Source organism: Spirosoma validum, from assembly GCF_014699035.1.
GTDB classification, from domain to species: Bacteria; Bacteroidota; Bacteroidia; order Cytophagales; family Spirosomataceae; genus Spirosoma; species Spirosoma validum.
In genome coordinates this window covers 115,344-230,686 of record NZ_JACXAA010000002.1, presented here as the reverse complement: position 1 = coordinate 230,686, position 115,343 = coordinate 115,344, and the positions used below count along the sequence as shown (strand labels likewise).

Sequence of the window (115,343 nt, the reverse complement as noted above, 5' to 3'; positions counted from 1 at the left end):
TTCTATTCCGGTCAAAACTCCTGTATAAATCGTACGAAACGGCTTACGGACAAACCGCTACGTATCGACTTTCGGATGGTACGTCGGTTATCTTAAATGCCAACTCGACGTTACGTGTCCCGCGGTTTGGGTTTGGCAACAACACACGGGAAGTGTTTCTGGAAGGTGAAGGTGAATTTAACGTAACACATACGATTAATCATCAGCGCTTTGTCGTCAGAACAGCCGACAATTTCCAGGTCGAGGTGCTGGGTACTGAGTTCGTTGTGTACGCTCGCGAACGGGGCAAACGCGTTTTCCTGAACAAAGGCAAAGTAAAATTAGAATTGCCTCAGGGTCAACAGCTTTACATGAAGCCCGGCAACGTAGTGACCGTTGCGAATTCCGGCAAATACCAGCTTACGCAGGCGGCACCCGCCCGGCCTTATACCGCCTGGAAAGACCACTGGTTTTACTTCGACAATACCACCCTGACCGAAGTGGCCGCACAGATTCGGGAACGCTTCGGCGTCAACGTCGTCGTTGTTGATGCTGCCCTGGCCCAACGACGTATCGCGGGGAATTTCAAAGCGGAAAAAGTGGATGATCTACTTCAAATCCTTTCGGAGCTACTGGATCTGAACATCGTAAAAACCCATCAACGTATCGAATTACGAACTCCTAACTACCTTAATTAATTATGTTACGTTTCCATTTACCCAAGTTGGGGCTGGTGCTGCTTGGCTTCCTGTGCCAGCAACTGGCGCTGGCCCAATCGGTGGTGCTGGCTCGTCAGCAAAGCAAGGCGCTACGTACCACACAGACCCTTCCGGCAGAGTCCCAAAAGTTAAAAGAGGTTCTGACGAACCTGAGCCGTCAGCATCAGATCAGTATTTTGTTTGAGGAAACGACCGTGCAGGGAATCACCGTTACACCCGACGCTCTGTTACGTTCCGGTAAACTGGAAAAGCAATTGCAGACGTTGCTGAAACCCCACGGCCTGGTTGCCAAAAAACTTAACGACCAGGCGTACTACATCATCAAAGCACCAGTAAAGGCGGCTAATTCGTCGGCAAGTATCGCTCCTACCGAGGCTGACCAGCGACTGATCCCAGACGGTAATTTTACGACTATTCAATCCTTGCCACCCACGTTGGAGACAGTGGTAGCCGCAGATGTTCGGGTCAGTGGGCGCGTAACGGGCGAAAAAGGGGAAGGCTTACCAGGCGTCAACGTAGTGATCAAAGGCACGATTCGCGGTACAAATACTGACGCCGAAGGAAATTATCAGCTGGCGGTTCCCAACGACAAAACAATTCTGGTTTTCAGCTTCGTCGGCTATACAAGCCAGGAACTCCCCGTTGGCAATCGGACGAGTCTGGATGTGCAGTTGCAGCCTGATGATAAATCGCTGAACGAAGTTGTGGTCGTGGGTTATGGTACCGTTAAGAAAAGCGATCTGACCGGAGCCGTTGCCAAAGTAGGCGAAGCGAATATCAAAGCAACCCCTATTCCTTCGCTCGATCGCGCCATGCAGGGCCGGGCAGCGGGGGTACAGGTGATCACCAACTCAGCGCGCCCGGGCGGAAGTGCCACGATACGTATCCGTGGGTCAGGTTCGGTGAACGCCAGCAATGACCCGCTCTACGTAATCGATGGATTTCCAACGGGAAATCTGAATTCCATCAATACCGATGATATCGAAAGCATTGAGGTGTTGAAGGATGCTTCCGCAACTGCCATTTACGGCTCCCGGGGTTCCAACGGCGTCGTGCTTGTGACAACCAAACGCGGCAAAGCAGGCAAGACGGTTATCAGCTACGATGGCTATTACGGGAGTCAGTCCGTTCGGCACCAGATTCCGCTGCTCAATGCCCAGCAATTCGCCGAATTTGTCAATGAAGCGCGCGTAAACGGGGGTGGAAAACCCTATTTCGATGGATCTACAGCGGATCTTCCCCTGCCTTCTACCTTAGGCGCCGGCACCGATTGGCAGTCGCTGATTTTTCAGAAGGCCCCCATCCAGAGTCATCAGTTGTCGGCGTCGGGTGGGTCCGATAAGTCGCGTTATGCGGTTTCGTTCGGCTATTACGATCAGCAGGGAATCATCCTGAACTCAAATTTCAAGCGGTATACGCTACGTGCCAATCTCGACAATAACCTGACATCGCGCTTAAAAGCGGGGCTAACTATACAGGGGGCTTACACAACCGGCAACAACGCGCGAACCGATGTAGATGGTACCAATGGCGGAGGTATAACGAGTGCCGCCCTGACGTATGCACCTAATTTCCCGGTTTATAATGCCGACGGCAGTTACTATAAAAACACAGGCGCTCTGAATGGCTACGGCGTGGATAATCCACTTGCGATTGCGAACGAAATCACCAATACCACCCAAACGATCCGGTTACTGGCCAATTCATTTCTGGACTACTCGATTGTGGAGGGACTAAATTTTCGAACCAGTTTCGGGGCGGATCTGCAAAGTGGCAAAACCAATTATTATGCAACGCGCCTAACTACAGCGGGCGCTACCCTGGGGGGTGATGCGGCTGTATCCAATAACCAGAACGTTGGCTGGCTGAACGAAAACACGCTGAATTACAGCCGTCAACTGTCGCCCCGCCATACTCTGAGTGCGCTGTTGGGCTACACGATTCAGGGGCTTGCCGCCGAAACCGTAACGGCTAACGCCAGTACGTTCTCCGACGATTTTGCCGAGTTCAATAATCTCGGAGCGGGTTCAACGCTAACAGCACCCAGCTCAGGAGCCAGCGACTGGCGGCTGATTTCGTATATCGCCCGGGTCAATTACGGGTTTGACGACCGCTTTCTGCTGACGCTGACCGGTCGGCGGGATGGGTCGAGCCGATTCGGCGAAAACAACAAATTTGGATTTTTTCCTTCGGGAGCCATCGCCTGGAAGCTGGCGAACGAAAAATGGATGAAAAACCTGACAATGATTTCCGACGCCAAACTGCGGCTGAGTTACGGGTTATCGGGGAATCAGGAAATCGGGAACTACCAGTATTTGGCCAACATCAGTGCTTCCCCCTACATTCTGGGTGGTACGCTCAATGTGGGGGCGACCACGGCAGGGGTGGCTAACCCTGACCTGCGCTGGGAGAGAAACGCTCAATTCGACGCGGGGCTGGATTTCGGGCTGTTCAATAACCGGGTTCAGGTGACCGCCGACTACTACGTCAAAACCACCTCCGATCTGTTGTTTCGGGTGGGTATTCCAACGTCATCCGGCTTTTCGACAACCCTGAAAAACGTTGGCAGCGTGCAGAACAAAGGATTTGAATTAGCCCTGAACACGGTCAATATCGATAAAGGCGGCTTTCGCTGGACGTCGGAATTCAACGTTACGTTTAACCAGAACAAGATTCTGACGCTCGACGGTCGGGAGCAGTTTACAACCGGCACCGACGCCCTGATTTTCAATACGGCGGTTAATCCCATCCTATTGAAAGTAGGCAGTCCGCTGGGTAATTTTTATGGTCGGGTCATAGATGGTATTTTCCAGAATCAGGCCGAGATCGATGCCTCGGCACAGAAGGGTACTGCCAAACCCGGCGACATCCGTTACAAAGATCTGAATGGAGACGGCGTCATTAATGACAACGACCGCGACATTATCGGCAATTCTAATCCAAATTCATTTGGGGGATTTAACAACACCTTCTCCTACAAAGGCTTCGATCTCAACATTTTCGTTCAGGGCACCTTCGGCAATGACCTGCTGAATTACGGCAGCTTCGATCTCCTGAACCTGACGGGCGGCAGCAACCAGTCTGCACGGGTGCTGGATCGGTGGACACCCACGAATCCCAGCAATACCATCCCACGTGCCAACAGCGCTGGCGGTTCACGGATTCTGTCGACGTTTCAGATCGAAGACGCATCGTACCTGCGGTTCAAAAATATTTCGCTGGGTTACGCCCTCCCCCGCACACTGCTGGACCGGTTGGCAATCAGCTCGGCCCGCGTGTACGTAACGGCGCAAAACTGGTTCACGATCACCAACTATACCGGCTACGACCCCGAAGTAAACCGCTACGGTGGCACCTCAACGAGCCAGGGCCCCTCATTGAGCCAGGGGCTGGATTACGGGGCTTATCCATCGGCCAAAACCGTGTTAGTTGGCCTAAATCTGAAATTTTAAATTCTTTCCTGAGCCATGAAATTTAAACACATAGCGCCCGTTCTGGCCCTTGTTCTAACGGCCTGCGAAAGCCAGCTAAATCTGTCGCCCGTTACGAATCTAACCAATGTAACGTACTACAAAACTGCCGACGATGCCAAAGCGGCTGTGGGTGCCTGTTACGCAGCCATTGGCTATAACGACCCGTTTCTGGACCTGGTCAGCACTGACGACGCGATTCCGTTTCTGACCGGCGCTGCCGACCGGCCGTTGCTGTGGCGGTATAACATTACGCCCTCCAACTCGTTTGTTTCGTTCTATTCGGGGGCTTACAATGGCATCAACCGGTCGAATATCGTGATTGGTCGACTGCCCGGCATTTCGATGGACGAAAGCCTGAAAAAGCGGTACATCGCCGAAGCGAAGTTTCTGCGGGCTCTGCATTATTTTAACCTCGTCCGGCTCTACGGCGACGTACCGATCGTGACGACCGAAACCACTTCCCTCGAAGGATTGGCCCTCCCGCGCGACCCGGTTGCCAAGGTATACGAACTGATCGAAACCGACTTGAAAGAAGCCGAAGCCGTTCTACCAAAAACCTATCCAGCCAGCGAGTCGGGACGCATTACGCTGGGCGCAGTCAAAGGAATACTGGCTAAAGTGTATCTAACTCGGGCGGGCACCACTGCTGGATCGTCTTACTGGGCGCAGGCAGCTACCAAAGCCAAAGAAGTGATGGATCTGGGCGTCCATGATCTGTATGCGAATTTTGCGGATGCGTTTGCCCTCACGGCACGAGGTGGCAAAGAAAATCTGGTTGAAATTCAGTATCTGACCGACGTACGGGGGCACGGCGATGGACGTGGGTATGGCGTACGATCGGCGGCCATTTATCCTGGTACCGGTTCGGGAATTGCCCGCCCAACGGCCCAACTGTACAATCTATATGCCGATAAGGACACCCGCAAGGCCGTTACGTTCCTGACGTCGTATGTTTATAATGGGGTAACGACTAATTTATCCATCTCTGACCCTGATTTTACGAAAGCCATCTCGTTTCAGAAACGATGGGACAAAACGGCCAAAACCGCCGGTGGTGAAGGGACCAGCAAAACCATCCTTCGGTATGCCGACGTACTGCTGATGTATGCCGAAGCCGCCAACGAGGTGAACACCGGTCCTACCGCCGACGCGTATGCGGCTCTGAACAAAGTACGTACCCGTGCTGGACTAACTGCCCTGTCGGGGCTTACGTATCAGCAGTTTAAGGAAGCGGTCTGGCTTGAACGGCGCCTGGAGCTGGTGTTTGAAAACAATCGCCGGTTCGACCTGGTACGTACTGGTCGTTTGCTCGACGCCGTCAAGGCCGAGACCAGCTTTGGCCGGAATCCAACCATTCAACCATTCCATGTCCTACTGCCCATTCCGCAGGCCGACATGGACGCCAATCCGTTGCTGAAACAGAATGATGGGTATTAATGGCCGTCGCCCGATAACCTACGTACTACGCTTATCATCCTCGACTTTTATGACAACTCGCAGAGATTTCCTGAAGCAAACGCCGGCCCTGATTGGCCTGCTGAACAGTATTCCAGCCATAGCGCAGGCGGCTGACAAAAAATCAATCATTCTTCGTTCGTCCTGGCAAACGGTCAACATTGGCGACATTGGGCACACGCCGGGCGTGCTGACCCTACTCGAAAAATATTTGCCCGACGTTGAGGTTCGGCTCTGGCCATCGAATCTCGATAATGGCGTGGAAGACTTGATGCGTAAGCGGTTTCCGAACGTACCCATTATCCGAACGCCCGACGAAATTCAGAAAGCATTCAAGGATTGTGTGTTTCTATTGCATGGTTCTGGCCCATCGCTGGTGGCAACCGCAAGTGTGGTTCAGTGGGATAAAGAAACCGGTAAACCGTTCGGCGTGTACGGCATTACGTTTCCGGGCGTGTACAGCCCCGATCCGAAAGCGATGATAACACCCAACCCGCAATCCGTCGAGATGCTCAACAAAGCGAAGTTTGCCTTGTTTCGGGATTCGATCTCACTGGATTTCGCTAAAAAGAACGGCGTTCACAATGCCATCATGGAATTCTGTCCCGACGGTGCCTTTGCCGTCGACCTGCGTAACGATCAGGCCGCCACTACGTTTATGAGCGAACATGGGCTGGAAGCTGGTAAGTTTATGTGTGTCATTCCGCGCCAGCGCTTTACGCCCTACTGGGAGATTCCGAGTAAGAAAACCCCTTTCGACGAAACCCGGAATACGCGCAATCAGGCCATGAAAGAACACGACAATGCCCCCCTGCGCGAGGCTATTATTCAGGTGGTTCGGCAAACGCCGATGAAAATTCTGATTTGTCCGGAAGACTCGACGCAGGTGAAGCTGGGTAAGGAAGTTCTGTTCGACAAACTACCCGACGATGTCAAACCCAAAGTCGTCTGGCGTGACAACTACTGGTTGACCGACGAAGCAGTCAGTACGTATGTTCGGTCGGCGGGTTTGTTCGGCCTCGAAATGCACTCCCCCATCATGTGCATCGGCAATGGTATCCCGGCTATTGTCGGACGCTTTGCCGAGCAAACCAGTAAGGGCGTGATGTGGAAAGACATTGGCCTGGGCGACTGGCTGTTCGATTTTGATAACGAAGCAGACATTGCGCGTTACGTTCCAGCCGTGCTGGCGATGGCGAAAGACCCCAAAGCCGCAAAAGCCAAAGCTGCCAAGGCCCGGAAATTCGTGGAGCAGCGCCAGCGCGAAACGATGGGTTTAGTCAAAAAGAACGTAATCTCCGTCTGAGTCGATGCAAGACCGTAGAACTTTTCTGAATCAACTCCCAGCGCTGGTTGGGTTGTTGATGAATGTTCCAACCCTGGCCCAGTCAGCAGCAGACCGTCTGACCGCAAAAAAATCGATTATTCTGCGCTCGTCCTGGCAAACCGAAAACATTGGCGATATCGGCCATACACCGGGCGTTTTGTCGCTGCTGGAAAAATACCTGCCCGATGTCGACGTTCGGCTCTGGCCGATGAACGTCGGCAATGGCGTGGAAGACATGTTACGCAAACGGTTTCCAAACGTACCCCTTATTCAATCGCCCGACGAAATACAGAAAGCGTTTAACGAATGTGAGTTTTTGCTGCATGGTTCCGGCCCGTCGCTGGTGGCCCGTAAAGACGTAGAACGCTGGGTGAACGAAACGGGCAAGTCCTACGGGATTTATGGCATTACGTTTCCGGGCGTTTATGGCTTTGCCGAAGACCGGGGCAAGATTAATCCCGTCGACATTGAGCTGTTGAGCAAGGCCAAGTTTGCCTATTTCCGCGATTCGGTTTCGCTGAAATTTGCCAGACAACACGGCGTTACGTGCCCAATCATGGAATTTTGCCCCGATGGTGCGTTTGCCGTCGATGTTCGGAACGACGCAGCCGCCGATGCTTTTCTGCGGGAACACAATCTGGAAACCGGGAAATTTTTGTGTGCCATTCCGCAGTATCGGTTTTCGCCCTGGTGGGAGTTACCGCAAAAGAAACAGGCGCCCAACGAAGCCAAACGAGCGTATAACGAAAAAATGAAAGAGCAGGACAACGCGCCCATCCGCGAAGCGATCATTGCGGTTGTTCGGCAAACGCCAATGAAGGTTTTACTTGTTCCAGAGAACGAAACGCAGGTACGTATCGGGAAGGAAATGCTGTACGACCCGCTGCCCGACGATGTGAAAGCCAATGTCGTCTGGCGAGATCATTACTGGCTGACCGATGAGGCCGTCAGTACGTATATTCGCTCGGCGGGCTTATTTGGCCTCGAAATGCATTCCCCCATTATGTGCATTGCGCAGGGAATTCCAGCCATTGTCTGCCGGTTCGAAGAACAGACGAGCAAAGGATACATGTGGCGGGATGTTGGTCTGGACGACTGGCTATTCGACATGGACACGCCTGGCGACGTAGCGAAGATTGTGCCGACGGTACTTGCGCTGGCGAAAGATCCTAAAACCGCAAAAGCAAAAGTGGCAAAGGCTCGTACCTTTGTGGAGCAACGCCAGCGCGAAACCATGGGCGTTCTGAAAAAGGCTCTTCATGCGTAAAATTCAGTTGATTTCCTGCCTGCAGCTGTTGTTCAGCGCATTTGCTTTCCGACAGGACGTACCGCCCCGCCTTCAGCTCTTTCTGCTTATCGGTCAGTCGAATATGGCTGGTCGAGGGGCTGTCGATGCGGCTCAACAGCCGAATCCCCATATCTGGATGCTGACCAAAGAGTTAAGTTGGGTACCCGCTCGCGACCCAATGCATTTCGACAAACCCGCTGTTATTGGCGTTGGTCCGGGCCTGGCTTTCGCGCAAAAACTGGCTGCTACGTACCCCGCTCTGAATATTGGTCTGGTACCCTGCGCCGTCGGGGGTTCGGGCATTGACGTCTGGAAGCCGGGGGCTTACTACGAGCCGACTAAATCGTATCCGTATGATGATGCGTTACGCCGGGCTAAGAAAGCACTTGAACAAGGTCAGTTAGCTGGTTTCATCTGGCATCAGGGCGAATCAGATTCCACGCCCGACAAAGCGGGTGTTTACGAAGAAAAACTGGTTGAACTGGTTAACCGATTCCGAAAAGAACTGAATGCGCCCAATGTACCGTTTGTCGTTGGTACGTTAGGTGACTTTGTGGTGAAACGAAATCCCGACGCGAAAACGGTCAACGATGCTCTTCAACGCGCTACCCAGCACATTCCGGATTCATATTGTGTACTGTCGTCGGGGCTGACCGATAAAGGCGATTCAACGCATTTCGATACGCGTTCTGCCCAAACACTTGGCCAACGATATGCGGATGTGTTCATCCAGAAGAAATTAATCAAACTCAATCGGTAAGGGAAAGTATCGCTAAGGACCTATCTTCTTTGGCCATTTCGTATAATTGCAGAATCTTTTGCCTTTACTCACCTACTTTGCCGCATGGCTGTTCCTACTTTTCCGTCCAGGCCTCAAATCGAACCGCAGGCTGGTTTGTTTAGTCTACCCGTTATCGTAGCCGCCCTGGGCTACTTCGTTGATATTTACGACTTACTGCTTTTTGGTATTGTTCGCGTACCCAGCCTGAAAGACCTTGGCCTCACGCCCGATCAAATCTCGACCGTTGGCGCCAGCATTATAAACTGGCAAATGGGCGGGTTACTACTTGGCGGTATTTTATGGGGTGTATTAGGCGATAAACGGGGGCGACTCTCCGTACTCTTCGGCTCGATCATTACGTATTCCATCGCTAACATTGCCTGTGGGTTTATCAAGAACGTTACGTTCATGGACCCTGTCACGTATTACGCTCTCATGCGGTTCGTTGCTGGTGTTGGCTTAGCTGGAGAACTGGGCGCTGGAATTACGCTTGTTAGTGAAATTTTACCTACCGAAAAGCGGGCCATTGGTACGTCGCTCGTGGCGGGTATTGGGCTTTTTGGCGCTGTTGTTGCCTATTTTACGGTTAAACTGTTCGACTGGCAGATGGCGTTTTTTGTAGGTGGTGGACTAGGCGTTGGGCTGTTGCTGCTACGTGTCGGCGTTGTCGAATCGGGTATGTTCACGAACGTTACGGAACAGAAACACGTCAACCGGGGGGATTTCTTTTCTTTTTTCACGAACGCCAACCGACTCAGTCGCTACCTCAAGTGCATCGCCATTGGCTTACCGACCTGGTTCGTTATTGGCATCCTCGCTACGTTCAGCAATGAATTCGGGAAAGCACTGGGCATCGCTGAGGAGATTCAGCCGGGGTTAGCCATCATGTGGTGCTACGTTGGGCTGGCCTTTGGCGATCTGGCCAGCGGTTTCATCAGTCAGGCATTCGAATCGCGCCGGAAGTCCGTTGCTTTACTGATGGGCATCGCCTTGATCTTTGGGCTGGTTTATTTGTATTTCGGCATCAACAGTGCGACCGTTCTGTATGGTTTGTGTCTGGCCATGGGCTTCGGTATTGGCTACTGGGCCATGTTTGTCACCATTGGCGCCGAGCAATTTGGCACTAATCTCCGGGCAACGGCTGCCACTACGGTACCGAATATGGTACGTGGCCTGGTCATTCCGATGACGCTAACGTATCAGGCGTTGAAACCGTCACTCGACATTATAAACGCCGGAGCCGTTGTTGGCCTGATCAGTTTTATTCTCGGCTTCTACGCCATCCTGACTATTCCCGAAACCCACGGGAAAGATCTGAATTATCTGGAAGAATAAATGGGAAAGGAGGAAGAGGAGTAAAGGGAGGAATGGGACGAAAGGAAAGAATTCTTTTAACATTCCTCCCATTCTTCCCTTTACTCCCTTTCCTCCTCACTTATGCAAACCCTCTCTCCCACCCGTCCGTCTTTACGTCCGCTTTTTGCCTTACCGGTCATTGTATCGGCATTGGGTTATTTCGTGGATATCTACGACATGGTGATTTTCACCATTGTTCGGGTACCCAGCCTTCAGGCACTGCATTTGTCGAAAGACGAGATCTCAACCGCTGGTACGTTCATTTTCAACTGTCAGCAGGCCGGTTTATTGTTGGGCGGGTTTCTGTGGGGTGTGCTGGGCGACAAACGAGGGCGAATGTCGGTTCTGTTCGGATCGATCATTACCTATTCGCTGGCGAATATTGGTTGCGGGTTTGTGCAAGATGTAAACACCTACGCCCTGTTGCGCTTTATTGCTGGCGTTGGCTTATCGGGTGAGATTGGCGCAGCAATGGTTTTGGTCTCGGAAATTCTCCCCAAAGAAATTCGAAGCTACGGTACGTCGATTATAGCCGGGATTGGCTATCTGGGAGCGGGAGCCGCTTACCTGACTGCTGAATATTTCAGCTGGCGAATGGCCTTCTGGGTTGGTGGTGGCATGGGCGTTCTTCTGTTGCTGCTTCGCGTGAGCGTTTTCGAATCAGGCCTGTTCAGCCGATTAGAAGCCGACCATAAGACAGTCCGCCGGGGGAACTTCTTTTATTTTTTCAGTAGCTGGCCACAACTTATTAAATACTTTCGCTGCGTAGCAGTGGGCGTTCCGACCTGGTTTGTGGTTAGTATTCTGGCTGCGTACGCCAATGAGCTAGGCGAAGCACTCACAGTTGACGGCGGACTTAATCCCGCCCGTTGCGTCATGTTCATTTACATGGGCTTTGCCATCGGCGACTTTCTCTGCGGTCCATTGAGTCAGTGGCTCCGTTCTCGTCTGAAAGCAATTATTGGAATGCTCGTGTTCAGTACGTTGCTGAGTGCTGCTTATTTATCGGGCAGCATACATACCGCGAATGGCATTTACATAATCTGTCTTTTAGCCGGAATCTCTACGGGCTATATTGCCATGTTCCTGACGATGGTTGCTGAACTCTACGGCACGAACCTTCGGGCTACGGCCACTACGTCGGTACCGAGTGTTGTGCGCGGTACGGCCATCATCATGACCCTCTCCTATCAGGCGCTGAAGCCATCCGTTGGTGTATTGGCTGCCGCCAGCATCTTGGGCATTCTTGTTTACGGGCTAACATTCTGGTCACTGAGTCGAATGGAAGAGACTTTTGGCAAGGATTTAGACTTCGTTGAGTAGTCGCTAACCGTTTATCATTTATTTAAACCGCTACTCCATATTACCAGCGTTCGGCTGGCTTAGCAACATCATTGGGTTGACAGCTAAAGGTTTTAAACTTAACTCTTGCAATCCAATGAGAACTTCCATTAAATTGATCATCAGCGCTTTATCTCTGACATTCAGCTTACTGTATTCGTTACCCGGCATGAGCCAGGACACTTATTACACAGAAAAATCATTTGCGGTCGCGATGTATCCAGCCCTGGAAAATTCTAAGCTATGGCTAACTTTGGAACAGTATAAACCTGAAGAAAAACTCAGTGTCGAATTAGTCGATCAACAGGGAAAGTTATTGTACAACGAAACTTTGTCGGGAAAACTCAGAAAACGGAACGCCTATCGTCAATCCTTCGATATGAGTCAGCTTGGCGATGGAAAATATACATTCCGAATATCGGGAGGTGGGCATAAGGAAGAGTTTACGTTTAAATTAACAACACCATCGCTACAACAAACACTGCCTGCGAGGCTTATCGCCATTAATTAATCCAATACGTGATCCAGATCATGGGAAGGTACGGAGACTGCTTCGTACCTTTTTTTATGACCGTTCATGTCGGTTAGACCCTTGGTATGCTTATCACGGCAAATAAGTATCTGCCATCTTACCAAAATCGTTATCAATTGTACTGGATTCACTAATCTATAAATGATTTTACCCTAGAGTAAGCCTATTTGAAGAAATAATTGCTTTTTTACAGGCTGATTCCAAAACCAATTTTTCGTGCTGCAAAATGAACCAGCTTAAGCAGATTGATTACATAATTTTTCTCCTGTATTTCATTGGTGTTTCCTCCTATGGCTACTGGATTTATAAGCAAAAGCAAAAGACTAAACTCGATACCAAAGACTTTTTTCTTGCAGAAGGATCACTGACCTGGTGGGCTATTGGAGCCTCGCTCATAGCCTCAAATATCTCCGCCGAGCAGTTCATTGGCATGTCGGGGAATGGGTTTACGTTCGGGGTAGCCGTTGCCGCCTACGAATGGCTGGCCGCCGTTGCGCTGATTATTGTGGCGATTTGGTTTATGCCCATTTATCTCAAGAACCATATCTACACGATGCCGCAGTTTCTGAAAACGCGGTATAACGAGACGGTTAGTTTGATTATGGCTATTTTCTGGCTGTTTCTCTACGTTTTTGTAAACCTGACGTCGATTCTGTTCCTGGGCGCTTTGGCCATTAGTAGCCTGGTGGGGGCCGATTTGTTTCACCCCATCGTGATTGGTTTAAGTATTTTTGCCCTGATCATTACGTTGGGTGGCATGAAAGTTATCGGCTACACGGACGTAATTCAAGTTGTTGTGCTGGTTATTGGCGGGCTGGTCACCAGCTATATCGCCCTTACGCTGGTTAGTCAGAAATTTGGCCTAGGGAACGACGTACTGGCTGGTTTCTCGGCGATGATGGGTGATGCGGAAGATCACTTCCACCTGATTTTTGAAAAACCAGGCCCAAATACGCCACAGGTAGAAGTGAATAAATACCTGACGGTGCCGGGTATCACGATGTATTTTGCTGGTCAGTGGATTGTGAACCTGAACTACTGGGGCTGTAATCAGTACATTACCCAACGTGCGCTTGGCGCTGACCTGAAAACAGCCCGGACGGGTATTCTGTTTGCGGCCATGATCAAGCTATTCATGCCTTTGATTGTGATGTTGCCGGGTATTGCGGCTTACGTATTGTATAAAAACGGTAGTCTTCAGAATGAAATGGCGCCGGGCGGTAAGCTACTGGCCGATAACGCGTATTCAGCCATTTTGTCGTTCCTGCCTACGGGTCTTAAAGGCTTGTCAATGGCTGCCTTAACGGCGGCTATCGTAGCATCGCTGGCGGGCAAAGCCAATTCGATCTCAACGATTTTTACGCTTGACATCTACCATAAGTACATTAAGAAAGAAGCTACCGAAACGCAATTGGTCTGGACAGGACGGGTTACCATCTTGGTGGCGATGCTAATGGCCATTGGCCTGACCTGGGAGGATGCGCTGGGTGTTGGCAGTGAAGGCGGCTTTACGTTTATCCAGAAATACACGGGCTATTTGAGCCCCGGTATTTTTGCCGTGTTCCTGCTGGGTTTCTTCTGGAAGCGCACGACAGGAGCCGCGGCCGTTGTGGGTATCCTGATGGGTTTTGCTATGGCAATTCTGTTCAATCACTTCGCACCTGAATGGTTCGGTCACGAAACGATACTCTACACGGCGTTCCGGAATGCAGAAGGGGTCTATGAAATTCCGTTTCTGGTTTCGATGGGCTGGGCCTTCGTGTTCACGGTGCTGACGATGGTTCTGATCAGTTTGGCCGGACCGGCTATCAACCCGAAAGCGTTTGAGATCGACTCAAGAATGTTCCGATTGGCTCCATCGACCACAGCCATGGTCGCCATTATTTTTATGTTACTGACCGTTCTTTACGTTCGGTTCTGGTAACAGCATGATCATAGAAGGAGAAATCATTCTTGACAGTCGAAAAATTACCCATTATTTATTGGTGTGGAAAGCCGAGAGTGACAAATCGGCTTTCCTAAATAAATTAGGTTACACACAAAATAATTGGGATGAATTAGAGCAGGACATCCGTGAAATTATCCGTACCGGCGAAGCTATTTATTCACGTCCCGCTCCATTCGGTGGCGATTTATATAAAATAAGCGGTACATTACGTAACTTCGGCGTTGTTACAATCTGGTTATATACGGAAACACCTGCTGTCTGGCGTTTTGTCACTTTATATCCTGAAAAGCTATGAAATTTGACTTATTTCAACGAGCTGTATTAGGTAAAGATTTTCCTCAACATGGCCTCAAGAAAGGCGATATGGGTATTGTCGTTGAACACATAGCTCACGCTGACCAGAATGATGGCTATATCCTGGAGTTTTTCGACGCGCAGGGGAACACAATTGACGTACTCCCAGTCTTGGAATCTGACCTTGACGCTCCTCGTCCCAACACTATTCTGACATACCGGGAGATGACTCGAGCCGCTTAGTAGCAACTCTCTTGGGTACCTCTCCGAGTTATCGCATGCAAGACACTACCGTTCTCTCCTCAACTTCGCTACGTCCCTTATTTACCTTACCGGTCATCGTGGCGGCCTTGGGTTATTTCGTCGATGTGTATGACCTGTTGCTGTTCAACATCGTTCGCGTGCCTAGCCTGAAAGATATGGGGTTATCGGAAGCGGATATTTCGCTCATTGGTGGCCGAATCCTGAATTTCCAGCAAGCAGGCTTATTGCTGGGTGGTATTCTGTGGGGAATTCTGGGGGATAAACGCGGTCGGCTCTCTGTACTTTTTGGAAGTATCATTACGTATTCGCTGGCGAACATTGCCTGTGGTTTCGTGCAGGATCCAGAACAGTATGCCTGGCTTCGGTTTGTGGCTGGTTTTGGTCTGGCTGGCGAATTGGGAGCGGGTATTACGTTAGTTAGTGAAATTTTGCCTCCACACCTCAGAGGTTATGGCTCATCGCTGGTAGCCAGCGTAGGCTTGCTGGGGGCCGTTGTCGCTTACTTTACCGTTACACTTTTCGACTGGCGCACGACGTATTTTATCGGCGGTGGATTGGGCCTAGGCTTACTGCTGCTACGTATCAGCGTGCTCGAATCGGGTATGTTCAAACGTGTGCAGGGAACCAACGTATCGCGGGGTAATTTCTGGGCTTTATTTCGCGATTGGCCGTCCATGTTACGTTACCTCCGCTGCATGGGAATTGCCTTACCGACGTATCTGGTAATTGGAATTCTGGCTACGTTCAGCAACGAGTTCGGGAAAGCCGTCGGTGTTCAGGAAGCGATCCAGCCGGGTCGGGGTGTCATGTTCACCTACATCGGTATTGTTGCGGGCGATTTGTTCAGTGGGATTCTGAGCCAGTGGCTGCAATCTCGTCGGAAAGCGGTCGGACTGATGATGGCCTTTACCTTCGTTTGTATTGTTCTTTATCTGTTTACTGGAATTACCTCAGCCAGTACGTTTTATAGCGTTCTGCTAGTCATGGGTTTTGGCATCGGCTACATTGCTATGTTCCTGACGATTGCCGCTGAGAGTTACGGAACAAACCTCCGCGCGACGGCCACTACGTCCATAGCGAACAATGTTCGGGCCACTACGTTGCTCACTATTCCCGCTTTTCAGGTTATGAAACCCACGCTGGGAGCAGTTGGCTCTGTGGCTATCGTGGCACTTGTTTGTTTCCTATTAGCCATCTGGTCGCTGGTAACGATGGAAGAGACGTTTGGGAAAGATTTAGATTACAGCGAATAACCTAAAAATTGCTGGGTAGCATCGTGCTTTTATATCCCACTATTAGACTATGCTTCTGCAGTCGCTCATCCTGTTTCTTTTAGCTACGAATCTGTTGACGACCGGTTGTCAATCTGGGCAGACGTATGATGAGCCAAAAAGACATTTCCATACAGTTGATTACGTCGACGTTGGCAAGCAAATGAACCGTGTCCCAACGCCTTATATTGTCGATGTATCTCATCAGTCGAAACGCTTAATTTTTATTGGCTGCGATCATATTCGCGATTCAACCAATAAACAGTTTGCTGTCATTCAACGCTGTTTCTCTCAGTTAAAACCACAAGTTGCTTTTAACGAAGGCGGACAGATAAATGAAAGTGTCCATTACTCAAGTTTGAATAAAGCTGCTTTTGAAGCCGGAGAAACAGGTTGCTTAAAATACCTGAGTGACCAGGCCGGTGTTCACTTGTTGAATGGCGATACGCCAGACAGTTTAGAATTTGCGTTAACCCTCAAGCGGTTTCCAAAAGAAGAAATGTATCTCTATTACGTTATGGAGCGAATCGTTATTCCTTATTTAAGTTTTGGCAATCAAAAGGAATCCTTCGAAACGTATTTTAATGATGGAGTAAAATGGCTTGTTAACAACGATTTTCCGTTAGCTTCTCACGAACAAACATTCGCTTACTTCAACGATTTGTACCAGAAGTACATAAAACGGCCTTTTGTCCCGGCATTAACTGGCGATGTAGAAAAATTCGACTACATCAATGGGGGCGACTGTCATTTTTGCGCCCTTGGCCGGCAATCAAAAATGATCAGAGACAGCATTTTATTGACCAAACTGGATCAGGCTTTGGATCAGTATAATCGTATCATAGTCACTTTCGGCAAAGGGCATGCCTTAGCCGTTAAACCGGCTTTGATACAAATCATGAATAAAGACAGACGATAATCAGTTGATTAAGGCTGGTTCTGAATGTAGATAAAGCTTGTTGCGCCAACAATTACCCCCAGTACCTTTACAAAGGTGGCCGTTTATCGAACCAGGGTCGCTCCTGCTCCAGTTGGCCTGCCAATCGAAATAAGGTTGCTTCATCGCCCAATTTAGCGGCAAACGTAACGCCAATGGGTAGTCCGTCTGGAGACCAGTGTAATGGCATTGACATAGCAGGCTGACCCGTCATGTTGGCGATAACAGCAAACGAAATATAGCCCAATGATCGCTCGGCTAATTCCGTTACAATTTTGCTGCCGTTCAGGTATTTTAAGCCCCCCAGCGAGTCGACTAATTTGAGTAAACGCTGCTCCGAAACCGTGTTTTGAAACGTACCGATAGCGATCGGTGGTCTTGGTAAGCTCGGCGTCAGGAATACATCATAGGTTTCATGAAGTTTGCCCATAGCACGGTTAAGCGTATTCCAGCGCCGTTTCTGGTAGGCCGCATCAGCGGCTGAAAAACCATCGGCCAGCCGGGCCTGCGCCCACGTATTCAGTTCTACATCGGTACGCCGAATCGGGCGACCTAAATACGTACCCACTTGACGAAGTAGTCCGGCCGTTTCGCTCACTACGTTTAGAAAAAAGGCTTCCGTTACGATTGTTTTCTCATACGGCAAGGGTATTTCGTCAACCGTATGCCCGAGTTTCTCCAGCAAGTTGGCCGTTTCCTGAACAGCTTTAACGCACTCAGGATGTGTCGGTTGAGAAGCGATAAGCGCCTGCGTTGAGAACGCAATGCGAAATTTTCCAGGCTCGCGACCAACTTCTTCTTTGAAAGGGCGTTCGGGGGGCATAATTCCATATGGGTCGCCAGCGAGCGGCCGATACGTCGGTCCACCTGCATTCACATCAAGTAAGCCCGCGCTATCCCGTACGCTACGTGTGACTACGTGAGCTACCACCGCTCCATTCCATAACTCGCCATATTGCGGCCCGAGCGTAACGCGCCCCCGCGACGGCTTCAGCCCAAATAAGCCACAGCAGGAAGCTGGCGTACGAATGGAACCGCCCCCGTCGGATGCGGTAGCCGCCGGCACAATACCAGCCGCCACAGCAACGGCCGACCCACCACTTGACCCGCCCGGTGAATGGGTAAGTTTCCAGGGATTTCGAGCCGGACCATAAAGTTTTGATTCGGTGTAGGGCGTCAGGCCAAATTCAGGCGTATTGGTTTTCCCGAAAAATACCAGTCCGGCGGCTTTCAACCGTTTGACAACTTCACTGTCTATCGTTGATACGTAATCCTGAAAGCTCCGACAGCCCGACTTCATCGGCGTTCCCGCCCATTCCAGTTCCAGATCTTTCAGCAAAAAGGGTACGCCACGAAAAGTACCTTCTTCCGGTAAATGCGTAGCCATATCACGGCCTTTATCGTATAGCGGTGTTACGATGGCGTTGAGTTGCGGGTTAACGGCTTCTGCACGGGCAATGGCTGTTTCGAGCAGTTCAGCGGGCGTTACGTTGCCTTTACAAACGAGTTCGGCCAAGGCCGTTGCATCGTAGTTGACATATTCCTCGAAAGACAGCGTTTGAGCACGTGACGTTTGCATAGAGTAGACAGGAATCAGGCCGGAAGGTACTCAAAAACGATATTCGACCTGCGAATCTGATGAGTTTTACAACCGTCGGTTGCTGATTTGGTTACACTTTATAGAAATCAATCGCTCTTTATGCATCGTACCTTAGTCGTATCGCTACCTTCCGACCATACTGACAAACTCATCAGTCAGCTTGAACCCTTAGATTGTGTTGTCGGGCTGTCGGTGCAACGGGGCGGTTCCATCAAACCCATCGGCGATATTCTAACGCTTCAGACCCTGAATAAAGGCATTGATGAAGCCTTACGCCGAATCGCGGATGTTTGTAAGGGCACAACGTATTCGATTGCCACCGCCGAGCAAGCCAGCATCATTGACCCACAAAATGATTCGTTAGTTGAAAACGACATCGACGAAGCGATTTGGGAAGAGATGGAAACGGGGCTGCGCCATCAGGGACGGGTGACGGGTAATTATCTATCACTCATGGCCCTGGGTGGTGCTATGTCTGCTGTCGGGTTAGTCTCAGAACCCGTACCACAGGTCGTTGCTTTCGTCGCTGCTTCGGTTATTGCGCCGGGTTTCGAACCAATTGCCCAAATACCCTTAGGTCTTGTCCTGAATAACTTCCACACCATCAAACGAGGACTAAGGTCTGTTCTGATGGGCTATGGTACGCTAATTCTGGCTTCAGTATTGACATTCCTGTTGTTACGTTGGTTGGGAGCCGCCAGTGAAGAGGAGTTTGTCAGAAATCAGGCTGTGGACATGATGGCTCATCCCTCTACCAAAGACATCATTGTTTCTATTTGCGGTACGTTGTCCGGAGCCATTATCATTGCTTCTTACCGACGTAGTATTATTGCTGGTGCGCTGATTGCTATGGTCATCATTTCGGCAGCCGCCATGATTGGCGTGTCGATAGCCTGTGGACAGTGGTCTCTGGCACTCGAAGGTGCCGAGCGATTCGGTTTGGATGTAGCCTTAATTGTAGCCTCCTGTTATGTGGTGTTTATGGCAAAACAACAACTACTGCATAAGCGTAAGCCTATTGTTTAAGTAATCAGGCAGCTTAAACTTATAAGGTCTCAGAGACCTTATAAGTTTGTAGTTACCCTCATTTTGCAACCACGTTTTTGCCTAGTTTCTCTTCTGGTACAAGTTCAGCCTGCTCTCCGTGTGGTGGGTCCGTAAGTGTGCCGCCGAACCATTTTGCGCGTTGCTGACGACTGTTCACGTCATCAACTTCAACCAATCGAATGCCACCTGGCTGATCGGCGCTGGGTTCCTCATAGACCACTTGCAGCCCGACCCAGGCCAGATACTCGTTAAGTTTTGCTTCGAGCGGTTCGTTACCCAAAATACACAGGTCGTAGTACCACTCCAGTGATTCACCGGTTACGTCTTCGGTTATGGCTCGGTAATCATCCAGCGTGTAGCCAATGAATGGTTTACCAAACCGTTGCCACATGAGCCGCATTACGTCGTCTAACGAGTGGGAATGGTCAGTTAATTTTCGGATGTGCAGGTCCAGAATAAGAGCAGAAATGGCGCCTTTGTGATAAACCGACACTTTACGATCCGGTACGCCTTTGTCGTAGCCATCGAGCCATAAATCCCAGGACGATTCGACCAGTGACTGAAACGCCCGGCCGTTGTTCTCAAAATGGCGTTTGAACAATACCTGTAGCTCTTTCAGATACGCTTCATCCGTAAAAACGCCCGACTGCCGAAGCATTAAATCGCCGTAATATGTCGTAACGCCTTCAGCGACAAAGCAGGTTGGAAAGTAATTTTCCTTCGTGAAATCGTAAGGAAGCAATTCGGCAGGTCGAATTCGAATGATGTTCCAGGCATGAAACAACTCGTGCGATGATACGCCCAGCAAGTCCTGATAAATACCCTCGCCTTCGTCGTTCGGCCCAAGCACAAGCACCGTCGAATTGCGATGCTCGACACCGTGATAATAGGGCACAGGTAAAACCAGCGTCAGGAAGTGATATTCCTGTTCAGGAAATTCACCGTACAGCCTGAGTTGCTGCTCTGAGAAACGACTGAAATCCTGTACAATTCGATCGGCATTAAACGTAGGATCGCCATCGGTACGTCGCCCACCCTGAATCCAGACATGAAACGAGATTCCCTTTACTTCATACTGAATATGTTGCAGAACGGGCGCAGCTATTAATGGACAGTCAACCAATTCATAAAAATCGGCGGCCCAGAGCGTTTTCGGAGCCGTTTGTTTCAGTCCGCAGGCAATCGTCCAGTTGTCCGGAATGTCCAGTTCAAGTGTACAGGGCTCGTCAATACGTCCTTCAGCATACAGACATAAATTGACCGGATTTACATAGAGACATGTATCATTAATAAAACTACTGCCGGCATTGAGCAGATTAGGCGTTGGCAGCAAAGCGTAGTAATTGTAACGGACAGTCAGTTCAGGCACTCCGTTTGTCTGAACAAGCCAGCGATCTTTGGTGATCTTGTGGAAACGTAATGGATTTCCTTCCCCATCAACAATATCAAAGCGCTGAATATTTTTAGCAAATTGCTGCAACTCATAACGTCCTGGTCGCCAGGCAGGTAGTTGAAGCTCAACTTCGAATAGGTTCTGAATATCTATTAAGTGCGTTTCAACAGCAATATAATGGGGACTTTGGTCAGCAGACAGGCGATAGTGCATAAATTGACGGTACGCTAAGGCAACAATATTTTTTGCAGCCAGATAGAGGAGTTACTGAAAGCAAGTCGATAAACTGCCCGACAGTTCCCATTGGCTACTCAAAGATGTAACCCTCAATTCGTTAAAACGTTTTTCTAAATCGGAGCTTGGTAAACTATTCTGATTTTCCTATCTTTGCGGACTCATTTGGAAAATAACGATTTTTAGGCAAGATAGATCATGAAAAGAACGTACCAACCATCGAACCGGAAGCGGAAAAACAAACACGGTTTCCGTGAGCGGATGGCTACTGCTAACGGCCGTCAGGTGCTGGCCCGCCGTCGGGCTAAAGGTCGCCACAAACTGACCGTATCCGACGAGAAAAAAGGCGAACGCTTTAAAATCTAGTTGACAGGTAGTAGTCAATAGTATTCTTACTTTTCACGAATGGCTATCGACTGACGGCTATCGACTCAATTTTATGCCGCAAACCTTCACCAAATCGGAACGGCTTTGCAGCAAAAAAATTCTCGGTGAATTATTCAAAAAAGGTAGTGCGACCGTAGGGACGTTCTACCTTTTTCCGTTTCGGGTACTCTATCTTCCCCAGCCCAAAACCGATCCAGAAAGCAACGTTTCGACCAATTCTGTTGTCATTACGGTACCTAAACGAATGTTTAAGCGCGCTGTCGACCGGAACCTTATTCGTCGGCGGGTGCGGGAAGCGTATCGGCTTAATAAGCATTTGTTCAAACCCAACAAGGCGGCTCCGTTCTCCATTGCTTTTCTTTATACCGCCAAACAAATAATTTCGTTTGAAGAGATAGAAAAAGGTATGAAATTAGCAATACAAAAAGTCGGCAGTTAACAGCCAATAGTATACCACAAAGCACTATACGATCGGCTAATGACTACTTACGATTCTTAACCGCTACGTCGGACCATCGCTACGGCGGTCCGTTGACAACTAACGACTCAATCTATGCGCTTTCCCAAACGTCTCACCCTTCTTGCGTCGTCGGCTCTCGTAGCGGGTGGCATCGGTTTTTTCTCGTTTAAAAACGACGACCGCTTTTTTGAGATCGCTCGTAACCTCGACATCTACGCTACGTTGTTCAAAGAACTGAACTTGTACTACGTCGATGAGATCAATCCCAACCGAATGGTCAAAACCAGCATCGATGCGATGTTAAAGGCTCTCGATCCATACACGAATTTTTTCGCCGAGGATGAAATCGAGGATTATATGACCATGACCACCGGTCGCTATAATGGGATCGGCGCGCTCATCGGTCAACGGCAGGGGAGAAATATCGTTTTGATGGTTTACGAAGGCACACCAGCCGAAAAATCTGGTCTTCAGATTGGCGATGAGGTTGTTAAAATCGACGGGGTAACGTTGAAAAACCTGAAAGAAGCCGACCCGGGTAAATTGCTGAAAGGTCAGAACAATACGGCCGTCAAATTGACGGTACAGCGCTATGGTCAGAAAGATCCGGTAGAACTGAGCGTCACTCGCGATGTCGTGAAAATGACCAATGTACCGTATTACGGCATGGTTTCCGATGAGGTGGGTTATATCGACCTTAAGGATTTTACAGCCACCGCTGCCCGGGAAGTGCGTACGGCTTTCCAGGAATTGAAAGGAAAGGGAATGAAAAAACTCATTCTCGATGTTCGCGAGAATCCCGGTGGACTACTCAACATGGCCATCGATATTTCGAATCTTTTTATTCCGAAAGATTCAGAAGTGGTTACGACGAAAGGGAAAGTAACGGAGTGGAATAAAACCTATACCGCTACGAGCCCGCCCGTAGATCTTGACATGCCCATCATCGTACTGACAAACAATCATAGTGCTTCGGCGGCTGAGATTGTGTCGGGCGTCATTCAGGACTATGATCGGGGCGTTCTGGTTGGTCAACGTACGTACGGAAAGGGGCTCGTGCAGACGACCCGCGAACTGTCGTTCAATACGAAGCTGAAAATCACGACGGCGAAATATTATATTCCGAGCGGACGATGCATTCAGGCTATTGATTACAGCCACCGCAACCCCGACGGCAGCGTTGGTAAAATTCCTGATTCGCTCAAAACAGCGTTTAAAACGAAAGCAGGGCGGGTTGTTTACGATGGCGGTGGCGTTCTGCCAGACGTAGTGGTTGAAGCGCAAACGCCTACGCCCATTGCCCTAAGTCTGACGAACAAGGGATTGATTTTTGATTACGCCGTGAAATATCGCCATGAGCACCCAAGCATTAAACCCGCCAAGGAGTTCAAATTGACGGATGCCGACTACCAGGCCTTTACAAAGTGGTTGAGCGACAAAGAGTATGACTACACAACTCAGGTCGAAAAAGATCTCGGCACCCTGGAAGCATCCGCAAAAAAGGAAAAATATTTTGACCAGATTCAGGATCAGTTGAAGTCGCTTAAAACGAAAATGTCGCACAGCAAAGATGCGGATCTGAACACGTTTAAGCCTGAACTAAAAACCCTTTTAGAGCAGGAGATTGCCGGGCACTATTACCTGCAAAAAGGCATCAAAGAAGCTTCTTTTGCCACCGACCCCGAAATGAAAGCCGCTCTTGATCTCTTTAAAGATATGGGGCGGTATAGCACGATTCTGAAAAGTAAATAAAAGAAGTAGGAGCGGGAGGAAGGGGAGGAAAGAAAGGAGGCATTTTTCGCTCTCCCTTTTCTCCCCTTCCTCCCGCTCCTCCTTTTTCTCTTCTAATGCTCATTCTCTCCCTCGATACGTCTACCACGGTCTGTTCTGTTGCTCTCCATAGTCAGGGCATTTTATTGGGTAGTTACGAACTATTCACGGAGCGAACCTCATCAGCCATGCTCACTACGCTCCTCAACGACGTAGTACGGCAAGCTGGTTACGAACTTGCTCAGGTTGATGCTATTGCCGTTGCGAAAGGACCGGGCTCGTATACAGGCTTACGAATTGGCGTTTCAACTGCCAAAGGGCTTTGTTTTGCCCTGGATAAACCACTGCTAGCCATCAATACGTTAGCTGCGATGGCATCGCAAGTCCAGGCTTATTTCCCAGCGACCTATGTTTTGTGCCCCATGCTGGATGCCCGACGTATGGAAGTTTATTGTGCGTTTTACAATACGTCCGGACAGGAACTAGAGCCAACGTCAGCGCAAATTATTGACGAAACTTCGTTCACCGGCTGGCTGACACAAGGACCCGTTGTTTTTTTCGGTGATGGAGCTGCCAAGTGTCGGGCGCTGTTGGGAGAGCATCCGAATGCCATTTTTCCGGACGCGAACGTAGTACCCTCTGCCCGTACTATCGGAAAATTGGCAACGGTAGCCTTTTCAACGAGCCAGTTCGAGAATTTGGCTACGTTTGAGCCGTTCTACCTGAAAGATTTCATGACAACCCAACCCCGCAAAGCGATTCTTTAATGGCTACGAGTCAGCAGATATAGTCAATGCGAATAGGGATTACGCGGGAATCTGCCATTTTTCTCCTTACTTCGCCCCGACAATCGTCTATTTTCTGCTCCTGTGCAAATTATCGTTGATATTGGCAATACCGATGCCGTTTTCGGACTTTACGACCAAACTACCTGGCAACACGTATGGCGTACGCCAGCCCAACGCGAAGAAACGGCTGAGTCCTACGAACGTCGCCTAAGGCTCTGGTTACTTGAAGCCAGCATTCCGCTGAGCGCCGTAAAATCCACTGTGTTAAGTAGCGTAGTCCCCGGCCTGACACCTACCATGCGGGCTATGCTGTCTGAACTTTTTGGCTTTGCTCCTATCGTTGTTGGTCCCGGAATTTATCCATTACTCCCCATCGAAATTATTCGTCCGCATGAGATCGGTGCCGATCTGGTCGCTAATGCGCTGGCGGCCTATACGCGTTACCAACGTAATTGTGTCGTGGTCGACTTCGGTACAGCATTGACTTTCACGACTGTATCGGGCGCTGGTAAGATAATCGGTGTAGCTATTGCGCCCGGACTAAAGACGGCCATTCGATCGCTCTTTGCTAATACCGCTCAGTTACCTGAAGTACCGATTGAAGTACCAACCTCTGCGCTTGGTACGAGTACAACCCATGCCATTCAGGCGGGCGTCATACTGGGTTACGAAGGTCTGGTTCGTTCGCTGCTGGAACGTATCAAAGCTGAACTGAACGGCGACTGTATCGCGGTAGCAACGGGCGGCCTGTCGGGACGAATTCCATCCCTGCGCGATGCCTTCGTGGATATCATTCCGTCGTTTACGCTAGAAGGCGTACGATTGATCGGTGAATTGGTTCGAACATCGACTACGTAACGTTTCATCTTACCTAGTTTCGTAATATCCAATGCGCTCTTTCTGGGCGCATTTTTTGTATTATATCAATACAACAAAAAAAAAGATAAAATAAATAATGGCCATAGAATAAATCTTTCTCTTCGCACTTTTTTAAACGAATAAAAGAAAAATAGAATTATCCTCCTCTTTTCCTTTATCAATTATATCCGATATACAGAAAATCAAATAATGACAAATAGGACAATTTTATAGCTGATAACAAGCTAGTTAGCTATTAGTTAAATTGCTGTATACAGCTGAACGAAGAGCAGCTTTACTGGCGGGCTTTACTGTCAAAAAAATTATATTTTTCTCCTTATCGTTACTAATCATGAAAGCTTTTTACAAACCTATCTTAATAACTATAATTGTATTTTTTTGCGTTATTTCTACGCAAGCTTCACCACCAAAAATAAAGTGGCAGGCAGGCCAGGTGATGCTTCTTAATAAAACGGTTTTAGAAGGGAACGTATCGTATAACTGGCTGGCCGAAATGGTCATGATTTGTCAGTCAGATGGTCGGGTATCGACTTTCTCTGCCGATCAGGTTCTTCAATTTGGCTGGTTTGATTATGACCAGCATAAATATCGATCTTTCAAATCTCTTCCGAATGTGCTTCGGAAAGACCACATTACTTATGGTTTTTTTGAAATCTATCTGGATGGATCGTTAACCGTAGTTCGCCGTATCCGGCAATCCCGTGGTCTTTTGAAGCGGGCATTTGGGCACCCGGAAAATTATACCGATAAACCGACAATAGCGCAAAACCACGATCATTTCGATTATTTTGTGCAGGACGCTGGGCAGTTATTATCCGTAGATCGGTTCTACAGCGATATCTATACGCCGATTATGACTACCTACGATCGTGAACTACGGAAGTACGTAGTGAGTCACAATCTCAACGATAAGACATTGCTGGGCCGCCTGGTGCTGATTGATCACTATAATCTTCTGGTGTACTATGAGGCTAAAACGGCTTCCGCCAAGAGTTACGGTAATGCGCCAAACTGATAGTAGGTTACGTATTCGGTTCCGATTGAGCGGTGTCGTCACTGGGCGAACTGGAGTTACGCTTCTTGCGCTTGCGGAGCGCATCGTTCAATAAATATTCGATCTGCCCATTTACGCTTCTGAACTCCTCCTGGGCCCATTGTTCCAGCTCTTTCAGCGTTTCGGCCTGAATACGCAGTACAAACGCTTTTTTTTCTGTAGCCATAAGATAAAGGGAGGAGAGGGAAGAAAGGGACGAGAAGGAAAAGGGGTTTAAACGTCTTATAGATTCCACTTTTTCACTTTCTTCCTATTCCTCTACTCCTCTCCCTCCTTTTAATTATATAATGTTCCGGCATTGACAACGGGGCTGACCGATTTTTCACCGCATAAAACAACCAGCAAATTACTGACCATAGCGGCTTTACGTTCCTCATCCAACGCAATCACGCCATTTTTTTCCAGACGCTCCAGTGCCATTTCGACCATGCCAACGGCGCCTTCGACAATCAGGCGACGGGCTGCAATCATGGCCGATGCCTGCTGGCGTTGGAGCATAGCCCCGGCAATTTCGGATGAATAGGCTAAATGGCTTACGCGCGCTTCAATAATGTCAACGCCCGCCCGTTCGAGCCGCTCATTTAACTCTTCTTCCAGAAATACGTTAATCTGGCCAGTACTATCACGTAGCGTTACGGATGAGCCCTCGTCTTCCATGTGATCATACGAATAGGAGTTAGCCAGCTTTCGTACCGCTGCTTCTGACTGAATTTGTACGAAATTAACGTAGTTATCGACTTCAAACAGGGCCTTAGCGGTATCCTTCACCTGCCAGACTACTACAGCCGCAATCTCTACCGGATTACCCATTTTATCATTGACCTTCAGAGTTTGGCCATTCAGGTTACGGGCACGCAAACTGATTTTCGTTTTGCTGTAGAGCGGATTCACCCATTGCAAACCCGTTTCTTTAATAGTCCCGACATAATCGCCAAAGAAAGTGGCAGTCATGCCTTCCTTTGGATAAATGACAACAATGCCTTTCAAGATAAAAAAGCCAGCGGCTGCCAGTACCATGGCCGGTAATGGACCATACGTAGCGAACAGCTTGATAAAGGCGACGGCAGCAAAGCCAAAGCACAACAGAGCAGCCAACAGAAATAAATAACCCGAAACGGACGTAAGCTTTTTTTCCTGCATTGTCGTAAAGATTTAAAAGGTAATATCAAAATGATAGCACAATGATATATTACTTTTTTGAATCATACGCCAAAAATTGTAGGAACGGTTGCTGGACCGTATCATCTGCGTCAACTTTCTTTTAACCGGAAAGGCGCTAGGGTATTCGCAACGAACGCAAAGGAATATCCCTCTGTGAGCTTTGCGAATACCTTAGCGCCTTCGGTCAAAAGAACCAGAACGCTAACGACCCACTTTTAGCAATTTAATCGTTCTCCGCTCGTGAGCCGTATACTGAATGTTTAGCAGGTACGTACCCGCCGAAAGCTGCTCGCCGAATGTAATGGTTTGCCCTGCTTTAGCAGATCCTAGCTTCAATCGTTCCCGACCCATCTCATCCGCTACGTTCATTGATTGAATAGCCCGCTCCGCTACGAACGAAAACCGATCGTTTGTCGGATTTGGAAACACCACATTATCCGCTACGTCGTCAAACCCAATCCGGGAGCTTGACGTACAGACCGTTACGTTTTTACAGAACGACTGATACCAGGGAGCCGCTGAATAATTTATACCGACACACACATTGCCTCCCGTAAAGTAAGGACCAAAATTAATGGTTGCTTTACCGGGTTGCGTTGGGGTAATGCTCTGCGTTGATCCGGTACACCACCAGTTGAACTGAGTCGCGTTGGGCAGATGGCGCGCATTTACATCAAACACCAGCACGGCATTTTTCGCGGCACACTCAGGCCCGATCAGATCCGCACTCGTATTCGCTGGTGGTGGCGTTGCGCTATTCACCTGAATCGTGATCGCCGTAGACGTTGCCGTAGCTCCCAGATTGTCAGTTGCTTTGGCCGTCAGCGTGTACGTTCCAACCGATACGCTGTTCCATGCCACGGTATAGGGAGACGCAGTACTTTCCCCTACTTTATTCGACCCATTAAAGAATTCCACTTTAGCAACACTGCCCCCCGGATCGCTGGCCGATGCCGCCAGATTTATAGTAGCTGGGGCCGTGAACGTAGCATTCATGACGGGTGAGGTTAACGCTACGGTTGGCGGCTGATTCGTGGATGCTGGATTATTGACCTGGATGGTAACCACAGCCGACGTTGTCGTTGCCCCCTGATTATCCGTTGCTTTTGCCGTTAAGGCGTACGTATTTGCTCCAACGCTGCTCCAGGTGTATGCATAAGGCGACGTAACGTCCTCACCGATTTTCGTCGTACCGTTAAAAAACTCGACTTTGGCGATACTGCCATCCGCATCGCTGGCCGACGCCGTTAGCGTAATTGTAGCGGGAGCCGTGAACGTAGCGTTCATAACGGGTGACGTCAGGGTTACGGTTGGTGCCTGATTGGTGGGCGTTGTCGGTGGCGTACCGGCGCAGACTGCTATGTCTTTACAATACTGCATATACCAGGGAGAAGCTGAGTAATTGATACCTACGCAAACCTGACCACCCGAAAAATCAGGACCAAAATCAATGCTTGCTTTGCCCGGCTGAACGACCGTAATGCTTTTGGTGGAACCCGTACTCCACCACGAGAAACTGGTTGCGTTGGCTAACTTACTCGCATTAACCTCAAATACTTGTACTGCGTTTTTGTACACACACGCTGGCCCGATTAGGTCGGCTGTTGGGTCTGGACTCCCCGGATTGTACACCAGTATCGTAACGGGAGCAGACGTAGTGATGACCCCTAGATTATCGGTCGCTTTGGCCGTCAGCGTGTAGGTTCCGGCGGGCATACCCGTCCAGGAATAGGTGTAGGGAGCCGTGACATCTTCGCCAAGTTTGTTCGAGCCATTGTAAAACTCAACTTTGGCAATGCTGCCATCCGTATCAGTTGCCGTGGCGGCAATGGCAATAGTTGCCGGGGTGGCGAACGATGCGTTATTCGCTGGCGACGTTAGGCTTACGGTTGGCGGCTGATTCGGAGTCGGAGCCGACGTAACCGTTACGACCGACGATGTTAGATTACCGCTGCTTACTAACGCTTTTGCCGTAAATGAATACGTCCCCTGCGGAATACCCGCAACCGTCCAGGAATAAGGCGACGTAGCGTCTGAGCCTAAAAACGTTGATCCATTGTAAAACTCGACCGCTGTTGCCGTCGCATTAGTAACGCTGGCGTTAATCACCAGATTGGTCCCAATGTTGACTGTTGTGTTATTCGCCGGACTGACAATAGAAACCGAAGGGGTTGGCGGACCAAAGTCATCAGCGGGATTCAGAATATGATCTTTTACCCACGTACCTGATTGGCTGGTATTGTTCCACTGTTGAGCATTACAGGCGCCCGAATTGAGTCCCGCCGACGATTCACCCGCATCGGAGAATGTCCAGTTCGACCAGCTTATTTTCTGACCAGACGGGTTATTGCCGGCCATCAAATCCAGCCATGCCTGCCCATTGTTGAAATCAAGACTACCCCCACCCGAATAGGTCGAGGTTCCCCACTCGCTGCAAAATAACGGCAACTGATTCGTCACGGATTTTATATCATTCTGAAAAAAATGAGAAGCCGAGTAAAAGTGGAAGGTGTACATGATGTTGTACGCATTAGCGCCCGTGAGGGGATTACTTAATACGTCCTGCGGGCGCTGGCACCACTGGGGCGTACCGACCAGAATAATTGCCTGGGGATCATATTGCCGAATAACCGGAATAACCTGGTCGGCATAGCTTTTAATGGTGTTCCAGTCTACACCATTTGGTTCGTTACAGATTTCATAAATGACGTTCTTTTTGCCCGCGTGGGTCTGCGCCATCGTCCGAAAAAAATCAATGGCATAAGACAATCGTTCGTTGGGATTACCGGGGTTCAGTACGTGCCAGTCAATGATGCAGTATACTCCCGCCTGCGCTGTCCAGTCGACAATCTGATTGATTTTAGCGCGTAAACCGCTCTGGTTATTAAGATACCCGCCCTCATCGACGTACATGGCGGCCCGAAACAGATCAACGCCCCAATTACTAGCCAGTGCCTGCACCGACGCCTGTGTATAACATTGATCAAACCATTGCAGACCGTGCGAACTCATGCCGCGTAGCTGGATCGCTTTACCTGCTTCGTTGGTCAGTTGGTTACCCACAACTTTAAGCCGTCCGTTGGCGGCCAACGGAGTAGGTGTTTGAGCGCTCCCCAATAAACTGGTGAATAAGAGCCCCAAGAGAAGTAACGTATTGATTTTCATAATTGGAGAAGGAATAAGGTGAGCTTATTAGATAACAAATCTATTATTTCAATAACTACTAATATGCACATTTGCAGTTTTATTAAATAATAAATCTTAAAGGGTATACATCCATTTCTTCTGACAGAACGAGTGTAACGGGCAAGTCATAGCGAACCTTGTGGTGAATCTGACCACGATAATTGCTTACTCAAGCGATTTTAATGATTAAACTTGCGTCGTAATCTGCTTTTCGAGTCAACGTATTCCTGTCTTACATGAAACTTTTTCGCTTCGGTCAGCCCGACCACGAACATCCCGGCGTTGTTTTACCCACCGGCCAACACATTGACGTAACGCACTTCGGCGAAGACTACGACGAGTCATTTTTTGCCAGCAACGGCCCTGAACGGCTGGCACATTGGCTCACGGCTCACGCCCATACCTGTCCCGACGTATCAGCAGATGAGCGCTTCGGTTCCTGCGTAAAACGTCCATCAAAAATTGTGTGTGTTGGCCTCAATTACGCTAAACATGCGGCCGAAACGGGTGCAGCCTCCCCGGCCGAACCCATTCTGTTTTTCAAATCTACTACAGCACTTGTCGGTTCGAACGACAACGTAGTGATTCCGAAACGCTCCGAAAAAACAGACTGGGAAGTTGAATTAGCCATTATTATTGGCAAACGAGCCAGTTACGTGGAACTGGATCAGGCTACGGATTACATCGCTGGATACGCCGTTCACAATGATTATAGCGAACGCGCCTGGCAACTGGAGCGGGGCGGTCAGTGGGTGAAAGGAAAAAGCGCCGATACGTATGCGCCACTCGGACCGTATCTGGTTACGAAAGATGAAGTTCCGAATCCGAATGGATTGAATTTATGGCTGAAGATTAACGGGGAAGAGTTGCAGAACTCGAATACCGACGATATGATTTTCAACGTCCCGACGCTTGTCAGCTACATCAGCCAGTTCATGACCTTACTGCCGGGCGACGTAATTTCTACCGGCACACCCGCTGGCGTAGGCATGGGATTAAAGCCCCAACGTTTCCTCAAACCCGGCGACGTCGTGGAATTAGGCATCGAAGGACTGGGCGAGCAAAAACAGACGGCGGTAAGTTATAAGGAGTAAAAGGAGGAGAGGGAAGAAAGGAAAATAAATTCTTTTTCGTTTCCTCCCTTTCTTCCCCTCCTCCCTTTCTTCCCTCTTCTCCTTTTATTTATGACCATCGACGCTCACCAACATTTCTGGCATTTCGACCCTGTCCGTGATTCGTGGATTACGGACGATATGGCCATTATTCAGCGTGATTTTCTGCCCGCCGATCTGGAACCAGTTTTAGTGGCAAACGGAATCGATGGTTGTGTGGCCGTGCAGGCATCTCAGTCGGAAGACGAAACGCTGTTTCTGGTCAATATGGCCCAGAACTACGACATCGTGAAAGGCGTAGTTGGCTGGGTCGATCTACAGTCTGAACAATTGTCTCAACGGCTGGAAGCGTTCGCACAACACCCTGAAATCAAAGGCTACCGACACGTAGCGCAGGCCGAACCTGACGATTTTCTGACGCGTCCGGCGGTTGTGGAAGGAATCCGGCAGTTGGCCGCGTTTGGCCTCACGTACGACATTCTGATTTATCCCAGTCAGCTCAAAGCCGCGCTTCATCTGGTACGTGCCGTGCCCGAGGTCAACTTTGTGATCGACCATTTGGCGAAGCCGTACATCAAGAAACAGGAAATTAGTCGCTGGTCGAATTTTATGACCCAACTGGCCACGCAACCGAACGTATCGTGTAAACTATCAGGCATGGTTACGGAAGCAGATTGGCAGAACTGGAGCAAACGCGATTTTTTCCCGTATCTGGATGTCGTTTTTGAACAGTTCGGCCCTGACCGGCTGATGTTTGGCTCCGACTGGCCCGTATGTCTGGTTGCTGCGAATTACACGCAGGTCAAAACATTGATCGAGGAATACGTAGCGCCCTGGGGTGAGGAGGTTCGGGAAAAAGTATTTGGCGCAAATGCTGTGGCTTTTTATAAACTGATGTAACCCGAACGGCCACGTCCGGGTCGTATTTTAACGAGCAGATTTTACTTCACCCGGACGTGGCCGTCCAGGTTACAACTGCTAACCCTCACTCTATGAACTGTATCGTTGGCGTTGATGTCGGTACGACCAACGTAAAAGCGCTGGCCATGCCGTTGGACCTGAGCAAGATTGTGGCCCATGCATCCGCTCCCGTCACGACGCTTAATCCCGAGCCGGGTTACGCTGAGCAAGATCCAGCCGAACTATGGGCGGCCTTTGTGCAGGTCATGAACGAGGTCACTCGGGAAGCTGAACAGAAGAAATACACGATTACGCACGTCGCTTTCTGTACGGCCATGCACAGTTTGCTGCCGATGGATGTCGATGGCGCCCCAATGGGCAATGCTATTCTTTGGTCCGACAACCGCGCCGAGGCCGAAGCGAAAGCGCTCCGAACGACGCAGGCCGATTTGGGAAGAGCGATTTATGAAGAAACAGGAACACCGCTTCATCCGATGATTCCGCTTTGCAAGCTGGCCTGGATGCGCGAACATGATCCTCGTCTGTTACGTCGAACGGCTCATTTTGGCTCGATCAAAGAGTTTTTGTGGCATAAACTAACTGGTAAGTTTGAAGTCGATTTTTCCATCGCTACCGCTACGGGTTTGTTTGACGAAAGCAAACGGGTTTGGAGCGAGAAGGCAATGGATTATGCTGGCGTTCGTCCTGACCAACTCTCAACGCCGGTTCCGACTACCCATCAGCGATCCTACGTACCGAATTCTGAAACAGAAAAAACGGGACTTACCGAGGGCGTTTCTCTCGTCATTGGCGCGTCGGATGGTTGCCTGGCTAATCTTGGTGCGGGTGCCATTAAACCACGTACTGCTACGTTAACCATCGGTACCAGTGGAGCCATTCGCCAGACCGTCCGGAAACCGCTCCGCGACGCCGAGGGTCGCCTGTTTTGCTATTACCTGGACGAAGGGTACTACGTTGTCGGCGGCCCAACCAATAACGGAGGCAACGTACTGGAATGGGTCACCGAAAAATTGACGCAGCAGGATACCAAAACTGTCCTGAAAGAAGCTTCAACGATTCCGCCCGGTTCTGATGGTCTGTTGTTTCTGCCCTATCTTCAGGGTGAACGTGCTCCGTTGTGGGATGCGTCCGTACGTGGCGCGTACCTGCATGTAGACTGGCAACACACGCGCGCGCATTTTGTGCGTGCTTCGCTGGAAGGTGTTCTGTTTAATCTGCTTAGTATCAATGAGCTACTGACCCAGCATACGGACTCGGCGCGGATGATTCACGCCAACGGCGGCTTTGCCCAGTCGACGTTATGGGTTCAGATGCTGGCCGATATGGCTGGCGTCCCGGTACGGCTGAATGAAAGCAACGAAAGTGGTTCGATGGGTGCCATGTTACTGACGCTCAAAGCAATTGGCGAGGTGAAAACGCTGGACGAAGCCGCCGAACGCGTCACCTTTGGCGATACGTTCGAGCCGGATACAGCACGCAATAAAGTTTACCGAAAAGCTTTTAAGCAGTGGGAAGAAGATTTGAAAAAGTTGTAAAAGTGTCTTATGGTTAGTTTGCACTTTTACAAGGGGTATTGTATAACTAACGTTATGTAAAGTGATTCAACTTAGGCTAATTCCCAAAATGGCCGGCGTCGTTTTCAGCTTAAGTTCAATTAGATTCGTTTTAATGCCTGTAGTATTCCCTTCGCTTCAGAAAGCGAATAAGAACCACTTCGCAGGCACACATTAGTATAAAAGGAGAAACCTTTAACGTACGACTTTAGCCGATAAAAAGCGGCATCTTGTGCATAGATCAACACCTTTCTAGAAGCGAATTTTACCCCACAAGATGTGTTTCCGCTGTGAGTCCAAAGGATCACTACATTCGATTTAACCTTGCCCCTAAAAAGCCGATCAATTTTAATTTTATAGGCTATCCATCCCCTATTGTCATCCGTTTTGTTAATGGAAAGTACTGTGCCAGAAAAGACAATAGATGAAACATTTATATTGTCTAGGATAGAGCCCCCGTCTTGACAGCTACAGCCATAACCACTCACCGATACCAGCAAGCTGATGGATAAAGCTAGGACTAAAGACCGCGGGTATATAAATAAGTGCATCGGTTGAGCCAAGGATGGATTCCATTCTTTAAGATGCCTAAAAGCTTATTATTGCATAGATCTATAGTTATTGTATAAGTAAACGTTATGTTAAGCAAATGGAGAATCACTTGGTAAATTAACACTATATAATACGTTTCGCTATTTCTACATCCAGGCTGGCTTCACCACCCCCACCGATCAGACAAATTAATGCTAGGCCGAGTAGCAGTATAAAATATTCTAGTCCTTCTTACCTGCCCGCTTCCATTGTCCAGTTCATAAAAAAACCGCTATGCAAATGCGAAGCCAAGACGATGCCTATAAAATTGCCCAAAATACCTAAAGCGACTACCCGTGTGGCAATACCAATAACAAGCATTAGTGAGCCAAAAAATTCAATTAGGATGACTAGCAATGCCACTAGCCAAGGAAGACCTGACCCATTCGTTAAGAATTCCATAGTCCCCTCAAATCCCCCACCTCCAAACCAGCCTAGTAATTTTTGTGCACCATGGGGGAATACGGTGATACTTAAAGCGAGCCGAGCAATTAAGAGCGTTATACTAGCGGGGTTTGTCGCGAAGATGCTTTTCATGTTGTCCTAGTAGATCTGAGTAACATGACTCAGAGTTGTGCAGTTATTTTTGTTGTATAATCAATGTTATTTAAACTTAAGTAATCTTTTTCCACAAAACTGACTCTTCCACTATGGCACCAAGCTAAAAATTTCTATCCATACAGGTTTATACTATACAGCAAGCTTTCTTCGCCATCTGCTCTAAACTGAATTTTCTTCTCGAAACGTAGTCCCAGCTTCTCAAGCAGGCGGATTGAGTACTGGTTGGCAGCGGTCGTGAGGCCCGTGATACGTGTTAATCCCAAGTTTTCCGTTGCATAGGTCATCACTGCCGATGCTGATTCGTATCCGTAGCCGTTACCGGCATAATCAGGGAGGAAGGCAAAGCCAATATCGATGTCTTCCAGTGTTTCGCGTCTGAACAAGCCACAAAGTCCGATCGGCAGGTCATTGGTTTTCAGCTTCACCAGATAGGGGCCGAAACCAAATTGCTGGTAACTTTTTATGGGTCCGTCCAGAATATATTGCCGGGCCTCGTCAAGCGTTTTTACACCCCGATCACCGATGTACTGAAGCCAGGTAGGCGTATTCAGTAACTCAAGCATAAAGGCGGCATCATCCGGCGAGAACTCCTCAAGTAATAAGCGCTCGGTTTCCAGCATGTCAAGCGTACAGTAGCTTGGACGGCCACGTCCGGGTAAGAGAAAAATGTATTTAGCACCCGGACGTGGCCGTCCAGGCTACTGTTAAAAGGCTACCGATTTTAGGCGCAGGCCTGTATCTTCCGGCAAGCCAAAGACTAAATTCATATTCTGCACTGCCTGGCCCGACGCTCCTTTGGTCAGATTATCAATCACGCTGGTGATGAGCAATTGACCGTCGTGTACTTCCAGATGCAGCAGGCATTTATTGGTGTTCACCACCTGCTTCACATCGATTGGCGCGTCACTTACGTGCGTAAACGGGTGCGCTTCGTAATAACTTCGGTAGATTTCCTTTGCTTCCTCCAGGCTTCCTTCAAACGGCGTATAAACATTCGCCATGATCCCCCGCGTGAAATCGCCCCGGTAAGGAACGAAGTTAATCGCTGCCTTAAAATCAGGTTCCAGCTGATTTAGACTCTGACGAATTTCAGCTAAGTGCTGGTGTGAGAACGCTTTGTAAATCGATACGTTGTTATTCCGCCACGTAAAGCCTGTCGTCGGAACAAGCGCCTGTCCGGCACCGGTGCTGCCGGTAATAGCGCTTACCTGTACATCGTCGGTTAGTTTTCCGGCTTTGGCTAAGGGCAACAGAGCCAGTTGGATGCTGGTTGCGAAACAACCGGGATTGGCGATCCGCGTAGCTTCCTGAATACGATCCCGCTGTAATTCCGGCAGGCCATACACAAAGTCATCGTGCTCGTCGCGGAAATCAGCGCTCAGGTCGATAATGGTAATATCGTCGGAAACGTCATGCTCAGTCATGAACGTAACGGAGGCACCATGACCCGAACAAAGAAACAACGCGTCTAAACCTTCCTGAGCCAACAACGTAGCAATATCTTCGCCCGAAAACGTCAGATCAGTATCGCCCAGTAAATCGGTATGGATTGACCAAATGGGTTTCCCCGCCTGACTGTTGCTGTGGGCAAACGCTACGTTCACAAAGGGATGATTCAGCAAAATACGTAGCAGTTCGCCACCCGTATAGCCTGCTCCACCAACAATACCAACGTTTATTTTTTCCATATAGAATTGGGTCACCGAGATGCGCGAAGGTTTTACTAATACTTTTTGTACGTCTCTACGTATCTCGGTGACATAACTATTTTATAATTTTTGAAACCACTGAACAGCCCGATCAAGCACAGCTATATCGAAGGTCGAAACGTATTCACTGTCAAAACCGGGCCGGTCCAAGGTCAGTTCCCGACTTAATTGATGGTTGTGAACTACCAGCGTTGGGTAATTGGCAATCGGAAAAAACTGAATCCCTAATCCGTTCTTCTGAAAAGACACCGTCGGGCAGCCCAAGCAACACAAGTGCATCGGCAGCGAATCGAGGGTAAAAGCGGCTTCTGCCTGCTCGCTCAAACTCGCTATATCCTGAATCGTTAACGTCCCTACAGCGGGTACCAGCCGATCAGCCTCTGACAAATTCATGGCCAGAACGCGCTCGTACAAATCAGTTGTGAACGTTTTTTGACCAATAAATATCAGCAGATTTGTACTTTCCGCTAAAAGTCGGGTAGCTAATTGAGCCCAATAATCAACAGATAACATTCGGATATCAGCGCCCGATTCTGGACAGATCAGGATCGGTTTTTGAGCCGGAACAGTCCTGTTCAACTTAGACCATAATTGGATTGACGATACGGCTGGATGAAAAAAATGAGGCTTAATCGTTCGCAGATCTGCCTCAACGCCCATCGGTTTTAACACCTGAAGAATCAGATCGAACGTATGCGTTTCCTCGTCGGGCATAAAAAACTCGTTGTCCAACAACCCCCCGAAACCGCGCGTACCGTAGCCTATTTTACGCTTGACTCTCAGATACGGCAGCACAAAATGCATCGGTGAATCAGAGAATCGGATATCCACTGAGTAATCATACACCGTATTACGTAGCGTCTTTATAGCGGATTGAGTGGTTTGAAAAAACTCGCTCCACTTCGCCCATCTGGAAATGGGCCGACGATTGGTCGTTACGTGGTTGAGGTGGATAACCCGCCGAATGTACGGGTTATCCTTCCAGATCGGATCGCACCACGAACCAGCCAGTATATCGAGCTGGGCATTCGGATAACGCGCCCGGATCAACGGAAACGTATACGTCAAGACCAGTGCATCGCCCAAATGCCCCGATGTCATCAAAAGTATGGTGGGGGCATCGTTGTCTGGCAAACCGAAATCACGCTGACTATAGCTCCCTTTTGCATAGTGATCCACGGCTACGTCGAGCAGTTGCAACGGATACGCAATGCTACGGGGAGCGCAGTATTTTCTCGGCTTACCGATCACTACTTATTGATTATTGATTTTCTCGTAAATCATAACCTGGTTAGACGCTACTTTCGAGAAGCCCCGTACGTCGTCGCCAGTCCAGGCATTGTTCATTTCGCCATACGAACCGAAAGCAGACGACATCAGATCATGCTCCGATTCAATGCCTTGTACCTGAAAGCGATACGGTGCCATCAGTACGTGTACCTTCCCCGAAACATGCGCCTGCGTGTCGGCCAGGAAGGTTTCGATATTCCGCATAATGGGGTCCATGAATTGCCCTTCGTGGAGCATCGTACCATACCAGTTAGCCAGTTGCTCTTTCCAGTACAGTTGCCACTTACCCAATACGTGTTTTTCGAGCGTATGGTGCGATTTAATCAGAATCAGCGGAGCCGGAGCCTCAAAGCCAACGCGGCCTTTGATGCCGATGATTGTGTCGCCAACGTGAATATCACGGCCAATCCCAAACGGGCCGGCCAGTTCGGTTAACTTACGGATGGCATCTACTGGATTCGCGAATTTCTCATCACCAACGGCCTTAATTTCACCATGTACGAACGTCAGGGTAATGGTTTCTGGCTCAGTCTTCGTGATTTGCGTGGGCCAGGCTGATTCAGGCAAAAATTGGTCGGAGGTTAATGTTTCCTTACCGCCTACCGACGTACCCCACAAGCCTTTGTTAATCGAGTAAGCAGCTTTATGCCATTCCTGATCGACACCTTTCGCCTTGAGGTATTCAATCTCGGCTTCCCGCGACAGACGCAGGTCCCGAATCGGCGTAATGATCTCGGCGTCAGGGGCGATAATCCGAAACGCCATATCGAACCGAACCTGATCGTTACCCGCACCCGTACTACCGTGAGCAATGGCCGACGCACCAATTTCACGAGCATATTCGGCTGCAGCAATCGCCTGGAAAATCCGTTCGGCGCTCACGCTGAGCGGATACGTATTGTTTTTCAGTACGTTCCCAAACACCAGAAACTTCAGGCATTGCTGGTAATAATCATCTGTTTTGGAAATCGTCTTGTGCGACTTAACACCCAGCGAATAAGCCCGTTCTTCAATGGCTTTGAGTTCGGCATCGGAGAAGCCACCCGTATCGACTAGTACCGAGTATACATCCATACCCCGGTCTTCCGACAAATATTTAACGCAGAAGGAGGTATCCAGACCTCCACTAAAGGCAAGAACTACTTTTTGAGACATCAGACAGAAGACGCCGGACGCAAAACGCCCGCCATCAGGATAGTTTTGGAGGGGCAAATATCGGGCTTACGGCGTTACGTTGTGCACCTACTCTTATTAATGTCAATGGTTTAATCTGATTGCTGACGGCGTAATTAAATTCTTAATCCAATTTCCGGTTCCGGCCTTGTTTAAAATTACGGGAATCCATTACCCAACGTTCGTTATAAACTGACCGGTAATAAATCACTATGTCCATATTGCCTGCGCTTTGATGGAGCTGCTCAGCCGCGTGTCGGTCAGATGTCTTGTAGAGGTAGATCTTCTCATCCTGAGGAATAACTTTATCCCGCCACAAATCGCTAATAACCAACGAAGAATCCGCTACGTGTTCTTCAGCCAGCGCATCTCTCGTCAGGTTGTACATATTATCGTAGCGTTTTTTCCTATAGTAATACTGTACGCTATCAATAAAGGCTGGTCCAAGACCAAAATTAGACACTGTCATGGCTGACCCGGATGTATTATCGTCAAAGCGGCCTGTGTGGTATAAATCCAGCACTGGCATCACGGACGCGTACTGTTGGGTGCGTTGTAAATAAGCCTGGTAGAACGTAATACCGATGGCGCAAAAGCTCGATACAACAGCAAGAATACTCAGATACGTATCGAACGTAACAACGACTTTACGTTTAGCAGCAGGCATAAGATATCTTTATAAAAGAACCAGCAAACTTCCCGGCAACACCCGTACGTCAACCTGGTTAGTGGCTAACGTAACGGGTTCGCCGTCTACATGAATCAATAAGGGGCCATTTGTCTGCACAGACGCTTTAGTAATGGAGTGGCCTCGCCAGTAAGCGGACTGATTCAGGGTTTTATTGAATAATCGCCAGGTCAACATACCCGCTGCCTGCGCCGGAAACGGACGAATTTCACACTGTTCCAATCGACCGTCGGCAATGTTGGCGGTCGGCGCCATCCAGGCATTGTTACCAAATTGGCCCGCATTGGCGAACGTTAACGAGAATAATTCTTTCTCCTGTCCATCAAGCCGAAACCGCTGGGGTTTGTACCCCCAGAATGCCCGAAACGCCGTACGAACATAAGTCGGTAATCCACGAACAGACTGTTTGGCAAATTCATGCGCTACGTAGGCTTCAAAGCCCAGCCCAGCCGTGCAGAAAAAAGGGTGTTCATTTATTTCACCGCTGTCAATTACGACTGGTCGACCGCTCAAAGCCCGTTCAATGGCTTGCATCGGATTTAGTGGAATGCCGAGATGACGAGCCAGCCCGTTGCCCGACCCAATGGGCACAATACCCAAAGCCGTCGAAGATCGTCGGAGAGCCTGCGCGGTTTCATTAATGGTGCCGTCGCCCCCGATAGCTAGTACGCGGGTAACACCCTGAGCAACCGCTTCAGCAGCTATTTCTGTAGCGTGTCCGGGATGGGTTGTCTGAACAACATGTGGCGCATAATGGAGTGCCTCAGCTCGGCGCACGAAGGCCTCCTGAAGCACTTTTTTTTGCTGGGCAGACGTAGTGCCGGAAAGCGGGTTGACAATGGCCAGAACGGCCGAACGGGTAGCCACTCAGGAAAAGAAAATAAATAAGAGAAGAATAAACACAACAATAAAAACGTAGTACCAGCCATCTGAGAAGATATAAGGCTTATACTCGTTATAAAATCTTCGAACCTTTTTCATGAATCGCCGACGGGAGTTGCGTTTGTAAAGATAGTCGGTTTGAGTGGATCAGTTTATAGCGCCTGTCCGCCATTCACGGCTAATACGTGCCCATTTACGAACGAAGCTTCATCGGACGCCAGAAACAGGTATGCGAAAGCAATATCTTCGGGTTTGCCAATACGTCGCACTGGAATCGTAGCCACCGCCTGGTTACGTACCTCGTCAGGCATAGCATCGGTCATGGCGGTTTGAATAAATCCAGGCGCTACCACATTCGCCGTTATGCCTTTGGGTCCCAACTCCTTCGCCCACGAACGGACCATGCCAATAATGCCAGCTTTAGCAGCCGCGTAATTGGTCTGCCCGAATGCGCCATGTACCCCGTTGATCGACGATGTACAGATGATACGTCCGTACCGCTGTTCGACCATGTATGGGGCAACAACTTTTGTGCAGTTAAAAACACCCGTCAGATTCACGTCAATCACCTGTTGCCACTCATCAAACGACATTTTTAACAGGGTTTTGTCGCGCGTAATCCCGGCATTGTTGACCAAAATATCGATTCGACCGTAGCGGTCATATACATCACGAGCTGCGGCCTCGATACCAGGGACATCGGTCGTGCTAACATGGTTAAATTCACAGCGAAAACCCTGATCACGCAACGTTTGGACCGTGTTTTCCCCTTCATCCAGTACGTCCCAGATAATTACTGTAGCACCTTCTCGACAAAAGAGTTCGGCCGCTCCCCGACCGATGCCCCGAGCTGCTCCGGTGATGACAGCCACTTTATTTTGTAATCTCATAGGATTAGGATCTGAAACAATAGTCTGTCAATAACGGTAAAATACGTATGAGTTACCAAATTTAGTCAGGACACTACATACGTTACATATTTTTAGCCAAACATGGATTCATGAAACACCTTCTTACGCTTTTTCTCCTCACACAACTAACCTGGCCTGCCTTAAGCCAGACGGCTCAGGATCGCCGGGCTATTCTTCAGCTTTTGAAACGTCAGACAGAAGACTGGAACACAGGCCGGGTCGATAAATTTATGAACGGCTACTGGCCATCTGACTCTTTGACGTTCGTTGGGAAAGCCGGTATTACGTATGGATATCAGGCTACGCTTGCTAATTACAGGAAACGCTATCCTGATCGGGAATCGATGGGCACACTTAAGTTCGATATTCTGCAATTAGATTTCCTCTCGTCCGATGTTGCGTACGTCATTGGGCGCTTTCACCTGACCCGCCCAAAGATTGGCGATGCCGACGGGCATTTCACATTACTCTGGCGTAAGATCAACAAACGCTGGGTCATCATCAGCGATCATTCAAGCTAATTAGCAGAGGGGTGAGGGCATGGGGCAGAGGGTATTATATCTACACTCTTTGGCTTTTGCCCTCTGCGCGCTGCTCAATCAGCTGAGTCGGTTCTTTGGCCGAAAGTCGCTCGCGAAGTTCGGTAACGGGTTTCTCGAAAAACTTATAGAGAAGAGTCGACAGGATGAGTACCAGTACCCAGAATAGCCCCACTTTGGCCCAGCCAATGGTCGATGACGTGGTTGGTATCCGCTCAATAAAGTTGATCATGATCGGAGTCAGATTGAGCAGATACATTGAATAAGAAATCAGGCTAATATGCGTAATGGCCCGGGCAATACCGGAACGTACCAGGCTATCAGGAGCTGTTCGCCAACCGTCCATAAACGGCAACCAGAGAGTCATGCTCAAGCCAATGACCAGAAAGTAAATGGTACGCTTATAAAACGTGTAAGCAGGTATGATCCCGGCATTGGCGTAAAACCCCAGCATTAGAATTGAGGCAGAAAGGGCCGTCAGTACTGTCAGGATCAGCCCTAGAATAAATAGCCGACGCCGTAGCGATTCATTGGTCCAGTACGCCGGAAAATAGTGTCTGACATAGGCTCCCAGCACACCGTAAGAAATGGCATCCAGTCGCGTCAGCACAATTCCACGAAACTCTAACTCTCCCTCGGCAATAGGAATCTGGATCGCAATGAAGAGTCGATACAGATTTGTCCCGATAATAATCGAGAGAATGGTTAGCAAAACGATACGTTGGCGCGACCATTGCGCCGACAATAACGTATGCATAATCCACAGCAGTAAGGGCAACGTAATGTACGACCACTCTTCGATGGCCAGGCTCCACGTTTCGGGGAAAAAACCGGGAGTCGGACTGGCGAAGTTTTGAATGAAAACGAAATATTTAGCCAGTACGCCCCCGTCGGGTAAAACAGGCAACAGGCCACTTCGCCAGGAACGTACTAAAGCAAACAGAATCAGGCCACCCAGTACGAGATAATAATTTGGCAGGGTGCGAAACCACCGGCGAGTCCAGAAATTCAGCAGCAGATCGCGGTCGAAACGTCCTTTTTTCTCGTAAGACCGGATCAGGATACCACCAATCAGAAAGCCACTCAGCACGAAAAACAACTCAACACCATCGGGCAGCAGGTGGTGCCAGAAGGCCCCATTGTAGTATTTACCTAAGGCAACGCTTGCATGAGCATCGACCACAATCAGAATCGCAATGGCCCGCATCACATCCAACCCAAATACGCGCTTCGTCGTCCCCGTATCGAGCGAAAACAGTTTTTTCAGCATAAGTACCTGCGAAGATACAGCGGAATGATAAATGATGAATGATTTAGAAGGGTATTCAGAACTTTACGACTTTTGCACAATCATTCATCATTTGTTATGACTCCTGACTTTGCTCCCAATGCCGTTCATCGGTATGCGTTTCGTTTTTCGCAGGCTGACGTAGCTGATTTTGCCCGTGTAACAGGCGATAATAATCCGCTTCATCTCGATGCTGACTTTGCGGCTCAAACGCCTTTCAAGCGACCGATTATTCACGGTATGCTCGGTGCCAGTGTATTCACAAAAGTGCTCGGTACTGAATTTCCGGGGTATGGCTCAGTGTATCTAGGACAAACGCTGGAATTTCTACGCCCTATGTTTGTCGACACTGATTACGAAGCTTCGTTTACCGTTCAGTCGATCGATTCGGCCAAACACATTGCTCAGATTCTGGGTGAGATCCGGGATGTGCAAACTGGCAAAGTAACAACCCGGGGCGTAGCAACGCTGATGCATCGGGAGAAAATTATTTAGATTTTAACCAGGCGATCCTACAAAACAAAACCTCCCTCGCTAGGCCTATGTGCTGACGAGGGAGGTTTATATTTCGGTCGAAATAACCGTGGTTACTCTTTGGTAGCCGTGTTCTTGGCGTTTTGAACTTCCGAGCGGATGTTTTGCGCCAATGTTTTCAAATCCTGCATTCCTTTGCGAACGCGGGTACCTGCTGCCTGGTTGTTTTTTTCGTAGAACTTCTCGAAATCTCCTTCCAGCGACATAACCAAATTCTTTACTTCATCGAAGCGTGCCATAGCGATACGTATGGGTTAAAGTGTGTGAAAAATGCCCAAATTCCGCTAAAAACGCGGTTTTCGACTGAAATTTAGTCATTCTATCATACAGCGCAATAGCTAAGCCAAAAAAATAGCTAAAAAATCCTATTTTTTTACCAAAACCCTATTCAGTGGCTGCTTCGGCAGATACTTCCAGCGTTTTTTCGTTAACTGGAGGCACAAATTGCCGATAAGCGCCCTGTTTGATTTTTTCACCCATTTTCGAAAAAGCATTCAACGTGTATTCCACATCGTCCAGAGAATGAGCAGCTGTTGGAATGATACGTAACATAATCGTTCCTTTAGGCACAACCGGGTACACAACAATCGAACAGAACACGCCCATGTTTTCGCGCAAATCCATGGTAAGTGCCGCTACTTCAGGAACGCCACCTTCCAGATCGTGCAGGAAAACTGGGGTTACCGGCGATTGCGTATCACCAATATCAAAACCTCGTTCGCGTAGGCCATTCTGCAACGCCCGTACATTCGTCCAGAGTTTATCGCGGAATTCCGACGAATTACGAATCATGTCCAGACGTTTCAGCCCGCCCACTACGTAAGGCATAGGAAGTGCCTTCGCATACGTCTGCGACCGCATGTTATACTTAAGGTACATGATGATGTCATGATCAGCGGCAATAAAGGCTCCGATTGCCGCCATCGACTTAGCAAAGGTCGAAAAGTAGAGATCGATTCCGTTCTGGCAACCCAGCATTTCGCCTACACCCGCACCCGTTTCGCCCATTGTTCCGAAACCGTGCGCATCATCAACTAATAACCTGAAATCGTATTTTTCTTTCAACGCAACAATTTGATCCAGGCTACCCACTTTCCCCGACATTCCGAACACGCCCTCGGTAATCACCAGAATACTGCCTCCCTTTTCGGCAGCTTTCTTAGTGGCCCGCTGGAGGTTTTTCTCCAGGCTTTCCATGTCGTTGTGGTTGAACTTATAGTATTCGCCCATCTTGGCTTTGTGGAGCCGGATACCGTCGATCAAACAGGCATGACACTCGGCGTCATAAACAATTACGTCGCGGTGATCGACGACAGCCTCGATAGCCGACATAACGCCCTGATAACCATAATTCAACAGGAAGGAGTCTTCTTTGCCAACAAACTGGGCTAGTTCCTTCTCAAACTGTTCATGGAGATCACTGTTTCCCGACATCATGCGCGCGCCCATTGGGTAAGCTAGCCCCCATTGTGCCGATGCATCGGCATCAGCCTTCCGAATGTCAGGATGATTGGCTAATCCCAGGTAATTGTTCAGACTCCAGTTCAAAACATCCTTACCCCGAAAACGCATATGCGGTCCAAGTTCACCTTCGAGTTTTGGGAACGCGAAGTAGTGGTGACCGTTGAACTCCCGCGCTGGCGAACCGATGGGGCCTAAGTTGTTACGCAGTTTCTCAAATAAATCCACTTTTTATTGGTGTTTATCAGGCTAAAGCCCTGTTTTTTTATATGCTAAGTGCAAAAATACGGTTAACTTTTGGTAGCGCAAACTCATATCAGAAAATTCAATTCGATAATCGTTTTGTAACAAAAGCGTATTATTGGTAATCGATTGTCATTAGTGGGTCATTTATAGTTAGTAATGACTATTGGCTATCGTCCAGTACCTGGCCGGTAACTACCCTATTACCAATGACTCTTTACTACCTATAAATACTTACTCAATGACAATAGAAAAATTACTTGTTGCCAATCGAGGGGAAATCGCCTTACGAATCATGCGGACGGCTCGTGAAATGGGTATTCAGACTGTAGCAATTTATTCCGAAGCGGATCGTAACGCACTTCATGTCCGCTATGCCGACGAAGCCGTGTACGTTGGTCCAGCACCTTCCTCCGAATCATATTTGCGTGCCGACATAATTATTGATGTCTGTAAGCAGCTAAATGTTGATGCGATCCACCCCGGTTACGGGTTTTTATCTGAGAATGCCAATTTTGCCCGGTTAGTGCGGGAAGCAGGTTTACTATTTATTGGCCCTTCGCCCGAGAGTATTGAGGTTATGGGTAGCAAACTGGCCGCTAAAGCCGCGGTCGCTACCTATAATATTCCGATGGTGCCCGGCACACCTTCGGCCATTACCGACCGTAGCGAAGCCAAAATTATTTCGGCGAAAATAGGTTACCCGATTCTTATCAAGGCCAGCGCGGGCGGGGGTGGTAAGGGGATGCGTGTCGTTGAGAGCGAAGCTGATTTTGACGAGCAAATGGATCGGGCTGTCAGCGAAGCCCAGTCGGCTTTTGGTGATGGATCGGTCTTTATTGAGAAATACGTTACGTCGCCCCGACACGTCGAGATTCAGGTGTTGGGTGATCAGCATGGCAACATCATTCATCTTTTCGAGCGCGAATGTTCGGTGCAGCGTCGGCATCAGAAAGTCGTTGAAGAAGCGCCCTCCGCTATTCTTACCCCCGAAATTCGCGACGCAATGGGCCGCGCGGCCGTGGACGTAGCGCGGGCGTGTGGGTATTATGGTGCTGGTACGGTCGAATTCATTGTGAACGACAAGCTTGACTTTTATTTTCTGGAAATGAACACCCGCCTTCAGGTCGAGCACCCCGTTACAGAACAGATTACGGGTGTAGACCTGGTGAAGCAGATGATCTACATTGCCGAAGGAAAACCGTTAGCCATCAGGCAGGAAGACCTCGAAATCAAGGGACACGCGGTAGAAGTACGGGTCTATGCCGAAGATCCAGCCAACAACTTCCTGCCCGACGTAGGTACGCTCGATACGTATGTACGCCCACAGGGTAACGGCGTTCGGGTAGACGATGGATTCGAGCAGGGTATGGCCATTCCAATCTATTACGACCCGATGATTGCCAAGCTTATTACGTATGGTGATAGTCGGGAAGAGGCCATCCAGAAAATGATCCGCGCCATTGATGAGTACCAGATTTCGGGCGTACAGACAACCCTCCCTTTCTGCCGGTTCGTTATGGAGCACGACGCCTTTCGGTCGGGTCAGTTCGACACGGGTTTTGTCAGTAAGTATTTTACCCCGGATAAATTAACGCCCGCACCAGACGTAGCAGAATCCGAATTGGCAGCTGTTTTAGCGGCTTACCTGCTAAATAATACCAGGCCAAACGCAGGTCGAACGCAACAGAATGGTGAGAATATTCAGGTAACAACGCAGAAGAGCAACTGGAAGGCCAACCGACTGCGATAAGTTATGGACTACCAGATTGACACAGTTGCTGAGGCCGAGTACCCTGATGTACTGGCTGTTTAGGAAGCATCTGTACGAGCAACGCACCATTTCCTTCGGGAAGAGGACATTCAATTTTATAAGCCATTGATCTTAAACGAGTATCTAAGAGCGGTTGATCTATCGTGCGTCCGTAATAAAGACGGAAAAATAGCTGGGTTTATGGGCGTTGCTGATGATAAAATCGAAATGCTATTCATCCATCCAGATGTGCGCGGAAAAGGGATTGGGAAGATTCTGGTGAATTATACGCTTGACCAGTTGGGCGTAAAGAAAGTGGATGTCAACGAAGCGAATGAGCAGGCCGTTGGGTTCTATCAGCATGCCGGTTTTCTGACTGTAAGCCGCTCAGCGCTGGACTCCACCGGTCAGCCGTTGCCGGTCCTACACATGGCGCTCATAACCAAATAACCAGTAGTTAAGAGCAGCATCGGCTGGTTTGGCTATCCGTGCGGTAAATCCTGTTGAAAAATAAACCCATTCTACTGCGCGCTTATTTTACAATTGTATTATTATCAGAAAAATTGCGTAATTTACTTTATAATCGTATCTTTATTGTGTAGATAATACACCATTAGCGTTTTGCCTCTTTTATGCATATTCAAAGGTTACCTACATCCTTACAGCATGAATCGGAGACGATGCTTTCCCGGCGTATAAAAGCAGGGGATGACAAAGCTTTTGAGGAAATTTTCTTCCGGTACTATAAACATCTATATGCTATTGGCCTCAAATTTTTGAAGAATCCTGACCTGGCCGAAGATGCCGTTCAGGATATTTTCCTGAAACTTTGGGACCATCGCGACGCACTCAACGAAGCCTACTCCATCAAAAATTTTCTGTCCATTGCCATGAAAAACCACGTGATGAACGTCATACGGGATCATCACACGGCTATCTGGGAATACATCTCCTTCGGGACCGAAGAACTGGCTGGAGAAGATACGACGTCAAATACGTATCAGCTTCAGGAGTACGGTGCTATTCTGGAACAGGGATTAAGACAACTCCCCCCTCAGCGTGAGAAAATTTTCCGGTTACGGGTGTTCAGCGGATTAAACAACGAGCAGATCGCCCAGCAACTATCCATCTCGGTCAATACGGTTAAATTTCAATTCTCTCAGGCGACCAAGTTTATTAAAGCGTATCTGGGAAAGCATGCTGATCTGGAAAGTGCTTTGTTTGCTTTCGTGTGTTTGCTACTTTTTTAATTTTTTTTCTTCGATCAATCATACTTCCTTCCCGGTTGCGTGTATTCATTCAGGAGAGTGCCAACTATTCCTGATGGTTAATGGATTCACAACGTCTACAGAATTATTTACGAAATCAGTGTACACCGGAAGAGGCCCGTGTGGTGCTGACTTATCTGGCGACCGATGAGGGGCAGCGTCAGTTGCAGCACGTACTGAACAACGACCTGGATAACTTCAGCCAGCAACCTCTCGACGCCCTTGAGCAGCAGAGTGCTCAACGCTTGTTCGGTAAGATTCAGGCCAGCAAAACAACAAAGCCCAAGCTATCCTACCCTCAAGAAAATTGGCTGGGACAACGCTGGCATTGGCTGGCGGCTGCCACGGTTAGCTTACTCTTGCTGGCAACTGGCGGCTGGTGGTTTTATCAACGTAACGCGACACCCCAACTGCTTACGCTGCACACCGATTATGGTCAGATCCGGCGTGTAAGTTTACCCGATCACTCCGTCGTAACGATGAATGGCAATACGTCCATTCGCTACGCTGACCACTGGTCGACCGACTCGCCCCGCGAGGTATGGGTCGAAGGGGAAGCTTTTTTTGAAGTCGTTCATACGAAAAATCATCAGCAATTCCGGGTACATCTGCCCGAACGAATGAACGTAGAAGTGCTCGGCACCCGCTTTAACGTTTACACCCGGCAGTCAGCGACGAAAGTTGTGCTGAATGAAGGACGTATTCAGATGCGCGTGGCCGATAATCCAGATAATCAACTGGAAATGAAACCCGGCGAAATGTTTTTTGCGGACACGAAAGCCAGGGTTTTCTATAAAAAAACGGTCGATGCACAGGCACAATCATCCTGGCGAACGGACAAGCTGGTTTTCAATGGGACGACACTGGCTGAAATCGCCACGCTATTACACGATACGTATGGTCTGGATGTCGAAATCCGGGATCAAAAATTAATAAAGCAGAAATTTTCCGGCACCATCCCCAGCAAAAATGCTGCTACAATCCTTAAAGGCCTCTCTGGTCTTTTTGACTTAACCATTACCGAAAAAAATAACCACGTACTAATCGAGTAAATCCAATCTATATGAAACGACTGTTATTCTTTTTAATGAGTGTAATCCTGGCTGGAGCCCTACCGGTCCAGGCTCAACTGCTGGCGTCGAATGTGAGTCATACCCATACCGGTCAACAATCCAGGGAACGTAACGTTTTGACGCTAAAAGCCGCGCTAACTGAACTGGAAAAGCAATACCGGGTGTCGTTCATTTACCGGACGGATCAGGTCGATACAAAAGTGATCCTGACTACCCATCGGAAATGGTCCGTTGAGGATGCGCTTTCTAACTTGCTGGCAGACACAGGGCTGAAGTTCGAGAAAATTCAGAACAATTTTTATGTGATTGCCCCTGATAAGGAATCTGAAAAACCCTTTTCCCGAAAAATCAATCAGATTGAAACGAAAGGATTCGACTCCCCGGCAACCGGCGAATCAGCCTCCCCTGATCTGACGATCGCCAAACTGGAACGTACTGGTTATTCGGTTTTGTCAACAGAGCGTCCATTAGCTGATATTCGGGGTAAAGTTTCGGATGCAAACGGGCAAGGCGTACCGGGCGTTAGTGTTGTCATTAAAGGTACGTCGCGCGGAACGACGACTAATGGCCAGGGCGATTATACGATCAATGCCAACTCAGATGCGGTACTGGTTTTCAGCTTCGTCGGTTACGTTTCTCAGGAGGTTCCCGTGAGTGGACGCAGTCTTCTGAACGTGACGTTACAGACCGACGAACGAGCCTTGGAAGAAGTAGTAGTTGTGGGTTATGGTACGCAAAAACGCGCTTCGGTAACAGGCGCCGTTTCGTCCGTAACTCCCAAAGATTTAACGGCTCTACCCGTAATCAGTGCTGAATCAGCGCTGCAGGGTCGCGTTCCGGGTGTCCGGGTAGTAAACAACGGCGCTCCCGGCCAGGCACCGATCGTGCGCATTCGGGGCGTTGGCTCGATCAACTTTGCCTCCGGTCCGCTCTATGTGATCGACGGCATTCCATCGGGTGATCTGAATAACCTCGATCCGAAAGATATTGAATCGCTCGAAGTACTGAAAGATGCCAGTTCAGCGGCTATCTATGGTTCGCGGGCGTCGAATGGGGTCGTTATCATCACCACCAAGCGGGGGACTAAAGATGGGCAGCTCCACGTCAGTTTTGATACGTATGTAGGCACGCAAAGTGCCTGGAAAAAGCTGGATCTACTGAACACAGATCAGTATATTCAATATGCAACGGCCCTGAACGGAAATGCAGGCATTGCCCTACCCGATCGACTCAAAAACCTGAACACGCCGATTTATAATGGTGCTACCCAGACGTTCGCCCAAACCAACACCAATTGGCAGGACGTCATGTTCCGTACGGCTCCGATTCAGCAACACCAGGTTTCGGTATCGGGCGGCAACCAAAAATCACGGTTTTTTGCGTCGGCAGGCTATTTTGATCAGGAAGGAATTCTGATCGGCACGAATTACAAGCGGGGTAACGTTCGGCTGAACTCCGATCATCAGATTACCAAAGCCATTTCGTTTGGGCAAACGCTGATGCTTTCGTACGACAAAACCCGGGGAGAGCAAGGTTTTGGTGGTGGTCGTACGGCCGTTATGCAAGCCATTCGTAATCTGCCTTACTGGCCGGTTACCGATCCGACAAAAGTGGGAGGCTATAGCTCTCCGACAGCAGCCGATGGTTCTGACCCCGATAACCCGGTCCGGATTGCGCTCATGGACCAAAGCTATCAGCAGCGACTCAAACTGCTCGGTACGTTATATACAGAGATCAAACTAACCAGTTTTCTGAAGTACCGCTTCAGTTTCGGCGCCGACATCGTTACTGCGCGGGGAAATGACGTTTATCCAATCTATAACGATGGATATAAGGGCCGTACGCAAATGCAGTTAAACGACAACCGGACCTCGTATTATTCACCAATCCTTACCAATCAGCTGACCTTCGACAAAACGTTTGGCAAGCATGCATTGAACGTAACAGCGGTGGCAGAGAAACAGACGTTTCGTAGTTCCAACGTGAACGCAACAGGCTATCGTCCGAATAACGACATTGAAGTGCTGCAGGGAATTTCGAACCCCGGTGTTACGAGTAATCTGGATGAAAGCAGCCTGATTTCATACGTAGCGCGGGTGAACTATGATTACGGCGGCAGATATCTGATTAGCGCGTCGGTACGTCGGGATGGCTCGTCGCGGTTTGCACCGGGCAACAAATGGGGAACGTTCCCATCGGCGTCGATTGGCTGGCGTATCAGTGAAGAAGCGTTCATGAAATCGATACCCGATATTTCGGAACTGAAACTCCGGGCCAGTTATGGCGAAACGGGCTTCAATGGTATCGGTAGCTATGCCTGGCAGTCACTGGTGCAGGCCGACAATACGAACTATATTTTCGGTGGTGTAAAAGCGTTGGGTTCGTATTTCAGTGCCCTCGGCAACACCGAATTGAAGTGGGAAACCACCAAAATGACTAACATAGGCATAGACATGGGGCTGTTCAGCAATAAACTGACGTTTACTGCCGAGGCTTATAACCGTCTGACCGATGGGCTGTTACTGAACGTACCGATCCCGAATTCGATCGGTTATTCATCCGCACCGCTGGCCAACATCGGCAGCATGAAAAACTGGGGCTATGAATTCCAGGTGGGCTATAACCACAATCAGGGCGACTTCCGCTGGAACGTATCAGGTAACATCGACATTACCCGAAATCGCATTCTGAGCCTCGCTACGCCCAGCGCCACCATTTATTCTGGCTCGAATGGGGATTTCGGTCCAGACGACATTACGAAGACGGAAGCCGGTCAACCTATTCAATCGTTCTATGGCTACCAGGTAGCTGGTATTTTCCAATCGCTCGACGAAGTGTATAGCGCTCCGGCACAGAGCCGGGCCGAAAAGCGGGAGAATAATGATCCGGCGAAAAACACATCGCCCGGAGACATTCGGTTCAGAGATCTGAACGGCGATGGTGTTATCAATTCCAGTGACCGGACGTATCTGGGCAGCTACATCCCGAAATTTAGCTACGGTGTCAATTTTGGCGCAAACTATAAGAATTTCGACCTGACGGTGTATCTCCAGGGTGTACAAGGGAATAAGATCTACAACGGAACAAAGGTTATTGAACAGGGAATGCTTCGGTTATTCAACGCCGGAACCGACGTATTGAACGCCTGGACACCTACCAACACCAATACCACCGTACCACGGGCCATCAACGGTGACCCAAATGGCAATACGCACACTTCCGACCGGTTTCTCGAAAGCGGTTCGTACATGCGTGTGAAAAACCTGAGCATCGGCTATACGATCCCAACCGAAGTGATGAACCGGATCTCGAAAAATACCCTGAACAAACTGCGTATTTATGTATCCGCCACCAACCTGCTGACGTTTACAAAATACACGGGTCTGGACCCCGAAATTGGGGTTAACGGTAATTCGGGCGACACAAGTAAACTACTGACCAACGGCATCGATTATGGTCAGTATCCACAGCCTCGTACGCTACTGGTGGGCTTGAACTTCGGATTTTAAAAACATTCCAGACATCGTTATTAACAGAACAAGCAAATGAAAAAAGGAATTTTAATCGCTGGAACGTTATTTCTGGGACTGATTTCTGGCTGTAAGGAAGAAATACTGGACAAAACGAATCCAAACGGCGTTACCGTCGATAATTTTTATAAGAATGGCTCCGAGCTAACCAGCGCCGTTACGGCCGTTTATGCGCTGACAAAGGCCAATCAGCTTACCTCACGGGAATGGTTTTTTCTGCACGACCTACGTAGCGACGACGTAGCATCGGGCGGAGGACAACTCGAAGCACCCCGCAATCAATTATTGTTGGGAAGCCATAACTCCAGTAATGGCGTGATGAACTCGGTCTGGAATGGTCACTACCGGCTGATCCATCGGGCGAACTCCGTTCTGGATTTGTCGACTAAGGTCAGTGATCTGTCTGCTGGCGATAAAAACCGCCTGTTGGCCGAAGCCCGGTTTCTACGGGCCTGGTCTTATTTCGATCTGGTGACGATGTGGGGCGGTGTTCCGCTCTATAAAAATTACGTAACGTCGATAGACGGATCGCTGGGCCGCTCCTCCGAAAAAGAGGTATACGACTTTATCGTTGCCGATCTGAAAGCCGCCCAGGAAGCCTTACCGACCACCTACGAGGCCGCCAACCTGGGTCGGGCAACAAAAGGAGCAGCCCAAATGCTCCTGGCTCGGGTTTATCTGCAACAGGCTGATTATGCTAATGCTAAAACAGAATTACAGAAAATAATTTCGTCGGGTACCTACAGCCTAGTCGATGAATTTACGGATAACTTTCTGGAAGAGACTGAATTCAACAAAGAGTCGATCTGGGAAATTAACTTCTTCCCATCGGGTGGTAATTACAACTGGGATGGTGACGGAAACGGCGCTACAGCGGGGACTGAAACCGTACGTACGCAGGAGTACTCAGCAATTGGCTGGCGGAACATCATTCCGTCTAACAATCTGCTGAACGAGTTTGAAAAAACGACGAAAGGCGATGCCAAAACCGACCCTCGTTACGCTAAATCGTTCTACTTCACGGGCGACAAATACAATAGCGACAAAAATACGTTGACGGATGCCGCTCAGAATGGCAACTCATCGACGGTCGGTGGGCAAACCCTGAAAGTTAGCTGGCGGAAGTTTTCGCTGATGTATAAAACGGATCAGTCTTTCCTGACTGGGGGCATCAACCAACGGATTATGCGCTATGCCGAAACACTGTTGGCCATGGCCGAATGCGAAAATGAACTCGGCAATACCGCATCGGCCGTTACGTATCTAAATCAGGTTCGCGCCCGCAAGAGTGTAGCCATGCCTGCTTACCCAACAGCAACGTATCCGGTTAGCACGAAAGATCAAGTATTTGCGGCTATCGTGCACGAACGGCGGGTTGAACTGAGTGGCGAAGAGATTCGGAACCGCGATATTCTGCGCTGGCGGAAGGCGGGTAAGCTGACAACGGAGCCATTCAGTTATTTCCAGAAAGGTAAGCACGAACTACTGCCTATTCCACAGACGGAAGTGGACAATAACCCGAAAATTGAGCAAGTTGACCAGAATCCGGGCTATTAGTTTTCAGTATTACCAACCTATTGATTAGTAGTAGCGGGGGACAGCATTATTTATCGGCTGTCCTCCGCTTTTTACGTTGTAAAAGAACAGGAGCATTATCATGATTCGTTTGGGTTCGTTTTATGAAAAGATCATCGTTGGTCTAAGCCTGCTGGTTGCGGCCTGTCATAAGCCACAAGCCAAGCGTTTTGACTTACTTCCTTCTAGTCAAACCGGCGTAACCTTCGCGAACACACTTACCCAAACCGACCAACTCAATGCGTTTACGTTCACTAATTTTTACAATGGGGGGGGCGTTGGCGTTGGCGACGTCAACAACGACGGCAAACCCGATGTTTTCTTCGGCGGAAATCAGGTAAGCTGCCGACTCTATCTAAATCAGATCGACTCTACAAATCACAGCTGGAAATTTGACGACATTACCGAGTCGGCCGGGGTTTCCACGAATCGTTGGTGTACCGGCGTTTCCATGGTCGATCTGAACGGTGATGGCTGGCTGGATATTTACGTGAGTGCTGCCAAACATCCTGGTCTCACTGAATCCAAAAACCTGTTGTTCATTAATCAGGGGCTCAAAAAAGGGAAGCCGGTTTTTAAGGAAATGGCTGCCGAATACGGCCTGGCCGACGATGCCTATACAACCCAAACCGCTTTTTTCGATTATGATCTGGATGGCGACTTAGACGCTTATCTACTCAATACGGCTCCTGATCTCCAAAACCCGAATATCCTCAGGCAGACCTACAACGACGGTACGTATCCAAGCACGGGAAAACTTTATCGCAACGAAGGCAATGGGCCTAAGGGACATCCTACGTTCACCGATATTTCTAAACAGGCGGGTATCGTATATGAAGGACTGGGTTTGGGCCTGGCTATCAGCGATCTCAATAAAGACGGCTATCCTGACATTTACTGCTCGAACGACTTCATCAGTAGTGACATTCTCTACCTAAATAATGGCAAACGGTCAACCAACGGTCCAGCGTTTACCAATGTCATTCGCCAGGCGACCGCCCACACGAGCCTGTATGGCATGGGGGTCGACGTAGCAGATTTCAACAACGACGGCCTACCCGACGTTTTCCAGCTTGATATGCTGCCCGAAGAAAACGCCCGCCAGAAAAAAATGCTCGCGGGGCAGGATTACGACCGCAAGGAACTCAGTATTGCCGAACCGTACCGGTATCAGATGCAGTACATGCGCAACTCGCTGCAACTCAATTTAGGGGCAGAGGGCATGGGGCTAGGGGCAAGGGGTAAAGCAGTCGACCAATCCCCCCATCCTATCCCCTCTGCCCCTACCCCTCTGCCCTCTGCTCCCATCCCCCGTTTCTCCGAAATCGGCTTACTGGCAGGCGTTGCGAAAACGGACTGGAGCTGGTCGGCACTCTTTGGTGATTATGACAACGATGGTCGTAAAGACCTGTTTATTACGAATGGATACCGCCGGGACGTAACGGATCGCGATTTCATTCAATTCACCGAAGAGTTCTCAGGCTTCGGCACGACTGAATTTCAGAAGGATAAGCGCGAAGAACTGATGAAGAAAGTTCCGGAAGTACAGGTGCCAAACTACGCGTATCGCAATACGGGCGACGTATCGTTTACCGACGTATCGCAGGAATGGGGACTAGCCTCGCTCTCCTATTCCAACGGTGCCGCCTACGCCGATCTGGATAACGACGGCGACCTCGACCTGGTTGTCAATACCCTTGATTCCGAAGCCCTTATTTATCAGAATACTACCCAGGAACAGTCGCCGAATCATTACGTATCCATACAATTCGATGGAGCGCAGGGTAACCGGCAGGGTATTGGTGTGAAAGCGACGGTATGGGCAGGCGGTCAAATGCAGTATGCTGAACTATCAGTTGTCCGGGGCTTTCAGTCGTCGGTAGAACCTGTGTTGCATTTTGGACTGGGCAAGTCAAAGCAAATTGATTCGTTACGGGTTGAATGGCCGGGTGGTAAGACCGAAACTCGTTACCGCGTCCAAGCCAATCAACGACTGCACTTCCGCCCTCAAAACGCTCACGACACATACGTAACACCCACTTCCAAAACGACTCAGCCGTTATTCGCTAATGTTCCCCTGCCGGTTACCCCGACTTTTCAGCATCAATCGTCCGATTTTGTCGATTTTAAACAAACCGCAGCTCTGCATAAGATGCTTTCGCGTAGTGGCTTCGCGCTGGCAACCGGCGACATCAATGGCGATGGTTTAGAGGATTGTTTTGTCGGCGGTACGTATCGAGGCAGTAAAGCCTGTTTCCTGGTAAGAACGGCGCAGGGCGGATTTACGCAAAAATCATTACCTGTTCATACCGATCATGACGATACAGCTGCTTTACTTTTTGATGCCGACGGCGACAAAGACCTGGATTTATACGTAGTGAGTGGAGGATACCAACAATCAGCTTCCGATAAAGCGTTTTATCAGGATCAATTATACATTAATAACAGTCGCGGTGATTTTAGCCCCGCTTCGTCTAGTACCTTACCCGACGTATCAGGCAGTGGCTCCTGCGTTGTGGCCACTGATTTTGATCACGATGGCGATCTGGATTTGTTCGTCGGCGGCCGCTTGATTCCTGGTAAATACCCACTGCCCGCCCGCAGCTATCTGCTCCGAAATGACCAGTCGAATGGCGTTGCTAAGTTTACCGACGTAACGGCTCAGGTTTGCCCGTGGCTTTTGAAAGCCGGACTTGTTTGCAGCGCTCTCTGGACTGACACCGACCACGATGGGTGGGCCGATCTTATCCTCGCTGGCGAATGGATGCCTATTACGGTATTGAAGGGGGGAGAGGGCAAGGGGCAGGGGGCGAAGGGGTTCACATTACGCCCTATGCCCCTTGCCCCAACCCCTCTGCCAACCGGCTGGTGGAACAGTCTGGCACAGGGCGATTTCGACAACGACGGCGATCTGGATTACATTGCTGGCAACGAAGGACTGAACACGTTATATCGGGCATCGGAACAGGAACCCCTCAAAATTGTGGCGAAAGATTTTAACAACGACGGTACGTTCGATCCGTTGATGGGTTATTTTATTAAAGGAGTGGCCTACCCCGCCGTTCCGCGTGATGCACTGAATCAGCAGGTTATTCAATTCCGGCGCAAGTACCAGCACTATGCCGATTATGCTCAGGTTACGTTCGCTAATCTGCTTTCGGATGATGAGTTAAAAGATGCCTATCACGCCCAGGCGACTTATCTGCAAAGTGCCTATATTGAGAATCTGGGGAACGGCCAGTTCAGAATAACGCCCCTTCCCCGCCTGGCCCAGGAGTCGCCCATTTATGGTATTGTTCCTTACGATTTTAACAAAGATGGCAATCTGGACGTCGTTCTAACCGGCAACTTTTTTCCAAACGAAGTCAATATGGGGCGGCAGGACGCTTCTGTTGGTTTAGTACTTCTAGGCAATGGTCATGGCCAATTTCGTGCTCTACCGAGCCGGGAAAGTGGTTTGTTTGTTACAGGAGATGCCCGAACATCTGTTCTGTTATCCGACAAAAGCGCAGGCAAAGTACTGGTGACGGCCGTAAACGGGCAAGGATTGGCGGTTAATCGTTACATAAAGCCAAAAGGACACTAAATGTATAAGCGTGATGTCGGTCATCAGTAACCGACATCACATTTAAAATCCCATTTTGACTTCGAAGCGTTCGCCTGAAACCGTTTGCTCGTCGAGGTTGAAAATGTCAGCCAGGGTCATGGGCTGATCGGTGCGGAAGTCCACGCCAAGGTGAGCAAGCAGGTTATTGGCTTTGTTTGGAGCCAATTTTCCGAACGCATAGTCGACCATCAGTCGTCCTTTTCGCAAAAGAGCTTTGTCTAACAAGTGTTTGCTGGCGTTGAATGTCGCAATGACCTGAATGTGCATGCAATCGGCCAGGAGACCATCGGTGAGGTTCAGGATGTTTGATACGCTGTTAGTGTCTCCCCCAGCCTCGCGCGATTGCAGAATCCGTTCGGCATCTTCGATAATCAGTACAGATTCTTTATTGTCCAGCAAAAACGGAATAATTTCAGGCGAGGTCAGGTAGTTGGTCATGTAAGGCGGCAGAATCAGCATGTCTTTCTTGACCAACGAACTGAGGTATTTGATGTACGTTGTTTTACCGGTTCCAGGCTCGCCATGAAGCAGAACAAGTCCCTTGCTTTTCGGCTGTGCCAGCAGACCTACCAGCCGCTCATGAACAGCCGGAAAATCCTCGTTATAATGCAGTTCAAGATCGATCTCGGGCGGCAGAATTTCGACACGCTCGGTATGCAATCCACCTAAACCACTCTGGATCAGATAAATGTGCGTCTGATTATCTTCGTGAACGTATTTATGTTCATGAAAACCATCCAATAAACTTTTTGCCGATGTTTCTTCACGGAAATAGCCGTACAGACGAAAAAAGCGATCGCCTACAAATTCCGCTTTGAGTACCAGGCCGTCGTCGTGCTGATAAATCCGCTCAATGACATGCCACCCCTGATCAGAAACCCGCGTCGAATGATTGATAAGCTTAAAACCCCGGCTATCCAGGAGTTGCTGAGCAGAGGGTTTAAAATCGTCGTTAAAATGAAGATAATTCGGGTAGCTTCCGAATGTCTGAACGAAATGTGGAGCCAGCGGAAATTCCCGGTCAAGGTCGCTGGGAATGTACATATTCTGAATAGTAGACTGGTTAGACATACGATTGTTGGCTGACAGATAGTGCAACATATCGTCCTTGGAAATATCTTCGTAGGGTTTCAAACAGACGTCGCGTTACGTTTCTAGGGGACTAAGTTATCGAAATTTTCGATGACTATCCCGAAAACTCACCCGTATGCTGTTTAATACGTAAACTTCAACACATTCGGAGAAAAGCGAAGCATGAGTTCATGAACGCTGTTCTGATCGAATAGCATAGAGCCCGGACTCTCAGGGGTTTTCGAATTAAATACGTAGCCAAGGCGAATGGCTTTGGTTAATTGATATTCGGCAAATGCCTGAAGATAATTGGTCGAGATCAGGCCGGGACTGTTCTGCCGATATGATGCACCCAATCCTATTTCTTCGTTAAACCAGACTCGTAGATTCAGATCGACACCTAATGGTCGTGTATCGATTTTTGAAATCAATATCGACGGAATCAACACGGTATTATCGTCTATTTCAAACGGAACCCCTACCTGGAACATAATGGGTCGAATGGCCTGGTAGGCTGCCTGGCCGGAAAAGCTGAGTGTTCGGCCCGCCAGTTCGGGAGCGGATACACCCGCAAAAAAGCGATCCGACTGATAATAAATGCCTACTCCAAAGCTACCCGTAGCCCGGTTGAGTGTCGTTGCACTCGCAAAATCATAAAGCGGTAACACCGTAACGCCCCCCTGCACCCCGATGGACAATTTAGCTAAAGCAGGCAGATTGAACCGATAAGCCGCGCTCCCATAAGCACCAGTCGCAGCAAACAGTCCCATGCGATCATTCATGGCCTGGAAGCCTAGTCCAACCCGACCATTGGCAACAGCTCCATCAGCCGAAACGGTTTGCGTGATGGGTGCGTATCGTACGCTAAACCATTTGCGCCGAAGAAACGCCGATAAATGAAATGATTCCCGACTGCCGGCATAAGCAGGATTGATACTCAGCGGATTTAATAAATATTGTGAGTATAAAACTTCTCTTTGTCCATAAGTACGCTGACTTATTAGTAGCAGCCCTAAACAGCCCGTTAGTAAGAAAGCAATTTGTCGAAAGGAGATATTCCGCATAAAGTGAGTATTACGATAAATTGTCCGTTTTACCTAAAAAAGAATGCCAGATTACTCTACACAATTCGACCCCGCCGGGACGTTCGGCCGTTGCCGTCAGACATTTATAGACTTCTGATTGACCTATAAACATCGGACGGCAACGGCCGACCGTCCCGGTGGGGTCGAACCCATAACGAAATCAGATTAATCCGTATTTAACCAATTACTTAAAAGTCATACCCAAGTGTTAAATAAGCAATCGGTTTGCCAACTGTCTTGTCTTCCATGCCCCAGGCGTAATCGAACTTAACAAAATAACCAAAGATCATAGTTCGTACACCGGCTCCGTAACCAATCAGGAATGGATTTTTAAAGTTCGTCACGACCGCGCGGAACGGTATGTTGCCCCCGCCGACAATTTCGGTGTTCAAACTGTTTTGCTGACTGAATGGCCCGCTTCCCGTCCAGGCAGTGCCGATATCGGTGAAGGCAACCAGTTGTAGATTACGCAGGAAATTGGACGTTACGTTACCCCGATATAGGTAGCGAATTAACGGTAATCTCAATTCAGCATTGAAGAGCATATGGCTGTTCCCAGTGAGTTTGCCCTGGCGGAATCCACGTAGTGGAGCAGCAAAATCAAGGAAGAATGCGTTTCGGTAATCGTATGGGATTTCATTCTGAATGGTGTTCGGCACCAGCAGCGGATTGGAAGCAACCTGCTCTTTCTGATTATTGATCCAGTTTTCCATACCACCCAACGTACTTTGCTTGGGTGCTGCCCCTCCCGACTGGCTAAACGAAAAACGAAGTGCTAAAACCAGATCGCGGTGAATTTTCTGGTAGTGTCGGGCGTCGAGCGATAACCGCCGAAAACTTTCGGATGACGAGCGCATACCTGCGTATTCTTCATAACGAAGTTTGAGCTTTGTGCCGACAGTCATGTTCATGCCGTTGATTTGACTGTTGTCGAACACAAACTCGCCCCGCAAGCCGGCATAGTCAGATACGAGGTCGGGCAGTGCAAACGATGAAAGATCGATCAGCCGGGTCATGGCATAGAACGGGGATACCGTAAAGCGGCTGTTGACCGAAATTGGATAGGACGCCGATACGGCAAACCGGTTGTACCGATTTTTCTGCGTTAGACCGGCATCGGGTACAAACAAAGTCTGGCGGTCAACACGCACCCCATAATCGATGCGATGCGTTAGGTTCGTGTATTCAGCAAATAAGTCGCTGTTATGAAGTGCGTTGGTTAAGCTCAGAAACCCACCGGCACGTAGTACGTGATTTTCCAGCAGATCGGTTAGTGTGACTTCCTGCGTGTACCCAAAACCTCGAATCGGATCGATACGCCAGTTGGAGGGAGCATCATTGATACCAAACGTGCCTTTGTAATCGAAGGGGCCACGGATGGTAATATTTTCACGACGGCGATTCCGCAGAGGAGCCGTTGTTATGCCCGGCGACACGCCTGCTACCGACCGACGCTGACGATATTCAGCCGCTTTCAGCACCTCTGGATCGAACTGATAATTATCAGTGTCAACTTCACCAGGCTCCAGTGATAGTCTGTTTGTTGGTACGGGTTGTGCGCCACCTGCTACGTTACGTCCGGCGGCACTTGAATCAGTAAGCGTTTGAGTAGCCTGTGTCCCGGTTGAGTCGGTTTTAACCGGGTTCGTACGGGCCGTATTCTGTGCAGTCAATCGGTTAATGGCAGCCGCACGCTGGGTAGGCGGTGTCTGTACCGACTGCGACAGATTCAGTTGTGAACGGAAGCCAATATACTCATCGCCGTTTTTCAAACTGCTGTAAACGAACCCTCCATTGGTCGGATTCAGGTCATACAAACGAATACTTTGCGGGAAAGCTGTTAACTGTCCAACTGCTTTGCTTTCGGTATCAAGGCGGTATAAATTCCGAATGCCATTTATGTCATTGAGGAAATATAGAGTTGTCTCGCTGGCGGGGATAGCCTGTGCGGCATGCGAGAGCGAATCGGTTAGCCGAACTACCGACAAATCCCGTGCACTACCTTCGTGCGTGAACAAACTCAGGCGGTCACGGATCGTTTTATACGAGCCTTTGTCAACACCAAGGGTATCTTCTTTGCGATTCGAGCTGAAAACGACCTGACGCGCCGTACGTCCGACAAACGATGGGTATAAATCATCGTAAAGATCGTTGGTCAATTGCTGATAGGACCCGCGATTGATACTATATAGAAACAGATCGTTCTGCCCTTTACGGTCGGCGCTCAGGATCAGACTCCCACCATCCTCCGAGGCATCCATCCAAACCACCTGCGACAGTCCATTAACCTGACGCTTAAACTGTTGTTTAGGCCGTTTTTCAAAATCGCTGAACTGATACAGGAAGGTTTTCCCAACCTCGTCGGTCATAACGAGCAGGTTGTTTCCCTTCTGCCAGGCAACTAAGGGTGTACTGGTAGGAATAGCCAGGCCATCGAGTCGGTATCCGCCCGACAGAATTGTTGTTTTTTTACGATTCTTTGTATTGACAACTTCTACACTGAATTTTCCGTCACGTAGGATGCTATACGCAATATGCTCTTTATCAGGACTTAACTTTAAACTGATCAGCGAAGACTTATCATCCGCGGAGCTTACTTTAAGCTGAAAGTCATCGGTGCCGCTCTGATAGGCCTGCGTTACGCTGCTGGCCATACCTGCATAGTACTCACGCCATTCGCGCAGGAATCGACTGTAAGGCACCCCTAACGTACTGGTAATACTTTTTTCCTCATTCCGGATGATCCGCGTCAGGTTGAGGATATTGGAGACATTATCGCGACCGTAACGCTGAACGATGTAATTCCAGATCGAATGGCCAACCTGTTCTGCTTCCAATCCCGACAGACCCGCCAATAGGGCCGCTCGTTTAATGGGATGCGTCAGGGAAACGTCGCGCATGTAATCGTCTAATTCCTGACTATTTCCGTAAGCGATGTACGACGCTATTCCGGGCATAAACCAGTCAGGCAGGGTTAATAACAAGGAGCTTTGAAGCGCATCTTTCAGGCTGCCACCATAGAGCATGTCATACACGAAAAGCATGGCCACGTCGTGAACGATCTGCTTTCGGAAACTTGATTGATCACCTGTGAAGGCCAGTTCGATACGCGATTTGGATAAATTCTGCTCCCGAGTGTTCAAACCACCCTGTGCATTGATACCAATGTTGCTTTGCGCCAGTTCAGAAGGCGAGTTGAATAAAAAAATCTTGACCCGGTTGTACGGTGTGTACCCCAGCAATTCCGTGATCCGATCAAACTCCGACTCAGCATACTGAGCCGTCAGATTGGCAATCTGCGTACCATCCTGATAATAGTAAATCTCGAAATTTGAGGTTCGGATGGTTTTCCACTCGAAACCGCGGTACTGAATCCGATTTTTTCCAAATCGTTCGAGCGACGGATAATTTTGAGCAGTAGCCCCACTCATTCCGACCAACAAAAGGCCTACTAGTAAAATGTATTGATTTCGCATAACGTACCGACAACCATACGCCCAATTCCAATATGCCGGATTCACGAGCGTTTACCTACTACGTATTTCCTAAAAACTAACTGATTAGTGCTGATCGCTACCAGCTTAATTCGTGTTACTATAACGAAACATAACGGCTAATATTCGCTTCCGGCTCCAAATCTTCACCATCTAACAAATGTCGTGAAAATTGTTCGGCCAAATACGGTGCCAACGAAACTCCTTTCGTACCCATACCCCCGAAAATACCAACCGCCGGATGCGCCGGATGCATGCCAATAAACGGTCTGCGATCTTTCGTTGACGGACGGATGCCGGCCTGTTGCGCGACTACCTGATACGGTATTTTCAGCAACTCCCGGACCTTCGACTCTAAAAACTGGCGACCATCGTCGGTTGTTTGCCAGTCCAGATCGTGCCAGCTATACGTAGCGCCAATTCGGATTAAGCCGTCGCGAACGGGTAGAATAAAAATGCCCTGATTGACGATGTTTTTAATGGAATATGTATCGGCAACAGCGGTCAGAATCTGCCCTTTCACAGGATTATACGGAAGATAGCTAAACAACGAGTTCTCGCGGGCCAGCACGCCATCGCAAAAGATCACCTTCGAGAAATCAATGTCCTTCCAGCCGACCTTGTGTTCTTTAATATTCAGATCATCAAGCTCGATTCGGCCTTCAAAGTATTGATTTTTTCGAACAAAATAGCCTTTGATCACCCGCACGAACTCTGTTAAATCCAGCCAGCCAGCCTGCGTCACTTCCAACCCACCGAACGGATTATTGATGAATTTGCTGTAAACCTCATTGTCAGCCGTTTCTGCTACGTAAGGACGTATCGCCGGGTCTGCCGTTAACGTACGATAATCCGTCTGCTCCCGAATCGACCGAAAAGGGCGATAGATCGTTTTGGGGTGAAAAAACCGGACGCCTAAATCCTGCTCGATTCCGCTATAAAACTGATGCAGAAAGGGAAACAGTTCGTCGGCTTTCCAGGTACGAACCAGCTTACGGCCAGTCAGGGGATTAACGATGCCAGCCGCAACGGCCGATGCGGATGGAAGTCCCGGATCATCGGCCAGAACCACCGAACACCCACGCTGGTCCAGTATCCAGGCCAGGACCGACCCGGCTATCCCCTGGCCCACAATCAGAAAATCGGCACTCATGTATATTGATTGATAAATTCGGTTGGTGTCATTTGATACACCTCCTTGAAACATTGCCCAAAGTACGTAACACTTTCGAATCCTACCGAATAAGCCGTCTCCGTTACGGTCTTACCCGACCGTAATAATTCACTGCCTCGACGTAATCGATACGTTCGAATCAACTCCGTGGGCGAGAGCTGAAGTTTACTTTGTAGCTTGCGGTAGAGGGTTTTACGGTCCATCGCGACCTGATCAGCCAGCCACTCTACCCCTACTCGTGGATTATCTAAGTTAATTTCCAACAACGTATAAATTCGCTCCAGAAAGGGGTCGGTCGGTTCGGTTGGCGCTACGTGTACTCCCGAGTCAGGTTGGGTCAGCTGCTGGCGGTGATAAACCCGCAATTTTTGCTGATAAGTGATCAGGTTAGCAATCTTCAGTCGCAGTTCAGTCAGATCAAACGGTTTTACCAAATAGGCATCAGCTCCGTTTTGTAATCCCTCTATCTGGCTCTCATGAGCACTTCTGGCGGTTAACAACACAACGGCAATGTAATCCGTAGCTGGATTCGTCTTAATCAGGCGTGTAAGCTGAAACCCGTCCATCTGCGGCATCATTACGTCCGAAATAACCACGTCGGGTAAATATTCCTGCGCCAACTCCCAGCCTTGCTGCCCATTATTAGCGATCATTACTCGATAACGCGTCGCTAGCTCACCGGCCATAAAATTGGCCAGATCCGTATTATCTTCTACAATCAATACAAAAGCCCGATCGTCCTGATCGGTAAGAACATTGATTTCATCTACAAACGTAGCATGGCTATTGGAAATAGATTGTACAGCTACAGGAAGATGGAAATCAGTATCGTTTAGGGTCGAAAACGCTGGCGCAACTTCTACAGGTAAATACACAATGAACGTACTGCCTTCGCCCGGCTGACTTTCGACCTCTACCCTGCCGCCTAGTAACGTAGTCAATTCACGTACCAGCGCCAGCCCAACGCCCGTACCTTCAAACGAGCGGGTAATGTGATCGTCGGCCTGATAGAACCGATCGAAGATAAAGGGCAGTTGGTCGGCGGCAATCCCAATACCCGTATCACTCACCCTCAGTCGGGCCTGATCGGCTTCCAGCCACAATTGAACATCGACTTGTCCGCCCGTGGGGGTGAACTTGAGCGCATTGGCCAGTAGGTTATAAACAATTTTCCCCCACTTATCGGCATCCATCAAATACAGGTTATCATCACCGTGGATACGTAGTGCCAACGCAATTTTCTTAGCCTCAGCCGACGAACTGAACAAATCGATAAGCTGAGTTGTGAGTCGACCTACCTGAACAGACTGCTGCGTTACGTTCATATACCCATTTTCGAGCCGGGATATATCCAGAAGCTGGTTGACCTGATTGAGCAGGTGACGCGCATTCCGATCTACTGTTTGTAGACTCGTCTGCATGGTATCTGGCAGCACGGGCGATTCGAGCAATTTCTCGACTGGCGAAATGATCAGGGAAAGAGGTGTGCGAAATTCATGTGTGAGGTTCGTTACAAAGCGGGACTTGGCTTCATCCAGCTGTTTAAGGTGTTCGGCTTGTTCACGGAGTTCTTTGGTCCGTTCGTCAACCTGCTGTTCCAGTTCTTCATTTTGCCTCGCCAGTAATTCCTGCCTGGCCTGCTGTTGAGCCTGGTTTTGAGCCGACAAATCTTCGACCTCCTGTAGCTTAACACTTAGCTGTTTGTTGATCCAGCCATGTTCCAGAGCCAACCGGAGCGACAGTGTCAGCGGAATGCACAAAAACAGGATACTGTACAGCCCGTGAAACAGCCATTCATGCCCAACAATGGGTATGTTATACGCGCTTGTGATCCAGAAAACAATTTCCAGTCCAACATGACAAAGAACGCCGGTCATAACGATGCGAGCCCCTACCAGTTGACGCCGGATAGCCACTGCTGAGACCCGAATTAATTCAACCGTCAGGTAATACGATATTAGAATAGCCAGCCAGGGATATTGGGACGGAAATGAATTGTAAGACAGAATGATACTACCGATTGTCAGCCAGAATGGCCAGCCTTTCCGGATACTAAACAGGCTGTAAAAGATGAGGAGCATTAAGCCGCTGATCCAGGGGGAAGCATACGTACTATAGCCGAGTATCGTCCGGGCGTCCATCGAATGCATAAGATCAGAAGCAGCCCGAAGAAACGACTGGTAGCCCATCAGCAAATACATACCGGCTGCGTAGAGATTGGCTCGTTGTCGGCGATACGCTATAAATAAGCTAAGATGCAGGATAAACAGAATAAAGGATATCCCAACTTTGAAGCTATCCAGATATACCGATTCGATATTGAATAGCGGAATCGCCGGTATCTCCCCCGCTGGAAACAGATTAAATCGTACGACAGAAGGGAGTCTGCCTAAATAGATTTTTTCATAATCGAGGCCTGGGTGATAGGCAATTCGCATGGCCAGTACGTGCTGCGTGGCGGGCTGAAGCGGTAAACTGAACGCAGCATATGGATTATAAGCCCGCACACTGTCGGGATTCGCACTGATCGTACCGAAGCGATAAAGTAATCGCCCATCCAGATAAATATCCGACGCAACGGACTGAAACATGTAGCATAGTACGGGCGGTAAATCCTGCCCTGTAGTGATATGCAACCGAAGCCAGCTAACACCCGCCTGTTCAATCTGTGGTACGTCCTGAATCGCCTTCGTCGGATCGATCGGTTTCCACTGGCGATCATCCAGATCAGGCTTGGCCCAATTCAGATCATCGCCCGGATGAAAGCGCCAGCCCCGATCGAGCATGACGCCCGCATTGGGTAAGGAATCCAATTGAAAGTTAGCCGCCGGATTCTGGGCCTTGCCAGTTGTAAATGTCAGCAGAAGTAGCCAACTGATTATACGTATCGTCTTTATCAATAGAGTGGCTCCGATTTAATCCCCTGTTAATTAAAAAGCGAACTCATTCAATCTGTCCATATTGCCGGATGTAAGCAATAGGTAAGATAAGTAGAAACCGCTGAATACTTGTCAATTAGCTGAGTTTATTCGGTTTCCTATTGATTAAAGGGCTGTGTTTATCTAAGCACACGTGGTAATCAATTCTGGCCATGATGGTGAGTCTAGAGGCTTCTCACTACGTCCCAAACCTACTTTTTTGACCGTTTGCTAAGTCAGCGCAGCCATTTGCCCCGAAATTGATACAGGTTGCCCCAAATCTTAGGGGTCAGTCAATCCAAAAAGCACAATCTTGTATGGTTGTCAGTCACAGAATCGGGCATGGTCTGCTTTGCGAACGTAGCAGTAACTACCTTATCTGAACGATTGCTTTATCGAAAGTATAGGACCAGTTTCATAGCATCGATGAACTATCAATCCTTTCTGCCTTCGCTGGCCCTTCGTCCTTACGTTGAGGCATACGTCCTCATGAAGTCATCCACTGGTTTCGCCCAGCCCGAGCGGATTCCGCCGGGAGGACGATCCGGTATCGTCCTGAATCTGGGAGCTGATTATCAGGTTGAGCTTTTGGGTGTGCTGCAGAAACCTTCCAGGATTGCTATTGGGGGCCAGTTAACGCAAGTCATGTGGTTAACTGAATCTGTCGACTATAACCTGTTGATGATCACCTTTCAGCCAACGGGTTTATATCAGCTATTCGGATTACCAATGGCTGAGTTGACTGACCAGTTTACGTCGATTGACGATGTATTTTCGCCTGCTTTTCGGCAGCAATGGTTTTCGCTGGCGAATCAACTCCGGGAGCTCGACCGTGACCAGGATCGAATTCGTTTGGTTGAAATCCATCTTCTATCCTGTGCGAATCGATCTCCGCTCCTGTATACCAACTGGGTAGATATGGCTTCAGGCTGGTTAGCACAGCCGGGTGGTCGACGCGTTCAGCAATTATCGACAGAGTTACGTGTTAGCCCCCGTCAATTAACCCGTGAGTTTAGTCGACAGGTGGGTCTTTCACCTAAGAGCTTCGCTCAGGTTATGCGGTTTCGCAACGTATTCAGGGCAGCTTTTTCGCCGGAACCGCTTTCCTGGCAAGACCTGATTCACGCAGGTGGCTGGTATGATCAGTCGCACTTCTGCAACGATGTATATCGACTAACCGGTCAAACGCCCTCTGTTTTCTTTGGCCAGCATCACGCTATGGCTGAGTACATGATCAAGTGAACCATGGATGAACCTCGCGAGCAATTTATTATGATCAGTAAGCAGCTTGACCATCGTCTACCCAATTATATGCACACATCCGAAAGGCTCCCTCCTTGTATACACTTGACAACCAAGTGGTCGCTGGAATTCTTACGTGAGAGCTGATTATTGAGGGAATGGTTGCCATATGGCCGATTTTTCCAATACTGGCTTGTTAGCGAACGATAAGTTTGTAACGACTCATAAGTACGTTGTTAATCAATCCTCTCACCTTTTATCCCTTTCTCTTATGTTTAATCATTTACGAAGTACCTATTCTATTGCCGTACTAATCGGCCTGCTGCTCAGTATCCCGTTCCTCAGTGTTGGACAAGCTGACCTCAAACAGGAAGCCAAAGCCGCTAAGCTCTCACCCGATCTGCTGACGCTTCAGCTTGAAGCCGCCCAGCAGAAAACCCTTGGTCAACAAAGTAGCAAGCTTCGTCAGGCTGCTCCGTCCACGAACAGCACCCCATCTGGTTTCCGGTTTGGCAAATTTCCCATTGATCGATCCACCAACAGGAATACGCAACAGCCCCTGCTGAAGGAGAATCAATTGAAGAGCGGTAACCTTCGGCAGGCTGCGGTATCGGAGGGGACAATTACCTCCATGAAAAGCAATCGTACCCGCATACGTGATGGCCGGGTTGCCATCGACGCGGTGGCGAATGAAGCCGACGGTCAGGCGTTGCTCAACGACTTGCAGGCTTTAGGCTTACAGGACGGACGCTATTATCAACATATCGTTTTTGGCTATTTCCCCATCGATAAGTTAAACCGGTTGCGGAACGTAACGACGCTACGTATTGCCCGGCCTTCGTACCGGCCGATTGCACATGCGGGAAAGGTGACTTCACAGGGCGATAAGGTTATGCAGGCCGACATTGCCCGGCAAACCTATAACGTAACAGGAGCCGGTTCGAAAATTGGTGTTCTCTCCGATTCGTACAACGCGCTCGGGGGCGCGGCTGACGGAGTAGCTTCAGGCGACCTACCTGCTAACGTCCAGATACTGAAAGACCTCCCTCTGGATGCTGATTCGTTCCTGATCGACGAAGGGCGGGCTATGGCTGAGATTGTTCACGACGTAGCACCCGGGGCCGATATTGCTTTTTATACGGCCTTTGAAAGTCAGGTTGATTTTGCCCTGGGCATTATTGATCTGGCGAAAGCTGGCTGCAACATCATTGTCGACGACGTTTATTACGCTGACGAGCCTTTCTTTCAGGATGGCATCATTGCCCAAGCGGTTGATTACGTGAAGAAAAGCTTCAATGTCAGTTACTTTTCGGCCGCTGGCAACCAGGCCCGCGATTCGTACACCAGCGGCTTTCGCAACTCGGGTAAGCTTCCTCCCCTACCCGCGGGTTTTTCGTTTCCCGGCGGGGCCAGTGCCCACGAATTTGGTAACGGCTCAATCGTGCAGAAAATTATTCTTCAACCCGGGGGCATCTTTACGTACAACCTCCAGTGGGCCGATCCGTTTTATTCCCAAAGCGCCTTGTCGGGTGGGGTGTCAGGTGCTAAAACCGACCTAGGTGTCTACGTATACATCGGGGGTGTGCTCCGTCCTGATCTATCAAGCGATGAGGCCAATATTGGTCTCGATCCGTTCGAGTTCAATAGCATATACAATGGCTCGCAGACTCCCGCCGAACTGGAAGTTGTGGTCGTTAAATACGCGGGGCCCGACCCGAGTTTGCTTAAATTTATGTACTACGGCTTCGGCTCGACCATTCAATACCTTACCCAGAGCAGTACGGTTGTTGGTCACGCAAATGCCGCCGGAGCCATTGCCGTAGGCGCTACCTGGTATCGTGAAACGCCCGCTTATGACCCGGTTCAATATCCATTGCCCTTGATCGACTACTTTTCTTCGGCTGGTGGAACGCCCATTCTATTTACCCCTTATGGCCAGCCGATCCCACCGCAAACCCGGCTAAAGCCTGAGATTGTAGCGCCTAACGGAGCTAATACGACGTTCTTTTTCCCAGGTGTCGACTATGAAAATGATGGTTTTCCCAATTTTGACGGAACCTCAGCAGCGGCTCCCCACGCGGCTGGCGTAGCCGCTCTGTTGCAGGAAAAAGCCCGTAATAGCATGAGTCCGGATAACGTACTGCTACGTCTGCGCACAACAGCCATAGACATGGACGATCCGTACACACCTGGCTTCGATACGGGCTTTGATTTCGGGACAGGTTTCGGTCTGATTCAGGCCGACAAAGCGTTGATGATTGACGGTCAGCCGCTGGTTGTGCTGGAGCCTCTTTATGATTGTCAGACGGGAGCAATTACGTTACGAACCAGCGGTGGCGATGGTACGCCAATTACGTTTACAGCGCCGGGCATCATACGTAGTTCGCCTGCCAGCACAAGCGGTGTTATCGAAGCGGGCTTACGTAACGACCCCAAACCGATTCTTATCACAGCTGAGCAAAATGGCATCAAAGCCGTGTACGAGTTCAGCTTTGCCGCTTACTGCAACAGCGAACGGGCGCGAATCGGTGCTACTGAACCGGGCACGGGTTTACAGATCACGACGTTGGGTAATCCGATCAATACGGACTGGGTCGACGTGGAAGTTCGGGGTGTACAAGGTCAGTCACTTAAATTACAGGTAAACAATACGTTGGGTGAATCAAGCAGTCAGCGCGCCGTCGAGATAGTAGCTCCCGTTGAACGACATAGACTTATGCTTGGCCATTCGGCAGGAATGTATTTTATCCACGTCAGTACGCCTACTCAGACGAAGATCCTGAAAGTTGTTCGCCAATAGTACAGCATAGATTTCCAGTACTGAGATTATCTCAGTACTGGAAATCTATGCTTTTCAGATATCAAAACCAGTACTAAACGTCCACAATCATGCCAAAGCAACTAGTAATCATTTTAGTAAATCTGTTCCTGACAACTTCATTGTCGTTTGCCCAGTCTGCCGAAGAAGAGATCATTAAAACGCTTCTGAAAAACGAGACGGACGCCTTTTACCAACGTAAAGCGGATGCCTGGGAGTCGGGCTGGCTACACGATGCCAACATCTCCCGCGCCGTTATCGATAACACGAATTATTCGTTCGCAACGGGCTGGGAAAAGAATGGTCCGCCGGTAGTTGACATGCTCAAAAAAAATGCTGACAAACCCTTGGTGGTTAACGTTGTCAACAACAATTTCCTTTTCCGCTTGGGCACCGACATGGCCTGGGTCGAGTATGATCAGACGATCACGGCTCCTGCGATTGACCCAAACATAAAGCGATTGTCGCATGAACAACGGCTGTTGGTAAAACAGGATGGGCAGTGGAAAATTGCTCACCAAATAACGGTTGATCCAGAAACCTTCAGTGCCGATCCCAAAAATGTTGAGAACAATCTCAACAACACTGGCTATACACTGCTAAAAGACAAAAAAGTAAACGAGGCTATCGAAGTCTTCAAAACCAACGTAAAGCTTTTTCCTGAGTCCCCTAATGTCTACGATAGTCTTGGCGAAGCCTATGCTGAAGCAGGAAACAAGGCGCTGTCCATCCAGAATTACGAGCAATCGATTAAGCTTAACCCGAAAAATGAAGGCGGTAAGGCGGCTTTAGCCAAACTCAAACAGAAGTGAGTAAATCGGTTTCGTGCTCAAACCACGCTTAACCGTTCGCTCAAACAGTACGCTTCTATTGGTTCTTTTTCACTAAATAAGTGCGACTCATCTTACAACCAGATCACGTTTCGATACAGATGAAAATTTACGTTGCTACGTTGAGCGGCTATTTATTAGCGATTTGCTCATTATTTGCTCAAAACAAACCGCTTTCTCCTGCCCCCAAACGTCCGGTTACGGATACGTACTTCGGTAAGGCCGTCATCGATAATTATCGTTGGCTCGAAGACCTCAATAATCAGGAAGTGAAAGACTGGTTTAAAACACAGGGCGATTACACCAATGCTGTGCTGGATCAGATTCCAGGCCGCGATAGTTTGATTAATACGTTCGTCAAGTACGACGCGCTGATGTCGGCTCAGTATTCAGGTGTTCGACGTAAAGGGAATCGATATTTCTACCGCAAAACCCTACCGACCGAGAATGTCGGTAAGATTTATGTTCGGGATGGAAAGACCGGAACGGAACAGTTACTCTTCGATCCAACGACGTTTGTTAAAGGCAAAACGTACTCCGTTTCGGCCTATACGCCCAGTCCGGATGGAAACAAGATCGTGATCGGCCTTCAGGAGGGCGGGGGCGAATATTCGACGCTTCGAACGCTGGACGTAGCGACGAAAGCATTCGGTCCCGAAAGTATCACAGCCGTATTCGGAGGAAATATAGACTGGTTACCGGATGGAAGTGGCTTTCTGTATACACCCGATAATTCCGCGGACCCCAAAGACCCTAAAGCGGCCATTGACACGAAGGCACGGCTGCATCGACTCAGCTCTGACCCACAAACCGATCCTATTCTATTCTCACGAACCAAAAATCCGGACCTGGGTATTCGTCCTGAACAATTTCCGGCAATGTATTTTTCCGACGATCACACGCAGTTATATGGTCGGCTGGAGTCGGTGGACCGGCGCTTAACGGTTTGGTTGGCCTCCCCGGCTGAGGTGAAAAAGCCAGCCATTACCTGGAAGAAGCTGACGACTCCCTCCGATAGTGTTACGGCCTTCGTGAAAGTGGGCAGTAAGCTGTATCTGCAAAGTATCAAAGGGGCATCTAAGGGCCAGATTCTAGTTACCGATGCGGATAATCCCAATCCCGCCAACGCCACGATATTGCTGGCGCAGGGCCAGAAGAATATCACGCGCATAGTAGCGTCGAAAGATTATCTGTTCGTTACGTTGAGTGATGGCATCAACGAAACCATTCGACTCTACGACACCCGTACCAATACCTGGAACGACATACCGCTGCCTTTTACGGGCACGGCAGGTGTAGAACCCTACGATCCAGCGCATAATAATGATGTACAGGTTTACGTCATGTCGTGGAACAACCCCGTAATGATTTACGACTATACACCGGAAGACAGAAAGTTAGTATCCAGTGTATTTTACGTACCCGTACAGTACCCTGGCGTTGCCGATCTGGTTGTGGAGGAAGTCGAAATCCCTGGTCACGACGGAATACTGGTGCCCTTGTCCATCATTTACCGCAAAGGCCTAAAACGCGACGGCAGTGCTGCCTGTCTAATGAGCGGTTACGGAGCCTATGGCATGTCGGGAACGCCCTATTTTAGCCGACGAAACTTAGCCTTACTGAACAAAGGAGTGGTGTTGGCTGAAACCCACCCTCGGGGTGGCTCGGAAAAAGGCCAGGCGTGGTATCAGGCGGGGTTCAAAACTACCAAACCGAACACCTGGAAAGATTTTATCGCCAGCGGAGATTACCTGATTAAGAAAGGCTACACCAGTCCAGGAAAACTCATCGGTATGGGAACCAGTGCGGGCGGTGTTCTCATCGGGCGCGCCATAACCGAACGGCCTGATTTATTCGCAGCAGCTATCAGCAACGTGAGCTGTTCCAACGCACTACGTATGGAAAACTCGCTGAATGGGCCCCTCAATATCCCAGAATTTGGTACGGTGAAGGATTCGACCGAGTGTATGGCCCTCTACGAAATGGATGCCCTGCATCATGTCAAAGAAGGGACAAAATATCCTGCCGTATTGTGCGTAGGCGGCATGAACGATCCCCGCGTAGTTGCCTGGCAACCGGGTAAGTTTGCTGCGGCTCTGCAGAATGCTACGTCATCGGGTAAGCCGGTGCTGATGCAGGTCAATTATGACAACGGTCACTTCACAGAAGACAAGAAAGTGACGTTCCGCAACTTCGCCAATATGTACGCTTTTGCGCTCTGGCAGGCCGGTCATCCTGACTTTCAACAGGCCAACGCTCAGCTGAACAAGGTGACTGTAAAGAAGTAAGAAGCCAGGCTTACGATACATTAATACGTATCGATTTACCCTCTTTCAGAAGCCAGCTATAAAATCCGATAAGCTCCCAGTTCACAGTGGACTTATCACAAAATCTAGGACCATCCTCATGAATCGAATCTGCTTCTTTGTTTTAGTACTTATTGGGGTGAATATCGCCTTTTCTTTCGGACAGAACCACTCAACTACGAACGCTATACTGGACGTTGGTATCCGGTTTCAAAAGTCGATTAGTCTTTATACCGAGAACGGTATAACGATCCAGTATACAAGTCAGAAATTAGCCTCGCAACGACTCTATTTCGGGGCTAGCTACGTAACGTCCCGGCTAGGTACGGCGATCCGTTCCAATGCGATCAAGCAGGATAACTTTCTGATCAATGCTTCCTGGTATTTCCGGCCGAAGTGGCTAATTCAGCCGGTTGTTAAAGCGAATGTAGGGTATTTCAAAGCCGATTACGGCAGCGATCTTTTTAACGAACTACCCCGAACTTCGCTGCTGGCCTCACCTGAGTTTGGTTTGTGCTATTGCCCCAATTTTCCCCTTAAAATTAACGCATCCGTCGGCTACAATCTCTTTACTGGCAACGGTATTACAGGACCAGGAACGTTGTATCCGGTTTTTGTGCAGACGAGTATCACCTGGAACGTATTGAAAAAATCAGCCAACTAACATGAAACCATTTTTTGGTCTTTTCCTTCTCGTTGTCATCAGTTTATCCTGCTCAAAAGAACCAGCCATTACAACGGAGATGGTAGACGGCGGCACGTTATTTGATCCCTCTGTTTATAATCCGGAAAAATATCTGGTCTCCAGAGCTATCCCAACGCCTACGGCTGAGCAAGCGAGAAAGCCTGTCATTATTGCTTGTCATGGTTATTCAGCCACTACGTTCGAATGGGACGAATTTCGTGCCTGGGCTAATGGACGTACTGATTTTTATCTATCGCAAGTCTTGTTGAATGGACACGGACGTAGTTACGAAGACTTCAAAAAGTCGACCTGGCAGGACTGGCAAGCGGCTATCGTGGCCGAATACGAAGCGCTGACCAAAGCAGGTTATCAGAACATTAGCCTGCTTAGTTCGTCGACAAGTGGCGCTTTACTGCTGAATCTGGTAGCCTCAGGCTATTTTGCGAATCGTATGGCTCCACGCAATCTGCTGTTGGTTGATCCAATCATTATTCCATCCGACAAATCGCTGTCGCTGGTAAAAGCTCTCGGCCCGATGCTGGGTTACGTTGAAGTGGATCAACCCGCTACCGAAGATAAGGTCTATTACCACTTTCGGCCTCAGGAAACGCTACAGCAATTGCAAAGTCTGCTGACTATTGTCCGCAAAGATTTAGAGAAGGGCATTACGTTACCGTCGAACTGCAACCTGAAAGTTTACAAATCGAAGAAAGATCCGTCGGCCGACCCCGTTAGCGCGGTGCTGATTTATAAAGGTACTACGTTACCAAACGGACAACCGATTGACGTTGAACTGATTGATTCGGAACTGCACGTATACACCCGATTGAATCTGCGCGAGGACGTTACGTCTAAAGACCGGCAGAATCAGACTACCACGTTCACGGACATTGTTTCAAGGGTGTTACGCTAAACCGTATCTTACTGACCAATAGCCTTATATAGATAAACTAAACATCAAAAATACCCTTATATCATGCAATTAATCATTCGCCAGGTACTTTTCATTACGTTGCTATTTGGCCCGTTCATTACGTCTGCTCAGAACGGCCCGCCCACCGTTGAACAGGTACGAGCGCACATGAATATGGGCTATGAAAAAGCAAAGACTCCGTTGGTAGAGGTATTCCGAACCGAAGTTCGAAAAGTCTGGACAGGGGCAGATTCCATTCCGATTCAGATTTATTACCCGAATGATAAGCGCAATCTGCCAATTATTTACAATGTTCATGGAGGAGCTCTTGTCTGGGCGCCAGGCGTGGACATGAATATAGCCCGGGTTTTGTGTAAGCAAACAGGATCGGTAGTCGTATCAGTCGATTACCGCTTAGCACCCGAACATCCGTTTCCAGCATCGATTAACGATTCCTACGCCGTTTGGAAGTGGATCGACCAGAACGCCGAACGTATTCAGGGCAACCGACAGAACCTTATGCTCATCGGCGACAGCGCTGGCGGTTTGTTTATTGGCGCTTTACAGGTTAAACGGCAGCAGGAAGCCAGTTTGTTACGTCCTTCGGCCCTTATTTTTATCAATCCAGGCATTGATATGCGACCGACGGCGGCTGGATTGGATGAATACGCTTTAATGGTTAAGTGGTATCTGAATGGTACTGACCCAAATAACCCACTGGTCTCTCCCATACTAGCCCCAACGTTTAAGGATTTCCCGCCGAGCTTAATTATTGTCTGCGAAAAGGATGCGCTTAAACCGCACGGCGTTACACTAAACGACAAATTGAAAGAAGCGGGCGTACCCACCCAACTGGTCGATCTTCCTGGTTTAGACCACTTGGGGCATACCTGGCTCAATGCACACCCAGTAGCTAAGCCTGCCGTCGATGCCGTCGTTACCTACATCAACGCAGCGAATGCAAAAACGGGCAAATAGACTTGATAACAAGCGTAAGACGATGCGACTTCTATTTTTCCTTCTTGCTTTATCCACCATTAGCCCGGCGCAATCCATCCAGCGCGAATCGCAACCGCTCGAACAAGGTAAACCCATTGGGCGTGACTTGAAGGTAGCGCAAACCCACGCTTACACCATAAACCTTAGCAAAGGGCAGTTTCTGGGTGCGACCGTTAACCAGCAGGGGATCGACGTGCTAATCCGCATTTTCGGACCGGGCGGTGGTAAAGTCGCTGAGATTGATTCCCCCAACGGTGATCAGGGCGACGAACCTATTGCGCTCGAAGCCAAAGCCGCCGGAACGTACCGAATTGAGGTTAGCTCGCTCGAAAAAGACGCTACGCCAGGGCGTTACGGCATTAGCGTCGACGAAATTCTCTCGGCCCAGGTGTATGCCGCACGGGTAGCCGAAAAGCTCCGAAAACAGAAGGCCGTGATTGGTTGGCTGAAGACGAATGCAATTCCCTTGAAAACCGTCGAAGCGGGTAACGATGTTTTGGATTTGCAGCCACTCAAACAAACGCTCAAGGACGTACGCTACGTTGGTCTGGGCGAAGCGACCCACGGCACCCGCGAGTTTTTTCAGGTCAAGCATCGACTGCTCGAATTTCTGGTGCGTGAAATGGACTTTCGTGTCTTTGCCATCGAAGGTAGTTACGCTGCGTTACAGAACATTAATGACTACGTAATGGGCAAAACAGATGATGGTACCAAAGCGCTCGACAGTCAGGGTTTCTGGACCTGGAATACCGAAGAAGTACGGGCCATGATGGACTGGGCCCGGCAATACAATGCGGGTGTTTCGGAAGCTAAACGGGTCAAATTCGTTGGCTTTGATATTCAGTTTAATCAGTCGGGCAAAGACAAACTGCTGGATTACCTGAAGCGGGTGGCCCCCGAGCGTTTTGATTCGACTACGGCCTTTTTCAGAACAAATCTCGACTCATTAAATTCAGCCCTTAGCACCCCTGATCAGCAGAAAAACATGCAGACGACGCTCAAAAATCTGCAAAACAACTACAACGATCTATTTATTTTCCTGGAGTTGAATGGTCCGGCACTGGTGGCGAAATCCAGCCAGGCTGAGTACGAGCAGATGCGCGAATACGCTCGCGTTCTAATGCAATACCTAGATTCCTACAGCCGTCAGACATCTGCTGGCGTTTCAGCCCGTGACGTGTATATGGCCGACAATTTCCGACGGCTGGTTGACCGTGAACCAGCGGGAACACGCTTTGTGATCTGGGCGCACAATGGCCACATTGCGACCGATAACAACGGCTTTTTTATGCCGACTGGGGCTTACTTACGGCAGCTCTATGGCAATGCCTATTACGCGTTTGGCTTTAGTTTCAATCAAGGGTCGTTTCAGGCACGGGAAGCGCAACCCAAAGACCCTTTAAAACGAATGCTGATGGCTTTTACAACGAATCCGGCTCCCGAAGGAACAATAGACTGGTATTTAGCGCAAACGGGTCCAAAAACCTTTATTGTTGACTTCCGCTCACCCTCGAAAAACGCCGATATCAATGCCTGGCTCACTACGTCTCAACTCATGCGCAGTATCGGCTCAGTGTATGCATCAGGCGCTGAGCAAAATTTTTTCCAGCCGACCACTCTTAGTCAACGGTACGATGGTCTTTTATTTATCGACACGACAACACGAGCGCGACCTAATCCGTCGGTTAAGAACGTGCTGGGTTCTACTACCAAGTAAGCTTTTGTCAGGCGAAATTTTATTGTTCAATTAATATCTATAAACCAACTCACGATTTCCTGCCTAAAATCATGAATCTGTATTCCTTCCGCTGCCACCGTCTAACCGGTTTATTCCTTTTTCTGATGATTTCTTCGGCTTTAGCTCAGAAACCCTTTAAACCGACTGAGCCCCACTTTGATCCGAAACAGCCCATTCCTAAAATCAAAATAAACTGTTTACTAGCTAATGGTCAACCGAGAAAATATCCCTGTGAGTTTATTGTAACTAAGTTCGAGGTCATTAATAGCCCGCAATCGGTTCTGAATAATGTCGGATGGAACAACCAGAGTGCGACGTTACTCTTATCGAAGGCTAAATCAATACAGAACGTTACTATATCCGGAAAGCCTCTTCGCTATTGTACTTACGATGTGGAACTGACCTTTCTGCGCATAGCGCCACCGGCCAAGCCGACATCAACCTACGATCTGAGGCTGTATCCACGCCCTAAAGGAGCGGAATCGACTTTGCTCAGCGACTTATTATCCATTCCCGGCGCACCTGCCAAACCAGCTCTGTCGATACCCGTTGGTCAGAAACAGACCGTAACGGTTCCACTCACGTTGCTGATCGACCCGTCGAATCCGAGCAATCCACTATTCGTTGTCAATCCGATCAGCAGTACGACAGGAGCCCCGTCCATAGATGTCCGTATGTATCTACATAACATGGCGACAACGGCTTCTCTGCCGCAGAATGCGCAGGGGTATCAGCAAGCCCGTGATTATGCCGAATGGTCTGCCAGTATTTCGCTTCTGGTAAAACCCTGAGTCGGCGCAGGCACTACCCGATTGCAACAAGTTGGGTTGTAGGCAGCGTTTCATCAACTAGTATCTTCTCCACATCATGAATCGTACCATTTCTATAAAATCAATTGCCACGTGCAGTTTTCTATGGTTGTTGAGTCAGCCACTTCTGATTACACCGTTGCGTGCTCAGGACTCTATCCGCCGGGTAACCCGTCCGGTCGTGATCAAGACAAACCTAACTGGCCCATTTTCGGGACTCGTAGAGATTCCAGTGATGCTGCGCCGGAGTATTCAGATTAGCGTTCAGGGAGTTAGGCTCGGCCTTTTCGACAGGAGTCGTTTCTTTAGCCTGACCGCCGACTATTGTTTTTATATAAAAAAAACCGCTTCCACCGTGCGACGCCCGGCTCCCAGAGGTTTTTACGTGGGTCCTTATCTCAAATATCGAACAGTAAAAGAAGAAAAGATTGGAATCTTTGCCAGCACACCCAACAGGATCACAACGTACTCCATGTTTGGGGGCGGGGCAGTGACCGGTGCGCAATTCATCAATCGATGGGGATTAACGATAGATGCCTTCCTGGGCGTGGGTTACTTCCCAATTATCGATAGTCAGGTAACCCTTAACACGTACTCAACTGAACCAAAGCCACAGGATTATCAACTGGACATCCGACCGGGCATTTGCATTGGGTTCGCTTTCTAACGTATTGACTGGTCATACACTTTACAAAAACCAGCCTCATAAAAAACGCTCAATCAGCATGCAGCACTTTTATAGTAGATGGATGACCACAGCCATTCTTTTGGTTTCGATTACTGCCTGGAAATCTGTCTACGCGCAGGATACAACCCGAATATGGACTCGCCCGAACGTACTGAAAACAAACCTACTAGCACCCATCTCTTTGTTTTACGAGCGAGCTTTAACACGTCGGTTTGCACTACGTACCAGTGTGCGCTGGTGGTCGTTTGGCAGTGTGACGAAGGATTCGAAGTTCGCCAATGCGACTATCGAGGGAAAGTTCTACACGGCAAAGACAGGTCTTCTGCTAACAAGGGGACACCCAACCGGCTTTTTCGTGGGTCTTTACCTAAAGGCACGAACCTTGCGGTACGTTAATGAAGTCGGAACAGGACCGGGCAATCCTATGGCTCTTGACGAAATCAAGGTTCAGTCCATCGGTTTTGGCGTAACGATTGGCTACGTGTGGGTAGCCAGGCGAGGGTTCGTTGTGGAGCTTGCGCATGGCATGGGCTCGATGCCCGCTGCGCTAACGTCTTATGAGCACACCATGCGCTACAGCACCGTAACGTCAGACTCTGGGCGGGATTATCTGATGCTGGATTTTCGGACGGGTGTTAGTCTGGGATACGCCTTTTGAGCCGATTCGCATGTTGAGGAATAAACTGCTAATAACGACAAAGGCCATAACTCTGCGGTTATGGCCTTTGTCGTTTAATCTTCGCTCTTTACTTTTTTCCGGTCGCTTATTCGATGGAGTTCAGCCATTTTCCGGTCGGCTAGTTCGATTACCCAATCGACCTGCTCTTCAATGGCCATGTGGGACGTATCGAGCAGTTCGGCGTCGGGAGCCTGTACCAATGGACTTTCGGCACGGGTGGTGTCAATCAGATCCCGTTTTTCGAGGTTCTGGATAATCTCTTCCAGGTTGACCATTTCGCCTTTTTCGAGTAGCTCCTGCTGTCGGCGTCGGGCGCGGGTATACGTATCGGCCGTCATGAATACTTTCACTTCAGCATCCGGAAAAACCTTCGTACCGATGTCACGGCCATCCATAACAACGCCCCGCCGACGACCCATTTTCTGCTGCTGTGCTACCAGTGCCCAGCGTACTTCAGGAATGGCGCTCACCTCGCTGACGATGTTGGAGATATACATTTTTCGGATTTCCTCCTCCACGTTCAGCCCGTTCAGACAGGTTTCGTTCTTACCCGTACGGGAGTTATGTTTAAACGCGATGTGAATCCGCTCCAGAGCCAGCACGACATCCCGCTGGCTGGAGAGCAAAACGCGCTCCTGAATAAAAAACAGACTTACCGCGCGGTACATGGCACCGGTATCAATATAACCGTAACCGAGTCGGGCTGCCACAGCTTTGGCCGTAGTGCTCTTTCCGCAACTGGAATATCCGTCGATGGCAATGACGATCTTCGGCATATCTTGTACGTCCGCCGGAGCGGTCATAGAAGGATCTGAATAATCACAAAAATGGGGCATTGTTCAGTAATAATTGCCAATTGACTTTCGCCCGTCACCTGGCTTCTCCGCGTCAATTGTCTGTTAATACTCGTTAACTGATTGATTTAGCGCCCGATAGTCGGACCGAAGCATAGCAAAAATATGTTCATCCAGGTACTGATTATTTTTAACAGCTGCTTTCCGATGGATCGCTTCGTGTCGATAGCCAGCGGATTCCAGAACACGCATTGAGCCGATATTTCCTTCCAGCACACAGGCAAAAATTCGGTTGACCTGAAAATTTTTGAAGATGTAACTGGTCATGATCGGTAAGGCTTCGCTCATAACTCCCCGACGCCAGTAATCTTCGCCCAGCCAGTAGCCGATTTCGGCGTTGTACCGATAGATGTCGTCTTTCACGGTAAAGCCAATGTTGCCTACTGCCTGCCCATCGATCTCAATGGCCAGATTGTTCGGTTGCTGATACGATCGATTCGAACGTACCCATGAATTCGCGTCGCGGGGCGTATAAGGGTGCGGGAAAAAATCGCGAACGTTATTCCAGATGCGTCGACTGCTGGCATGATGCACTAACGAGTCCTCGTCGCCCTCACGCCAGGGACGTAACTGACCAACAGCAAGTGGAAAGGTAACCAACGTAGTAGTCAAGGGATGCGAACGTTTGTTATGTCACTAACAATGTGTAAAGACAAATGTTGCCTTTAAAAAGAGAAGAAAAAGCAAACAGAAAAGATTCTTAAAAAAGCCAGCCATTTTTTCGTATGTGAAGCTGGTTACGTCTAACCGATGTGTGCGGTTTCTTAAAACCAAAACAAGAGAAGCGTTCGGTTTTGAGAAACCGTACACGTCAGATATGAGGATCGGACGGCACAGTATCTTTGTCGTTTGTCTTTCGTCTATTCTCAGTCGTCAGCACAATCGTCAGGCTACGCGCTCCATGCGCACCCACGACTAACGACTGCTCAATATCCGCCGTTTTCGATGGACCGCAGATAAACGTCCCATAGGTAAGCGAATTCCGATCAACGTGCTGGTACGCTACGTGCATATTCGGAACCAGCGTGCTTCGATCGACAACAAGCACCAGATGCTGCGTAATGAAAGGCAGCGACCGGTTGAGCATATTCGGTTCGGGAAGCCAGACTGCGCCATTTTCGGCCACAACAAATTCACCTTTCAGCACTGCCAGATCAATCTGCTCGATCACCATTTTATCGGTTTCTGTGTCTATAGAAACCAGTTTAAATTCGGGGATTGGTACCGATGAGGCAATACGTTCGGCATCCGGGAACGCCTGACGTAATTGTTCGCCCAATGAATCGCCGGGATTTAATTCCAGCAGTTTCCCGCCTACGAACGCCAGCGCATCGCGGAATCGCGCGAACTGATCGTCGGATTCGTTGACGAAGGTAGGCACATCGGGTAGCGGTAACGGTTCGGGTTTGTTCTGACGGATACGAGTCAGCAGTTGATCACGAGTACTCATAACGGAAGAATTGCAATTGAAAGTCAATACTACAAAATAACTTTATCTCTCTTCTACCCTATTTCACCCCATCGTTTTCGGGATTCGTCGGAAAAGGCGGCCGGACGGCTCTTGGACGTACTAGTTTTGATTCATCCAATCGCCAATCACTGCATCGCCGGACTATCATGAAACCAGTTTACTTCCTCTTTTTACTCCTGGGTGTTACGTTATCTGCCTCCGCTCAAAGCACCCTAACCGGTCGGGTGATGGATCAGAAGGGCCGTGCCTTACCGGGAGCCAACGTGTTTCTCCAGGGAACGTATGACGGCGCTAACACCGACAGTACCGGAAATTTCCGCTTTACATCCGCTAAAGATACTGCTACGTTACTCGTGTCTTATATCGGTTACGAGCCGTTCAGCAAAAAAATCTCGATTGGCCAAAGCACGCCCTTTACCATCCGCCTGACCGAAACGGCTAACGAATTGAACACGGTGGTAATTACAGCCGGATCGTTTGAAGCCTCCGACGAAAAACGCATGACGATGCTCAAACCGATGGACATTGTCACGACCGCAGGCGCTAACGCTGATATCACGGCCGCCATGAACCTGCTGCCGGGTACACAACGCGTGGGCGAACAAACCGGCTTATTCGTGCGGGGCGGCTCGGGCGAAGAAGCTAAAGTGGTTATTGACGGCATGATTGTACAGAATCCGTATTTCAGCTCGATGCCTGACCTACAATCGCGGGGACGGTTTCAGCCCTTCATGTTTAAAGGTACGTCGTTTAGCACCGGCGGTTATTCGGCGCAGTACGGTCAGGCACTCTCCTCGGTATTGCTACTCAACACAACCGATAAAACGCAGAACGAAGGGCTTGGGGTAAGTATCAATCTGGCCAATGCAGCACTTAGCTACGATCATGCAACGGAGAATTCGTCGATTTCGGCCACGGGTTACTATGGTAATTTAAAACCGCTGTTTAGTCTGGTTCGGCAGAATATGGACTGGACCCACGTACCGGAATTTGCGGGCTCATCATTAACGTATCGGTTGCAACCCAGCAAAACGGGTATGCTCAAATTCTACGGTATGTATTCGAACAGTCGCCTGGGTATGAACTTTATCGATCCATCGAATGAAACAGGTAAAACGGCTTTCAATCAACGGAACGGCAACTTTTTCACAACCAGTACGTATACCGATAGTTGGGCTGGAGGGCGTTGGTCGCTCAACTCAGGACTATCTTACAGTTATGATACGGATGCCACTACGTTCGATGTCTATGATTTTGGCCGGTCGAGTGAACGCTTACAGGGCCGGGCTGTTTTGACCCGTTTACTTCCGGCCAATAATTCACTGCTGCTCGGGACAGAAGCCAGTCGCGTTACGTATCGAAATGCGGTGGCGGGCACTCAGTATGCGTTGCACGACAATTATGGCGCCGTGTTCGTTGAGTCACAAACATATCTTGGTCGAAATTTAGCCGTTCAGTTGGGTCTTCGGGGCGAATATTCGTCGGTCATCAGCCGCTTCAATCTGGCTCCCCGTATCTCGATGGCTTACAAAACGGGCACGTTCAGCCAGGTGTCGCTAGCCTATGGCCAGTTCTACCAAACACCGGATTATCGCTATCTGTACCACAATACGTCGCTGAATTACGAACGTGCCGACCACCTGATTCTGAACTATCAGATCATCAAAAACAAGCGAACGTTCCGGGTTGAGACGTTCTACAAAAACTACGCGCAATTGGTTCGTGAGTTCACCGGGCAACCTCATGACGCCAATCCATACCGTTTTCCAATAGGTCGCACTGATAACTCAGGGAATGGATACGCACAGGGTTTTGATATTTTTTGGCGCGATCAGAAAACCATCAAAGGACTTGACTATTGGGTTACATATAGCTACGTTGATTCGAAGCGTCTGTTTCAACAGTTTGCAGTGGCCGCAACACCCACGTTCATCTCGAATCACAACATCAGTCTGATCGGCAAACGGTATTTCGAAAAGATCAGCACCAACATGGGCTTAACGTATACCATCAGCAGCGGTCGTCCGTACTACAATCCGACCAATGAGAACTTCCTCGCCGACCGGACGCCAATGGTCAATAACCTGAGTTTCTCGGCCAGCCACATTACCCGGATCAAGAAGAATCTGGTCGTACTGTACACGTCGGTCGATAACATCCTGAATACGCATAATGTGTTTACGTACCGTTACACCCCTGACCGCAATGGCGGACCAGGCCAAACGCGCTACGCCGTTGGGCCGCAGTCGTACCGAAGCTTCTTTGTTGGGGGCATGATCATGCTCTCGAAAAAAGCGAAAGTGAACGTAAATGACTTGTAAGTTCTGAAAAGCAGATCATGAAAACAAACGTAAAGCCAACTCAGCCAGTTGTGCTAAAAGTGGAAGAAGCCGCTATTCGTCAGGTAGTTGGCAAACTGGCCGCTGCCTGGAATGCGGGCGATGCAAAAACTTATGCCAGCCACCTAACCGACGACTGCGACTACGTAACGTTTGCCGGTCAGCACATAAAAGGTCGGCAGGAAAACGAGCAGATTCATCAGGAATTGTTCGATTCGTGGGCACTCAGAGGGTCTACAATGCACCTGGGTTCAAACCAACCAACTATTTCTTTTCTGAGTCCCACAATTGCTCTGATGCATTCAACGGGAACGGTTCAGTTACGTTTCCAGAAAAAGCCGCCCTTGGATCGATTGTCCATCCAGACTACGATTCTGACGAAAGCAACCGGCGAGTGGAAAATTCGGGCTTTTCATAATTGCCGCGTTCAAAAGCCAAGTCTGTTCCAACGCATTCTCATGGCCTTTAAAAGTAAGTAATCGATCACGTAATAAATCCAGTTAACTCCCATGAAAACCATTCTTATTCTCGCCATTACAGCTCTTGTCGCCACCAGTCCTGTCTGGGCACAGCCAATCCAGACCGGGTCAACTTCAGCCGGGTCCATCCAGACTGGGTCCATCCAGACCGGGTCAGACCAGTATAAACAGGCCATGAGCCAGGCTATCAGTACGATGCAATCACGTAGTGAAAAGTCGCCGGTTTCTGACATTTTGGCTTCGGCTAACCAATTTGAACGAATTGCCAACGCCGAACCAAAGGAATGGCTGCCACGCTATTACGCCAGTTTGAGTTACGTTTATCTGGGATTTATGGGCAAAGACGAAACGGAGAAAGACAAATACCTCGATCAGGCCGACAAGAACCTGAAAGCGGCTGAAGCCATTGCCCCCGACAATGACGAACTGGCTGTTCTGAAGGCGTACATTGCTCAGTCGCGCATGGTCGTTGATCCGATGAACCGCTGGCAGCAATATGGGCCACTGTTTCAGGCAGGGCTCGAAAAAGCTAAGTCACTGAATGCCAATAATCCTCGTATATATGTGCTCGAAGGTTCGTCGCTGATGTATACGCCCGAGCAGTTCGGCGGTGGTCCCGGTAATGCCTGTCCAGTGTTGAAACAGGCTACTGAAAAATTTTCTACATTTAAACCAGCCAACGATCTGGCGCCGATGTGGGGGCAAAAGCAGATCGAACCGCTTCTGGCGAAGTGTAAATAAAAGTTGCTAGCTGATAGTCAGGAGTCGATCGTAAAAAACGACTGCGAATTCTGACTGTTACGAATCACTCTTGACGAACGACTGACGACTCTTGACTATACCTCCATGACTCGCGAACAACTTATCGGCACGATTGGCAAAAATGGCCGACGGCTTAACATGATGGGCTCTGATCTGGCCGGATTCGATTTCAGCGGTCTTGATCTGACACAGGCGGATTTCCGATTTTCGAACCTCGGACGGGCTAATTTCCGCGGAGCCATTCTCCGCCAGGCTGATCTAAGTTTTTCAAATCTCGAAGGCGCTACGTTCGCCGAGGCCGATTTGTATGAAGCAAACCTCAATTTCTGTGGTCTGGAAGACGTCGACCTAAGCGGTGCTAATGTGGAAGGCGCTACGTTCAACTTCTCCGGACGTAGCAAATACCGCCCCCCGACCACAGACCGGGCCGAGCCTATAACTCTAACGACGATTCTGCAAAAGCCGGGTTGGGGCACACTCATCGGAGCGCTGTTGGGCGCTTTGCTGATCTATGGCTGCAATGCCATCGTTTACTTCACCAACCTCATTGTCACGACAAACGACCCATTGATGGCGGGTCTGTATCGGTTCCTGATCGTGCAAAATATGACCGACGGTGCCGTTGTCTTTTTGCTGACATGGGCCTTATCTGGTTGGCTTACACGCCAATTGCCGTCAATGTGGCAACGTCACATCGTCGTTAGTTTGGCCGTTATAGTTAGTTTTTTCTTCGTTAATAGTGGTTTATATATGATCCTTGGCAGACCTTATATTGAGGCTCTGGCCAGCCGACCCGGCGGAATTGAGAAAACGGCGGCCTGGTACGTCTACGTGTTCGGCGATCTGTTAATTGCCAATTTTTTCCTGTATGTTCTACAACAAGGCCGGCAATTAACCCGTAAACTTTCGGAGCAGGAATTTCAATTGCTCAATCTGGAAAAATTAAAAACCCGTGCAGAATTGGATGCGTTGCAGGCTAAAATTAACCCGCATTTTCTCTACAATTCGCTGAACAGCATTGCCAGTTTAGTACACGACGATCCGGATAAAGCTGAAGAAATGACCTTGCTTTTATCGAAACTCTTCCGCTATTCTACCGGACGTACCGGTGAACTGTTTGCTACGTTAGCGGATGAGCTGGAGATGGTCCAAACATATTTGAAAGTTGAACAAGTGCGTTTCGGCAACCGGCTTACGTTTAGCGTCGAAGTTTCCGATCCAGCCCTCAGTGATCTGAAATTACCACAGTTTCTGCTTCAACCGATTGTCGAAAACGCGATTAAGCATGGCATTGCCAAACGCGCTGACATGGGACGTATCGATGTCCGGATTTATGAAAAAGCTGGCGATTTAAACCTGTGCGTCCACGACAATGGCCCGGCTTTCCCCGACGATATGGATGGGGGTTACGGACTACGTAGTATTCAGGACAAACTCAAATTGCTGTATGGCGATGCCGCCCGCGTCGAACTCCAGAACTGGCCGCTTAAACAGGTTTTACTGTCCATTCGCATGGATAAAGTTCGCTCAGAACCCACCAGCGTATTATCCAGCGAACCTACGAATTAGCTAATTGGTGGTATCGTGGACTTTAATCCGCATAACCGCAGGCTTACATATAAATGTGCTTTTTAGCCTGCAGTTATGCGGACTAAAGTCCACGATACCGTTTACACAATACGAATATGACATTCCCCTTAAAAACGATACTCATCGACGACGAACCACTAGCGATCAGTCGTTTACGTCGATTACTGGATAAGTACCGCGATACGTTCGAGGTAATTGGTGAAGCGTCTAATGGTGCAGAAGGCCTAACGCTTATCGAAGCTGAACAGCCGGATGTCATTTTCCTGGATATTGAAATGCCACTATTGAATGGATTTGAGATGTTATCGAAAGTAACAACAGTACCGATGGTTATCTTCGCAACAGCTTTCAATCAGTATGCGATTCGGGCTTTCGAAGAAAACTCGGTCGACTACCTGCTGAAACCTATTGAAACAGATCGGTTAGCTCGGACAGCGCAAAAGATTCGCTCGTTGGTTGAACGTAACGAAACACAACCGAACAGCAATCCGATGACGGAAAGCGTCATGCGGCTACTGGCGCAGATGCAGCCGAAGAAGGAGATCTATTCGATTTCGGTCAAAACCGGCGAAAAAATCATTCTGGTGCCTCTCTCCGACATCGCTTACTTCGAGGCCGAAGATAAATACGTCTTCCTTTCCACAACAGAGGGCCAGAAGTACCTGACGAACTATACGCTGACAACGCTTAACGAAAAGTTACCCGATACGTTCGTGCGCATCAGTCGGTCGGCAATGGTGAATCGCCAAAAAATCAGCGAAGTTCATCGCCATTTCGACGGAAAGTTCGTTCTGGCTATAAATGATAAAAAAGGTACGAAACTAACGACCGGCAGTACGTATGGCGACGCCGTCCGGCAACTGATGGAACTCTAACCCGTTACGTTATGAAAGCGGCTACCGAGCGTAAAATTATTCGCTGGTTTCATATTCTGGCCAGCATTCCTATTCTCGGCTACATTTACGGACCAGTGGCCTCAATGCCCGAGCCAGCATTTGCGGTTAAGTTTGTTATCCTGCCGTTGGTGGTTCTATCGGGTTTCTGGCTCTGGCTTGGCCATTACATCAAAAAATGGTACCGCACTGGATGGGGGCGCTCGCACAAAAGGGTTAATTTTGCCCGCAAATAGCCTTCTTTATGAGTAAGAAAAATAAAACGGACCGAGCTGCTGGTGGGATTGTCTATTCTACGAATTCAGACTTTGACTACGAGTCTGACAATTCGTCCGAAGCCGAGGCCCTGCCACCTGCCCAGCAAAACCTCAAGATCTGGCTGGTCAAGTTAGGTGGTAACAAAGTTGTAACGGCGGTACGTGATTTTATTGGCACCGATGCCGATCTGGCTGATTTAGGTAAACAATTAAAAACCGCCTGTGGATCAGGCGGCTCAACAAAAGACGACGAAATTCTAATTCAGGGCGACCACCGCGACAAAGTATTAGCGTGGCTTACGGGAAAGGGCTACAAAGCGAAGAAAGCAGGCGGATAAACGCAACGTACTATTTACACTACGCCTTCTTTTGCTGTAAAATAGCAATAATCGACTCCACCTCTTTTACATCCAGTTCAAAGGTGCTCGCAATGGTTTTAGCGTCCATCCCCAGCTTAAGAGCTCCTTTAACAAATTTGTAAGTAGTTTCAATACGACCTTCTACTCGTCCTTCTAAACGGCCTTCTAAACGGAGTTGATCAGCAGCAGTCATAGCAGCGTCTTCGGTTTTTTTCGATACAGTACTAAAGATAGCAACGATTTCGTGCCCAGTCAAGTTTGAGGTTTCAAGCAAATACAGAAATGTTGGTTCAATGATAGCCCGTAGGTCAGCTTCGGCAACGTTGCTCAACATCGTCATAATGTGCTGTCGAACAAATTCTACATGCTTACTCTGATCGTGGTATTTCAGCAAAGAAGTCGAAAGTGCCAGAAACTGGCTTCGGAAGTTTAGAATCTGCGTATCGTCAAGACGCGACAAATCAATCAGAACATAGTCGAATTCGGGCAGGTACACACGAAGTTCCGGCTGCATTTTCGTCATCTGCGCGTCAAGCGAACGATGCGGCCAGCGTGTTGCACCATGATAAATCAGCACAGGAACAATCGGTGTTAAACCCTCATTCGCCTGCGCGTCTTGTTGCCACCTGTTGAGCATATAGCGTAACAACTGCAAATGCGGGTGTTTGTCAGGGTAACTCTTGTGTTCGAGCAGTAACGCAATCTCGAAAGAGGCCTGATTGTTAAACTGACATTGATAAACCAGATCTGCAAAGTGTTCTTTCAGCTCATTGTCGATGTAGGAATTCGTCGTAAGTACCAGCGTCTGTACGTCGATCCCAGCCACTAGCGCAGGCGGGAATAAATCCTCAATCAGTGAAGCGACAACATCAGGCTGCGAGAAAGTTGCTTTAAACAGTTTGTCGTGGGGATGATTCATGCCTCTAGTCAATTCCTCCCATCCATTTCTTCAGCGGTTTGGCGAAGAGCAGCATGATAAGGCCTGCACCTAGCCCGAAATAGGCCACGCTTTGAAACATAGAAGGCATTTGCTGTACGTTTTCCTCGTCGAATCCACCTGCAAACAAGCCGGCAATAAGATTACCCAGCGACGTACCAACAAACCAGATACCCATCAACTGGCTGGTATACCGTTTGGGAGCTAGTTTGGAGAACGCGCTTAACCCCACCGGACTCAGAAATAACTCGCCCAGGGTGAAAAACAGATACGTGAAAAATAGATATAAGGGCGATGTGCGTGTACCGGTCAGCGCCAGTTTAGACGCCACGACCATAATTAGGTAGGCCAGGCCTAGCAAAAGCAAGCTCGTTGCGAATTTAGCGGGTACTGAAAACCCGATCTTCCGATTTGCCAGAAAGACCCATAGCGCGGCCAGAACGGGCGAAAATATCAGAATAAAAGCGGGATTCAGATTCTGAAACCAGCTGGATGGTACCTCCCAACCGAGCAGGTTAAGGTCGGTGTAGCGATCTGCAAAAATTTGCAGCGATGAGCCTTGCTGTTCATTTCCTGCCCAGAACAGGGCCGATGCCAGAAAGAAGGCAAACAGCACAACCACCCGCTTCTTCTCAACAGCATCCAATCCACCGGCTGTCAGAATATAGATAAAGTAGCCCAGCGCTATCAACGAAATGATGGTACCCATCGCTCTCGCCAGTCCCTGAGCCGTGGTCAGGTCTAAAATACCCGTTAGCTGAAGAGCAGCCAATACCACAATAATAACCGCTAAAAATGCCAGCAGCGAACGGTTGCTGCCCGAAGTTTGTCCATCGTCGGTTTTCGGTTGGGCTACGTAGTTGCCATATTCGCTGAGATAACGTTGGCCTAATAGCCGGAACGTAACAAGACCCAATGCCATCGCTACGGCAGCGGCTCCAAAACCGTAATGCCAGCCAACTCGCTGCCCCAGATAGCCAACTACGGAAATACCCAGTAACGAACCCAGGTTGATGCCCATGTAGAAAATCGAGAATGCGGCATCTTTACGCGCACCTCCTTCAGGATATAATTCCCCGACGACACTACTAATATTTGGCTTGAGTAAACCAGTACCGATCGCAACTGTGCAAAGACCGGCGTAGAACAAGCCCGGCCCGGCCGGGAAGGCTAAAATGATATGACCAAGCATAATAATCCATCCACCATACCAGATGGATTTACGTTGCCCCAGAATATTATCGGCGATCCAGCCGCCAGGTAGCGAAAGCAGATAAACGGAGGCTGTATAAATCCCATAAATAGCCGCACCCTCCGGCTCGTTCAGCCCCATTCCTCCGCGAACCGTATCGATCAGAAACAGCAATAGAATCGCCCGCATCCCGTAATAGCTAAACCGTTCCCACATCTCCGTGAAGAAGAGAACGAATAGGCCCACTGGATGACCGAAGACGGTAGCCTTGTTAACGGGTTTTTCAATAGCAGCTTCCATAGAGTTGGGATAAACGATCCGTTTGCCGAAGAATATAAGGTCAATAACAAAAAGAATAGCTGTAAATATACCGTCAACATCCGAAAGCGACAAGGAAGTCTCAGTAGGTCGAATCAAATGCCCATAAATCATCGAAGCGGGCAGAGCCACTTTCACCAGTAGTCACATACCCTTTCGAACCAATAGCAAAGCCAACAGCCTTTTTTCGTGAAGCGCCCTCAAAAACGGCTTTCGCTGTCCAGGAATCATCACCGGGATTATAGGCCCAAATACTACTCCCACTCGATCCCGTCGCCAGATAACCAATCCTATTGATCACAAAACCCACGCCGTATGCTCTTGGAAAGGCCGTATCCGGTACATCCCGGCGCTGGGTCCATACGTCTTTCACCGGATCATACACCCAGAAATCGTTTTGATTGACGGTTTGTGTACTTCCCGTTCCAATGTAAGCGAGGTTACTGATGATAAACGCAATAGCCCCGACACGAGCACTGCCACCAAAATCAGCTTTACGGATCCATGTATCAGCTGATGGCTCATACGCCCATAAATCCCGTTGTTCCTGACCATCAAACCCCAGACTGACAAAGCCCTTCGCACCAGTAGAAAAGCCAGTGGCCGAACATCGGGCCGATCCCCCAAAATCAGTGACGCGTTTCCAGGCATTTAAATTCGGATCATACTCGTAGAAGTCACGTAACAAGACCCCATTGTTGGCTAAACCCAGTCCGATATATCCTTTTGTATTGACGGCAAAGGCAACAGCTTCGCTTCGGGCCTCTCCAGCGAAATTGGCTACCTGCGTCCAGGTATTTTGCTCAGGGCTATACCGCCACATATCCCTAAGTGATTGATTCTTATTGTCCAGGCCCGTTCCAACATAAGCTCTGTTGCCAATCGTAAACGTAACGGCGGCACTTCGGGCTACGCCGTCTAATGCACTGTTGACAATCCAGTCTCCCAATAAAGGGCGCACAGTGGTAGTATCTGCACAGCTCGGCAATAAGATTACCCAACCGATACAAAGGCTGAATAGTATAGCATTGGCTTTCATATGTTTAGAAAAGTTGATTTAGATAAAATTGATCGTATCAAGTAGTCAACAGTTGCCCTTTAGCTCGTCTTGACGTAGTTTAAGGTGAAGTTTTCTATGTCATGTTCATACATAGCACTTCCTTCATTTATCCTGAACGTATCAATGCTACTCCCTTTTGATTTCACGAACGACCCTTATTTACTTCTCGATTTTTCAGCGATGAACCCTGACCTCGCCCCCGAACGTCGGCCCGGTCTTGACTTGGCGAACACCGCTACGTTTACTGATTATGTATTTGGTAAATTGAAAGCAGCAGGTGCCAAAATCGGTGTAGGCGGGTACAACGAGCATCGGGTTATTTATCGCCGGAGTAAGCATTTCAATACATCAGACGCGGAACCGCGTGAAATCCACCTGGGCATCGATTTTTGGGCTGATGCCGGAACACCAGTGTATGTTCCTTTAGATGGCAGCGTTCATAGTTTCCAGGACAATGCAACTTTCGGCGACTACGGACCAACCATTATTCTGGAACACCATAACCCAGGAGAAAAGCCGTATTACTCGCTCTATGGCCATCTGACCCGCCAATCGTTGGAAGGGTTGTATGAAGGCAGAGCTTTTAATGCGGGTGAGAAACTAGGCGAGATTGGCCCCTACCCCGAAAACGGCGACTGGCCTCCCCATCTCCACTTTCAGTTGATGAACGACATGCTTGGTTTGAAAGGCGACTTCCCCGGCGTTTGTTCCCTAACCGATCGGAAGAAATTTCTAGCGATTTGCCCCAACCCTAACAAATGGCTGGGTATTGCAGGTTTGCCCTGATTTGGGCCTGTACCCGAAAACAAATTAATTAAAGCGTTTTAGGGGAATTCGTGTTCTACCCTAAACACTACTATCATGGCTCACGAGGAAAAGAAAAACAAGAATGTCAAGAAAGTAGCCACCAAAGCGCCTAAGGTGCATGGCGCGCCTAAAATACCGAAGTACGAACAGAACGAAGCCGGAATTATGCCTCCTTCCCTATCACCAAAAACAAAGAAATAGTTAGCATCACCCTACTACTCATGTCCGTGGAAACTACAGTTTTTAAGTAGTTTCCACGGACATTTACTATGAGAATAGCTCGTATACTGTTGACTAGATGAAAAACTAATTTAATTGACGAGACGTCCACTGCTCGTTAAGCCTTATTCAAACTTCTGACCTGTAATTCAAATCAGCTGTTGTTAGATTCATTAGTTCGTTGCCACGTAAGTATAGATAGTCTTATTAGGCACACAAAACTTTCAATATATTTTGAAATTATAAAAACAATGATTTACCTTTGGGTATGACATTCGAGGAAGCAAAGGATAGATTTATTCACACGTGGGGAACGCTGGCTACGCAGTGGGGTATTAACCGCTCAATGGCGCAACTGCACGCGGTGCTGCTCATTTCGCCAGAGCCAATGTCTACAGAAGATGTCATGGAACAGTTGCAGATTTCGCGGGGAAACGCCAGCATGAACCTTCGCGATCTGATGGATTGGGGCCTGATTTATAAACAACTCAAAGTTGGTGAGCGACGGGAGTTTTTTATTGCCGAAAAAGACATTTGGAAAGTTGCGCGGCAAGTTGCAAAAGAACGTCGGCGTCGGGAAATTACGCCCGTTGTTGACGTACTGAACGAGCTTAAAGCCATTCCGGCCGATACGCCCGAATCACAGGAGTTTCATCGCGTTATGGAAGGTTTAAGCAACGTAGTAGGATTTGCCGATAATACGCTTAACGCCGTTATTGAGGCCGAGGAGAACTGGTTGATGAGTCAGTTTCTTAAAGTATTTCGATAATTTTTTTAGTTAATTAGTTTCAATTGTTTCTGAAAATTTAAAAGACAATAAGTCATGAAAAAGCTACTGATTTACGACGGAAGTTGCCCGATGTGCAACCTTTATACGAAAGGGATGGTAGCCGCCGACACTAGTGGCTGCTTATCCCGAATCAGTAATGAACAGCTGACCCAGGAATCCATTCTCAACCGCTTAGATAAGCAACGTGCACGGCATGAGATTCCGCTGGTTGATCTGGATGGTGGTGAGACATTATACGGCGTTGACACCTGGGTTTATGCGTTTGGCCAACGGAGTCATTCCATTGAAAAGATTTTGTCACTCAAGTGGTTCAGGGCATTCCTGGAAAAACTTTACGCCTTCATTTCGTATAACCGGCGGATTATCATTACGTCAGCACCCGGTCGCTGGCAGCTACTGGATCTTCAACCCGAGTTTCGGCTTGGCTATCGACTGATGTTCGTTATGCTGGCATTAGGGTTGGTTGGCGGTCTGCACTACGTTGTTGCTGGATCACTCGATTGGTCTGTATTCGCCCTGCTAGGTGGACAACTGAGCCTGATCAGTTTGTATGTATGGAAGTCAAAACAATTTCCGTTTCTCGAAACCCTACTCGACTATACGGGTCATCTGGCCATGAGTTTACTGCTGGGCGGTATCGTTATGGCCATTGGATTAGCGTTTCACTGGCAAACAAGCATCTTAATTGGTAGTGCCTTAACGATCAGTCAGCATTTCATTCGGACGTACCGACTAAATCTGAATCCGTGGCTAAGTGCCAGTTTCACTGTACTCTACCTGCTGGTCGTATTTTCTTAGGCTTTAAAGGGGGGACCTCATTTTAACTGGATCAATTATGGCTACTTCAGATGAATGGTACAATAACCTCCGTTTCCGCTGGATCGTGTTGCCCGTACTAGCCTATATGCTTAGCTGGATGATGCACTAGCCGATTCACTTCGTCAAAAACTCCACGACAGCTTTTGCAAACTCCGGCGTTCGCATCGCCCCACCATGATTACCCGGCACAACGACCAAACGAGATCCCGGTATGGCATCGACCAGCGTTTGTGGATCACCATTATCTTTATCCTGATCGCCATTGACAACAAGCACCGGAATTCGAATCTTGCCCAACTCAGCGCGGGACGTAACGGGCTGAAATTCCTGTAGACGAGCCAGCACAACCGTATCGGCACCCGATTTTTTAGCGTTGTCGACCGCAGCTTGTAATTCAGGATGGCTACCCGGTTTGGTCAGCGCTTCGTGAAAATTCCGGCGTCGGTACCAGTTGGGGTCAGAGAAGTCAACACTAATACCCCCCATTACGGCCCGACGTACCTGCTTATCCATCGTCAGCAATTTTGCCGTTAGAATGGCTCCGCGCGAATAGCCCACTACGTCGTAGTTGGTCAGACCAAGCTGTTTCATTAACGCCATTACGTCCTTGAGTTCGGTATTATCGCGGTAAGCGTCGGCCGCGTGTGGCCTGTCTGACAGCCCATTACCCCGTAAATCGAGCGTAACAACTTTAAATCCGGAATCGGCCAGCGCTTGCCGAACAGGGGCACGTTTCCAGCTTTCGCTGTTGCTGATAAAGCCATGCAGCAAAACAACCGGTTTCCCTTCACCCAAAATGTCGTAATGAATTTTTGTCCCGTCGAATGAGGAAAACAGAGGTTCACGGCTGTTTTGAGCCTGGACGATACCCCATAACAGCAGGCTGATAAGTAGTAGGAATGATTTCATGGGCCAGGCGAACTAAGTCTATAACAAAAGCAGTCAAATAAGTCTAACCTTTCGCTATTCTACCGGGTTATCTTGCGTATAACAAACCACTCAACGACTATGGCAACCGCATCAACTCGCCAAAGCTCTACTGATAAAGAGCTAATTGCTTCACCCATGGGCCTCATTGACGCCGACGACTTCAAAAATCAAAGCGAAGCTACAGACGCCCTGTTCCCCGAAAATGGAGATGACGACTCCGATGATGAATATATAGAAGAAGACGAATTGGAGGACGAGCCCGTCGATGAAGAGGGTGATCCTACTGGCGAACACGATCATCATCAGGATGATAACTACGCGTTAGGTGGGCACGTAACGCGCTCAGGTGGTGTATAGACCTATAAGGTTTAAAAGCCTATAGGTCTGAATTTATCAACAGTTAATAGTTAATCCGATAACGTTATGAACACTAGTGACAACAATGCATACAACCCGGCTGACGATGACAATCAAGGGGTTGTACAACTTATGGCTCAAGGTCAGGAAGCCAGCCCAGGTGTCTCCCAGTATGAACGTATCAATCCAGTCAAAGCATCAGGCCCCGAACCTGAGAAAGCCGAAGTTAACGAAAACACCGATGATGAAGGCCTCAACGACGATATAACGGCTGAAGAAGACGTCGAGAATGGCGAAGCGGACACGGCTGATGAATAGACTTTTAAGAAAAACCGGCAGAAATTGTTGAATTCCTAAAATCGTTACGCATCTTTAAGTATACATTATGCATTAACGTATGAATACGAACCAGTTAGCTCAGCTTGTGATACGTATCGGCCTGGGGATTAATATGCTTATGCACGGTCTTGTACGTATTCCCAAACTAAGTGCGTTTGTCGCGAAGATGGGGGCTGGTTTTGCCAACACAATCTTACCTGAAATTCTGACCAAAACGTTTCTCTATACGCTTCCCTTTGTTGAACTAACCAGCGGTATTTTGATTCTGCTAGGCGGTCAGTTCAGTAAATGGGGATACTTTATAGGCGGGCTAACAATCGGCGCCCTACTGTTTGGCACAACCCTGAAAGAAGACTGGACCACCGCTGGAAATCAGCTTATTTACGTCATCGCATTTTACTTGGCGCTACGCGGTCTGGATTCATCAGGAAGAAATCGGTATCGTTAATTTTCACTTTCCTTACAACGGTTATTGACCTGATGGAATCCGTATAGGAAACCAATTCGAGTTAATAATGAAATCAACGTTGTTTTTTGCTACCATTTTAACGAGCAGTTTATTTCTTTTTTCCGCCTGTCAACAGGAAAATGTTCCTGTACTACCTGGCCTTCCTTACCAATCCAACTTTCAGTATGACAGCAATGGTTGGTCGGCCAACATTGTTGATTACGGCACTGCACAGGATACCAGTATGCGTTTCAAAGCAGCCTGGACCAGTCTGCCAACTCCTCTGGACGGCAGCCGGAAATCGCTGATGCTGGAAAGCATGAATCGCAGCGATGATGCGTTTATGTTTTTGAAGAAAAAAGTGACAGGTCTACAGCCTAATACAGATTATTCCCTGTTATTCGAGATTGAATTAGCTTCACAATACGCGACAAATTCGGTTGGCATTGGGGGTTCGCCAGGAGGTAGTGTCTATCTGAAAGCCGGTGCTACGTCGATTGAGCCCGTTAAAGAGCTGAAAGACAATTATTATTCACTTAACGTTGACAAAGGTGCTCAGGCCACTGATGGCAAAGATGCTATTACGTTAGGCAATGTTGGTATAGGCGACGACGTAACCGGATACAAGCTTATTACGCGCTCTAATGCCAACAAACCTTTTACGGCTCGTAGTAATAATAACGGTGAGCTTTGGTTGCTGGTCGGTACCGATTCAGGATTTGAAGGCTTAACAACACTCTATTACAGTAGTATTAAAGTAACGACGAAGTCGACACAATAACTTTCTGATTCACTCAACGTAACGAATGCCATTACCACCGTGTGATGGCATTTTTTGTTTAATGCTGAGGGCATTTTCCCAGCTCTGTTACTTTATTTTGGTCGAGTTGCCAGCAATTGCCATAAATATCGGCGTATCGTATCCGAAAATGAAACGAGCTGTCAGTGACTATTTTCTCAAGCTTAGAGCTAAGAGGTTCGTCATTTCGCATGAGCTTAAACAATTCATATTCATCGCCAGCTTTTAAAACCATTTCTGGTTCTAGAGTTCCATGCATAAATCCACCATTTAGATGGCCTGTATGTTGAAACAACAAGACTGACAGGGTTGGGTACTTATGCCCTTTATAGATAGTCTCCACTGATTTTATAATAGCTGGTCCTACACCCTGATTGGCTACCGAGTAAGTAAAATTTAACTCAAGGACCCCACTACTGGTTGCAATTCGTGGCCATACAGATGCCTCCTGCTGCTCGCGGGCGATCTTGGTTTGAAAAATGGAGACAACAAGTGCGGCTAAACTCAGGAAGGTAGCCGAAATACCGAGAAGAAGTTCAATATTGATGCGTCGCCGGGGCGTATCCATAGTAGATAGACTATACGTAGTGCAATGCCCGAAATAACGGAAAGTTTCCGATATTTGTCCAACCTGCCCGGAACATACCTAACCGGCAAGTTGTTGAAATAGTATACCGCAAGGGATAATATACCCAAGCGACTAACCGAGACTATGAGCAAGGACGCTGACATTTTAGAAAGCATAACCAACGCCGAATATAAATACGGATTCGAGACGGTGATTGAGGCTGACGAGGCCCCGGTGGGTCTTGATGAGAGTATTATCCGTTTCATTTCTGCGAAGAAAGACGAACCCGCCTGGTTACTCGAAAACCGGCTGAAAGCGTTCCGGATGTGGCAGGAGATGACCGAACCACACTGGCCCAACGTCAAATATCCTAAGATTGACTATCAGGCCATTAAGTATTATTCGGCACCGAAGCAAAAGAAAACTGTCAACTCCCTCGACGAAATTGACCCTGAACTGCTCGATACGTTTAAACGACTCGGCATTTCACTACAGGAACAGAAACGGCTGGTAGGTGTAGTTGATGGTGATGGTTCTATGGATGATGCGATGCCAAGTGATCGGCCGCGCGTAGCTGTGGATGCCGTTATGGACTCAGTTTCTGTAGCCACTACGTTCAAAAAAGACCTCGCTGAACGCGGCATCATTTTCTGCTCCATTACCGAAGCCGTTCATGAACACCCTGAACTGGTCAAGAAATATCTTGGCTCAGTTGTACCCGCTAAGGATAATTATTTTGCCGCCCTGAATGCTGCGGTATTCACCGACGGTTCATTCTGTTATATTCCGAAAGGTGTTCGTTGCCCGATGGAACTCTCGACGTATTTCCGTATCAATGCCGCTGGAACGGGGCAGTTCGAACGAACGCTTATCATTGCCGATGAAGGCTCATACGTGAGTTACCTCGAAGGCTGTACGGCACCCATGCGCGACGAAAACCAACTTCACGCAGCCGTTGTCGAACTGATTGCTCACGCTGACGCCGAAATTAAATATTCGACGGTGCAGAACTGGTATCCGGGCGATAAAGACGGCAAAGGCGGGATTTACAACTTCGTAACCAAGCGTGGTATCTGCGAAGGCGCAAATGCCAAAATATCCTGGACGCAAGTCGAAACGGGTTCGGCCATTACGTGGAAGTATCCTTCGGTCATTCTGAAAGGTGATAATTCAATTGGTGAGTTCTACTCGGTAGCTGTTACGAACAATATGCAGCAGGCCGATACGGGCACCAAAATGATCCATATCGGTAAAAACACGAAGAGCCGGATTGTATCGAAAGGTATCTCAGCTGGTAAAAGTCAGAACTCATACAGGGGCTTAGTTCAGGTGCTGAAACGGGCTGAAAACGCTCGTAATTATTCTCAGTGTGATTCGCTGTTGTTAGGTGATAAGTGCGGTGCGCATACGTTCCCGTATCTGGAAGTAAACAACCCAACAGCTACTGTCGAGCACGAAGCCACTACGTCGAAAATTGGTGAAGATCAATTGTTCTATTGCAACCAACGCGGTATTCCGACGGAACAAGCCGTAGCTCTGATCATTAATGGCTACGCTAAAGAAGTGCTAAATCAACTGCCGATGGAATTTGCCGTAGAAGCGCAAAAGCTGCTGGCAATCAGCCTGGAAGGCAGTGTTGGATAATAACTGTTAAAAATTTAGTGTATGAAAAAGCCTCTGCGAGAACGTAGAGGCTTTTTCATACACTAAGCCACGGCAAATTTCGTATTCATTTAACTAGTATTTCTCCCCACTCACGAATGTCGCTACGTAGTTTTCTGATTTGCTCGTTATTTAGTTTTCTGGTTTTCACGACTACGGCTCAATCACGTCGGCGGGCTCAACTAACATCACCCCAGAACAACGGTCCTGTACCGGTTGTGTCCGCCCCGCAGACTCGTTTGCTGGAAAGTATGGTGTTGAATAGCTCGCTTCTAAATCGAGCGGTGAAATACTCTATTTACCTACCCCCTGATTATTATACGTCAAATCGCCGTTACCCAGTGCTTTATCTGTTACATGGCCTTGGCGATAACGAAACCAGTTGGATACAATTCGGTGAAGCTGATCGAATTGCCGATGCGGGTATTCGGTCGGGTGAGATACCGCCTATGATCATCGTCATGCCAGATGCCGGTACTACGTTCTACATCAACGATTATCAAAGTAAAATACGTTACGAAGACATGTTTGTGCAGGAGTTTATCCCTCACATTGATACCATGTTTCGTACACGACCGCAACGCGAATTCAGAGCTGTTTCGGGGTTATCAATGGGTGGCTACGGTTCCTTAGTGTTGTCGATGCATCACCCTGAATTGTTTAGTGTCTGCGCAGCACTGAGCGCGGCTGTCCGTACAGACGAAGCACTCATGAGTGTCCCTGACGAACGCTACAATACGGTATATGCCCCTTTGTTCAGCGGGCCAGTCAAAGGCGAAGAGCGATTGACAATTACCTGGAAACGTAATAGCCCGATTACCCTGGCCAAATCAGCACCAGAAGGTGACCTGACTAAAGTCCGATGGTACATTGACTGTGGAGACGATGATGGGCTAACGGTCGGAAACGCTATGCTTCACATTGCCCTGCTTGACCGTAAAATTCCGCACGAGTACCGTGTGCGCGACGGCGCTCATACGTGGTCTTACTGGCGCACGGGTCTACCCGACGTTCTGAAGTTTATTGCCACGAGTTTTCATCGATAGCTATCGTCTCTGAATCGGGACAACCGCTTCTGTTTCATCCCAGATCAGAGCCATTTCGGCACCGTTGGCAGCGGGTCGAAAGCTAATGTAAAATTGCTCGGCCATCGGACTGTGCTTCTGCGAGACAATGGGGACCCGTAATACGTCTTTCGTCTGATCGTAATTAGTGCCCCACTGACCCGTTTCACCATTGAAAATAGCAATCCACCCATTTTGCGAGGGGATCGTCCAGAGTGAATATTCGCCCTTATCTAAAGGTTGTCCGGATACAATTACGTTCTGATCAAAGTCGATGACGGTTGCTTCGTTGGCACCCGTGCGCCAGACCTGCCCGTAGGGCACTAATCCTCCAAAAATCTTACGACCTTTTTTATACGGCTGACAATAATCGACCGTGATTTTCAATCCATTCTGATCAATCTGTGCTATCGCTTCAGGACTACTGGATTTCGTCCAGCTACGTAGTGTGAAAAAGCCAACGAGCGCAATGGCTGCAATAATACCGACGATAATAAGAAGACGTTTCATGATGCATTCAATGGATTTAAGCTGACTGCGCGCAAGGTAGGAAGATTTTGTAAGTTACGAACGTGCTGCATACCTATTACTCCCGATCAGCTACTCTTGTTCATAACATACAGAATTTAGCTGAGATTCAATTCAGTTGGTGTATAAAGTGGTTTGTATTAGCCAGTACTCCCATAGAACGACCAATTTCCTAAACACAACAACGCTACGCTCCCAAATAGAAACGTAGCGTTGTTGTGTTTGCAGATCTTAATCAGATCCTCTTTATCGTGGACCGCGGCCTCTCCCTCCTCCGCCTGGACTAGCGCTATTTTCTACCCGCTGGGGCTGCTCCTGACCGCGCGATTGGCTTTGCATTCCCCTGTTGTTTTCAGGCATCCGCTGAAAGCCTCCTTCGCTACGTCCGCCAGGGATGGGCTGGCTATTGGATTGGCCTTGCCGCTCAACCCGTTCATACGACCGGTTTGGCGACTGCGGGCTACTACCTTGTTGTGCGTTGCCAGGCGAATAGCTTCCCCGGCTGGACTCGAAGCCCCCCGACTGAGGTCTGCTGTAATTCCCGGCGTTAGGTGTTGGCGTAGTTTCATAACCTCCGTTCCGATCTGCAGAAGGATTTCCACCGTAGTTTCCCCGGCTTGGTGCATTGCCGTTGTTGCCCTCATAATTACGGGTGGGTGGATTCGCATTACCGTTATAATTACCCCGGTTTGCCTCATAATTCCCTCGGCTCGATGTACCATTACCGCCATAATTAGGTCGGGGAGTGTTATCAAATCGGTCGTTACGTCCGTAGGCCTGGCCATAACCCGATGATTGACCGGGACGATAGAAACCAACCGAACCATTGCCAACTACTGAACGTCCTGGCCGATCCATTCGATCAATCCGATAAACGGGAACCGACTGGCGAGTATAGCGCTCAATATCGCCACGTGGCGGCCCATAGGCATACGCCCGATTGTTGGCCCGATAATAGTTATTGATGATCGTAGTATTCTGGTATATGTTCACCACACGCGGACGAGGCACACAGTAACTATACCAGCTTGGACTGGTAAAGTAGACCTGAGGAACGAAAGTCCAGTATGGGGCAGGAATGTTAATGTCGATGTTCACGCCGGGACCCAGCGGTGCCCAGCCATAATACCCGCCCCCTGACCGCCACGAAACCCAGGCAGGTGCCCAGTCAGTGCCGGGAATCCAGAGCCAACCGCCATAGGCCGGGTCATAGATCCACCGACCGTAGTGGAAAGGTGCCCACCCCCAGGCATAATCCGAAACCCAGGTGTTTCCATATTCGGTCATAACCCAATGTCCTCCTGAAGAGTAAGGCTGAAAATTCGGATCTGCATTAGGTAACCATACGTTGCCGTAATTGGGATGCTGTGTCCACTGTCCATACGGGGCTAATTCGTTGTAAAACGACTCAACAGGCACACTAGCGTCAGGTTGAGCTGATGCATGCCGGGCGGAAAACGGTCCTAAAGCGAGTACCGCGATCAGACCAAGCAATTGTATGGTTTTCAGAATATTCATGACGCTACGTTATTTGTTGAGTACCTAAACTCATCAACAATTAGATTGCGCAATCAGCTAAACGTTTAATGAGCTGTCAAACAAACTTTATAGAATGAGTAAATAAAAATACCGCCCCGCTGATTTAGCGGGGCGGTACGTAACTTAGAATACGTCAGATTAGTTGTTTTATTCTTCGTTGGTAATAAACATTTTCGGTTTTGGCGCTTCGATACCATCTTTGGCAAACTGCCGGGCAATGTTTTCGAGCATATAATAATACGTATCCCAATAAGTCTCGCTTTTCGTCCAGACCCGCACATCGTAATCCCGAGAATTTGGGTTTAGCTTAGCAATCAGAACATCATGCTGGCGGTCTTTAAGTGCGTATGGGCAGGCATCGACTACTTTCTGAATAGAGGCCTTTGTTTTATCCAGATCATTCTGACTACCAACACCATATACTTGATCGACGCGAATAATACCTTTCGTACTGATGTTCATGATAGCCGATGTCGACAGCGCACCATTAGGCAGAATAATTGTCTTATTATCCAGCGTAACCAGCGTTGTATCGAAGATTCGAATAGCCTCGACGTTACCCGTAAACCCTTGGGCCGAAATAAGATCACCTACCCGGAATGGCTTGAATATCAGAATCAATACGCCACCCGCAAAGTTGGATAAGCTACCTTGCAAAGCCAGCCCTACAGCCAAACCAGCAGCTCCAATAATGGCTACAAATGACGTTGTCTGAACACCAAGCGTACTGGCAATACTCAGGAGCAGGAGTACACGTAGCAGGCCGTTTACTAACGATAAGAGAAAGGGTTGCACATCACGGTCAACGTGCCGCCTGGTCATAGCTGACGACAAAAGTCGCGTAATCCAGCCGATCACCCAAAGGCCGACAATAAGCGTTATAATAGCCAGTAACACACGGCCACCGTATATCGTAATAAACGTTACGATTTGGGCATAAAAAAGTTCAAGTCTGGTTTGCGCCTGTTCCATAAATGTAGATGGGATTGTATTTGAGAATCAGACGCTAATAAACAGAAAAGTAACTTTCTGAGCACAACGTAACGTTATTATATTTTCATATTATAACCAGTTCTTACGTCGGAACACCCAGACTGTTAGGGCTGATGATAGTACCATCATGGCAATGGCAAAGACGTAACCATATTTCCAGTTTATTTCGGGCATACCGCTGAAGTTCATGCCCCAGATGCTGGCCAGTAACGTAGGCGGCAGGAAGACTAATGATACAACCGTGAAGATTTTGACGATCCGGTTCTGTTCCAGATCAATCAGACCGAGGTACGTATTTTGCAGAAACTCCAGCCGTTCGAAGATAAAATTCGTGTGATCGATCAGTGAGTTAATGTCTTTAATCAATGTTCGTAACCGTTGTTGTTCGAGGTCATTGAACCATCCATCAGAGCGAATCATAGCCGATATAACCCGTTGCTTATCAACCACATTCTCACGAATCGACATGGTGAGCTCCTGGTAATCGTTGATATTGAGGAGCATTTCGCGGTCGAGATTGGCGTCAAGGTCAAGCATTCGATTAATAGCCTTGATTTCACCCGATACCATTTCAATCAGATCAGCATCTGAGTCAATACGAAATTCGAAGATGGAGATCAGAATTTGTGCTCCGTCGCTAAAGAGCGCCCGCCGTGACTTAATACGTTTGACCGTATCAGCAAACGCCTTTAAATCAGCGTTTCGATACGTAAATAATGTATCATCTTTAAGTAGAAAGCTTACTGGTACTGTTACGTATCGATGTTCCGTGTCGGGCACTAAAAAATTAGAGTTCGCAATCATAAAGTCATCTTCCTCAATGTAGCGCGAACTACTTTCAATTTCCAGTTGCTCCTGCTGGCTTAGAAAATCGACATCAAATTTTTCTTCTACCCGTTTGATTTCAGCAGGCGTCGGGTTTTGTAAATCTACCCACAACGTACGTTCGGTATTGGAGAAAGAATCAATATCGCGGATTTTGCGAACAGCGGTAGCGTCTTGCTGAAAAATGCGGATCATGCAATCGTAGGTCGAGTTATTGGCGGCAAAGTTCGCAGAAAACAGTCGGACTGTAGTCTATTCAACTGTATTTCCACGATTACTTTTCCATTAACTCAGTTGAACGTACTGCCGATCAAGAAAATGCTGTAATTCGTCGGGCCGTTGCGTACCAATCGTGATCTGGCGACCATTGGGACGTATAATTCGTAAACCTTTATTGCCCGCAATGTTATAAACCCAACCGGCAAAACCCCAGCGGATACCGTAGCCAACAAAACTATATTCACTTACGGAAACCGACTGAACAGTGTTCCACGAAATCGTACGCCAGGAGAGAATTGGAAAAATACGATAATGAATGCCTTCGGAATCTAAACGAGTGTCCAGTCGCCAACTGTATAGGAGTAAACTAATCAATAGCGGTGGAATGAATTCAATGAGCAACATGGGATCATTCCACGTATCAGCGGCATACAAAGAACCGACCAAGATAAGCGTGATAAAGCCCAGGATTATCCATACCCATCCTTGGCGAAAGCGTTGGGATTCGGTGAAAGTGTCCATGTGGTAAGTAATCGTTACGTCGCTAAATTAATCAAATTTGCGACGTACGACACACTACGTTTTTTGCTTCTTTTTCTTAGCAGCTGGAAACAAAATATTGTTGAGAATCAGACGATAACCCGCTGAATTGGGGTGAAGATTAAGGTCGGTCGGCTCCTCGCCGATTTCGTGTCGGTAATCTTCCGGATCATGACCACCGTAGAATGTAAAGAATCCTCGTCCATACGGAGAATGAATATAGCGAGCCTCTCCTGCTGCCCGATTTTCGGCCATAATCACCACTTCGGGCTTGATCAGATTTTTCTTGAAGGCCGTCGTTTGGCCCATGAATCCCTTGATTACATTCTGGTGATTCTGGGTTAGCATCGTCGGAATAGGATCGTATTTGGCCGAGAATTGAAACAGCGTGAAATAATCGTTGTGCTCGCTCAAACCGCGTTCTTCGGGTTGATTGTCAATATTGGAAAATTCAATTAGGTACGGGTTCGTATACACCTGGAAATTACGGAAAGCAAATGTTTGGCTGTAATCCAGTTTACTGTTCGCATTCGGATCGGCTGGGTCGCCGTCGTAGAATGAATCAACAATATCGGTCTTCTGCGCGGCCAGGGCGATATCATACGTATCCGTGGCGTTACACATAGCGAACAAGTAGCCACCACCTGTTACAAATTCCTGGATTTTTTTCGTAACCGCTAATTTTAGCTGAGGTACTTTAGTGAAGCCAAACTTGTGAGTAATCGTTTCCGCTTCGCGCTTCTGTGCGATGTACCAGGGCTGATCTTTGAAATGAAAAAATTTACCGTACTGTCCCGTAAAATCTTCATGATGTAGGTGCAGCCAATCGTATTCAGGCAGTTTACCGTTCATTACTTCCTCATCAAATACGATATCATAAGGAATTTCAGCGTACGTCATAACCATTGTAACGGCATCATCCCAGGGCTGTTTTGTTTTGGGGGAATACACAGCTACTTTGGGGGGTTTCTGCAATTTCACCGCATCCATGTTCGCGTCGGCAGCGGCAACCTCACTCAAAATTTGCGCCGATTGAGCATCCGAGATTACTTCATAACTGACCCCCCGAATCACCATTTCATTAATAAACGTCTGGCTTTGCGGCATCATAAACGAGCCACCCCGGTAATTAAGCAACCAGTCTATTTCGGTATCGTGGGTTTTCAGCACCCAAAAGGCAATGCCGTATGCTTTTAAATGATTCTTCTGGCTATCGTCCATCGGAATCAGAATTTTGGACGCCCAGACATGACCCGTTAGAGTCAGGATTAGGACAAGCGGTAACAGCAGCCGTTTCATAGGTTTCCCCGTTAAGATTACTCTTGGTAGTTTTGTAATAACGAAAGATACGTAAATTTTGTGCGAAAAGCAGAGGGCATGGCGTAAAGGGCATAGGGAATAATGAACTATTTACTAAACGCCCTTTGCCCTACACCCTCTGCACCCTGCCCATGAATCTCATCGAAAATATACGCGAAGGGTTGCGTTCCATTGCCGGTAACCGACTACGTACCATCCTAACCTCGCTGATCATTGCCATCGGCATTACCTCGCTGGTAGGTATCCTGACGGCCATTGATGGCATTCAGAATTCAGTGACCAGCAGTTTTGCCGGACTAGGTGCCAATACGTTCAGCCTTGTGGCCCGGCAGGATGCTTTTCGGCGGGGTGGGCGCACACAACGGCAGGACAAACCCATCGATTATTTCGATGCCGTCCAGTTCAAACGTCGGTTTCCGTATAATGCAACGATTGCCCTTTCGGCCGCAGTAACGGGGTCTGCTCAGGCTAAATACGGTTCAAAAAAAACGAATCCGAACGTACTACTCATTGGGGGCGATGATGCTTATCTGTCCGTAAAAGGCTATACCGTTCAAAGCGGCCGTAACCTGGCACAAAACGATTTAACGTATGCCCTTAACGTAGCGGTTATTGGTAGCGAAGTCGCCAGTACGTTATTCGAGAGAAAGATAGACCCCTTAAACCAGTTGATTCGGGTTTCAGGAAATCAGTATAAAGTTGTAGGCGTATTAGCTAAAAAAGGCGGTCTCACAGGAGGGGGCGATGACCGCATCATTCTTATTCCGCTCGACAATGCCCGTGCTTTAGCAGGAAGCCAACAACTTACGTTCGACATTACAGCCTCTGTACCAACTGTATCTGATCAGGACGAAGCGGTTGGTGAAGCTCGGGGAACAATGCGACTAGTTCGGCGCGACCCGCTTGGTCAGCCCGATTCCTTTGAGATTCAGCGAGCCGACAACCTGGCGGAGAAAACGGCAACTATTACCGGGTACCTACGCATGGGCGGCTTCGGCATTGGGTTCATTACGCTACTGGGTGCGTCAATCGCTCTACTGAACATCATGCTTGTGTCTGTCACGGAACGAACTCGGGAAATTGGCATTCGCAAATCGCTTGGCGCCACACCGAAGCGTATTCGGGAGCAATTTCTAATCGAAGCCATTGTGATTTGTCTGCTTGGCGGCTTGGGGGGCGTATTATTGGGATTAGGAGTCGGCAATTTAATTGCCAGCATCATCAGTCAGGGTACCGGTGGTTTTGTTGTTCCCTGGGCCTGGATGGGTCTAGGGCTTGTCGTCTGCATAACAGTGGGTTTGTTTGCGGGCATCTATCCAGCCGTACGTGCATCCAAACTTGATCCTATCGAAGCATTGCGGTATGAATAACAAAGGGTAAGGGAGAAAAGAGAAAAGGAAATGAAAGATTTTTCTCTTCAGCCTTTCTCCTTTCCTCCCTTATCCTTACTTTTGCACCCACGTTTGACAAACGCATCTCTGGAAACGGAGACGATTCTGTCGCCGGGATGGCGGAATCGGTAGACGCGATGGTCTCAAACACCATTGTCTGCAAGGACATGCCGGTTCGAGTCCGGCTCCCGGTACAATTAAGGGTTTATAAGTTGCTGTTTTACAGGAATTTATAAACCCTTTTTAGTTTTTCAGGTGTAACTTTACTGAAACAAAAGGAGAAAATTATTTCTTCAGCTTTCCTTTCTGCACCATGCCTTCTAAATTATTTATCTCCTACAGCCACGATGACGAAAAATTTGCAAAGCCCATCGTTCAGTTGTTACGCGTCAGTGCTAAGTACGTTTTTTTTGACAGGGATACATTAAAGCCCGGAAAGAACTGGGCAGACCAAATCCAGAAGGCTATTGAAAGCGTACAGCTCGTTGTCGTTATCTGGTGTAAACATGCTTCATTATCAGCTTACGTAAAACAGGAATACCTGGCTGCTATTAAGAAAGAAAAGGACTTAATGCCCGTATTGCTCGATGACACTCCCCTACCCAAACCATTAGCCGCTTTTCAGTGGATCGATTTTAGACAAAGTGTAGAAGGTACACATGAGTATACGCCAGTAGATGACTTACTACCACCCTCAATAGGCCTGGGCCCAATATTGGAACAAAGGGGCGAGTGCAGAAACTTAGATAGAACTGCGCTTTCGCAGCCAGCTTCGAAGGATATAATTGAGGCTTATCGAAACTATATGGCACGCAAGCGGAACGTTGAATTTGTTGCAAACCAGAAAATAGTTGCTCAGAAGCTCAAAGTAGCCCTAGATAAACGGTTAGCCAATAACGAATAAATAGCCATCCATTTTGCCTATTTACTGGCTGGTAATGGTAAAGGTCCTATAAGCTTAATAGCTGGCTGTTTCGAGTTACGATGCTATGCTTTTTCACAATTATCAGTTTCCAACAAACCGACCATTCTGTTAGACAAACTAAAGTCTAACTGTTTTACGGTCAGGCTTTAGTTTACTGCTTAGTACCTATTATTGATCTTACTGGATCAACATCGTCCTGCTAGCTACAGCCTATAGTTAGCAGGGCGAAAAAAAAACGTAACAGATGGTCTTAAGCGTTATAGTTATTGACATAGTATTAGTTGGTTATTGTGAGAAATACATCTTTATACCTTTAAACCCGACGAGGTAACAGGAAAGCTACCCTGTTAGAGCATCTGGTTTATCTCCAAAACGCTGAGCAGCAAACGGGGTATGATCTATTATCGAACGTGACGATTGAGGTGCAACGGGTGATCGAAGCGGGGTTAGATTATAGCTTTTCATTTATGCAGCCGCTAAGGGTAAATTATCCGTGCCTGAAACTAGCTCCATATTACAGGATTCGATCCCTTCTTTCAATTCTGATATAGCTCGCTTGTTTTCCGATGAATCGACTAGAGCATTCAAGTCAGTTTGCAATTGTACTGTTCAGACCCAAACCTCTTTGATCTGTTCTTGTGGCTTGTGGCAGGGTAATCTTTATCGATTGTTTAGGTTTTGCATTGATTCCAGTTAAGGTTAGCTGGCAACTCGACCAATGTTGACTTAGTCAGTGTCTATTGTTTCGGTTTATCGGCCAGCTTCTCCACGTCGTCCCCGTTGACCAGTTTGGTCACCATCAGGTTGTACTTTTCAACTTTCCCGATGGCACCCAAGCAATCAATGTGGTTTTATAAGATTTTTGGTTATACCCTTTTGAGCAAGCTAGTTGGCCGTAATCTTCGTAGAAGCCTCTTCAATTCAGCAGTCGACCGCCCCTGTTCAAGTCCACTTTGTGGCATTTTGAGCAGGTATCGATTGAACCAGTGCCTAAAAGACGGGTACTTTGGGACAGTCAATCCGGTATCACTCACAAACACGGCTCCGCTCACCCATTACCTATAAGCATCCGGAACGATCACAAGCAGAGCTAACTATCCACATTTTTACTCCAATGCTGTTAAATCACTTTTTTACTGCCTTACTGAGTCTATTGCTTTTTACATCCTGTCAAAAAAATGAGGCTGAGTCAGTCAAGCCCGACGGCCAGCCAACCGAAACCCCTACGGATCAATACCTCAACTTTGCCTTCGACGATACTAAGGCTCAGATCAACGGCGACTGCGTTACCGGTTGCATCAACGGTGAGTTTGACAAGGACAAGTTTTTTATCCGGGCGACGGCGTCCAACCGCCGAACGCTGGATATTACGATCAAGAATTTTGCGAACAGAACAGGCGAGTTTGCTTTTGATGTGGATCTGGCCGCTCTTGAGTTCAGTACGGGTCCAGGCTCAACGGTTTACAGCACAGGCTATGTCAACTGTCAGTCACCTTACAACCAGGTTAATTCGGATGGGGCCATCCACGTAACAAAATGGGCTGACAAAGTAGACGGTTACGTAGAAGGCAGCTTTAAAACAACTCTCTATCCCAAAGGCGAGTGCGGACGGAATGGGCGGGCAATCACCTGTACATTCCGGGTGAAACGAGTTCGATAAGCAAATCGATTAATGCTCAGCGTAAGCCGTATGGACAAACCGGCTTATGGTATATTCCCAAGCCATTTGCTTAACAAACGTTGGCTTCGGTGACTTTATGTTTCAGAGTAGAGAATGAGAGTCGTTACTTCAGACTGGCTAGTAATTTTCCCTAACATCGGTGATTAAATTGAACCATTTTTTTCGTTGATTGGCCTGAAGAGTGACAGAGGTTATTTGGGCGAGTGTACATTATTGTGGCGGTAATTTCGACTTTCTGTAGAAGATTGTTTTTATCAACAGGGCCTGACTCTTTATAATTGAAGTCATGTAGAGGGAAGTTTTCTTGGTTTAAAACTTCAATAAATGTGCCCGACCGGAGTTCAATCTCAGTTATGCGTTCTGGTTCTTGTGATGCTAATTGAGTTTCCGTCAGCTTTGTTTTTAGTGCTTAATTGGAGTAGTGAGTACTCCAATTAACTTCGAGTTAAGTACTTAAAAGTCAGTACAATAAACAAAAGTCTCGCTCTATTAGTAAAAGCCGTTACCTTACTTTGCCGTTTTCCACGCAAATAGATTCTGAGCCAAACAGGTTATTAAGTGTGTTAAAGAGCATACTTTATATCCTATGTACGCTACCCTGTACTATTTTATTTCAGCTGGCTTGCTGGCTACACTTATCTATTTGTGCCGGCCAGTTACTACTACCTACCAAAGCACTAGTCCATTTCAGACAAATACGCTCTTTTTGACTGTGGCTTTGCTGCTGCTGATCCTCACGCGTATACCCAGTATAGGCTACAATCGGGAATTGAACGTTGACGAGAGCCAGTTGCTGGCTCAAGCCATTACGTTACAACAGGATCCTATTTATGGCCGTTCGGTAGATGGTACTTCAATTGGACCTATCAATACGTATCTATTGTTGATTCCGAGTGCGTTAGGTCTGCCATTAGACTATACCTCAGCCCGGTTAACCGCTTTGCTGCTCATCGCCAGCTCCTTACTGCTGTTCTACTTTAGTGTGCTACGTTTGACGACACCGTTTATAGGCCGGATAAGCTTTCTGCCCGTACTATTGTTTTTCTCCTGGACGACGGAACCGAATTTTCTGCATTACAGCAGTGAATTATCGTCACTTGTCATTTTAACAGCTTCTTTTAGCCTGGCGCTCGGAGTTCTACGCCAGAACACTCCCCCATCGGTAGCAGGGTTGGCAGGGTTAGGTGTCTTAGCAGGATTGACTGTGTACTGTAAACTGCAAACGCTGCCTATCGTTGGCATGATACTCTTTACATTGACCCTATATCTATGGAGTATTCAGCGCTGGAAGGTATTGAAATCCTTATTCGTGATTACCGCCGGTTTTTTAGTACTAAATATCGCTGTTTTCGGTCAGGCTTATTGGTTTGAAACAGAAGACTATTTTATAGATTATTATTTTGTAGGTAACCTAACAACGTACGCTCAAATCTA

At 48.5% G+C, this 115,343-nt stretch carries 100 protein-coding genes and 1 tRNA gene (2 of these 101 cut by a window edge); 66 read left to right on the top strand and 35 right to left on the bottom strand.

The genetic code is table 11. The features are described 5' to 3' along the window. The 14 genes from IC230_RS05810 to IC230_RS05745 all read left to right on the top strand — a co-directional run. On the top strand, positions 1-677 hold the 3' portion of the coding sequence (locus IC230_RS05810; RefSeq protein WP_191038040.1) for a FecR family protein. It extends 328 nt beyond the left edge of the window; the window shows 677 of its 1,005 coding nt (coding positions 329-1,005); its start codon lies beyond the left edge, outside the window; its stop codon occupies positions 675-677. A 2-nt stretch (positions 678-679) separates the two neighbouring features. Then, the gene (locus tag IC230_RS05805) at positions 680-4,150 is read left to right on the top strand and encodes a SusC/RagA family TonB-linked outer membrane protein (protein WP_223860355.1); all 3,471 of its coding nucleotides are present in this window, start codon (positions 680-682) and stop codon (positions 4,148-4,150) included. A 15-nt stretch (positions 4,151-4,165) separates the two neighbouring features. Then, complete coding sequence (locus tag IC230_RS05800; RefSeq protein WP_191038039.1) at positions 4,166-5,608, top strand: RagB/SusD family nutrient uptake outer membrane protein; 1,443 nt, start codon at positions 4,166-4,168, stop codon at positions 5,606-5,608. A 49-nt stretch (positions 5,609-5,657) separates the two neighbouring features. After that, the gene (locus IC230_RS05795; protein WP_191038038.1) at positions 5,658-6,932 is read left to right on the top strand and encodes a polysaccharide pyruvyl transferase family protein; all 1,275 of its coding nucleotides are present in this window, start codon (positions 5,658-5,660) and stop codon (positions 6,930-6,932) included. A gap of 4 nt (positions 6,933-6,936) precedes the next feature. After that, on the top strand, positions 6,937-8,220 hold the full coding sequence (locus IC230_RS05790) for a polysaccharide pyruvyl transferase family protein (protein ID WP_191038037.1): 1,284 nt from the start codon (positions 6,937-6,939) through the stop codon (positions 8,218-8,220). Further along, the gene (locus IC230_RS05785) at positions 8,213-9,001 is read left to right on the top strand and encodes a sialate O-acetylesterase (protein WP_191038036.1); all 789 of its coding nucleotides are present in this window, start codon (positions 8,213-8,215) and stop codon (positions 8,999-9,001) included. The genes IC230_RS05790 and IC230_RS05785 overlap by 8 nt, the downstream gene beginning before the upstream one ends. Positions 9,002-9,085: 84 nt before the next feature. After that, positions 9,086-10,357 (top strand): MFS transporter, encoded by a 1,272-nt coding sequence (locus IC230_RS05780; RefSeq protein WP_191038035.1) that lies wholly within the window; start codon positions 9,086-9,088, stop codon positions 10,355-10,357. 102 nt (positions 10,358-10,459) lie between these two features. Then, the gene (locus tag IC230_RS05775) at positions 10,460-11,701 is read left to right on the top strand and encodes an MFS transporter (RefSeq protein WP_191038034.1); all 1,242 of its coding nucleotides are present in this window, start codon (positions 10,460-10,462) and stop codon (positions 11,699-11,701) included. A gap of 115 nt (positions 11,702-11,816) precedes the next feature. Beyond that, positions 11,817-12,230 (top strand): T9SS type A sorting domain-containing protein, encoded by a 414-nt coding sequence (locus tag IC230_RS05770; protein WP_191038033.1) that lies wholly within the window; start codon positions 11,817-11,819, stop codon positions 12,228-12,230. Between the two features lie 247 nt (positions 12,231-12,477). After that, positions 12,478-14,175: a sodium:solute symporter family transporter gene (locus IC230_RS05765; RefSeq protein ID WP_191038032.1), complete on the top strand. Its 1,698-nt coding sequence runs from the start codon at positions 12,478-12,480 to the stop codon at positions 14,173-14,175. Positions 14,176-14,179: 4 nt separating this feature from the next. After that, the gene (locus IC230_RS05760) at positions 14,180-14,494 is read left to right on the top strand and encodes a DUF6883 domain-containing protein (RefSeq protein WP_191038031.1); all 315 of its coding nucleotides are present in this window, start codon (positions 14,180-14,182) and stop codon (positions 14,492-14,494) included. After that, entirely contained in the window at positions 14,491-14,736 is a 246-nt protein-coding gene (locus IC230_RS05755; RefSeq protein WP_191038030.1) for a DUF4926 domain-containing protein, read from the top strand. The genes IC230_RS05760 and IC230_RS05755 overlap by 4 nt, the downstream gene beginning before the upstream one ends. A gap of 35 nt (positions 14,737-14,771) precedes the next feature. Next, entirely contained in the window at positions 14,772-16,010 is a 1,239-nt protein-coding gene (locus tag IC230_RS05750; RefSeq protein ID WP_191038029.1) for an MFS transporter, read from the top strand. A 49-nt stretch (positions 16,011-16,059) separates the two neighbouring features. Next, complete coding sequence (locus IC230_RS05745) at positions 16,060-16,947, top strand: hypothetical protein (protein ID WP_191038028.1); 888 nt, start codon at positions 16,060-16,062, stop codon at positions 16,945-16,947. 67 nt (positions 16,948-17,014) lie between these two features. On the opposite strand, the gene IC230_RS05740 is transcribed toward IC230_RS05745, so the two are convergent. After that, positions 17,015-18,544, bottom strand: coding sequence for an amidase (locus IC230_RS05740; RefSeq protein WP_191038027.1), 1,530 nt, complete (start codon positions 18,542-18,544; stop codon positions 17,015-17,017). Between the two features lie 120 nt (positions 18,545-18,664). On the opposite strand from IC230_RS05740, the gene IC230_RS05735 reads away from it, so the two are divergent. Next, positions 18,665-19,591, top strand: coding sequence for a DUF389 domain-containing protein (locus IC230_RS05735; protein WP_191038026.1), 927 nt, complete (start codon positions 18,665-18,667; stop codon positions 19,589-19,591). Positions 19,592-19,649: 58 nt separating this feature from the next. On the opposite strand, the gene IC230_RS05730 is transcribed toward IC230_RS05735, so the two are convergent. Then, the gene (locus IC230_RS05730; protein ID WP_191038025.1) at positions 19,650-21,218 is read right to left on the bottom strand and encodes a M61 family metallopeptidase; all 1,569 of its coding nucleotides are present in this window, start codon (positions 21,216-21,218) and stop codon (positions 19,650-19,652) included. Positions 21,219-21,437: 219 nt separating this feature from the next. On the opposite strand from IC230_RS05730, the gene rpmH reads away from it, so the two are divergent. The 6 genes from rpmH (at position 21,438) to IC230_RS05700 (ending at position 26,538) form a co-directional block, all read left to right on the top strand. Further along, positions 21,438-21,605 carry a 50S ribosomal protein L34 gene (gene rpmH / locus IC230_RS05725; RefSeq protein WP_100990412.1) on the top strand — a complete coding sequence of 56 codons (168 nt, stop codon included), beginning with the start codon at positions 21,438-21,440 and terminating at the stop codon, positions 21,603-21,605. A gap of 73 nt (positions 21,606-21,678) precedes the next feature. Then, positions 21,679-22,065 (top strand): ribonuclease P protein component, encoded by a 387-nt coding sequence (locus IC230_RS05720; protein ID WP_191038024.1) that lies wholly within the window; start codon positions 21,679-21,681, stop codon positions 22,063-22,065. 114 nt (positions 22,066-22,179) lie between these two features. Beyond that, the gene (locus IC230_RS05715) at positions 22,180-23,838 is read left to right on the top strand and encodes a S41 family peptidase (protein WP_191038023.1); all 1,659 of its coding nucleotides are present in this window, start codon (positions 22,180-22,182) and stop codon (positions 23,836-23,838) included. 95 nt (positions 23,839-23,933) lie between these two features. Continuing rightward, positions 23,934-24,623 (top strand): tRNA (adenosine(37)-N6)-threonylcarbamoyltransferase complex dimerization subunit type 1 TsaB, encoded by a 690-nt coding sequence (gene tsaB, locus IC230_RS05710; RefSeq protein WP_191038022.1) that lies wholly within the window; start codon positions 23,934-23,936, stop codon positions 24,621-24,623. Positions 24,624-24,725: 102 nt separating this feature from the next. Continuing rightward, complete coding sequence (locus tag IC230_RS05705) at positions 24,726-25,502, top strand: type III pantothenate kinase (protein WP_191038021.1); 777 nt, start codon at positions 24,726-24,728, stop codon at positions 25,500-25,502. Positions 25,503-25,959: 457 nt separating this feature from the next. Beyond that, entirely contained in the window at positions 25,960-26,538 is a 579-nt protein-coding gene (locus IC230_RS05700) for a hypothetical protein (protein ID WP_223860353.1), read from the top strand. A 7-nt stretch (positions 26,539-26,545) separates the two neighbouring features. On the opposite strand, the gene IC230_RS05695 is transcribed toward IC230_RS05700, so the two are convergent. From IC230_RS05695 to IC230_RS05685, 3 genes are all read right to left on the bottom strand, one after another. Further along, complete coding sequence (locus tag IC230_RS05695; protein ID WP_191038019.1) at positions 26,546-26,743, bottom strand: ribbon-helix-helix domain-containing protein; 198 nt, start codon at positions 26,741-26,743, stop codon at positions 26,546-26,548. Positions 26,744-26,853: 110 nt separating this feature from the next. Then, on the bottom strand, positions 26,854-27,717 hold the full coding sequence (locus IC230_RS05690) for an SPFH domain-containing protein (protein WP_191038018.1): 864 nt from the start codon (positions 27,715-27,717) through the stop codon (positions 26,854-26,856). A gap of 222 nt (positions 27,718-27,939) precedes the next feature. Next, a complete protein-coding gene (locus IC230_RS05685) occupies positions 27,940-30,903 on the bottom strand; it encodes an Ig-like domain-containing protein (protein WP_191038017.1) in 2,964 nt (987 codons plus the stop codon). Between the two features lie 257 nt (positions 30,904-31,160). Here IC230_RS05685 and IC230_RS05680 point away from each other — a divergent pair, with 257 nt between their 5' ends. From IC230_RS05680 to IC230_RS05670, 3 genes are all read left to right on the top strand, one after another. Next, entirely contained in the window at positions 31,161-32,018 is an 858-nt protein-coding gene (locus IC230_RS05680; protein WP_191038016.1) for a fumarylacetoacetate hydrolase family protein, read from the top strand. A gap of 90 nt (positions 32,019-32,108) precedes the next feature. Continuing rightward, complete coding sequence (locus tag IC230_RS05675) at positions 32,109-32,936, top strand: amidohydrolase family protein (RefSeq protein WP_191038015.1); 828 nt, start codon at positions 32,109-32,111, stop codon at positions 32,934-32,936. 92 nt (positions 32,937-33,028) lie between these two features. Then, on the top strand, positions 33,029-34,492 hold the full coding sequence (locus IC230_RS05670) for a gluconokinase (protein ID WP_191038014.1): 1,464 nt from the start codon (positions 33,029-33,031) through the stop codon (positions 34,490-34,492). An 801-nt stretch (positions 34,493-35,293) separates the two neighbouring features. On the opposite strand, the gene IC230_RS05665 is transcribed toward IC230_RS05670, so the two are convergent. From IC230_RS05665 to fabG, 8 genes are all read right to left on the bottom strand, one after another. Further along, positions 35,294-35,638 carry a DoxX family protein gene (locus IC230_RS05665; protein WP_223860350.1) on the bottom strand — a complete coding sequence of 115 codons (345 nt, stop codon included), beginning with the start codon at positions 35,636-35,638 and terminating at the stop codon, positions 35,294-35,296. Positions 35,639-35,772: 134 nt separating this feature from the next. After that, positions 35,773-36,282, bottom strand: coding sequence for a GNAT family N-acetyltransferase (locus IC230_RS05660; RefSeq protein WP_191038013.1), 510 nt, complete (start codon positions 36,280-36,282; stop codon positions 35,773-35,775). Positions 36,283-36,366: 84 nt separating this feature from the next. Further along, complete coding sequence (argC, locus tag IC230_RS05655) at positions 36,367-37,350, bottom strand: N-acetyl-gamma-glutamyl-phosphate reductase (RefSeq protein WP_191038012.1); 984 nt, start codon at positions 37,348-37,350, stop codon at positions 36,367-36,369. An 81-nt stretch (positions 37,351-37,431) separates the two neighbouring features. Continuing rightward, complete coding sequence (locus IC230_RS05650; RefSeq protein WP_191038011.1) at positions 37,432-38,622, bottom strand: glycosyltransferase family 9 protein; 1,191 nt, start codon at positions 38,620-38,622, stop codon at positions 37,432-37,434. A 3-nt stretch (positions 38,623-38,625) separates the two neighbouring features. Continuing rightward, positions 38,626-39,816, bottom strand: coding sequence for an argininosuccinate synthase (locus IC230_RS05645; RefSeq protein WP_191038010.1), 1,191 nt, complete (start codon positions 39,814-39,816; stop codon positions 38,626-38,628). 142 nt (positions 39,817-39,958) lie between these two features. Continuing rightward, the gene (locus IC230_RS05640) at positions 39,959-40,501 is read right to left on the bottom strand and encodes a hypothetical protein (RefSeq protein ID WP_191038009.1); all 543 of its coding nucleotides are present in this window, start codon (positions 40,499-40,501) and stop codon (positions 39,959-39,961) included. A 9-nt stretch (positions 40,502-40,510) separates the two neighbouring features. After that, entirely contained in the window at positions 40,511-41,389 is an 879-nt protein-coding gene (locus IC230_RS05635; RefSeq protein WP_191038008.1) for a diacylglycerol/lipid kinase family protein, read from the bottom strand. Positions 41,390-41,556: 167 nt separating this feature from the next. After that, complete coding sequence (fabG, locus tag IC230_RS05630; protein WP_191038007.1) at positions 41,557-42,294, bottom strand: 3-oxoacyl-ACP reductase FabG; 738 nt, start codon at positions 42,292-42,294, stop codon at positions 41,557-41,559. 110 nt (positions 42,295-42,404) lie between these two features. On the opposite strand from fabG, the gene IC230_RS05625 reads away from it, so the two are divergent. Further along, complete coding sequence (locus IC230_RS05625) at positions 42,405-42,836, top strand: YybH family protein (RefSeq protein WP_191038006.1); 432 nt, start codon at positions 42,405-42,407, stop codon at positions 42,834-42,836. Positions 42,837-42,876: 40 nt separating this feature from the next. Here IC230_RS05625 and IC230_RS05620 read toward each other — a convergent pair whose 3' ends face one another. Further along, on the bottom strand, positions 42,877-44,124 hold the full coding sequence (locus IC230_RS05620; RefSeq protein ID WP_191038005.1) for an acyltransferase family protein: 1,248 nt from the start codon (positions 44,122-44,124) through the stop codon (positions 42,877-42,879). A 96-nt stretch (positions 44,125-44,220) separates the two neighbouring features. On the opposite strand from IC230_RS05620, the gene IC230_RS05615 reads away from it, so the two are divergent. Continuing rightward, entirely contained in the window at positions 44,221-44,637 is a 417-nt protein-coding gene (locus IC230_RS05615) for a MaoC family dehydratase (RefSeq protein ID WP_191038004.1), read from the top strand. Between the two features lie 92 nt (positions 44,638-44,729). Here IC230_RS05615 and IC230_RS05610 read toward each other — a convergent pair whose 3' ends face one another. Further along, positions 44,730-44,915, bottom strand: a complete 186-nt coding sequence (locus IC230_RS05610) for a histone H1 (RefSeq protein ID WP_191038003.1) — start codon at positions 44,913-44,915, stop codon at positions 44,730-44,732. A gap of 145 nt (positions 44,916-45,060) precedes the next feature. Next, entirely contained in the window at positions 45,061-46,365 is a 1,305-nt protein-coding gene (locus IC230_RS05605; protein WP_191038002.1) for an aminotransferase class I/II-fold pyridoxal phosphate-dependent enzyme, read from the bottom strand. A gap of 256 nt (positions 46,366-46,621) precedes the next feature. On the opposite strand from IC230_RS05605, the gene accC reads away from it, so the two are divergent. The 7 genes from accC to IC230_RS05570 all read left to right on the top strand — a co-directional run bounded on the left by accC (position 46,622) and on the right by IC230_RS05570 (position 59,165). After that, positions 46,622-48,133: an acetyl-CoA carboxylase biotin carboxylase subunit gene (gene accC / locus IC230_RS05600; RefSeq protein ID WP_191038001.1), complete on the top strand. Its 1,512-nt coding sequence runs from the start codon at positions 46,622-46,624 to the stop codon at positions 48,131-48,133. 126 nt (positions 48,134-48,259) lie between these two features. Beyond that, positions 48,260-48,583: a GNAT family N-acetyltransferase gene (locus IC230_RS05595; protein WP_223860348.1), complete on the top strand. Its 324-nt coding sequence runs from the start codon at positions 48,260-48,262 to the stop codon at positions 48,581-48,583. A gap of 182 nt (positions 48,584-48,765) precedes the next feature. Next, the gene (locus tag IC230_RS05590; protein WP_191038000.1) at positions 48,766-49,383 is read left to right on the top strand and encodes an RNA polymerase sigma-70 factor; all 618 of its coding nucleotides are present in this window, start codon (positions 48,766-48,768) and stop codon (positions 49,381-49,383) included. 80 nt (positions 49,384-49,463) lie between these two features. After that, a complete protein-coding gene (locus tag IC230_RS05585; RefSeq protein WP_191037999.1) occupies positions 49,464-50,453 on the top strand; it encodes a FecR family protein in 990 nt (329 codons plus the stop codon). Between the two features lie 11 nt (positions 50,454-50,464). After that, positions 50,465-53,983 carry a SusC/RagA family TonB-linked outer membrane protein gene (locus tag IC230_RS05580; RefSeq protein WP_191037998.1) on the top strand — a complete coding sequence of 1,173 codons (3,519 nt, stop codon included), beginning with the start codon at positions 50,465-50,467 and terminating at the stop codon, positions 53,981-53,983. Positions 53,984-54,019: 36 nt separating this feature from the next. Next, positions 54,020-55,561 carry a RagB/SusD family nutrient uptake outer membrane protein gene (locus IC230_RS05575; protein WP_191037997.1) on the top strand — a complete coding sequence of 514 codons (1,542 nt, stop codon included), beginning with the start codon at positions 54,020-54,022 and terminating at the stop codon, positions 55,559-55,561. Positions 55,562-55,661: 100 nt separating this feature from the next. Next, positions 55,662-59,165 (top strand): VCBS repeat-containing protein, encoded by a 3,504-nt coding sequence (locus tag IC230_RS05570; RefSeq protein ID WP_191037996.1) that lies wholly within the window; start codon positions 55,662-55,664, stop codon positions 59,163-59,165. A 42-nt stretch (positions 59,166-59,207) separates the two neighbouring features. Here the strand turns inward: IC230_RS05570 and IC230_RS05565 are convergent, their stop codons facing one another. The 5 genes from IC230_RS05565 to IC230_RS05545 all read right to left on the bottom strand — a co-directional run bounded on the left by IC230_RS05565 (position 59,208) and on the right by IC230_RS05545 (position 68,910). Continuing rightward, positions 59,208-60,287 carry an AAA family ATPase gene (locus tag IC230_RS05565; protein ID WP_191038602.1) on the bottom strand — a complete coding sequence of 360 codons (1,080 nt, stop codon included), beginning with the start codon at positions 60,285-60,287 and terminating at the stop codon, positions 59,208-59,210. Between the two features lie 113 nt (positions 60,288-60,400). After that, the gene (locus tag IC230_RS05560) at positions 60,401-61,321 is read right to left on the bottom strand and encodes a PorP/SprF family type IX secretion system membrane protein (protein WP_191037995.1); all 921 of its coding nucleotides are present in this window, start codon (positions 61,319-61,321) and stop codon (positions 60,401-60,403) included. Between the two features lie 209 nt (positions 61,322-61,530). Next, a complete protein-coding gene (locus IC230_RS05555; protein ID WP_191037994.1) occupies positions 61,531-64,818 on the bottom strand; it encodes a hypothetical protein in 3,288 nt (1,095 codons plus the stop codon). Positions 64,819-64,936: 118 nt separating this feature from the next. Further along, a complete protein-coding gene (locus IC230_RS05550) occupies positions 64,937-65,989 on the bottom strand; it encodes an NAD(P)/FAD-dependent oxidoreductase (RefSeq protein ID WP_191037993.1) in 1,053 nt (350 codons plus the stop codon). Continuing rightward, positions 65,986-68,910 carry an ATP-binding protein gene (locus IC230_RS05545; protein ID WP_191037992.1) on the bottom strand — a complete coding sequence of 975 codons (2,925 nt, stop codon included), beginning with the start codon at positions 68,908-68,910 and terminating at the stop codon, positions 65,986-65,988. The genes IC230_RS05550 and IC230_RS05545 overlap by 4 nt, the downstream gene beginning before the upstream one ends. Before the next feature lie 444 nt (positions 68,911-69,354). On the opposite strand from IC230_RS05545, the gene IC230_RS05540 reads away from it, so the two are divergent. From IC230_RS05540 to IC230_RS05490, 11 genes are all read left to right on the top strand, one after another. After that, positions 69,355-70,170, top strand: coding sequence for a helix-turn-helix domain-containing protein (locus IC230_RS05540; RefSeq protein WP_191037991.1), 816 nt, complete (start codon positions 69,355-69,357; stop codon positions 70,168-70,170). Positions 70,171-70,441: 271 nt separating this feature from the next. Continuing rightward, positions 70,442-72,970 carry a S8 family peptidase gene (locus IC230_RS05535; RefSeq protein ID WP_191037990.1) on the top strand — a complete coding sequence of 843 codons (2,529 nt, stop codon included), beginning with the start codon at positions 70,442-70,444 and terminating at the stop codon, positions 72,968-72,970. Positions 72,971-73,059: 89 nt separating this feature from the next. Further along, complete coding sequence (locus IC230_RS05530) at positions 73,060-73,800, top strand: tol-pal system YbgF family protein (RefSeq protein WP_191037989.1); 741 nt, start codon at positions 73,060-73,062, stop codon at positions 73,798-73,800. Between the two features lie 119 nt (positions 73,801-73,919). Beyond that, a complete protein-coding gene (locus IC230_RS05525) occupies positions 73,920-76,106 on the top strand; it encodes a prolyl oligopeptidase family serine peptidase (protein WP_191037988.1) in 2,187 nt (728 codons plus the stop codon). Between the two features lie 118 nt (positions 76,107-76,224). Then, positions 76,225-76,788, top strand: a complete 564-nt coding sequence (locus IC230_RS05520; RefSeq protein ID WP_223860344.1) for a hypothetical protein — start codon at positions 76,225-76,227, stop codon at positions 76,786-76,788. 1 nt (position 76,789) lies between these two features. Further along, on the top strand, positions 76,790-77,722 hold the full coding sequence (locus tag IC230_RS05515) for an alpha/beta hydrolase (protein ID WP_191037987.1): 933 nt from the start codon (positions 76,790-76,792) through the stop codon (positions 77,720-77,722). Between the two features lie 63 nt (positions 77,723-77,785). After that, positions 77,786-78,700 carry an alpha/beta hydrolase gene (locus IC230_RS05510; RefSeq protein ID WP_191037986.1) on the top strand — a complete coding sequence of 305 codons (915 nt, stop codon included), beginning with the start codon at positions 77,786-77,788 and terminating at the stop codon, positions 78,698-78,700. A 22-nt stretch (positions 78,701-78,722) separates the two neighbouring features. Beyond that, complete coding sequence (locus IC230_RS05505; protein ID WP_191037985.1) at positions 78,723-80,438, top strand: erythromycin esterase family protein; 1,716 nt, start codon at positions 78,723-78,725, stop codon at positions 80,436-80,438. 71 nt (positions 80,439-80,509) lie between these two features. Further along, positions 80,510-81,250: a hypothetical protein gene (locus IC230_RS05500; RefSeq protein ID WP_191037984.1), complete on the top strand. Its 741-nt coding sequence runs from the start codon at positions 80,510-80,512 to the stop codon at positions 81,248-81,250. A gap of 76 nt (positions 81,251-81,326) precedes the next feature. Next, a complete protein-coding gene (locus tag IC230_RS05495) occupies positions 81,327-81,935 on the top strand; it encodes a hypothetical protein (protein ID WP_191037983.1) in 609 nt (202 codons plus the stop codon). A gap of 58 nt (positions 81,936-81,993) precedes the next feature. Further along, positions 81,994-82,614 carry a DUF3575 domain-containing protein gene (locus tag IC230_RS05490; RefSeq protein WP_191037982.1) on the top strand — a complete coding sequence of 207 codons (621 nt, stop codon included), beginning with the start codon at positions 81,994-81,996 and terminating at the stop codon, positions 82,612-82,614. Between the two features lie 74 nt (positions 82,615-82,688). Here the strand turns inward: IC230_RS05490 and cmk are convergent, their stop codons facing one another. From cmk to IC230_RS05475, 3 genes are all read right to left on the bottom strand, one after another. After that, positions 82,689-83,411: a (d)CMP kinase gene (gene cmk / locus IC230_RS05485; protein ID WP_191038601.1), complete on the bottom strand. Its 723-nt coding sequence runs from the start codon at positions 83,409-83,411 to the stop codon at positions 82,689-82,691. Between the two features lie 123 nt (positions 83,412-83,534). After that, complete coding sequence (locus IC230_RS05480; RefSeq protein ID WP_223860342.1) at positions 83,535-84,101, bottom strand: GNAT family N-acetyltransferase; 567 nt, start codon at positions 84,099-84,101, stop codon at positions 83,535-83,537. Positions 84,102-84,300: 199 nt separating this feature from the next. Then, a complete protein-coding gene (locus IC230_RS05475) occupies positions 84,301-84,939 on the bottom strand; it encodes a LutC/YkgG family protein (protein WP_191037981.1) in 639 nt (212 codons plus the stop codon). 167 nt (positions 84,940-85,106) lie between these two features. Here IC230_RS05475 and IC230_RS05470 point away from each other — a divergent pair, with 167 nt between their 5' ends. From IC230_RS05470 to IC230_RS05440, 7 genes are all read left to right on the top strand, one after another. After that, positions 85,107-87,281, top strand: coding sequence for a TonB-dependent receptor (locus IC230_RS05470; protein WP_191037980.1), 2,175 nt, complete (start codon positions 85,107-85,109; stop codon positions 87,279-87,281). Positions 87,282-87,298: 17 nt separating this feature from the next. After that, on the top strand, positions 87,299-87,778 hold the full coding sequence (locus tag IC230_RS05465) for an SgcJ/EcaC family oxidoreductase (RefSeq protein ID WP_191037979.1): 480 nt from the start codon (positions 87,299-87,301) through the stop codon (positions 87,776-87,778). Positions 87,779-87,808: 30 nt separating this feature from the next. Then, positions 87,809-88,519: a hypothetical protein gene (locus IC230_RS05460; RefSeq protein ID WP_191037978.1), complete on the top strand. Its 711-nt coding sequence runs from the start codon at positions 87,809-87,811 to the stop codon at positions 88,517-88,519. Between the two features lie 105 nt (positions 88,520-88,624). Beyond that, positions 88,625-90,109 (top strand): histidine kinase, encoded by a 1,485-nt coding sequence (locus tag IC230_RS05455; protein ID WP_191037977.1) that lies wholly within the window; start codon positions 88,625-88,627, stop codon positions 90,107-90,109. Positions 90,110-90,225: 116 nt separating this feature from the next. Continuing rightward, on the top strand, positions 90,226-91,005 hold the full coding sequence (locus tag IC230_RS05450; protein ID WP_191037976.1) for a LytR/AlgR family response regulator transcription factor: 780 nt from the start codon (positions 90,226-90,228) through the stop codon (positions 91,003-91,005). Between the two features lie 11 nt (positions 91,006-91,016). Then, the gene (locus tag IC230_RS05445; protein WP_191037975.1) at positions 91,017-91,259 is read left to right on the top strand and encodes a hypothetical protein; all 243 of its coding nucleotides are present in this window, start codon (positions 91,017-91,019) and stop codon (positions 91,257-91,259) included. Positions 91,260-91,267: 8 nt separating this feature from the next. Next, the gene (locus tag IC230_RS05440) at positions 91,268-91,618 is read left to right on the top strand and encodes a translation initiation factor (protein ID WP_191037974.1); all 351 of its coding nucleotides are present in this window, start codon (positions 91,268-91,270) and stop codon (positions 91,616-91,618) included. A gap of 19 nt (positions 91,619-91,637) precedes the next feature. Here the strand turns inward: IC230_RS05440 and IC230_RS05435 are convergent, their stop codons facing one another. From IC230_RS05435 to IC230_RS05425, 3 genes are all read right to left on the bottom strand, one after another. Then, positions 91,638-92,558 (bottom strand): Rpn family recombination-promoting nuclease/putative transposase, encoded by a 921-nt coding sequence (locus IC230_RS05435; RefSeq protein WP_191037973.1) that lies wholly within the window; start codon positions 92,556-92,558, stop codon positions 91,638-91,640. A 4-nt stretch (positions 92,559-92,562) separates the two neighbouring features. After that, entirely contained in the window at positions 92,563-94,068 is a 1,506-nt protein-coding gene (locus IC230_RS05430) for a peptide MFS transporter (RefSeq protein ID WP_191037972.1), read from the bottom strand. Positions 94,069-94,168: 100 nt separating this feature from the next. Beyond that, entirely contained in the window at positions 94,169-95,125 is a 957-nt protein-coding gene (locus IC230_RS05425; protein ID WP_191037971.1) for a Kelch repeat-containing protein, read from the bottom strand. A gap of 144 nt (positions 95,126-95,269) precedes the next feature. On the opposite strand from IC230_RS05425, the gene IC230_RS05420 reads away from it, so the two are divergent. The 4 genes from IC230_RS05420 (at position 95,270) to IC230_RS05405 (ending at position 97,760) form a co-directional block, all read left to right on the top strand. Further along, positions 95,270-95,932, top strand: coding sequence for a peptidoglycan DD-metalloendopeptidase family protein (locus tag IC230_RS05420; RefSeq protein ID WP_191037970.1), 663 nt, complete (start codon positions 95,270-95,272; stop codon positions 95,930-95,932). A gap of 75 nt (positions 95,933-96,007) precedes the next feature. After that, positions 96,008-96,154 (top strand): hypothetical protein, encoded by a 147-nt coding sequence (locus IC230_RS05415; protein WP_191037969.1) that lies wholly within the window; start codon positions 96,008-96,010, stop codon positions 96,152-96,154. 286 nt (positions 96,155-96,440) lie between these two features. Further along, on the top strand, positions 96,441-96,941 hold the full coding sequence (locus tag IC230_RS05410) for a GbsR/MarR family transcriptional regulator (protein WP_191037968.1): 501 nt from the start codon (positions 96,441-96,443) through the stop codon (positions 96,939-96,941). A gap of 54 nt (positions 96,942-96,995) precedes the next feature. After that, a complete protein-coding gene (locus IC230_RS05405; protein ID WP_191037967.1) occupies positions 96,996-97,760 on the top strand; it encodes a thiol-disulfide oxidoreductase DCC family protein in 765 nt (254 codons plus the stop codon). Positions 97,761-97,895: 135 nt separating this feature from the next. Here IC230_RS05405 and IC230_RS05400 read toward each other — a convergent pair whose 3' ends face one another. Next, positions 97,896-98,690 carry an alpha/beta fold hydrolase gene (locus IC230_RS05400; protein WP_191037966.1) on the bottom strand — a complete coding sequence of 265 codons (795 nt, stop codon included), beginning with the start codon at positions 98,688-98,690 and terminating at the stop codon, positions 97,896-97,898. 99 nt (positions 98,691-98,789) lie between these two features. On the opposite strand from IC230_RS05400, the gene IC230_RS05395 reads away from it, so the two are divergent. The 4 genes from IC230_RS05395 (at position 98,790) to IC230_RS05380 (ending at position 100,636) form a co-directional block, all read left to right on the top strand. Further along, positions 98,790-99,068, top strand: a complete 279-nt coding sequence (locus tag IC230_RS05395; protein WP_191037965.1) for a hypothetical protein — start codon at positions 98,790-98,792, stop codon at positions 99,066-99,068. Between the two features lie 66 nt (positions 99,069-99,134). Continuing rightward, positions 99,135-99,386, top strand: coding sequence for a hypothetical protein (locus tag IC230_RS05390; RefSeq protein WP_191037964.1), 252 nt, complete (start codon positions 99,135-99,137; stop codon positions 99,384-99,386). 79 nt (positions 99,387-99,465) lie between these two features. Beyond that, positions 99,466-99,855, top strand: a complete 390-nt coding sequence (locus IC230_RS05385) for a DoxX family protein (protein WP_191037963.1) — start codon at positions 99,466-99,468, stop codon at positions 99,853-99,855. 67 nt (positions 99,856-99,922) lie between these two features. Next, positions 99,923-100,636 (top strand): hypothetical protein, encoded by a 714-nt coding sequence (locus IC230_RS05380; RefSeq protein ID WP_191037962.1) that lies wholly within the window; start codon positions 99,923-99,925, stop codon positions 100,634-100,636. Between the two features lie 58 nt (positions 100,637-100,694). On the opposite strand, the gene IC230_RS05375 is transcribed toward IC230_RS05380, so the two are convergent. Continuing rightward, the gene (locus IC230_RS05375; protein WP_191037961.1) at positions 100,695-101,222 is read right to left on the bottom strand and encodes a hypothetical protein; all 528 of its coding nucleotides are present in this window, start codon (positions 101,220-101,222) and stop codon (positions 100,695-100,697) included. A 144-nt stretch (positions 101,223-101,366) separates the two neighbouring features. Between IC230_RS05375 and sufB the strand changes: the two genes are divergently transcribed. Beyond that, positions 101,367-102,866 carry a Fe-S cluster assembly protein SufB gene (gene sufB, locus IC230_RS05370; protein WP_191037960.1) on the top strand — a complete coding sequence of 500 codons (1,500 nt, stop codon included), beginning with the start codon at positions 101,367-101,369 and terminating at the stop codon, positions 102,864-102,866. A gap of 116 nt (positions 102,867-102,982) precedes the next feature. Beyond that, the gene (locus IC230_RS05365) at positions 102,983-103,930 is read left to right on the top strand and encodes an alpha/beta hydrolase (protein ID WP_191037959.1); all 948 of its coding nucleotides are present in this window, start codon (positions 102,983-102,985) and stop codon (positions 103,928-103,930) included. Here IC230_RS05365 and IC230_RS05360 read toward each other — a convergent pair whose 3' ends face one another. The 6 genes from IC230_RS05360 to IC230_RS05335 all read right to left on the bottom strand — a co-directional run bounded on the left by IC230_RS05360 (position 103,931) and on the right by IC230_RS05335 (position 109,891). Then, complete coding sequence (locus tag IC230_RS05360) at positions 103,931-104,458, bottom strand: DUF2911 domain-containing protein (protein ID WP_191037958.1); 528 nt, start codon at positions 104,456-104,458, stop codon at positions 103,931-103,933. Positions 104,459-104,722: 264 nt separating this feature from the next. After that, positions 104,723-105,994, bottom strand: a complete 1,272-nt coding sequence (locus IC230_RS05355; RefSeq protein WP_191037957.1) for a DUF6600 domain-containing protein — start codon at positions 105,992-105,994, stop codon at positions 104,723-104,725. Between the two features lie 168 nt (positions 105,995-106,162). Beyond that, on the bottom strand, positions 106,163-106,987 hold the full coding sequence (locus IC230_RS05350) for a mechanosensitive ion channel family protein (protein WP_191037956.1): 825 nt from the start codon (positions 106,985-106,987) through the stop codon (positions 106,163-106,165). Between the two features lie 90 nt (positions 106,988-107,077). Further along, positions 107,078-108,028: a magnesium/cobalt transporter CorA gene (gene corA / locus IC230_RS05345; RefSeq protein WP_191037955.1), complete on the bottom strand. Its 951-nt coding sequence runs from the start codon at positions 108,026-108,028 to the stop codon at positions 107,078-107,080. 90 nt (positions 108,029-108,118) lie between these two features. Next, positions 108,119-108,574, bottom strand: a complete 456-nt coding sequence (locus IC230_RS05340; protein WP_191037954.1) for a hypothetical protein — start codon at positions 108,572-108,574, stop codon at positions 108,119-108,121. Positions 108,575-108,628: 54 nt separating this feature from the next. Next, positions 108,629-109,891 carry an asparagine synthetase B gene (locus IC230_RS05335; RefSeq protein WP_191037953.1) on the bottom strand — a complete coding sequence of 421 codons (1,263 nt, stop codon included), beginning with the start codon at positions 109,889-109,891 and terminating at the stop codon, positions 108,629-108,631. 152 nt (positions 109,892-110,043) lie between these two features. On the opposite strand from IC230_RS05335, the gene IC230_RS05330 reads away from it, so the two are divergent. The 5 genes from IC230_RS05330 to IC230_RS05310 form a co-directional block, all read left to right on the top strand. After that, entirely contained in the window at positions 110,044-111,282 is a 1,239-nt protein-coding gene (locus IC230_RS05330; protein WP_191037952.1) for an ABC transporter permease, read from the top strand. A gap of 131 nt (positions 111,283-111,413) precedes the next feature. After that, positions 111,414-111,497, top strand: a tRNA-Leu gene (locus IC230_RS05325). A 119-nt stretch (positions 111,498-111,616) separates the two neighbouring features. Beyond that, positions 111,617-112,207 carry a toll/interleukin-1 receptor domain-containing protein gene (locus IC230_RS05320; RefSeq protein ID WP_191037951.1) on the top strand — a complete coding sequence of 197 codons (591 nt, stop codon included), beginning with the start codon at positions 111,617-111,619 and terminating at the stop codon, positions 112,205-112,207. A gap of 1,135 nt (positions 112,208-113,342) precedes the next feature. Then, positions 113,343-113,888 (top strand): hypothetical protein, encoded by a 546-nt coding sequence (locus IC230_RS05315; RefSeq protein ID WP_191037950.1) that lies wholly within the window; start codon positions 113,343-113,345, stop codon positions 113,886-113,888. A 607-nt stretch (positions 113,889-114,495) separates the two neighbouring features. After that, on the top strand, positions 114,496-115,343 hold the 5' end (the start) of the coding sequence (locus tag IC230_RS05310) for a hypothetical protein (protein WP_191037949.1). It continues 958 nt past the right edge of the window; the window shows 848 of its 1,806 coding nt (coding positions 1-848); it begins with the start codon at positions 114,496-114,498; its stop codon lies beyond the right edge, outside the window.

Coding starts and splice junctions, on each gene's coding strand:
- IC230_RS05640 (WP_191038009.1), bottom strand. CDS start 40,501: ATGCCTGCTGCTAAACGTAAAGTCGTTGTTACGTTCGATACGTATCTG.
- IC230_RS05500 (WP_191037984.1), top strand. CDS start 80,510: ATGAATCTGTATTCCTTCCGCTGCCACCGTCTAACCGGTTTATTCCTT.
- IC230_RS05700 (WP_223860353.1), top strand. CDS start 25,960: ATGCTTCTTAATAAAACGGTTTTAGAAGGGAACGTATCGTATAACTGG.
- fabG (WP_191038007.1), bottom strand. CDS start 42,294: ATGAGATTACAAAATAAAGTGGCTGTCATCACCGGAGCAGCTCGGGGC.
- IC230_RS05685 (WP_191038017.1), bottom strand. CDS start 30,903: ATGAAAATCAATACGTTACTTCTCTTGGGGCTCTTATTCACCAGTTTA.
- tsaB (WP_191038022.1), top strand. CDS start 23,934: ATGCTCATTCTCTCCCTCGATACGTCTACCACGGTCTGTTCTGTTGCT.
- corA (WP_191037955.1), bottom strand. CDS start 108,028: ATGATCCGCATTTTTCAGCAAGACGCTACCGCTGTTCGCAAAATCCGC.
- IC230_RS05375 (WP_191037961.1), bottom strand. CDS start 101,222: ATGGATACGCCCCGGCGACGCATCAATATTGAACTTCTTCTCGGTATT.
- IC230_RS05420 (WP_191037970.1), top strand. CDS start 95,270: ATGCTACTCCCTTTTGATTTCACGAACGACCCTTATTTACTTCTCGAT.
- IC230_RS05360 (WP_191037958.1), bottom strand. CDS start 104,458: ATGAAACGTCTTCTTATTATCGTCGGTATTATTGCAGCCATTGCGCTC.
- IC230_RS05645 (WP_191038010.1), bottom strand. CDS start 39,816: ATGTCTCAAAAAGTAGTTCTTGCCTTTAGTGGAGGTCTGGATACCTCC.
- IC230_RS05620 (WP_191038005.1), bottom strand. CDS start 44,124: ATGCTGAAAAAACTGTTTTCGCTCGATACGGGGACGACGAAGCGCGTA.
- IC230_RS05585 (WP_191037999.1), top strand. CDS start 49,464: ATGGATTCACAACGTCTACAGAATTATTTACGAAATCAGTGTACACCG.
- IC230_RS05680 (WP_191038016.1), top strand. CDS start 31,161: ATGAAACTTTTTCGCTTCGGTCAGCCCGACCACGAACATCCCGGCGTT.
- IC230_RS05695 (WP_191038019.1), bottom strand. CDS start 26,743: ATGGCTACAGAAAAAAAAGCGTTTGTACTGCGTATTCAGGCCGAAACG.
- sufB (WP_191037960.1), top strand. CDS start 101,367: ATGAGCAAGGACGCTGACATTTTAGAAAGCATAACCAACGCCGAATAT.
- IC230_RS05540 (WP_191037991.1), top strand. CDS start 69,355: ATGAACTATCAATCCTTTCTGCCTTCGCTGGCCCTTCGTCCTTACGTT.
- IC230_RS05425 (WP_191037971.1), bottom strand. CDS start 95,125: ATGAAAGCCAATGCTATACTATTCAGCCTTTGTATCGGTTGGGTAATC.
- IC230_RS05490 (WP_191037982.1), top strand. CDS start 81,994: ATGCAGCACTTTTATAGTAGATGGATGACCACAGCCATTCTTTTGGTT.
- IC230_RS05510 (WP_191037986.1), top strand. CDS start 77,786: ATGCAATTAATCATTCGCCAGGTACTTTTCATTACGTTGCTATTTGGC.
- IC230_RS05445 (WP_191037975.1), top strand. CDS start 91,017: ATGAAAGCGGCTACCGAGCGTAAAATTATTCGCTGGTTTCATATTCTG.
- IC230_RS05320 (WP_191037951.1), top strand. CDS start 111,617: ATGCCTTCTAAATTATTTATCTCCTACAGCCACGATGACGAAAAATTT.
- IC230_RS05775 (WP_191038034.1), top strand. CDS start 10,460: ATGCAAACCCTCTCTCCCACCCGTCCGTCTTTACGTCCGCTTTTTGCC.
- IC230_RS05350 (WP_191037956.1), bottom strand. CDS start 106,987: ATGGAACAGGCGCAAACCAGACTTGAACTTTTTTATGCCCAAATCGTA.
- IC230_RS05430 (WP_191037972.1), bottom strand. CDS start 94,068: ATGGAAGCTGCTATTGAAAAACCCGTTAACAAGGCTACCGTCTTCGGT.
- IC230_RS05550 (WP_191037993.1), bottom strand. CDS start 65,989: ATGAGTGCCGATTTTCTGATTGTGGGCCAGGGGATAGCCGGGTCGGTC.
- IC230_RS05560 (WP_191037995.1), bottom strand. CDS start 61,321: ATGCGGAATATCTCCTTTCGACAAATTGCTTTCTTACTAACGGGCTGT.
- IC230_RS05670 (WP_191038014.1), top strand. CDS start 33,029: ATGAACTGTATCGTTGGCGTTGATGTCGGTACGACCAACGTAAAAGCG.
- IC230_RS05765 (WP_191038032.1), top strand. CDS start 12,478: ATGAACCAGCTTAAGCAGATTGATTACATAATTTTTCTCCTGTATTTC.
- IC230_RS05440 (WP_191037974.1), top strand. CDS start 91,268: ATGAGTAAGAAAAATAAAACGGACCGAGCTGCTGGTGGGATTGTCTAT.
- IC230_RS05400 (WP_191037966.1), bottom strand. CDS start 98,690: ATGAAATCATTCCTACTACTTATCAGCCTGCTGTTATGGGGTATCGTC.
- IC230_RS05470 (WP_191037980.1), top strand. CDS start 85,107: ATGAAACCAGTTTACTTCCTCTTTTTACTCCTGGGTGTTACGTTATCT.
- IC230_RS05365 (WP_191037959.1), top strand. CDS start 102,983: ATGTCGCTACGTAGTTTTCTGATTTGCTCGTTATTTAGTTTTCTGGTT.
- IC230_RS05780 (WP_191038035.1), top strand. CDS start 9,086: ATGGCTGTTCCTACTTTTCCGTCCAGGCCTCAAATCGAACCGCAGGCT.
- IC230_RS05590 (WP_191038000.1), top strand. CDS start 48,766: ATGCATATTCAAAGGTTACCTACATCCTTACAGCATGAATCGGAGACG.
- IC230_RS05760 (WP_191038031.1), top strand. CDS start 14,180: ATGATCATAGAAGGAGAAATCATTCTTGACAGTCGAAAAATTACCCAT.
- IC230_RS05530 (WP_191037989.1), top strand. CDS start 73,060: ATGCCAAAGCAACTAGTAATCATTTTAGTAAATCTGTTCCTGACAACT.
- IC230_RS05340 (WP_191037954.1), bottom strand. CDS start 108,574: ATGGACACTTTCACCGAATCCCAACGCTTTCGCCAAGGATGGGTATGG.
- IC230_RS05785 (WP_191038036.1), top strand. CDS start 8,213: ATGCGTAAAATTCAGTTGATTTCCTGCCTGCAGCTGTTGTTCAGCGCA.
- argC (WP_191038012.1), bottom strand. CDS start 37,350: ATGGAAAAAATAAACGTTGGTATTGTTGGTGGAGCAGGCTATACGGGT.
- IC230_RS05565 (WP_191038602.1), bottom strand. CDS start 60,287: ATGTTGCACTATCTGTCAGCCAACAATCGTATGTCTAACCAGTCTACT.
- IC230_RS05475 (WP_191037981.1), bottom strand. CDS start 84,939: ATGAGTACTCGTGATCAACTGCTGACTCGTATCCGTCAGAACAAACCC.
- IC230_RS05525 (WP_191037988.1), top strand. CDS start 73,920: ATGAAAATTTACGTTGCTACGTTGAGCGGCTATTTATTAGCGATTTGC.
- IC230_RS05495 (WP_191037983.1), top strand. CDS start 81,327: ATGAATCGTACCATTTCTATAAAATCAATTGCCACGTGCAGTTTTCTA.
- IC230_RS05515 (WP_191037987.1), top strand. CDS start 76,790: ATGAAACCATTTTTTGGTCTTTTCCTTCTCGTTGTCATCAGTTTATCC.
- IC230_RS05505 (WP_191037985.1), top strand. CDS start 78,723: ATGCGACTTCTATTTTTCCTTCTTGCTTTATCCACCATTAGCCCGGCG.
- IC230_RS05625 (WP_191038006.1), top strand. CDS start 42,405: ATGAAACACCTTCTTACGCTTTTTCTCCTCACACAACTAACCTGGCCT.
- IC230_RS05735 (WP_191038026.1), top strand. CDS start 18,665: ATGCATCGTACCTTAGTCGTATCGCTACCTTCCGACCATACTGACAAA.
- IC230_RS05730 (WP_191038025.1), bottom strand. CDS start 21,218: ATGCACTATCGCCTGTCTGCTGACCAAAGTCCCCATTATATTGCTGTT.
- IC230_RS05380 (WP_191037962.1), top strand. CDS start 99,923: ATGAAATCAACGTTGTTTTTTGCTACCATTTTAACGAGCAGTTTATTT.
- IC230_RS05580 (WP_191037998.1), top strand. CDS start 50,465: ATGAAACGACTGTTATTCTTTTTAATGAGTGTAATCCTGGCTGGAGCC.
- rpmH (WP_100990412.1), top strand. CDS start 21,438: ATGAAAAGAACGTACCAACCATCGAACCGGAAGCGGAAAAACAAACAC.
- IC230_RS05615 (WP_191038004.1), top strand. CDS start 44,221: ATGACTCCTGACTTTGCTCCCAATGCCGTTCATCGGTATGCGTTTCGT.
- IC230_RS05555 (WP_191037994.1), bottom strand. CDS start 64,818: ATGCGAAATCAATACATTTTACTAGTAGGCCTTTTGTTGGTCGGAATG.
- IC230_RS05315 (WP_191037950.1), top strand. CDS start 113,343: ATGCTGTTAAATCACTTTTTTACTGCCTTACTGAGTCTATTGCTTTTT.
- IC230_RS05755 (WP_191038030.1), top strand. CDS start 14,491: ATGAAATTTGACTTATTTCAACGAGCTGTATTAGGTAAAGATTTTCCT.
- IC230_RS05535 (WP_191037990.1), top strand. CDS start 70,442: ATGTTTAATCATTTACGAAGTACCTATTCTATTGCCGTACTAATCGGC.
- IC230_RS05415 (WP_191037969.1), top strand. CDS start 96,008: ATGGCTCACGAGGAAAAGAAAAACAAGAATGTCAAGAAAGTAGCCACC.
- accC (WP_191038001.1), top strand. CDS start 46,622: ATGACAATAGAAAAATTACTTGTTGCCAATCGAGGGGAAATCGCCTTA.
- IC230_RS05405 (WP_191037967.1), top strand. CDS start 96,996: ATGAAAAAGCTACTGATTTACGACGGAAGTTGCCCGATGTGCAACCTT.
- IC230_RS05790 (WP_191038037.1), top strand. CDS start 6,937: ATGCAAGACCGTAGAACTTTTCTGAATCAACTCCCAGCGCTGGTTGGG.
- IC230_RS05435 (WP_191037973.1), bottom strand. CDS start 92,558: ATGAATCATCCCCACGACAAACTGTTTAAAGCAACTTTCTCGCAGCCT.
- IC230_RS05450 (WP_191037976.1), top strand. CDS start 90,226: ATGACATTCCCCTTAAAAACGATACTCATCGACGACGAACCACTAGCG.
- IC230_RS05795 (WP_191038038.1), top strand. CDS start 5,658: ATGACAACTCGCAGAGATTTCCTGAAGCAAACGCCGGCCCTGATTGGC.
- IC230_RS05805 (WP_223860355.1), top strand. CDS start 680: ATGTTACGTTTCCATTTACCCAAGTTGGGGCTGGTGCTGCTTGGCTTC.
- IC230_RS05410 (WP_191037968.1), top strand. CDS start 96,441: ATGACATTCGAGGAAGCAAAGGATAGATTTATTCACACGTGGGGAACG.
- IC230_RS05385 (WP_191037963.1), top strand. CDS start 99,466: ATGAATACGAACCAGTTAGCTCAGCTTGTGATACGTATCGGCCTGGGG.
- IC230_RS05570 (WP_191037996.1), top strand. CDS start 55,662: ATGATTCGTTTGGGTTCGTTTTATGAAAAGATCATCGTTGGTCTAAGC.
- cmk (WP_191038601.1), bottom strand. CDS start 83,411: ATGCCGAAGATCGTCATTGCCATCGACGGATATTCCAGTTGCGGAAAG.
- IC230_RS05745 (WP_191038028.1), top strand. CDS start 16,060: ATGCTTCTGCAGTCGCTCATCCTGTTTCTTTTAGCTACGAATCTGTTG.
- IC230_RS05610 (WP_191038003.1), bottom strand. CDS start 44,915: ATGGCACGCTTCGATGAAGTAAAGAATTTGGTTATGTCGCTGGAAGGA.
- IC230_RS05715 (WP_191038023.1), top strand. CDS start 22,180: ATGCGCTTTCCCAAACGTCTCACCCTTCTTGCGTCGTCGGCTCTCGTA.
- IC230_RS05330 (WP_191037952.1), top strand. CDS start 110,044: ATGAATCTCATCGAAAATATACGCGAAGGGTTGCGTTCCATTGCCGGT.
- IC230_RS05740 (WP_191038027.1), bottom strand. CDS start 18,544: ATGCAAACGTCACGTGCTCAAACGCTGTCTTTCGAGGAATATGTCAAC.
- IC230_RS05690 (WP_191038018.1), bottom strand. CDS start 27,717: ATGCAGGAAAAAAAGCTTACGTCCGTTTCGGGTTATTTATTTCTGTTG.
- IC230_RS05465 (WP_191037979.1), top strand. CDS start 87,299: ATGAAAACAAACGTAAAGCCAACTCAGCCAGTTGTGCTAAAAGTGGAA.
- IC230_RS05355 (WP_191037957.1), bottom strand. CDS start 105,994: ATGAATATTCTGAAAACCATACAATTGCTTGGTCTGATCGCGGTACTC.
- IC230_RS05520 (WP_223860344.1), top strand. CDS start 76,225: ATGAATCGAATCTGCTTCTTTGTTTTAGTACTTATTGGGGTGAATATC.
- IC230_RS05395 (WP_191037965.1), top strand. CDS start 98,790: ATGGCAACCGCATCAACTCGCCAAAGCTCTACTGATAAAGAGCTAATT.
- IC230_RS05675 (WP_191038015.1), top strand. CDS start 32,109: ATGACCATCGACGCTCACCAACATTTCTGGCATTTCGACCCTGTCCGT.
- IC230_RS05460 (WP_191037978.1), top strand. CDS start 87,809: ATGAAAACCATTCTTATTCTCGCCATTACAGCTCTTGTCGCCACCAGT.
- IC230_RS05770 (WP_191038033.1), top strand. CDS start 11,817: ATGAGAACTTCCATTAAATTGATCATCAGCGCTTTATCTCTGACATTC.
- IC230_RS05720 (WP_191038024.1), top strand. CDS start 21,679: ATGCCGCAAACCTTCACCAAATCGGAACGGCTTTGCAGCAAAAAAATT.
- IC230_RS05750 (WP_191038029.1), top strand. CDS start 14,772: ATGCAAGACACTACCGTTCTCTCCTCAACTTCGCTACGTCCCTTATTT.
- IC230_RS05800 (WP_191038039.1), top strand. CDS start 4,166: ATGAAATTTAAACACATAGCGCCCGTTCTGGCCCTTGTTCTAACGGCC.
- IC230_RS05335 (WP_191037953.1), bottom strand. CDS start 109,891: ATGAAACGGCTGCTGTTACCGCTTGTCCTAATCCTGACTCTAACGGGT.
- IC230_RS05665 (WP_223860350.1), bottom strand. CDS start 35,638: ATGAAAAGCATCTTCGCGACAAACCCCGCTAGTATAACGCTCTTAATT.
- IC230_RS05455 (WP_191037977.1), top strand. CDS start 88,625: ATGACTCGCGAACAACTTATCGGCACGATTGGCAAAAATGGCCGACGG.
- IC230_RS05575 (WP_191037997.1), top strand. CDS start 54,020: ATGAAAAAAGGAATTTTAATCGCTGGAACGTTATTTCTGGGACTGATT.
- IC230_RS05660 (WP_191038013.1), bottom strand. CDS start 36,282: ATGCTGGAAACCGAGCGCTTATTACTTGAGGAGTTCTCGCCGGATGAT.
- IC230_RS05390 (WP_191037964.1), top strand. CDS start 99,135: ATGAACACTAGTGACAACAATGCATACAACCCGGCTGACGATGACAAT.